The 110,727-nt window shown below is 53.9% G+C and carries 123 protein-coding genes, 2 tRNA genes and 4 rRNA genes (2 of these 129 only partly in view); 41 read left to right on the top strand and 88 right to left on the bottom strand.

The window, feature by feature from the left end; all coding sequences use genetic code 11:
* The 9 genes from accB to ACQG2G_RS20075 all read left to right on the top strand — a co-directional run.
* On the top strand, positions 1-158 hold the 3' portion of the coding sequence (gene accB / locus ACQG2G_RS20035) for an acetyl-CoA carboxylase biotin carboxyl carrier protein (protein WP_013098992.1). It extends 307 nt beyond the left edge of the window; 158 of the gene's 465 nt are visible here — the last part of the coding sequence; its start codon lies beyond the left edge, outside the window; the stop codon is at positions 156-158.
* Between the two features lie 10 nt (positions 159-168).
* The gene (gene accC, locus ACQG2G_RS20040; protein WP_003860388.1) at positions 169-1,518 is read left to right on the top strand and encodes an acetyl-CoA carboxylase biotin carboxylase subunit; all 1,350 of its coding nucleotides are present in this window, start codon (positions 169-171) and stop codon (positions 1,516-1,518) included.
* Between the two features lie 108 nt (positions 1,519-1,626).
* Positions 1,627-1,869, top strand: coding sequence for a YhdT family protein (locus tag ACQG2G_RS20045; protein ID WP_013098993.1), 243 nt, complete (start codon positions 1,627-1,629; stop codon positions 1,867-1,869).
* Positions 1,859-3,310, top strand: a complete 1,452-nt coding sequence (panF, locus tag ACQG2G_RS20050) for a sodium/pantothenate symporter (RefSeq protein ID WP_020687390.1) — start codon at positions 1,859-1,861, stop codon at positions 3,308-3,310. Before ACQG2G_RS20045 ends, panF begins: the two co-directional genes overlap by 11 nt.
* Positions 3,311-3,321: 11 nt before the next feature.
* Complete coding sequence (gene prmA / locus ACQG2G_RS20055; RefSeq protein ID WP_014833498.1) at positions 3,322-4,203, top strand: 50S ribosomal protein L11 methyltransferase; 882 nt, start codon at positions 3,322-3,324, stop codon at positions 4,201-4,203.
* A 329-nt stretch (positions 4,204-4,532) separates the two neighbouring features.
* On the top strand, positions 4,533-5,498 hold the full coding sequence (gene dusB, locus ACQG2G_RS20060; protein ID WP_013098996.1) for a tRNA dihydrouridine synthase DusB: 966 nt from the start codon (positions 4,533-4,535) through the stop codon (positions 5,496-5,498).
* A gap of 23 nt (positions 5,499-5,521) precedes the next feature.
* Complete coding sequence (gene fis, locus ACQG2G_RS20065) at positions 5,522-5,818, top strand: DNA-binding transcriptional regulator Fis (protein ID WP_000462905.1); 297 nt, start codon at positions 5,522-5,524, stop codon at positions 5,816-5,818.
* Positions 5,819-5,998: 180 nt separating this feature from the next.
* On the top strand, positions 5,999-6,163 hold the full coding sequence (locus ACQG2G_RS20070; RefSeq protein WP_013098997.1) for a DUF2556 family protein: 165 nt from the start codon (positions 5,999-6,001) through the stop codon (positions 6,161-6,163).
* Between the two features lie 139 nt (positions 6,164-6,302).
* On the top strand, positions 6,303-8,384 hold the full coding sequence (locus ACQG2G_RS20075) for a putative bifunctional diguanylate cyclase/phosphodiesterase (RefSeq protein WP_248078675.1): 2,082 nt from the start codon (positions 6,303-6,305) through the stop codon (positions 8,382-8,384).
* On the opposite strand, the gene envR is transcribed toward ACQG2G_RS20075, so the two are convergent.
* The gene (gene envR, locus ACQG2G_RS20080; protein WP_071830030.1) at positions 8,300-9,019 is read right to left on the bottom strand and encodes an acrEF/envCD operon transcriptional regulator; all 720 of its coding nucleotides are present in this window, start codon (positions 9,017-9,019) and stop codon (positions 8,300-8,302) included. The two genes, ACQG2G_RS20075 and envR, sit on opposite strands and share 85 nt — an antisense overlap.
* Before the next feature lie 386 nt (positions 9,020-9,405).
* Between envR and ACQG2G_RS20085 the strand changes: the two genes are divergently transcribed.
* The 7 genes from ACQG2G_RS20085 (at position 9,406) to ACQG2G_RS20115 (ending at position 18,809) form a co-directional block, all read left to right on the top strand.
* Positions 9,406-10,545: an efflux RND transporter periplasmic adaptor subunit gene (locus tag ACQG2G_RS20085; RefSeq protein WP_061771925.1), complete on the top strand. Its 1,140-nt coding sequence runs from the start codon at positions 9,406-9,408 to the stop codon at positions 10,543-10,545.
* 11 nt (positions 10,546-10,556) lie between these two features.
* Positions 10,557-13,670, top strand: coding sequence for an efflux RND transporter permease subunit (locus tag ACQG2G_RS20090; RefSeq protein WP_058680238.1), 3,114 nt, complete (start codon positions 10,557-10,559; stop codon positions 13,668-13,670).
* A gap of 293 nt (positions 13,671-13,963) precedes the next feature.
* On the top strand, positions 13,964-14,185 hold the full coding sequence (locus ACQG2G_RS20095; RefSeq protein WP_013099001.1) for a lipoprotein: 222 nt from the start codon (positions 13,964-13,966) through the stop codon (positions 14,183-14,185).
* Between the two features lie 470 nt (positions 14,186-14,655).
* Positions 14,656-15,681 (top strand): amino acid ABC transporter substrate-binding protein, encoded by a 1,026-nt coding sequence (locus ACQG2G_RS20100; protein WP_013099002.1) that lies wholly within the window; start codon positions 14,656-14,658, stop codon positions 15,679-15,681.
* Positions 15,682-15,748: 67 nt separating this feature from the next.
* Complete coding sequence (locus tag ACQG2G_RS20105; RefSeq protein ID WP_038420721.1) at positions 15,749-16,930, top strand: amino acid ABC transporter permease; 1,182 nt, start codon at positions 15,749-15,751, stop codon at positions 16,928-16,930.
* Between the two features lie 9 nt (positions 16,931-16,939).
* Positions 16,940-18,043: an amino acid ABC transporter permease gene (locus ACQG2G_RS20110; protein WP_020687396.1), complete on the top strand. Its 1,104-nt coding sequence runs from the start codon at positions 16,940-16,942 to the stop codon at positions 18,041-18,043.
* A 7-nt stretch (positions 18,044-18,050) separates the two neighbouring features.
* Positions 18,051-18,809 carry an amino acid ABC transporter ATP-binding protein gene (locus tag ACQG2G_RS20115; RefSeq protein WP_013099005.1) on the top strand — a complete coding sequence of 253 codons (759 nt, stop codon included), beginning with the start codon at positions 18,051-18,053 and terminating at the stop codon, positions 18,807-18,809.
* Positions 18,810-18,915: 106 nt separating this feature from the next.
* Here the strand turns inward: ACQG2G_RS20115 and rrf (ACQG2G_RS20120) are convergent.
* The 6 genes from rrf (ACQG2G_RS20120) to ACQG2G_RS20145 all read right to left on the bottom strand — a co-directional run bounded on the left by rrf (ACQG2G_RS20120) (position 18,916) and on the right by ACQG2G_RS20145 (position 24,128).
* Positions 18,916-19,031: ribosomal RNA gene (gene rrf, locus ACQG2G_RS20120) — 5S ribosomal RNA — on the bottom strand.
* A gap of 43 nt (positions 19,032-19,074) precedes the next feature.
* Positions 19,075-19,150, bottom strand: a tRNA-Thr gene (locus tag ACQG2G_RS20125).
* Positions 19,151-19,164: 14 nt separating this feature from the next.
* Positions 19,165-19,280, bottom strand: a 5S ribosomal RNA gene (gene rrf / locus ACQG2G_RS20130).
* Between the two features lie 63 nt (positions 19,281-19,343).
* Positions 19,344-22,246, bottom strand: a 23S ribosomal RNA gene (locus tag ACQG2G_RS20135).
* A 182-nt stretch (positions 22,247-22,428) separates the two neighbouring features.
* A tRNA-Glu gene (locus ACQG2G_RS20140) sits at positions 22,429-22,504 on the bottom strand.
* Positions 22,505-22,588: 84 nt separating this feature from the next.
* Positions 22,589-24,128: ribosomal RNA gene (locus ACQG2G_RS20145) — 16S ribosomal RNA — on the bottom strand.
* Together the 16S, 23S and 5S rRNA genes with 2 tRNA genes alongside form the textbook arrangement of a ribosomal RNA operon.
* A gap of 474 nt (positions 24,129-24,602) precedes the next feature.
* Between ACQG2G_RS20145 and ACQG2G_RS20150 the strand changes: the two genes are divergently transcribed.
* Entirely contained in the window at positions 24,603-25,157 is a 555-nt protein-coding gene (locus ACQG2G_RS20150) for a gamma carbonic anhydrase family protein (RefSeq protein ID WP_061772527.1), read from the top strand.
* Here the strand turns inward: ACQG2G_RS20150 and ACQG2G_RS20155 are convergent.
* Genes ACQG2G_RS20155 through dprA form a run of 6 tightly spaced genes read right to left on the bottom strand, consistent with a single transcriptional unit; the run spans position 25,133 to position 28,916 of the window.
* Positions 25,133-25,381, bottom strand: coding sequence for a DUF1488 domain-containing protein (locus tag ACQG2G_RS20155; RefSeq protein ID WP_061772526.1), 249 nt, complete (start codon positions 25,379-25,381; stop codon positions 25,133-25,135). The genes ACQG2G_RS20150 and ACQG2G_RS20155 overlap by 25 nt on opposite strands.
* A complete protein-coding gene (gene aroE, locus ACQG2G_RS20160; protein WP_061773086.1) occupies positions 25,378-26,196 on the bottom strand; it encodes a shikimate dehydrogenase in 819 nt (272 codons plus the stop codon). The genes ACQG2G_RS20155 and aroE overlap by 4 nt, the downstream gene beginning before the upstream one ends.
* Before the next feature lie 4 nt (positions 26,197-26,200).
* Positions 26,201-26,773, bottom strand: a complete 573-nt coding sequence (gene tsaC, locus ACQG2G_RS20165) for an L-threonylcarbamoyladenylate synthase type 1 TsaC (RefSeq protein ID WP_038420961.1) — start codon at positions 26,771-26,773, stop codon at positions 26,201-26,203.
* A complete protein-coding gene (locus ACQG2G_RS20170) occupies positions 26,766-27,320 on the bottom strand; it encodes a DNA topoisomerase family protein (RefSeq protein WP_013099010.1) in 555 nt (184 codons plus the stop codon). The genes tsaC and ACQG2G_RS20170 overlap by 8 nt, the downstream gene beginning before the upstream one ends.
* Before the next feature lie 26 nt (positions 27,321-27,346).
* The gene (gene smg, locus ACQG2G_RS20175) at positions 27,347-27,820 is read right to left on the bottom strand and encodes a DUF494 family protein Smg (protein ID WP_013099011.1); all 474 of its coding nucleotides are present in this window, start codon (positions 27,818-27,820) and stop codon (positions 27,347-27,349) included.
* Positions 27,792-28,916 (bottom strand): DNA-protecting protein DprA, encoded by a 1,125-nt coding sequence (dprA, locus tag ACQG2G_RS20180; RefSeq protein WP_061772525.1) that lies wholly within the window; start codon positions 28,914-28,916, stop codon positions 27,792-27,794. The genes smg and dprA overlap by 29 nt, the downstream gene beginning before the upstream one ends.
* A 127-nt stretch (positions 28,917-29,043) precedes the next feature.
* Between dprA and def the strand changes: the two genes are divergently transcribed.
* From def to mscL, 5 genes are all read left to right on the top strand, one after another.
* Entirely contained in the window at positions 29,044-29,553 is a 510-nt protein-coding gene (gene def, locus ACQG2G_RS20185) for a peptide deformylase (protein ID WP_013099013.1), read from the top strand.
* A gap of 25 nt (positions 29,554-29,578) precedes the next feature.
* On the top strand, positions 29,579-30,526 hold the full coding sequence (gene fmt, locus ACQG2G_RS20190) for a methionyl-tRNA formyltransferase (RefSeq protein ID WP_061772524.1): 948 nt from the start codon (positions 29,579-29,581) through the stop codon (positions 30,524-30,526).
* A gap of 52 nt (positions 30,527-30,578) precedes the next feature.
* Positions 30,579-31,865: a 16S rRNA (cytosine(967)-C(5))-methyltransferase RsmB gene (gene rsmB, locus ACQG2G_RS20195; RefSeq protein WP_061773085.1), complete on the top strand. Its 1,287-nt coding sequence runs from the start codon at positions 30,579-30,581 to the stop codon at positions 31,863-31,865.
* 22 nt (positions 31,866-31,887) lie between these two features.
* Complete coding sequence (gene trkA / locus ACQG2G_RS20200) at positions 31,888-33,264, top strand: Trk system potassium transporter TrkA (protein WP_013099016.1); 1,377 nt, start codon at positions 31,888-31,890, stop codon at positions 33,262-33,264.
* A gap of 145 nt (positions 33,265-33,409) precedes the next feature.
* The gene (gene mscL / locus ACQG2G_RS20205; protein WP_013099017.1) at positions 33,410-33,820 is read left to right on the top strand and encodes a large-conductance mechanosensitive channel protein MscL; all 411 of its coding nucleotides are present in this window, start codon (positions 33,410-33,412) and stop codon (positions 33,818-33,820) included.
* On the opposite strand, the gene ACQG2G_RS20210 is transcribed toward mscL, so the two are convergent.
* The 31 genes from ACQG2G_RS20210 to rpsJ form a co-directional block, all read right to left on the bottom strand.
* On the bottom strand, positions 33,817-34,032 hold the full coding sequence (locus ACQG2G_RS20210; RefSeq protein WP_013099018.1) for an alternative ribosome-rescue factor A: 216 nt from the start codon (positions 34,030-34,032) through the stop codon (positions 33,817-33,819). The genes mscL and ACQG2G_RS20210 overlap by 4 nt on opposite strands.
* A gap of 57 nt (positions 34,033-34,089) precedes the next feature.
* The gene (gene zntR, locus ACQG2G_RS20215) at positions 34,090-34,515 is read right to left on the bottom strand and encodes a Zn(2+)-responsive transcriptional regulator (RefSeq protein WP_013099019.1); all 426 of its coding nucleotides are present in this window, start codon (positions 34,513-34,515) and stop codon (positions 34,090-34,092) included.
* A 2-nt stretch (positions 34,516-34,517) separates the two neighbouring features.
* Positions 34,518-34,886, bottom strand: coding sequence for a DUF1992 domain-containing protein (locus tag ACQG2G_RS20220; protein WP_013099020.1), 369 nt, complete (start codon positions 34,884-34,886; stop codon positions 34,518-34,520).
* A 107-nt stretch (positions 34,887-34,993) separates the two neighbouring features.
* Positions 34,994-35,380, bottom strand: a complete 387-nt coding sequence (gene rplQ / locus ACQG2G_RS20225; protein ID WP_001216372.1) for a 50S ribosomal protein L17 — start codon at positions 35,378-35,380, stop codon at positions 34,994-34,996.
* A 40-nt stretch (positions 35,381-35,420) separates the two neighbouring features.
* A complete protein-coding gene (locus ACQG2G_RS20230) occupies positions 35,421-36,410 on the bottom strand; it encodes a DNA-directed RNA polymerase subunit alpha (RefSeq protein WP_002919219.1) in 990 nt (329 codons plus the stop codon).
* A gap of 25 nt (positions 36,411-36,435) precedes the next feature.
* Positions 36,436-37,056 (bottom strand): 30S ribosomal protein S4, encoded by a 621-nt coding sequence (rpsD, locus tag ACQG2G_RS20235; RefSeq protein WP_003863314.1) that lies wholly within the window; start codon positions 37,054-37,056, stop codon positions 36,436-36,438.
* Positions 37,057-37,088: 32 nt separating this feature from the next.
* Entirely contained in the window at positions 37,089-37,478 is a 390-nt protein-coding gene (rpsK, locus tag ACQG2G_RS20240) for a 30S ribosomal protein S11 (protein ID WP_003031137.1), read from the bottom strand.
* Between the two features lie 16 nt (positions 37,479-37,494).
* Positions 37,495-37,851 carry a 30S ribosomal protein S13 gene (gene rpsM, locus ACQG2G_RS20245; protein WP_013099021.1) on the bottom strand — a complete coding sequence of 119 codons (357 nt, stop codon included), beginning with the start codon at positions 37,849-37,851 and terminating at the stop codon, positions 37,495-37,497.
* Between the two features lie 146 nt (positions 37,852-37,997).
* A complete protein-coding gene (gene rpmJ / locus ACQG2G_RS20250) occupies positions 37,998-38,114 on the bottom strand; it encodes a 50S ribosomal protein L36 (protein WP_000868187.1) in 117 nt (38 codons plus the stop codon).
* A gap of 31 nt (positions 38,115-38,145) precedes the next feature.
* Complete coding sequence (gene secY / locus ACQG2G_RS20255) at positions 38,146-39,477, bottom strand: preprotein translocase subunit SecY (RefSeq protein WP_003863305.1); 1,332 nt, start codon at positions 39,475-39,477, stop codon at positions 38,146-38,148.
* A 7-nt stretch (positions 39,478-39,484) separates the two neighbouring features.
* Positions 39,485-39,919, bottom strand: a complete 435-nt coding sequence (gene rplO / locus ACQG2G_RS20260) for a 50S ribosomal protein L15 (protein ID WP_013099022.1) — start codon at positions 39,917-39,919, stop codon at positions 39,485-39,487.
* A gap of 3 nt (positions 39,920-39,922) precedes the next feature.
* Positions 39,923-40,102 (bottom strand): 50S ribosomal protein L30, encoded by a 180-nt coding sequence (gene rpmD, locus ACQG2G_RS20265; RefSeq protein WP_003863301.1) that lies wholly within the window; start codon positions 40,100-40,102, stop codon positions 39,923-39,925.
* A 6-nt stretch (positions 40,103-40,108) separates the two neighbouring features.
* The gene (gene rpsE, locus ACQG2G_RS20270) at positions 40,109-40,609 is read right to left on the bottom strand and encodes a 30S ribosomal protein S5 (protein ID WP_003863299.1); all 501 of its coding nucleotides are present in this window, start codon (positions 40,607-40,609) and stop codon (positions 40,109-40,111) included.
* 14 nt (positions 40,610-40,623) lie between these two features.
* Complete coding sequence (rplR, locus tag ACQG2G_RS20275; protein ID WP_013099023.1) at positions 40,624-40,977, bottom strand: 50S ribosomal protein L18; 354 nt, start codon at positions 40,975-40,977, stop codon at positions 40,624-40,626.
* Between the two features lie 9 nt (positions 40,978-40,986).
* Positions 40,987-41,520 carry a 50S ribosomal protein L6 gene (rplF, locus tag ACQG2G_RS20280; RefSeq protein WP_013099024.1) on the bottom strand — a complete coding sequence of 178 codons (534 nt, stop codon included), beginning with the start codon at positions 41,518-41,520 and terminating at the stop codon, positions 40,987-40,989.
* Between the two features lie 12 nt (positions 41,521-41,532).
* Entirely contained in the window at positions 41,533-41,925 is a 393-nt protein-coding gene (gene rpsH, locus ACQG2G_RS20285) for a 30S ribosomal protein S8 (protein WP_013099025.1), read from the bottom strand.
* A gap of 33 nt (positions 41,926-41,958) precedes the next feature.
* Entirely contained in the window at positions 41,959-42,264 is a 306-nt protein-coding gene (rpsN, locus tag ACQG2G_RS20290; protein ID WP_013099026.1) for a 30S ribosomal protein S14, read from the bottom strand.
* A gap of 14 nt (positions 42,265-42,278) precedes the next feature.
* Positions 42,279-42,818, bottom strand: coding sequence for a 50S ribosomal protein L5 (gene rplE, locus ACQG2G_RS20295; RefSeq protein ID WP_001096202.1), 540 nt, complete (start codon positions 42,816-42,818; stop codon positions 42,279-42,281).
* Positions 42,819-42,832: 14 nt separating this feature from the next.
* Positions 42,833-43,147: a 50S ribosomal protein L24 gene (gene rplX, locus ACQG2G_RS20300; RefSeq protein ID WP_000729185.1), complete on the bottom strand. Its 315-nt coding sequence runs from the start codon at positions 43,145-43,147 to the stop codon at positions 42,833-42,835.
* Positions 43,148-43,157: 10 nt separating this feature from the next.
* On the bottom strand, positions 43,158-43,529 hold the full coding sequence (rplN, locus tag ACQG2G_RS20305) for a 50S ribosomal protein L14 (protein WP_002919748.1): 372 nt from the start codon (positions 43,527-43,529) through the stop codon (positions 43,158-43,160).
* A gap of 166 nt (positions 43,530-43,695) precedes the next feature.
* Positions 43,696-43,950: a 30S ribosomal protein S17 gene (gene rpsQ / locus ACQG2G_RS20310; RefSeq protein ID WP_008503489.1), complete on the bottom strand. Its 255-nt coding sequence runs from the start codon at positions 43,948-43,950 to the stop codon at positions 43,696-43,698.
* Positions 43,950-44,141 carry a 50S ribosomal protein L29 gene (gene rpmC / locus ACQG2G_RS20315; RefSeq protein ID WP_013099027.1) on the bottom strand — a complete coding sequence of 64 codons (192 nt, stop codon included), beginning with the start codon at positions 44,139-44,141 and terminating at the stop codon, positions 43,950-43,952. Before rpmC ends, rpsQ begins: the two co-directional genes overlap by 1 nt.
* On the bottom strand, positions 44,141-44,551 hold the full coding sequence (rplP, locus tag ACQG2G_RS20320) for a 50S ribosomal protein L16 (protein ID WP_002919759.1): 411 nt from the start codon (positions 44,549-44,551) through the stop codon (positions 44,141-44,143). The genes rpmC and rplP overlap by 1 nt, the downstream gene beginning before the upstream one ends.
* Before the next feature lie 12 nt (positions 44,552-44,563).
* Complete coding sequence (gene rpsC / locus ACQG2G_RS20325; protein WP_000529945.1) at positions 44,564-45,265, bottom strand: 30S ribosomal protein S3; 702 nt, start codon at positions 45,263-45,265, stop codon at positions 44,564-44,566.
* Between the two features lie 17 nt (positions 45,266-45,282).
* Positions 45,283-45,615, bottom strand: coding sequence for a 50S ribosomal protein L22 (gene rplV, locus ACQG2G_RS20330; RefSeq protein WP_002919773.1), 333 nt, complete (start codon positions 45,613-45,615; stop codon positions 45,283-45,285).
* Between the two features lie 14 nt (positions 45,616-45,629).
* On the bottom strand, positions 45,630-45,908 hold the full coding sequence (gene rpsS, locus ACQG2G_RS20335; protein WP_001138117.1) for a 30S ribosomal protein S19: 279 nt from the start codon (positions 45,906-45,908) through the stop codon (positions 45,630-45,632).
* Between the two features lie 16 nt (positions 45,909-45,924).
* Complete coding sequence (gene rplB / locus ACQG2G_RS20340; protein ID WP_000301859.1) at positions 45,925-46,746, bottom strand: 50S ribosomal protein L2; 822 nt, start codon at positions 46,744-46,746, stop codon at positions 45,925-45,927.
* Positions 46,747-46,763: 17 nt separating this feature from the next.
* Positions 46,764-47,066: a 50S ribosomal protein L23 gene (gene rplW / locus ACQG2G_RS20345; RefSeq protein ID WP_000617546.1), complete on the bottom strand. Its 303-nt coding sequence runs from the start codon at positions 47,064-47,066 to the stop codon at positions 46,764-46,766.
* On the bottom strand, positions 47,063-47,668 hold the full coding sequence (rplD, locus tag ACQG2G_RS20350; RefSeq protein WP_000424395.1) for a 50S ribosomal protein L4: 606 nt from the start codon (positions 47,666-47,668) through the stop codon (positions 47,063-47,065). Before rplD ends, rplW begins: the two co-directional genes overlap by 4 nt.
* A gap of 10 nt (positions 47,669-47,678) precedes the next feature.
* The gene (gene rplC, locus ACQG2G_RS20355) at positions 47,679-48,308 is read right to left on the bottom strand and encodes a 50S ribosomal protein L3 (RefSeq protein ID WP_003863274.1); all 630 of its coding nucleotides are present in this window, start codon (positions 48,306-48,308) and stop codon (positions 47,679-47,681) included.
* A 32-nt stretch (positions 48,309-48,340) separates the two neighbouring features.
* Positions 48,341-48,652 (bottom strand): 30S ribosomal protein S10, encoded by a 312-nt coding sequence (rpsJ, locus tag ACQG2G_RS20360; RefSeq protein WP_001181005.1) that lies wholly within the window; start codon positions 48,650-48,652, stop codon positions 48,341-48,343.
* A gap of 381 nt (positions 48,653-49,033) precedes the next feature.
* Between rpsJ and ACQG2G_RS20365 the strand changes: the two genes are divergently transcribed.
* Positions 49,034-49,507, top strand: coding sequence for a prepilin peptidase (locus ACQG2G_RS20365; protein ID WP_061772523.1), 474 nt, complete (start codon positions 49,034-49,036; stop codon positions 49,505-49,507).
* Here the strand turns inward: ACQG2G_RS20365 and bfr are convergent.
* The 11 genes from bfr to fkpA form a co-directional block, all read right to left on the bottom strand.
* Complete coding sequence (bfr, locus tag ACQG2G_RS20370) at positions 49,491-49,967, bottom strand: bacterioferritin (RefSeq protein ID WP_013099029.1); 477 nt, start codon at positions 49,965-49,967, stop codon at positions 49,491-49,493. The genes ACQG2G_RS20365 and bfr overlap by 17 nt on opposite strands.
* 72 nt (positions 49,968-50,039) lie before the next feature.
* On the bottom strand, positions 50,040-50,234 hold the full coding sequence (gene bfd / locus ACQG2G_RS20375; protein ID WP_008503493.1) for a bacterioferritin-associated ferredoxin: 195 nt from the start codon (positions 50,232-50,234) through the stop codon (positions 50,040-50,042).
* Positions 50,235-50,413: 179 nt separating this feature from the next.
* A complete protein-coding gene (gene tuf / locus ACQG2G_RS20380) occupies positions 50,414-51,598 on the bottom strand; it encodes an elongation factor Tu (protein ID WP_023620081.1) in 1,185 nt (394 codons plus the stop codon).
* Between the two features lie 69 nt (positions 51,599-51,667).
* Positions 51,668-53,782: an elongation factor G gene (gene fusA, locus ACQG2G_RS20385; protein WP_029882142.1), complete on the bottom strand. Its 2,115-nt coding sequence runs from the start codon at positions 53,780-53,782 to the stop codon at positions 51,668-51,670.
* Positions 53,783-53,878: 96 nt separating this feature from the next.
* On the bottom strand, positions 53,879-54,349 hold the full coding sequence (gene rpsG / locus ACQG2G_RS20390; RefSeq protein ID WP_003861706.1) for a 30S ribosomal protein S7: 471 nt from the start codon (positions 54,347-54,349) through the stop codon (positions 53,879-53,881).
* 96 nt (positions 54,350-54,445) lie between these two features.
* Entirely contained in the window at positions 54,446-54,820 is a 375-nt protein-coding gene (gene rpsL, locus ACQG2G_RS20395) for a 30S ribosomal protein S12 (protein WP_000246815.1), read from the bottom strand.
* Positions 54,821-54,944: 124 nt separating this feature from the next.
* Positions 54,945-55,232: a sulfurtransferase complex subunit TusB gene (tusB, locus tag ACQG2G_RS20400; protein WP_013099033.1), complete on the bottom strand. Its 288-nt coding sequence runs from the start codon at positions 55,230-55,232 to the stop codon at positions 54,945-54,947.
* 7 nt (positions 55,233-55,239) lie between these two features.
* The gene (gene tusC, locus ACQG2G_RS20405) at positions 55,240-55,599 is read right to left on the bottom strand and encodes a sulfurtransferase complex subunit TusC (RefSeq protein ID WP_013099034.1); all 360 of its coding nucleotides are present in this window, start codon (positions 55,597-55,599) and stop codon (positions 55,240-55,242) included.
* On the bottom strand, positions 55,599-55,985 hold the full coding sequence (gene tusD / locus ACQG2G_RS20410; RefSeq protein WP_020686857.1) for a sulfurtransferase complex subunit TusD: 387 nt from the start codon (positions 55,983-55,985) through the stop codon (positions 55,599-55,601). The genes tusC and tusD overlap by 1 nt, the downstream gene beginning before the upstream one ends.
* Positions 55,985-56,707 carry a helix-turn-helix transcriptional regulator gene (locus tag ACQG2G_RS20415; protein ID WP_003861697.1) on the bottom strand — a complete coding sequence of 241 codons (723 nt, stop codon included), beginning with the start codon at positions 56,705-56,707 and terminating at the stop codon, positions 55,985-55,987. Before ACQG2G_RS20415 ends, tusD begins: the two co-directional genes overlap by 1 nt.
* Positions 56,708-56,873: 166 nt before the next feature.
* Positions 56,874-57,695 (bottom strand): FKBP-type peptidyl-prolyl cis-trans isomerase, encoded by an 822-nt coding sequence (fkpA, locus tag ACQG2G_RS20420; RefSeq protein ID WP_013099036.1) that lies wholly within the window; start codon positions 57,693-57,695, stop codon positions 56,874-56,876.
* 238 nt (positions 57,696-57,933) lie between these two features.
* On the opposite strand from fkpA, the gene ACQG2G_RS20425 reads away from it, so the two are divergent.
* Positions 57,934-58,152: a protein SlyX gene (locus tag ACQG2G_RS20425; protein ID WP_003861693.1), complete on the top strand. Its 219-nt coding sequence runs from the start codon at positions 57,934-57,936 to the stop codon at positions 58,150-58,152.
* A gap of 34 nt (positions 58,153-58,186) precedes the next feature.
* Here the strand turns inward: ACQG2G_RS20425 and ACQG2G_RS20430 are convergent, their stop codons facing one another.
* From ACQG2G_RS20430 to kefG, 5 genes are all read right to left on the bottom strand, one after another.
* Entirely contained in the window at positions 58,187-59,509 is a 1,323-nt protein-coding gene (locus tag ACQG2G_RS20430; RefSeq protein ID WP_020686790.1) for an IS4 family transposase, read from the bottom strand.
* 119 nt (positions 59,510-59,628) lie between these two features.
* Positions 59,629-60,213 carry a peptidylprolyl isomerase gene (slyD, locus tag ACQG2G_RS20435; protein ID WP_013099037.1) on the bottom strand — a complete coding sequence of 195 codons (585 nt, stop codon included), beginning with the start codon at positions 60,211-60,213 and terminating at the stop codon, positions 59,629-59,631.
* A gap of 94 nt (positions 60,214-60,307) precedes the next feature.
* On the bottom strand, positions 60,308-60,508 hold the full coding sequence (locus ACQG2G_RS20440) for a YheV family putative zinc ribbon protein (RefSeq protein ID WP_013099038.1): 201 nt from the start codon (positions 60,506-60,508) through the stop codon (positions 60,308-60,310).
* A 13-nt stretch (positions 60,509-60,521) separates the two neighbouring features.
* A complete protein-coding gene (kefB, locus tag ACQG2G_RS20445) occupies positions 60,522-62,327 on the bottom strand; it encodes a glutathione-regulated potassium-efflux system protein KefB (protein WP_020690480.1) in 1,806 nt (601 codons plus the stop codon).
* Complete coding sequence (kefG, locus tag ACQG2G_RS20450) at positions 62,327-62,878, bottom strand: glutathione-regulated potassium-efflux system ancillary protein KefG (protein WP_013099040.1); 552 nt, start codon at positions 62,876-62,878, stop codon at positions 62,327-62,329. Before kefG ends, kefB begins: the two co-directional genes overlap by 1 nt.
* Before the next feature lie 138 nt (positions 62,879-63,016).
* Here kefG and ACQG2G_RS20455 point away from each other — a divergent pair, with 138 nt between their 5' ends.
* Both ACQG2G_RS20455 and ACQG2G_RS20460 read left to right on the top strand, forming a co-directional pair.
* A complete protein-coding gene (locus ACQG2G_RS20455; RefSeq protein ID WP_013099041.1) occupies positions 63,017-64,921 on the top strand; it encodes an ABC transporter ATP-binding protein in 1,905 nt (634 codons plus the stop codon).
* A 15-nt stretch (positions 64,922-64,936) separates the two neighbouring features.
* Positions 64,937-65,869, top strand: coding sequence for a LysR family transcriptional regulator (locus tag ACQG2G_RS20460; RefSeq protein ID WP_348596174.1), 933 nt, complete (start codon positions 64,937-64,939; stop codon positions 65,867-65,869).
* Between the two features lie 62 nt (positions 65,870-65,931).
* On the opposite strand, the gene mdcH is transcribed toward ACQG2G_RS20460, so the two are convergent.
* From mdcH to mdcA, 8 genes are all read right to left on the bottom strand, one after another.
* A complete protein-coding gene (gene mdcH / locus ACQG2G_RS20465; protein WP_061772522.1) occupies positions 65,932-66,828 on the bottom strand; it encodes a malonate decarboxylase subunit epsilon in 897 nt (298 codons plus the stop codon).
* A complete protein-coding gene (locus ACQG2G_RS20470; RefSeq protein WP_023619825.1) occupies positions 66,828-67,445 on the bottom strand; it encodes a malonate decarboxylase holo-ACP synthase in 618 nt (205 codons plus the stop codon). The genes mdcH and ACQG2G_RS20470 overlap by 1 nt, the downstream gene beginning before the upstream one ends.
* Before the next feature lie 2 nt (positions 67,446-67,447).
* Positions 67,448-68,407, bottom strand: coding sequence for an AEC family transporter (locus ACQG2G_RS20475; RefSeq protein ID WP_029882149.1), 960 nt, complete (start codon positions 68,405-68,407; stop codon positions 67,448-67,450).
* Between the two features lie 123 nt (positions 68,408-68,530).
* Positions 68,531-69,331: a biotin-independent malonate decarboxylase subunit gamma gene (gene mdcE / locus ACQG2G_RS20480; protein WP_048972480.1), complete on the bottom strand. Its 801-nt coding sequence runs from the start codon at positions 69,329-69,331 to the stop codon at positions 68,531-68,533.
* Positions 69,331-70,164 (bottom strand): biotin-independent malonate decarboxylase subunit beta, encoded by an 834-nt coding sequence (locus ACQG2G_RS20485; RefSeq protein WP_013099047.1) that lies wholly within the window; start codon positions 70,162-70,164, stop codon positions 69,331-69,333. The genes mdcE and ACQG2G_RS20485 overlap by 1 nt, the downstream gene beginning before the upstream one ends.
* On the bottom strand, positions 70,157-70,456 hold the full coding sequence (gene mdcC, locus ACQG2G_RS20490; protein ID WP_029882152.1) for a malonate decarboxylase acyl carrier protein: 300 nt from the start codon (positions 70,454-70,456) through the stop codon (positions 70,157-70,159). The genes ACQG2G_RS20485 and mdcC overlap by 8 nt, the downstream gene beginning before the upstream one ends.
* Positions 70,457-70,465: 9 nt before the next feature.
* Positions 70,466-71,323 carry a triphosphoribosyl-dephospho-CoA synthase gene (locus tag ACQG2G_RS20495; RefSeq protein WP_013099049.1) on the bottom strand — a complete coding sequence of 286 codons (858 nt, stop codon included), beginning with the start codon at positions 71,321-71,323 and terminating at the stop codon, positions 70,466-70,468.
* On the bottom strand, positions 71,323-72,978 hold the full coding sequence (gene mdcA, locus ACQG2G_RS20500; protein ID WP_013099050.1) for a malonate decarboxylase subunit alpha: 1,656 nt from the start codon (positions 72,976-72,978) through the stop codon (positions 71,323-71,325). The genes ACQG2G_RS20495 and mdcA overlap by 1 nt, the downstream gene beginning before the upstream one ends.
* Positions 72,979-73,206: 228 nt before the next feature.
* Between mdcA and ACQG2G_RS20505 the strand changes: the two genes are divergently transcribed.
* The 4 genes from ACQG2G_RS20505 (at position 73,207) to ACQG2G_RS20520 (ending at position 76,638) form a co-directional block, all read left to right on the top strand.
* Entirely contained in the window at positions 73,207-74,229 is a 1,023-nt protein-coding gene (locus tag ACQG2G_RS20505) for a hydrolase (RefSeq protein ID WP_230136927.1), read from the top strand.
* Positions 74,226-74,444, top strand: coding sequence for a YheU family protein (locus ACQG2G_RS20510; RefSeq protein WP_013099053.1), 219 nt, complete (start codon positions 74,226-74,228; stop codon positions 74,442-74,444). Before ACQG2G_RS20505 ends, ACQG2G_RS20510 begins: the two co-directional genes overlap by 4 nt.
* 30 nt (positions 74,445-74,474) lie before the next feature.
* A complete protein-coding gene (locus ACQG2G_RS20515) occupies positions 74,475-75,344 on the top strand; it encodes a phosphoribulokinase (RefSeq protein WP_013099054.1) in 870 nt (289 codons plus the stop codon).
* A 268-nt stretch (positions 75,345-75,612) separates the two neighbouring features.
* Positions 75,613-76,638: an IS110 family transposase gene (locus ACQG2G_RS20520; protein WP_048971459.1), complete on the top strand. Its 1,026-nt coding sequence runs from the start codon at positions 75,613-75,615 to the stop codon at positions 76,636-76,638.
* A 543-nt stretch (positions 76,639-77,181) separates the two neighbouring features.
* Here the strand turns inward: ACQG2G_RS20520 and ACQG2G_RS20525 are convergent.
* Positions 77,182-78,324, bottom strand: a complete 1,143-nt coding sequence (locus tag ACQG2G_RS20525) for an IS481 family transposase (RefSeq protein ID WP_426722954.1) — start codon at positions 78,322-78,324, stop codon at positions 77,182-77,184.
* Positions 78,325-78,521: 197 nt separating this feature from the next.
* Positions 78,522-78,926: an OsmC family protein gene (locus ACQG2G_RS20530; protein WP_028027906.1), complete on the bottom strand. Its 405-nt coding sequence runs from the start codon at positions 78,924-78,926 to the stop codon at positions 78,522-78,524.
* Between the two features lie 310 nt (positions 78,927-79,236).
* Here ACQG2G_RS20530 and crp point away from each other — a divergent pair, with 310 nt between their 5' ends.
* The gene (gene crp, locus ACQG2G_RS20535; protein WP_000242758.1) at positions 79,237-79,869 is read left to right on the top strand and encodes a cAMP-activated global transcriptional regulator CRP; all 633 of its coding nucleotides are present in this window, start codon (positions 79,237-79,239) and stop codon (positions 79,867-79,869) included.
* 57 nt (positions 79,870-79,926) lie between these two features.
* The gene (locus ACQG2G_RS20540) at positions 79,927-82,014 is read left to right on the top strand and encodes a YccS/YhfK family putative transporter (protein ID WP_013099057.1); all 2,088 of its coding nucleotides are present in this window, start codon (positions 79,927-79,929) and stop codon (positions 82,012-82,014) included.
* Here ACQG2G_RS20540 and argD read toward each other — a convergent pair.
* The 4 genes from argD to ppiA all read right to left on the bottom strand — a co-directional run bounded on the left by argD (position 82,011) and on the right by ppiA (position 85,174).
* On the bottom strand, positions 82,011-83,231 hold the full coding sequence (argD, locus tag ACQG2G_RS20545; RefSeq protein WP_014833535.1) for a bifunctional acetylornithine/succinyldiaminopimelate transaminase: 1,221 nt from the start codon (positions 83,229-83,231) through the stop codon (positions 82,011-82,013). The two genes, ACQG2G_RS20540 and argD, sit on opposite strands and share 4 nt — an antisense overlap.
* Positions 83,232-83,317: 86 nt before the next feature.
* Entirely contained in the window at positions 83,318-83,881 is a 564-nt protein-coding gene (pabA, locus tag ACQG2G_RS20550; protein ID WP_040022682.1) for an aminodeoxychorismate synthase component 2, read from the bottom strand.
* A 30-nt stretch (positions 83,882-83,911) separates the two neighbouring features.
* Positions 83,912-84,496 (bottom strand): putative adenosine monophosphate-protein transferase Fic, encoded by a 585-nt coding sequence (locus tag ACQG2G_RS20555; protein WP_248766661.1) that lies wholly within the window; start codon positions 84,494-84,496, stop codon positions 83,912-83,914.
* A gap of 105 nt (positions 84,497-84,601) precedes the next feature.
* On the bottom strand, positions 84,602-85,174 hold the full coding sequence (ppiA, locus tag ACQG2G_RS20560) for a peptidylprolyl isomerase A (RefSeq protein ID WP_013099061.1): 573 nt from the start codon (positions 85,172-85,174) through the stop codon (positions 84,602-84,604).
* A gap of 278 nt (positions 85,175-85,452) precedes the next feature.
* Here ppiA and tsgA point away from each other — a divergent pair, with 278 nt between their 5' ends.
* Complete coding sequence (gene tsgA, locus ACQG2G_RS20565; protein WP_013099062.1) at positions 85,453-86,637, top strand: MFS transporter TsgA; 1,185 nt, start codon at positions 85,453-85,455, stop codon at positions 86,635-86,637.
* Between the two features lie 18 nt (positions 86,638-86,655).
* Here the strand turns inward: tsgA and ACQG2G_RS20570 are convergent, their stop codons facing one another.
* On the bottom strand, positions 86,656-87,957 hold the full coding sequence (locus ACQG2G_RS20570; RefSeq protein ID WP_100168406.1) for a cytosine deaminase: 1,302 nt from the start codon (positions 87,955-87,957) through the stop codon (positions 86,656-86,658).
* 241 nt (positions 87,958-88,198) lie between these two features.
* On the opposite strand from ACQG2G_RS20570, the gene nirB reads away from it, so the two are divergent.
* From nirB to ACQG2G_RS20595, 5 genes are all read left to right on the top strand, one after another.
* A complete protein-coding gene (gene nirB, locus ACQG2G_RS20575) occupies positions 88,199-90,742 on the top strand; it encodes a nitrite reductase large subunit NirB (RefSeq protein WP_013099064.1) in 2,544 nt (847 codons plus the stop codon).
* Positions 90,739-91,065: a nitrite reductase small subunit NirD gene (nirD, locus tag ACQG2G_RS20580; RefSeq protein ID WP_013099065.1), complete on the top strand. Its 327-nt coding sequence runs from the start codon at positions 90,739-90,741 to the stop codon at positions 91,063-91,065. Before nirB ends, nirD begins: the two co-directional genes overlap by 4 nt.
* A gap of 135 nt (positions 91,066-91,200) precedes the next feature.
* Entirely contained in the window at positions 91,201-92,574 is a 1,374-nt protein-coding gene (gene cysG / locus ACQG2G_RS20585) for a siroheme synthase CysG (RefSeq protein WP_013099066.1), read from the top strand.
* Positions 92,575-92,719: 145 nt separating this feature from the next.
* Positions 92,720-92,890 (top strand): YhfL family protein, encoded by a 171-nt coding sequence (locus ACQG2G_RS20590; RefSeq protein WP_008503029.1) that lies wholly within the window; start codon positions 92,720-92,722, stop codon positions 92,888-92,890.
* 118 nt (positions 92,891-93,008) lie between these two features.
* Positions 93,009-94,331 (top strand): IS4 family transposase, encoded by a 1,323-nt coding sequence (locus ACQG2G_RS20595; protein WP_020686790.1) that lies wholly within the window; start codon positions 93,009-93,011, stop codon positions 94,329-94,331.
* A gap of 116 nt (positions 94,332-94,447) precedes the next feature.
* Here the strand turns inward: ACQG2G_RS20595 and trpS are convergent, their stop codons facing one another.
* From trpS to ACQG2G_RS20655, 12 genes are all read right to left on the bottom strand, one after another.
* Complete coding sequence (trpS, locus tag ACQG2G_RS20600; protein ID WP_013099067.1) at positions 94,448-95,452, bottom strand: tryptophan--tRNA ligase; 1,005 nt, start codon at positions 95,450-95,452, stop codon at positions 94,448-94,450.
* Positions 95,445-96,206, bottom strand: coding sequence for a phosphoglycolate phosphatase (gene gph, locus ACQG2G_RS20605; RefSeq protein WP_013099068.1), 762 nt, complete (start codon positions 96,204-96,206; stop codon positions 95,445-95,447). Before gph ends, trpS begins: the two co-directional genes overlap by 8 nt.
* A complete protein-coding gene (rpe, locus tag ACQG2G_RS20610) occupies positions 96,199-96,876 on the bottom strand; it encodes a ribulose-phosphate 3-epimerase (protein WP_008503032.1) in 678 nt (225 codons plus the stop codon). Before rpe ends, gph begins: the two co-directional genes overlap by 8 nt.
* A gap of 41 nt (positions 96,877-96,917) precedes the next feature.
* Complete coding sequence (gene dam / locus ACQG2G_RS20615; protein ID WP_013099069.1) at positions 96,918-97,730, bottom strand: adenine-specific DNA-methyltransferase; 813 nt, start codon at positions 97,728-97,730, stop codon at positions 96,918-96,920.
* A 67-nt stretch (positions 97,731-97,797) separates the two neighbouring features.
* Positions 97,798-99,099, bottom strand: a complete 1,302-nt coding sequence (damX, locus tag ACQG2G_RS20620; RefSeq protein ID WP_029882161.1) for a cell division protein DamX — start codon at positions 99,097-99,099, stop codon at positions 97,798-97,800.
* 92 nt (positions 99,100-99,191) lie between these two features.
* On the bottom strand, positions 99,192-100,280 hold the full coding sequence (gene aroB, locus ACQG2G_RS20625; protein WP_029882162.1) for a 3-dehydroquinate synthase: 1,089 nt from the start codon (positions 100,278-100,280) through the stop codon (positions 99,192-99,194).
* A 57-nt stretch (positions 100,281-100,337) separates the two neighbouring features.
* Entirely contained in the window at positions 100,338-100,859 is a 522-nt protein-coding gene (gene aroK / locus ACQG2G_RS20630; protein ID WP_003861630.1) for a shikimate kinase AroK, read from the bottom strand.
* 286 nt (positions 100,860-101,145) lie between these two features.
* Positions 101,146-102,381 (bottom strand): DNA uptake porin HofQ, encoded by a 1,236-nt coding sequence (gene hofQ, locus ACQG2G_RS20635; RefSeq protein ID WP_218656210.1) that lies wholly within the window; start codon positions 102,379-102,381, stop codon positions 101,146-101,148.
* On the bottom strand, positions 102,296-102,688 hold the full coding sequence (locus ACQG2G_RS20640) for a HofP DNA utilization family protein (protein ID WP_061772609.1): 393 nt from the start codon (positions 102,686-102,688) through the stop codon (positions 102,296-102,298). Before ACQG2G_RS20640 ends, hofQ begins: the two co-directional genes overlap by 86 nt.
* The gene (locus ACQG2G_RS20645) at positions 102,678-103,139 is read right to left on the bottom strand and encodes a hypothetical protein (RefSeq protein WP_061772608.1); all 462 of its coding nucleotides are present in this window, start codon (positions 103,137-103,139) and stop codon (positions 102,678-102,680) included. Before ACQG2G_RS20645 ends, ACQG2G_RS20640 begins: the two co-directional genes overlap by 11 nt.
* A 3-nt stretch (positions 103,140-103,142) precedes the next feature.
* On the bottom strand, positions 103,143-103,631 hold the full coding sequence (locus ACQG2G_RS20650; RefSeq protein ID WP_013099077.1) for a PilN domain-containing protein: 489 nt from the start codon (positions 103,629-103,631) through the stop codon (positions 103,143-103,145).
* Entirely contained in the window at positions 103,628-104,404 is a 777-nt protein-coding gene (locus tag ACQG2G_RS20655; protein ID WP_029882166.1) for a hypothetical protein, read from the bottom strand. Before ACQG2G_RS20655 ends, ACQG2G_RS20650 begins: the two co-directional genes overlap by 4 nt.
* A 120-nt stretch (positions 104,405-104,524) precedes the next feature.
* On the opposite strand from ACQG2G_RS20655, the gene mrcA reads away from it, so the two are divergent.
* Positions 104,525-107,077, top strand: coding sequence for a peptidoglycan glycosyltransferase/peptidoglycan DD-transpeptidase MrcA (gene mrcA / locus ACQG2G_RS20660; RefSeq protein WP_061772607.1), 2,553 nt, complete (start codon positions 104,525-104,527; stop codon positions 107,075-107,077).
* 82 nt (positions 107,078-107,159) lie between these two features.
* On the opposite strand, the gene nudE is transcribed toward mrcA, so the two are convergent.
* Entirely contained in the window at positions 107,160-107,720 is a 561-nt protein-coding gene (nudE, locus tag ACQG2G_RS20665; RefSeq protein WP_029882167.1) for an ADP compounds hydrolase NudE, read from the bottom strand.
* Positions 107,721-108,045: 325 nt separating this feature from the next.
* Here nudE and ACQG2G_RS20670 point away from each other — a divergent pair, with 325 nt between their 5' ends.
* A complete protein-coding gene (locus tag ACQG2G_RS20670; RefSeq protein WP_013099081.1) occupies positions 108,046-110,184 on the top strand; it encodes an intracellular growth attenuator family protein in 2,139 nt (712 codons plus the stop codon).
* Positions 110,185-110,246: 62 nt separating this feature from the next.
* A protein-coding gene (gene yrfG / locus ACQG2G_RS20675; protein ID WP_013099082.1) for a GMP/IMP nucleotidase crosses the window boundary here: on the top strand, positions 110,247-110,727 show its 5' portion. The gene runs 203 nt beyond the window's last position; only the first 481 of its 684 coding nucleotides appear in the window; its start codon is at positions 110,247-110,249; its stop codon lies off the right edge, out of view.

Here is a 110,727-nt window from a genome sequence, read left to right on the forward strand (position 1 = left end):
TGGGTCAGAAAGTCAACGTAGGCGATACCCTGTGTATCGTTGAAGCCATGAAAATGATGAACCAGATCGAAGCAGACAAATCAGGTACTGTGAAGGCGATTCTGGTCGAAAGTGGTCAGCCGGTAGAATTTGACGAGCCGCTGGTCGTCATCGAGTAACGAGGCGAACATGCTGGATAAAATTGTTATCGCCAACCGCGGCGAGATCGCACTGCGTATTCTTCGTGCCTGTAAAGAACTGGGCATCAAGACTGTCGCTGTGCACTCAAGCGCGGACCGCGATTTAAAACACGTATTGCTGGCGGATGAGACGGTCTGTATCGGCCCGGCTCCGTCCGTAAAAAGCTATCTGAACATCCCGGCAATCATCAGCGCCGCTGAAATCACTGGCGCGGTGGCAATTCACCCGGGTTATGGCTTCCTCTCCGAGAACGCCAACTTTGCTGAGCAGGTTGAACGCTCTGGCTTTATCTTCATCGGCCCGAAAGCTGACACCATCCGCCTGATGGGTGACAAAGTGTCTGCAATCACCGCGATGAAAAAAGCCGGTGTTCCAACCGTTCCAGGTTCTGACGGCCCGCTGACTGACGACATGGATGCAAACCGTGCTCATGCTAAACGCATTGGCTACCCGGTGATCATCAAGGCGTCCGGCGGCGGCGGCGGTCGCGGTATGCGCGTAGTGCGCAGCGACGCTGAACTGGCACAGTCCATCTCCATGACCAAAGCGGAAGCGAAAGCAGCTTTCAGCAATGACATGGTGTACATGGAAAAATACCTGGAAAACCCACGCCACATCGAAATTCAGGTGCTGGCTGACGGTCAGGGTAACGCTATCTATCTGGCAGAACGTGACTGCTCCATGCAGCGTCGTCACCAGAAAGTGGTCGAAGAAGCACCAGCACCGGGCATTACCCCGGAACTGCGTCGCTACATCGGCGAGCGTTGTGCCAAAGCGTGTGTCGACATCGGCTATCGCGGGGCGGGTACCTTCGAATTCCTGTTCGAAAACGGTGAGTTCTACTTCATTGAGATGAACACCCGTATTCAGGTTGAACACCCGGTTACCGAAATGATCACCGGCGTTGACCTGATCAAAGAGCAGCTGCGTATCGCTGCCGGCCAGCCTCTGTCCATCAAACAGGAAGAAGTAGTGGTCAAAGGCCATGCGGTCGAGTGCCGTATCAACGCCGAAGACCCGAATACCTTCCTGCCAAGCCCGGGTAAAATCACGCGTTTCCACGCGCCGGGTGGCTTTGGCGTGCGTTGGGAGTCTCATATCTACGCCGGTTACACCGTACCGCCGTACTATGACTCAATGATCGGTAAGCTTATCTGCTACGGCGAAAACCGTGACGTGGCGATTGCCCGCATGAAGAACGCCCTGCAGGAGCTAATCATCGACGGTATCAAAACCAACGTTGATCTGCAGATGCGCATCATGAGCGACGAGCACTTCCAGAATGGTGGGACGAACATCCACTATCTGGAGAAAAAACTCGGTCTCAACGAGAAGTAAGAAAGCATCAATGCTAAAAGGCCGGTTTAACCGGCCTTTTTTATTTCTGGGGATCGTCAAGGCCCATCATGTACAATCCCCGCTTTCTTCATCCACAAGGGACAAAAAATGGACAAACGTTTTGTTCAGGCCCATAAAGAAGCGCGCTGGGCGCTGTGGCTGACCCTTCTCTATCTTGCCGCATGGTTGGTAACCGCTTACTTACCTGATTCTGCAATTGGCATCACCGGCCTGCCTCACTGGTTTGAAATGGCCTGTCTGCTGGTACCGCTGATTTTTATCCTGCTGTGCTGGGCAATGGTGAAATTCATTTATCGCGATATCCCGCTGGAGGACGACGATGCAGCTTGAAGTCATTCTGCCGCTTATCGCGTATTTGTTGGTCGTGTTTGGCGTGTCCGTGTATGCCATGCGCAAAAGGGCAACCGGCACCTTCCTGAACGAATATTTCCTCGGCAGCCGTTCAATGGGCGGCATTGTGTTAGCGATGACGCTCACCGCCACCTATATCAGCGCCAGCTCATTTATTGGCGGTCCCGGGGCAGCCTATAAATATGGGTTAGGCTGGGTGCTGCTGGCGATGATCCAGCTCCCGGCTATCTGGCTTTCGCTGGGTATACTCGGCAAGAAGTTCGCTATTCTGGCGCGTCGCTATAATGCCGTGACGCTGAACGACATGCTGTTTGCTCGCTACCGCAGCCGTTTACTGGTCTGGCTGGCAAGTTTAAGTCTGCTGGTCGCCTTTGTGGGTGCGATGACGGTGCAGTTTATTGGCGGTGCACGTCTGCTTGAAACCGCAGCAGGGATCCCTTACGAGACTGGCCTGCTTATCTTTGGGATCAGTATCGCGCTTTATACGGCGTTTGGTGGATTCCGCGCCAGCGTACTGAACGACACCCTGCAGGGCATGGTGATGCTCATCGGAACCATTGTGCTGCTGGTGGGGATTGTCCATGCGGCAGGCGGCCTGAGCCATGCTGTTGAAACCCTGGAAGCGATTGACCCGAAACTGGTCACTCCAGAGGGCGCAGATGACATTCTTTCACCCACCTTTATGACCTCCTTCTGGGTGCTGGTCTGCTTCGGCGTCATTGGACTGCCGCATACCGCTGTACGGTGTATCTCCTATAAGGACAGTAAAGCGGTCCATCGCGGCATTATTATCGGGACCATTGTGGTGGCGATACTGATGCTGGGAATGCATCTGGCAGGTGCATTAGGTCGTGCGGTGATCCCAGATCTTACCGTGCCCGACCTGGTGATCCCTACCCTGATGGTTAAAGTCCTGCCACCCTTTGCTGCCGGGATTTTCCTTGCCGCACCGATGGCCGCCATTATGTCGACGATCAACGCTCAGTTGCTGCAAAGTTCCGCTACGATTATCAAAGATCTCTATCTGAATTTGCGTCCCGAGCAGTTGAAAAACGAACGACGCTTAAAGCGGATGTCTGCAGTGATTACGCTGTTATTAGGGGCACTGCTGCTGCTGGCCGCCTGGCGTCCACCGGAGATGATCATCTGGCTGAACCTGCTTGCGTTTGGCGGCCTTGAAGCTGTTTTCCTGTGGCCGCTGGTGCTTGGCCTGTACTGGGAGCGCGCGAATGCTGCGGGCGCGCTAAGCGGCATGATTGTTGGCGGTGTCGTGTACGCCGTGCTCGCTACCTTTAAGATCCAGTACCTGGGCTTCCATCCAATTGTGCCTTCGTTACTGTTAAGTTTACTGGCGTTTGTGGTGGGTAACCGTTTCGGTCAACCCGTCCCACAACCCGCTATGATGTCTACTGATAAATAAAGAGTTTTGCCATGCCGTGGATCCAACTAAAACTGAACACAACCGGTGCTCACGCCGAAGAGCTGAGCGATGCGCTGATGGAGGCCGGCTCGGTCTCTATCACCTTCCAGGACACGCATGACACGCCGGTCTTTGAGCCGCTGCCGGGCGAAACACGCCTGTGGGGCGATACCGACGTGATTGGCCTGTTTGATGCTGAAACCGACATGAAAGAAGTGGTCGCGATTCTGGAACATCATCCTCTGCTGGGCGCGGGTTTTGCGCACAAAATCGAACAACTGGAAGACAAAGACTGGGAACGCGAGTGGATGGATAACTTCCACCCCATGCAGTTTGGCAAGCGTCTGTGGATCTGCCCAAGCTGGCGCGAAGTTCCCGATGAAAACGCGGTCAACGTGATGCTCGACCCGGGTCTGGCATTCGGTACCGGCACCCACCCGACCACCTCACTGTGCCTGCAGTGGCTGGATGGTCTGGATCTGGAAGGGAAAACCGTGATCGACTTCGGCTGTGGATCCGGGATCCTCGCCATTGCCGCACTGAAGCTGGGCGCCGCAAAAGCCATCGGGATCGATATCGATCCGCAGGCTATTCAGGCCAGTCGTGATAACGCCGAGCGTAACGGCGTTTCCGATCGCCTTGAGCTGTATCTCCCGGACGCGCAGCCAGAGGCCATGAAAGCCGATGTGGTGGTCGCTAACATCCTGGCGGGCCCATTACGCGAGCTTGCACCGTTAATCAGCGTGCTGCCCGTTGAGGGCGGTCTGCTGGGGCTTTCCGGGATCCTGGCAAGCCAGGCTGACAGCGTTTGCGAAGCCTACGCCGATCTCTTCACCCTCGATCCGGTGGTGGAAAAAGAAGAGTGGTGCCGCATCACAGGCCGTAAAAAATAAGAACATTTTTCGTACTGAGATGATGTTCTAAAATGCGACGCAGATCGCATAGAAGCGGGAGAATCTGCTGCTAAAAACAGCAGAATATCCCGCTCAACGGATTCATTTTTTGAGAAATGATGAGAAGTTACGGGAAATTGTAAGCGGTCATAAAATCGCCGTTAATACATAACATAATGATTTAAATAAAAAATAATTTTCATCATTGTGACTGGGTGGCGATTCCTTGATCTACAACAGTGGATTGTTCAAAGTTTGGCCTTTCATCTCGTGCAAAAAATGCGTAATATACGCCGCCTTGCAGTCACAGTATGGTCATTTCTTAACTCATGCGCATCGGACACCACCAGCTCAGAAATCGCCTGATCGCAGCCCCAATGGCAGGTATTACCGACCGGCCGTTCAGGACGCTGTGTTATGAGATGGGAGCCGGTTTAACCGTTTCCGAGATGATGTCGTCTAACCCGCAGGTCTGGGAAAGCGATAAATCCCGCCTTCGGATGGTGCACATTGATGAACCAGGTATTCGCACCGTGCAAATCGCCGGAAGTGTGCCTGAAGAGATGGCAGATGCCGCGCGGATTAACGTGGAAAGTGGCGCCCAGATTATTGATATCAACATGGGTTGCCCGGCCAAAAAAGTGAATCGCAAGCTTGCAGGTTCAGCCCTTCTGCAATACCCCGACCAGGTGAAGTCAATCCTGACGGCGGTTGTCAGCGCAGTGGACGTTCCTGTTACGTTGAAGATTCGCACGGGTTGGTCGCCGGAACACCGTAACTGTGTAGAGATTGCCCAACTGGCCGAAGACTGTGGCATTCAGGCCCTGACCATTCATGGACGCACTCGCGCCTGTTTGTTCAACGGTGAAGCTGAATACGACAGCATTCGGGCAGTTAAGCAGAAAGTTTCCATTCCGATTATCGCGAATGGCGACATTACTGACCCGCTTAAAGCCAGAGCTGTGCTCGACTATACGGGAGCTGATGCTCTGATGATAGGACGTGCAGCTCAGGGAAGACCCTGGATCTTTCGGGAAATCCAGCATTATCTGGACACTGGGGAGCTGCTTGCCCCGCTGCCTCTGGCAGAGGTTAAGCGCTTGCTTTGTTCGCATGTTCGGGAACTGCATGACCACTACGGCCAGGCAAAAGGGTACCGAATTGCGCGTAAACACGTCTCCTGGTATCTCCAGGAGCACGCTCCAAATGACCAGTTTCGGCGCACATTCAACGCCATAGAGGATGCCAGCGAACAGCTGGAGGCGTTGGAGGCATACTTCGAAAATCTTGCGTAATGAAATAAAGAGCTGACAGAACTATGTTCGAACAACGCGTAAATTCTGACGTACTGACCGTTTCTACCGTTAACTCTCAGGATCAGGTAACTCAAAAACCCCTGCGTGACTCGGTTAAACAGGCACTGAAGAACTATTTTGCTCAACTGAATGGTCAGGATGTTAATGACCTGTATGAGTTGGTACTGGCTGAAGTTGAACAGCCACTGTTGGACATGGTGATGCAATACACCCGCGGTAACCAAACCCGCGCTGCGCTGATGATGGGTATCAACCGTGGTACTCTGCGTAAGAAACTGAAAAAATACGGCATGAACTAATTTCGGTTAGCGAAATGCTTGTTTAAAAAGGCGCTACCTGGCATGGGGATGCGCCTTTTTTATTGCTCCACATTTGCCACCGTCAACGCTTTGTAAACCTTCGCTTTCCCCACTTTTCAACCGCCGCTTTTCGTGTATATTTCCACCACCTTACTGGCTCTCTTCTCCCGGAATGTCATAATGATTCGTAAATACTGGTGGCTGGTTGTCTTTGCTGTCTCAGTTTTTCTCTTTGATGCGCTGCTGATGCAGTGGATTGAACTGATGAGCACCGAAACCGATAAGTGTCGCAATATGGATTCCGTGAACCCGCTTAAACTCGTCAATTGTTCAGAGCTGGACTGAGCCGCAAACGTCGTCAAAAACCCCGAAATCACTTAATAAAAACGGGGATTTAAATCCCTTTGAGTCATTACCTTACGATGATAATGTCTCGCCCTTCACCACCGCCCTTGCGTAACCTCACACTCGAGTTGAACCGATCATGCTGGTTAGCCAATACAACCATATCCTTGTCGTCCTCTCCTTTGTTGTCGCTATCCTTGCTGCCTATACCGCGCTGAATATGGCCGCGCGTGTGGCGGGAAGTCAGGGCGTGGCAGCGCGCATCTGGCTGGCCGGTGGCGGTGTTGCAATGGGTATTGGCGTATGGGCGATGCATTTTATCGGCATGCTGGCGATGGATCTCTCCATGAGCATGAGCTACAACGCCACCCTGACGGGGTTATCGATGGTTATCGCCGTGGGTTCATCCTTGTTTGCGCTGTGGCTTGTCAGCAGCGAGCAGCTGCGTTTGCGCCGTCTGCTGCCCGGTGCACTAGTCATGGGAACCGGTATCGTGGCCATGCATTACACCGGCATGGCGGCCCTGGAGGTTACGCCCGGTATTATCTGGGATAGAACATGGGTGGCGATATCAGTCGCTATTGCGCTTGCTGCGTCGCTCGCGGCACTGTGGCTGACGTTCCGCCTGCGTCATGAGGCCGCTCAGGTCGCGCTGATGCGCATGGGTGCCGCAATCACGATGGGGATTGCGATTGCCGGAATGCATTATGCGGGGATGAAAGCCGCACAGTTTCCAGTGTCGACCATGGCTCACCATGAGGGGATTAACGGCAGCTGGCTGGCCGTGCTGGTGAGCGTTGTCGCACTCGCCATCCTTGGTATCACCCTGCTGGTGTCGATGCTGGATGCGCGCCTGCAGGCACGCACCTCTCTCCTCGCCTCGTCTCTGGCGGAAGCAAACCGGGAGCTGGCCCAGCTGGCGCTACAGGATACGCTGACGCGCCTGCCCAATCGTATCCTGCTGGAAGATCGACTCGATCAGGCCATCAACAAAGCAGATCGTGAAGGCACGCATTTCGCATTGATGTTTATGGATCTCGACGGCTTTAAAACCGTCAATGACGCCTACGGGCATGATGTCGGCGATAAACTGCTGGTTGCCGTTACGCAACGCCTGCTGCTCCCCCTGAAAGGCCAGTTCACCCTTGCACGTATTGGCGGTGATGAATTTGTTCTGCTGGCAGAGGTTGGGGGGCCGGACGATGCAGCCTCCCTTGCCAATGCCCTGGTGCGCACTATCGATAGTCCATTCAATGTAGATCCGTATGAACTGGTGGTGACCCTCAGTATTGGCATTGCGCTTTATCCTCACGATGGCAAAACCGATCGCGAGCTGATGTTTAACGCCGATGCGGCGATGTACCACACCAAGCATATGGGCCGTAACGGTTATCACTTTTTCCAGCCCTCCATGAACACGCTGGCACAAACCCATCTGCAGCTGATGAACGATCTATGGCTGGCCATCGATCGTAATGAGCTACAGCTGCATTATCAGCCCAAATTCCACGCGCCGGCTGGCCCCGTACTCGGGTTTGAGGCACTCCTGCGCTGGCAACACCCGAAGCTGGGATTGCTTACGCCAGACCTGTTCCTGCCGCTGGCGGAAAAAACGGGACAGATCATTCCCATTGGCAACTGGGTTATCAACGAAGCCTGCCGCCAGTTGCGGGAATGGCACCTTAAAGGGCATCAAAACTGGTCAATGGCGGTGAACCTGTCGACACTTCAGTTTGAACAACCTTCTCTGGTGAGTACGGTGCTTGATTGTCTGACACGTCACCAGGTACCGCCGGAAATGCTGATCCTTGAAGTGACGGAAACCACTGCGATGAGTAACCCGGATGAGAGCGTGCGGGTGCTGACAGAGCTGACGAATGCGGGTGTGAAAGCCTCTATTGATGACTTTGGTACCGGCTACTCGAGCCTGCTGTATCTTAAACGCTTACCCGCCTGTGAATTGAAAATCGACAGGGCGTTTGTAAAAGAGCTCAGTGGAGAAAGCGAAGATGCGACCATTGTCTCCGCGATTGTCGCCCTGGCGAAAACGCTGAATCTGAAAGTGGTGGCTGAAGGGGTGGAAACCGAAGCACAGCAAGCCTTTTTGACGGAACTGGGCTGTAATACCCTTCAGGGCTATTTGTTAGGGAAACCTGTCAGCGCGCAGACCATTGAAACGCTTTGCGAGCAGGGAGAGATCTTGCCCGACACCGAGTCGTAAGCCTCCTCACGTGGCGACACGCGCATCACCGGGAGTGTCGCCAGAATGTTATCGACCAGAGCAGGTGCCTTTTGATAGAGGTTGAAGCTGTCGTTATTCATTAACCAGTTTTTAATTATTCCGCTAAAAAATCCGTGGAACACTATCAGCGTTAAATCCACATTGACCTGCGAAGAAATGATGTTTCGTGAAATACAGCGCTCCAGTGTCGCACGTAGAAAATCATTGTTGAAACCAATACGTTTCCTGATTTCATACTCGGAAACCATATCACTGGTAAATTCACACTTATGATACAAAATCTGTAACAGCGCGCACTGGCGAGGCTCATGCGCAATATATTGCAACGCAGTGATAAATTGCTCACGAAGCATTAACAAGGGATCATCTTTTTCGGAAAGAGAAAGTCTGTCACGAATGAGATCGCGAAGCGGCAATTGCTGTTCCCAGATAGCATTAAATATCTCTGTTTTACTGGTGAAATGCCAGTAGACGGCCCCACGCGTCACCTTTGCCGCATCGGCGATATCTGTCAGCGTTGTGTTGGTTACGCCACGTGTCGCAAACTGCCCGATAGCCGCTTCAATCAGCTGTTGACGGGTTTGTTGAGCCTCTGCTTTCTTTTTACGCGCCATGGACGACTACTCGTTACTCACAAGAATTAAGCTGTTTAGGAGGGTTTTGTAATCGGAAGTATTCATGAAAGACAAGGTGAATTCTGCACAAAAAAAGTCAATTCGCTTTATTTATAACTGAGGCAAATACATGCCAATAATTAAATTCACAAAACAGATGAATGCCCTCTATGAAACATCACTCTCCTGATTACTTTTGTTAAAGTATATTGCTGTAAACGCAAAGCCTTCTTCTGATTTTCTTTCCTGCCGCATTTATCCGCACTTATAAATTAAAAAACATTAAATACCCTCATTATTATACGCAGCTACATTTTTTGTTTTTGTCCCCTGCCCTGTCACCGATCCACGGAAATATCGGTTAATGGGTATTTAAAGGAACAGTAATGACGAATCATTTCAGACGCTTGCCCTTAACCGGTTTTATTGTCTGCGCCGCACTGCTTGCCGGATGCGATGGGCAGGAAAATCAGCAACATCAACCGCAGCCGCCTCAGGTGAGTGTACACATTGTCAAAAGTGCCCCCCTCACTGTGACAACAGAGCTGCCGGGCAGAACAGATGCGTTTCGCGTTGCGGAAGTACGTCCTCAGGTTAGCGGCATTATCCTGCGTCGCAATTTCATCGAAGGCAGCGATGTCAAAGCTGGCCAGTCACTTTATCAGATCGATCCCGCCAGCTATCAGGCGGCGTATGACAGCGCAAAAGGAGAGCTGGCGAAAGCCCAGGCGGCAGCCAATATTGCGCACCTGACGGTGAAACGTTATCTCCCGCTGGTGGGCACACAGTATGTCAGTAAGCAGGAGTACGACCAGGCCGTTGCGACGGCTCAGCAGGCGGATGCCAGCGTCGTTGCCGCAAAAGCAGGAGTTGAAAGCGCACGTATCAACCTTGCCTATACCAAAGTCACCTCTCCCGTCGATGGTCGCATTGGTAAATCCAGCGTGACCGAGGGAGCTCTCGTCACCAACGGCCAGGCAAACGCCCTGGCAACGGTACAGCAACTGGATCCGATGTATGTCGATGTCACCCAGTCCAGCAATGATTTTATGCGTCTGAAGCAGACAAGCCTGCAAAAAGGGGAGACCACCAGCACCGTCGAGCTGTTGATGGAGAATGGTCAGCCCTATCCGCTAAAAGGCACGCTGCAGTTTTCTGATGTGACGGTTGATGAAAGCACTGGCTCCATCACTCTGCGGGCGATTTTCCCGAATCCGCAACACCTGCTGTTACCGGGAATGTTTGTACGCGCCCGCATTAATGAGGGTACGCAGCCGAATGCGATTCTGATCCCACAGCAAGGCGTCACCCGCACGCCGCGTGGGGATGCAACTGTCCTGATTGTTAACGACAAAAACCAGGTTGAGTCACGCACCGTCGTTGCCTCTCAGGCCATTGGCGATCGCTGGCTGGTCACAGAGGGGCTGAAAAACGGTGACCGCGTGATTGTCAGTGGGTTACAAAAAGCCAAACCTGGGGCTACCGTCGTCGCCACACCCGATACCTCTACGACTCCAGCCGGTTAAGGAACGACGTCATGGCTAATTTCTTTATCCAGAGGCCGGTTTTCGCCTGGGTACTCGCCATCATTTTGATGATTGCAGGTGGGCTGGCGATCCTCAAACTGCCTGTAGCGCAGTATCCGACTATCGCCCCACCCGCGGTTGCCATAACCGCAACCTACCCTGGCGCAGATGCGCAGACGGTGCAGGATACCGTGACGCAGGTTATCGAACAGAATATGAACGGCATCGATAACCTGATGTATATGTCATCCACCAGCGATTCTGCAGGTAATGTCACCATCACCCTGACCTTTGAGTCTGGTACAGACCCGGATATCGCCCAGGTTCAGGTTCAGAATAAACTTCAGCTCGCCATGCCGCTGCTGCCGCAGGAAGTGCAGCAACAAGGGATCGGCGTTGAGAAGTCAAGCAGCAGCTTCCTGCTGGTGGCTGGCTTTGTTTCAGACAATAAAAGCCTCTCGCAGGATGACATTTCCGACTACGTCGCCTCGAATGTGAAAGATGCCATTAGTCGAACCACAGGGGTGGGTGATGTTCAGCTGTTTGGTGCCCAGTATGCAATGCGCATCTGGCTCGACAGTAACGCGATGAATAAATACCAGCTGACGCCGCTGGACATTATTAATCAACTGAAAACCCAGAATGACCAGATAGCGGCAGGCCAGCTAGGCGGAACGCCGTCCGTGCCGGGCCAGCAATTGAACGCCTCGATCATTGCGCAAACCCGCCTGAAATCACCGGAAGAGTTTGGCCGCGTGACGCTGAAGGTGAACCAGGACGGCTCGATGGTGCACCTGAAGGATGTCGCACGCATTGAACTGGGCGGTGAAAACTATAATATGGTGACCAAAATCAACGGGCAGGCCGCAACCGGCCTGGGGATTAAGCTGGCGACCGGTGCAAATGCGCTGGATACGGCGGCGGCCATCAAGAGCAAGCTGGCGCAACTGCAGCAATTCTTCCCACAGGGTCTGAAGGTGGTTTATCCGTACGACACCACGCCGTTTGTGAAGATCTCTATTCACGAAGTGGTAAAAACCCTGTTTGAAGCGATCATTCTCGTTTTCCTGGTGATGTATCTGTTCCTGCAAAACCTGCGCGCGACGCTTATCCCCACTATCGCGGTGCCGGTTGTTTTGCTGGGTACCTTCGCGGTGCTGGCGGCGTTCGGGTTCTCCATCAATACCCTGACGATGTTCGGGATGGTGCTGGCAATAGGCTTGCTGGTTGATGATGCCATCGTGGTCGTTGAGAACGTCGAACGCGTGATGGTAGAAGACAAACTGCCGCCGAAAGAGGCGACGCAGAAGTCGATGGAACAGATTCAGGGCGCACTGGTGGGTATAGCCATGGTGCTGTCGGCGGTCTTTATCCCGATGGCATTTTTCGGTGGCTCGACCGGGGCCATCTATCGCCAGTTTTCACTGACCATCGTTTCGGCAATGGCACTCTCCGTGTTGGTCGCCCTGATCCTGACCCCCGCGCTGTGCGCAACCCTGCTTAAACCGGTATCCGGCGATCACCACGAAAAGAAAGGCGGTTTCTTTGGCTGGTTTAATGCGCTTTTTGACCGCAGCGTGGAGCACTACAGCAACAGCGTGAGCGGCATTTTACGCAAGACCGGACGCTACCTGGTGGTGTACATCATCATTGTGGGTGGTATGGCGGTGCTGTTCCTGCGCTTGCCCACCTCCTTCCTGCCCGAAGAGGACCAGGGGGTATTTATGACGATGGTGCAACTTCCGGCCGGTGCGACCCAGACGCGTACACAGCAGGTCCTCGATCAGGTCCAGAACTATTATCTGAAAAACGAGAAGGCCAATGTTGAATCTGTCTTTACCGTTAATGGCTTTAGTTTTAGCGGCCAGGGCCAGAACGCCGGTATTGCCTTCATTAGCCTGAAGCCCTGGGAAGCACGACCGGGGGCGGAAAATAGCGTTGAGGCGATTGTTGGCCGCGCGACAAAAGCCTTCAGTCAGATAAAAGATGGGCTCGTATTTCCGTTTAACCTGCCTGCAATTATCGAACTGGGAACCGCAACGGGTTTCGACTTCGAACTGATTGATCAGGCAAACCTGGGGCATACCTCGCTGACGCAGGCGCGGAATGAGCTTCTCGGAATGGTGAAAGCGCACCCTGACATGCTGGTGCGCGTGCGGCCAAATGGTCTGGAAGATACCCCGCAGTTTAAACTGGATGTCGACCAGGAGAAGGCTCAGGCGCTGGGCATCAGTCTTTCTGATGTCAACCAGACCATCTCAACGGCCCTGGGTGGAACTTATGTAAATGACTTTATCGATCATGGACGCGTGAAAAAGGTCTATGTCCAGGCTGATGCGCACTTCCGTATGCTGCCTGGTGACATCAGCAACCTGTATGTACGCAGCGCAAATGGTGAGATGGTACCTTTCTCCGCCTTTAGCACCTCGCACTGGGTGTACGGTTCACCTCGCCTGGAGCGTTATAACGGGATGCCATCCATGGAGATCATCGGTGAGTCCGCCCCCGGTAAAAGTACCGGTGAGGCCATGGCGCTGATGGAAAGTCTTGCTGCAAAACTGCCTTCCGGCATCGGGTATGACTGGACAGGAATGTCTTATCAGGAGCGACTTTCCGGAAATCAGGCGCCTGCGTTGTACGCTATTTCACTGATTGTGGTGTTCCTGTGTCTGGCAGCTCTTTACGAAAGCTGGTCCATTCCCTTCTCAGTGATGCTGGTGGTCCCGCTGGGAGTCATAGGGGCGCTGGTTGCAGCAGCGTTACGTGGCTTGAACAATGACGTCTATTTCCAGGTGGGCTTACTGACAACAATTGGTTTGTCGGCTAAAAACGCCATTCTGATCGTTGAGTTTGCCAAAGATCTGATGGAAAAAGAGGGTAAAGGCATCATTGAAGCCACGCTGGAAGCATCGAGAATGCGCCTTCGACCGATCCTGATGACCTCGCTCGCCTTTATTCTTGGCGTCATGCCGCTGGTGATCAGCCATGGCGCCGGGAGCGGTGCGCAAAATGCGGTCGGGACAGGGGTAATGGGGGGCATGCTTTCCGCAACGCTTCTGGCTATCTTCTTCGTGCCCGTTTTCTTTGTGGTCGTCCGGCGACGCTTTACGCGCCATAAAGAGTAATGAATACCTGAAAGGCACCTCTGGTGCCTTTTTTATTTTAAGATAAACAGTGTATTAAGATCGCAGTGTTAAAAAGAGTCAGTTTGCATTAAGTAAGAACGCCACGTTGTTACTCCATAATTTCTCCATTAATTCGTTCTGACGAAACACTTTTCTCCACGATGTTTACAAACAACATAATTTGAGATTATTCCTCGTGTAACGTGGGCTTATCCCGGTGGTAAAATAACCTCCAGTTCGTTAATAGCCCTCCTGGCTTTATAGCGGACGCGAAATAATACTGAGGTAACATCATGAAAAGATTCATTTCCGTTGCACTACTCGCTGCGCTGCTGGCTGGATGCGCGCACGACTCTCCATGTGTACCGGTATACGACGATCAGGGCCGACTGGTTCATACCAATACCTGTATGAAAGGTACCACTCAGGATAACTGGGAAACAGCAGGTGCTATCGCTGGTGGTGCTGCCGCGGTGGCGGGGTTGACGCTGGGTATTGTTGCCCTGACCCGATAACATCTGTTCAGAAAGCGCGGCTCTGGCCGCGCTTTTGCTTTGAATGAGTGCAGTAATATCAAATCAGTAAAAGACCCGTATTTATTCACACCATTAATTTTAGCCAGAAGCCTGTCACCTCTTTTTCACTTCCCCTTTTTAATTTTGTATTCAGTTTTAATGATTTTCACCCATTCATATTATTGAATACCCGGCCAATATTCACTCCGGAAACTATCTCTTCTTTTTCTCTGACCCTCCTTAAAAGTTTTGCTCCGATTTGTGGCACAGGTTGTAATTTCGCACCGTTTCGGGGCGCTCCTTTTATTTAAGCCTGTCTACACTCAGCATTAAGCGTTCACTTATCGCTTATTTCATCGAGCGCGAAACCTGGCATTACGTTTGCTATATAAACGTCGGCCAACGCCACAGATGGGTAAAAGTGTTTAAAACACCTAAATAACGATAAATTTAGCCACACAGGATGCATTATGAAAAAGACGATGATAGCCAGCCTGGCCGCTGCGGGTATGTTGTTTGCTGTTGCGGGTCAGGCCCATGCGGGCACAACGCTGGATGCCGTGAAAAAGAAAGGTTTTGTTCAGTGCGGTATCAGCGACGGTTTGCCTGGCTTCTCTTATGCCGATGCTAACGGCAAATTTACCGGTATCGATGTTGACGTCTGCCGGGGCGTCGCCGCTGCCGTTTTCGGTGATGACAGCAAAGTAAAATATACCCCGCTGACGGCCAAAGAACGTTTCACCGCGCTGCAGTCCGGCGAAGTGGACATGCTCTCCCGTAATACCACCTGGACCTCCTCCCGTGATGCAGGCATGGGGATGTCATTCACCGGTGTCACTTATTATGACGGCATCGGTTTCCTGACCCACAATAAAGCGGGTCTGAAAAGCGCCAAAGAGCTGGACGGTGCGACCGTGTGTATTCAGGCCGGTACCGATACCGAGCTTAACGTCGCCGATTATTTCAAAGCGAATAATATGAAGTACACCCCGGTGACATTCGATCGCTCTGATGAATCAGCCAAAGCGCTGGAATCTGGCCGTTGCGATACGCTGGCGTCTGACCAGTCACAGCTCTACGCGCTGCGTATTAAGCTGAGTAACCCGGCAGAGTGGATCGTCCTGCCTGAAGTCATCTCTAAAGAGCCCCTTGGTCCCGTCGTTCGCCGTGGCGACGAAGACTGGTTCTCTATCGTTCGCTGGACACTGTTCGCCATGTTAAATGCAGAAGAGATGGGCATCAGCTCGAAAAACGTCGATGAGAAAGCTGCCAAACCCTCTACCCCGGATATGGCACACCTGCTGGGCACAGAAGGCGATTTTGGCAAGGATCTGAAGCTGGATAACAAGTGGGCGTACCACATCATTAAACAGGTGGGCAACTACGCTGAGATCTTTGAGCGCAACGTGGGATCGGAAAGCCCGCTGAAGATCAAACGCGGCCAGAACAATCTCTGGAATAACGGCGGTATTCAGTACGCACCGCCAGTACGTTAAGTCTTTGCTGTAACGGGCACTGTGAACGCAGTGCCCACTCCAGAGTCATGGTTACCGAGGTTTCTTTATGTTCCATCGCCGCTCCCCCGTAAAAGGATCGCTATCCTTTTCTCATCCCGCGGTCCGCGCCTGGCTATTCCAGATTATTGCCATTCTTGCGGTTGTTCTTATCGCCATTTATTTAATTCATAACACGGTTACCAACCTGAATAATCGCGGTATTACCTCCGGCTTTGCTTTTCTGGATCGCAGTGCGGGTTTTGGCATTGTTCAGCATCTTATTGACTATCAGGAAGGCGATACCTACGGCCGCGTGTTCCTCGTCGGTTTACTCAATACACTGCTGGTCTCCGCGCTGTGTATTGTTTTCGCCTCCATACTGGGCTTTTTTATTGGCCTCGCTCGCCTGTCAGATAACTGGCTGCTGCGAAAGCTGTCCACCATTTACATTGAGACGTTCCGTAATATCCCGCCGCTGCTGCAGATTTTTTTCTGGTATTTCGCCGTGCTGCGTAACCTTCCGGGGCCACGTCAGGCTGTCGATGCCTTCGATCTGTTTTTCCTGAGCAACCGTGGGCTCTATATTCCTTCTCCTGAACTCGCAGAAGGGATATATGCTTTTATCACCGCGATTATCATCGCGCTCGCCCTCTCTGCCGGGCTATTTCGCTATAACCGCAAACATCAGATAAAAACCGGGCAGCTTCGCAAAACATGGCCAATTGCGGCGCTTTTGATTATCGGCCTGCCGCTCCTGACACACTGGCTTTTTGGTGCCGCGTTACACTGGGATGTCCCACATCTGCGGGGCTTTAACTTCCAGGGCGGGATGGTATTAATTCCTGAACTGGCGGCCCTGACCCTGGCCCTTTCCATTTATACGTCTGCGTTTATTGCCGAAATCATTCGGGCGGGGATCCAGGCAGTCCCGCATGGACAGCACGAGGCAGCACGCTCTCTGGGGTTACCTCATACGGTAACGCTTCGACAGGTCATTATTCCACAGGCGTTACGGGTCATCATTCCGCCCCTGACCAGCCAGTACCTCAATATTGTCAAAAACTCGTCGCTGGCCGCCGCAATTGGCTACCCGGATATGGTGTCACTGTTCGCCGGCACCGTGCTTAACCAGACAGGACAGGCCATTGAAACCATTGCCATCACTATGTCCGTCTATCTGATTATCAGCCTGGCGATCTCGTTGCTGATGAACCTGTATAACCGCCGTATCGCACTGGTTGAGCGCTAAGGAACTATGATGACAAAAGCGATACTGTCGCACTCTTCGCGTCCTGCCAACCCGACAGGTGGGCGTTTTATTCTCTGGGCGCGTAAGAATCTGTTCTCCAGCTGGGGTAACAGTCTGCTGACAATAATTTGTCTGTGGCTGATGTGGGAGTTGATCCCGCCACTCATTAACTGGGCTTTCTTGCAGGCTAACTGGGTCGGTTCAACCCGGGCAGATTGTACAAAAGCTGGCGCTTGCTGGGTGTTTATCCACGAGCGTTTTGGTCAGTTCATGTATGGATTGTATCCGCACGAACAACGCTGGCGAATCAATCTGGCGCTGGTTATTGGGCTGCTCTCCATCGCCGTGATGTTCTGGAAAAGGCTGCCGCAACGCGGACGGTACATCGCCTGCTGGGCGGTGGTGTATCCGATTGTTGTGTGGGTGCTGTTGTACGGTGGTTTCCTGGGGCTGGAACGCGTGGAAACCCGACAATGGGGCGGCTTAACGCTGACGCTGATTATTGCTTCTGTTGGGATCGCTGGCGCACTGCCGTGGGGCATTTTACTGGCGCTTGGCCGTCGCTCAAAAATGCCCGTTGTCCGTGTGCTCTCGGTTATTTTCATTGAGTTCTGGCGCGGTGTACCGCTTATTACCGTCCTTTTTATGTCTTCGGTCATGCTGCCATTGTTTATGGCAGAAGGCACGACGATAGACAAACTGATCCGTGCCCTGGTAGGAGTCATTCTGTTCCAGTCAGCCTACGTTGCGGAAGTGGTGCGTGGCGGTCTGCAGGCATTGCCTAAAGGGCAGTATGAGGCTGCGGAATCACTGGCGCTCGGTTACTGGAAAACACAGGGGCTGGTGATACTTCCGCAGGCACTCAAGCTGGTTATCCCCGGGCTGGTGAACACGATCATCGCCCTCTTCAAAGATACCAGCCTCGTGATCATTATCGGATTGTTCGATCTCTTTAGCAGCGTGCAACAGGCAACGGTTGACCCTGTCTGGCTTGGCATGTCCACCGAAGGATATGTCTTTGCTGCTCTGATCTACTGGATCTTTTGTTTTAGCATGTCGCGCTATAGCCAGCATCTGGAAAAGCGCTTTAACACCGGGCGTACACCGCACTGAGGAAATTATGAGCCAAATAACTATGACACCCGCCGACGCGATGATTACGCTGGAAAACGTGAATAAATGGTACGGGCAATTTCACGTCCTGAAAGATATCAATCTTAAGGTCAAGCAGGGCGAACGCATTGTCCTTTGCGGCCCTTCCGGGTCCGGGAAATCGACAACCATTCGCTGCATCAATCACCTTGAGGAGCATCAGCAGGGGCGTATTGTTGTTGATGGTATCGAACTGAATGAAGACATTCGCAACATCGAACGCGTGCGTCAGGAAGTCGGGATGGTGTTTCAGCACTTTAACCTGTTCCCCCATCTGACGGTGCTGCAGAACTGTACGCTTGCGCCGATTTGGGTGCGCAAAATGCCAAAAAAGGAAGCTGAAGCGTTAGCGATGCACTATCTGGAACGTGTACGTATTGCTGAGCACGCCAATAAATTTCCAGGCCAGATATCGGGTGGCCAGCAGCAGCGTGTGGCTATCGCCCGTTCACTGTGCATGAAGCCCAAAATTATGCTTTTTGATGAGCCAACTTCAGCGCTGGATCCTGAAATGGTGAAAGAAGTTCTGGATACCATGATTGGACTGGCGCAATCCGGAATGACTATGCTGTGCGTGACTCACGAAATGGGGTTCGCCAGGACCGTGGCTGATCGGGTGATCTTTATGGATCGCGGAGAGATTGTTGAACAGGCGCCACCGGATGAGTTCTTTGCGCATCCGAAGTCAGAACGCACGCAAGCATTCCTGTCACAGGTGATTCACTAGTCGTTTGTTATGCCGGGTGGCGGCTTCGCCGTACCCGGCCTACGCTGTGTGCCGTGTAGAAATGCAAAAAGGCCATCCTTTCGGATGGCCTTTTCACTTGTTTGATGTCTGGCAGTTCCCTACTCTCACATGGGGAGACCCCACACTACCATCGGCGCTACGGCGTTTCACTTCTGAGTTCGGCATGGGGTCAGGTGGGACCACCGCGCTAAAGCCGCCAGACAAATTCTTTTACTTCTTGCCGAACTTTAACCTAAGTATAAAGTGGTGCTGATACCCAGAGTCGAACTGGGGACCTCACCCTTACCAAGGGTGCGCTCTACCAACTGAGCCATATCAGCACACTAAATTTGATGCCTGGCAGTTCCCTACTCTCACATGGGGAGACCCCACACTACCATCGGCGCTACGGCGTTTCACTTCTGAGTTCGGCATGGGGTCAGGTGGGACCACCGCGCTAAAGCCGCCAGGCAAATTCTGTTAATCTGTATCAGGCTGAAAATCGTCTCTTCGCCAAAACACCTTCGGCGTTGTAAGGTTAAGCCTCACGGTTCATTAGTATCGGTTAGCTCAACGCATCGCTGCGCTTACACACCCGACCTATCAACGTCGTCGTCTTCAACGTTCCTTCAGGAGACTTTAAGTCTCAGGGAGAACTCATCTCGGGGCAAGTTTCGTGCTTAGATGCTTTCAGCACTTATCTCTTCCGCATTTAGCTACCGGGCAGTGCCATTGGCATGACAACCCGAACACCAGTGATGCGTCCACTCCGGTCCTCTCGTACTAGGAGCAGCCCCCCTCAATTCTCCAGCGCCCACGGCAGATAGGGACCGAACTGTCTCACGACGTTCTAAACCCAGCTCGCGTACCACTTTAAATGGCGAACAGCCATACCCTTGGGACCTACTTCAGCCCCAGGATGTGATGAGCCGACATCGAGGTGCCAAACACCGCCGTCGATATGAACTCTTGGGCGGTATCAGCCTGTTATCCCCGGAGTACCTTTTATCCGTTGAGCGATGGCCCTTCCATTCAGAACCACCGGATCACTATGACCTGCTTTCGCACCTGCTCGAGCCGTCACTCTCGCAGTCAAGCTAGCTTATGCCATTGCACTAACCTCCTGATGTCCGACCAGGATTAGCTAACCTTCGTGCTCCTCCGTTACTCTTTGGGAGGAGACCGCCCCAGTCAAACTACCCACCAGACACTGTCCGCAACCCGGGTAACGGGTCTACGTTAGAACACCAGCCATTAAAGGGTGGTATTTCAAGGATGGCTCCACGCAGACTGGCGTCCACGCTTCAAAGCCTCCCACCTATCCTACACATCAAGGACCAGTGTTCAGTGTCAAGCTATAGTAAAGGTTCACGGGGTCTTTCCGTCTTGCCGCGGGTACACTGCATCTTCACAGCGAGTTCAATTTCACTGAGTCTCGGGTGGAGACAGCCTGGCCATCATTACGCCATTCGTGCAGGTCGGAACTTACCCGACAAGGAATTTCGCTACCTTAGGACCGTTATAGTTACGGCCGCCGTTTACCGGGGCTTCGATCAAGAGCTTCGCGTTGCCGCTAACCCCATCAATTAACCTTCCGGCACCGGGCAGGCGTCACACCGTATACGTCCACTTTCGTGTTTGCACAGTGCTGTGTTTTTAATAAACAGTTGCAGCCAGCTGGTATCTTCGACTGATTTCAGCTCCACCCGCAGGGGCTTCACCTACATATCAGCGTGCCTTCTCCCGAAGTTACGGCACCATTTTGCCTAGTTCCTTCACCCGAGTTCTCTCAAGCGCCTTGGTATTCTCTACCTGACCACCTGTGTCGGTTTGGGGTACGATTTGATGTTACCTGATGCTTAGAGGCTTTTCCTGGAAGCAGGGCATTTGTTACTTCAGCACCGTAGTGCCTCGTCATCACACCTCAGCGTTAAAAGGTACCGGATTTACCTGGAACCTCCGCCTACATGCTTAAACCGGGACAACCGTCGCCCGGCTAACATAGCCTTCTCCGTCCCCCCTTCGCAGTAACACCAAGTACAGGAATATTAACCTGTTTCCCATCGACTACGCCTTTCGGCCTCGCCTTAGGGGTCGACTCACCCTGCCCCGATTAACGTTGGACAGGAACCCTTGGTCTTCCGGCGAGCGGGCTTTTCACCCGCTTTATCGTTACTTATGTCAGCATTCGCACTTCTGATACCTCCAGCAACCCTCACAGGCCACCTTCAACGGCTTACAGAACGCTCCCCTACCCAACAACACATAGTGTCGCTGCCGCAGCTTCGGTGCATGGTTTAGCCCCGTTACATCTTCCGCGCAGGCCGACTCGACCAGTGAGCTATTACGCTTTCTTTAAATGATGGCTGCTTCTAAGCCAACATCCTGGCTGTCTGGGCCTTCCCACATCGTTTCCCACTTAACCATGACTTTGGGACCTTAGCTGGCGGTCTGGGTTGTTTCCCTCTTCACGACGGACGTTAGCACCCGCCGTGTGTCTCCCGTGATAACATTCTTCGGTATTCGTAGTTTGCATCGGGTTGGTAAGCCGGGATGGCCCCCTAGCCGAAACAGTGCTCTACCCCCGAAGATGAGTTCACGAGGCGCTACCTAAATAGCTTTCGGGGAGAACCAGCTATCTCCCGGTTTGATTGGCCTTTCACCCCCAGCCACAGGTCATCCGCTAATTTTTCAACATTAGTCGGTTCGGTCCTCCAGTTAGTGTTACCCAACCTTCAACCTGCCCATGGCTAGATCACCGGGTTTCGGGTCTATACCCTGCAACTTAACGCCCAGTTAAGACTCGGTTTCCCTTCGGCTCCCCTATACGGTTAACCTTGCTACAGAATATAAGTCGCTGACCCATTATACAAAAGGTACGCAGTCACACCCGAAGGTGCTCCCACTGCTTGTACGTACACGGTTTCAGGTTCTTTTTCACTCCCCTCGCCGGGGTTCTTTTCGCCTTTCCCTCACGGTACTGGTTCACTATCGGTCAGTCAGGAGTATTTAGCCTTGGAGGATGGTCCCCCCATATTCAGACAGGATACCACGTGTCCCGCCCTACTCTTCGAGTTCACAGCCTGTGCATTTTCGTGTACGGGACTTTCACCCTGTACCGTGCGACTTTCCAGACGCTTCCACTAACACACAAGCTGATTCAGACTCTGGGCTGCTCCCCGTTCGCTCGCCGCTACTGGGGGAATCTCGGTTGATTTCTTTTCCTCGGGGTACTTAGATGTTTCAGTTCCCCCGGTTCGCCTCGTTAACCTATGTATTCAGTTAACGATAGTGTGACGAATCACACTGGGTTTCCCCATTCGGACATCGCCGGGTCAAGGGTTCATATCACCTCGCCGGCGCTTTTCGCAGATTAGCACGTCCTTCATCGCCTCTGACTGCCAGGGCATCCACCGTGTACGCTTAGTCGCTTAACCTCACAACCCGAAGATGTTTCACTTCTGATTGCGAAAATTTGAGAGACTCGAACACACATAACATGTGTGTCGTTTCAATTTTCAGCTTGATCCAGATTTTTAAAGAGCAAATATCTCAAACATGACTCGCAAGTCAGTTTTGAGATATGACGGCAGGTGACTTTCACTCACGAACCAGCAAGTGGCGTCCCCTAGGGGATTCGAACCCCTGTTACCGCCGTGAAAGGGCGGTGTCCTGGGCCTCTAGACGAAGGGGACGTACAGTCTCAATCGCAAGACGCCTTGCTATTCACTTTTCATCAGACAATCTGTGTGAGCACTACAAAGGCAGGTTCTTTAAGGTAAGGAGGTGATCCAACCGCAGGTTCCCCTACGGTTACCTTGTTACGACTTCACCCCAGTCATGAATCACAAAGTGGTAAGCGCCCTCCCGAAGGTTAAGCTACCTACTTCTTTTGCAACCCACTCCCATGGTGTGACGGGCGGTGTGTACAAGGCCCGGGAACGTATTCACCGTAGCATTCTGATCTACGATTACTAGCGATTCCGACTTCATGGAGTCGAGTTGCAGACTCCAATCCGGACTACGACGCACTTTATGAGGTCCGCTTGCTCTCGCGAGGTCGCTTCTCTTTGTATGCGCCATTGTAGCACGTGTGTAGCCCTGGTCGTAAGGGCCATGATGACTTGACGTCATCCCCACCTTCCTCCAGTTTATCACTGGCAGTCTCCTTTGAGTTCCCGGCCTAACCGCTGGCAACAAAGGATAAGGGTTGCGCTCGTTGCGGGACTTAACCCAACATTTCACAACACGAGCTGACGACAGCCATGCAGCACCTGTCTCACAGTTCCCGAAGGCACCAATCCATCTCTGGAAAGTTCTGTGGATGTCAAGACCAGGTAAGGTTCTTCGCGTTGCATCGAATTAAACCACATGCTCCACCGCTTGTGCGGGCCCCCGTCAATTCATTTGAGTTTTAACCTTGCGGCCGTACTCCCCAGGCGGTCGATTTAACGCGTTAGCTCCGGAAGCCACGCCTCAAGGGCACAACCTCCAAATCGACATCGTTTACGGCGTGGACTACCAGGGTATCTAATCCTGTTTGCTCCCCACGCTTTCGCACCTGAGCGTCAGTCTTTGTCCAGGGGGCCGCCTTCGCCACCGGTATTCCTCCAGATCTCTACGCATTTCACCGCTACACCTGGAATTCTACCCCCCTCTACAAGACTCCAGCCTGCCAGTTTCGAATGCAGTTCCCAGGTTGAGCCCGGGGATTTCACATCCGACTTGACAGACCGCCTGCGTGCGCTTTACGCCCAGTAATTCCGATTAACGCTTGCACCCTCCGTATTACCGCGGCTGCTGGCACGGAGTTAGCCGGTGCTTCTTCTGCGGGTAACGTCAATTGCTGCGGTTATTAACCACAACACCTTCCTCCCCGCTGAAAGTACTTTACAACCCGAAGGCCTTCTTCATACACGCGGCATGGCTGCATCAGGCTTGCGCCCATTGTGCAATATTCCCCACTGCTGCCTCCCGTAGGAGTCTGGACCGTGTCTCAGTTCCAGTGTGGCTGGTCATCCTCTCAGACCAGCTAGGGATCGTCGCCTAGGTGAGCCGTTACCCCACCTACTAGCTAATCCCATCTGGGCACATCTGATGGCAAGAGGCCCGAAGGTCCCCCTCTTTGGTCTTGCGACGTTATGCGGTATTAGCTACCGTTTCCAGTAGTTATCCCCCTCCATCAGGCAGTTTCCCAGACATTACTCACCCGTCCGCCACTCGTCACCCGAGAGCAAGCTCTCTGTGCTACCGTTCGACTTGCATGTGTTAGGCCTGCCGCCAGCGTTCAATCTGAGCCATGATCAAACTCTTCAATTTAAAAGTTTGATGCTCAATGAATTAAACTTCGTAATGAATTACGTGTTCACTCGTTGAGACTTGGTATTCATTTTTCGTCCGAGGACGTTAAGAATCCATGTCACTTTGAGTGCCCACACAGATTGTCTGATAAATTGTTAAAGAGCAGTTGCGACGCGCTTCAGCGCTCTGTCGCGAGGTGGCGTATAATACGCTTTCCTCTTTCAGAGTCAACCCTGATTTTCAGGATTTTTTCTCTTCAACCGACCGGGTTGTTTGTGAAGTGATTCACATCCGCCGTGTCGATGGAGGCGCATTATAGGGATCCCATTTTTTAGCACAAGTATTTTTTAGATCTTTTTTTCTGACTGATGATTTTCCGCGCTTTTCGCTGAAATCCCGCCCGATCTGCTTAAATATTGACGTATTTTGCCTTGCCTCGATCCAAAAATATGATCAAAGTCTTCTGTATAGCGCTCATCTGTCGAGGTAGATATGTCTGCAGTACTACGTCCGTATAAAGATCTGTTTCCACAAAAAGGCGATCGCGTGATGATCGATGCCAGCAGTGTGGTCATTGGCGATGTCCGAATGGCCGAAGATGTCAGCATCTGGCCGCTCGTTGCGATCAGGGGAGACGTTAACTATGTGGCAATTGGCGCACGCACTAATATTCAGGATGGCAGCGTGCTGCATGTCACCCACAAATCCTCATATAACCCGGACGGCAATCCACTTGTTATAGGAGAAGATGTTACCGTCGGCCATAAAGTCATGCTTCACGGTTGCACTATCGGAAACCGGGTGCTGGTTGGCATGGGATCGATCCTGCTGGATGGTGTCATCGTAGAAGATGATGTGATGATTGGTGCCGGAAGTCTTGTCCCTCAACATAAACGGCTCGAAAGCGGCTATCTCTATTTAGGCAGCCCGGTAAAGCAGATCCGCCCCTTAACAGAAGCGGAAAGAGAAGGTCTGAAATATTCAGCGAATAATTACGTGAAATGGAAAGATGAGTATCTGGATCAGGACAGCCAGACCCAGCCCTGATCGTCTTCCTGCTGATCGCGGATCAAATCGCTGGCTTCTTCTTCAAGATCCCAGCGATTTTCGCAGAACACCTCTAATGGATTTGAGCCACCAAAGCGGCGCTCGAGCGTTTTACCGCTAATGGCACATGTCAGTTGCATCCCATGCACGAGCACCGGGAAACAGACTGCTTGCTTACTCTCATCCCACTGTTCTCTGTCGGGAAAGTGAATCGCCTGGTTCACGCCGTAAGTTCCTGTTTCAGCTTTTCAATGACAGGTTCGACAGCAGGTAATACACCGTGCCAGAGCAAAACTGCATGCGCAGCCTGCCCCACCAGCATGCCAAGGCCATCAGCCAGCTGTTTCGCGCCGTGTTGTTCACACCAGCGGAGGAAGTGAGTTTTCCCTTTCTGATAAAACATGTCGTAGCAATAGAGGTGGTTGTTTACCAAAGAGGACGGGATCGCCGGTACTTCCCCACCAATGCCGCTGGAGGTGGCATTAATGATAAGATCAAATTCATGGTGGATAAGATCATCAAGAGCCACCGCACTCACGCTGCCAGTATGTGCAAACAACGCCGCCAACGCTTCTGCCCGGGAAAAGGTGCGATTGGTAATGGTCACTGCACAATCCAGTGAAAGGAGCGGTAACAGTACGCCTCGCGATGCCCCACCAGCACCAATCAACAGAACCCGGAACCCGGGTTTGATAAATGAGAGTCTTTCCAGATCGCTAAGTAAGCCGATTCCGTCAGTGTTGTCACCGAGAAGGCGACCATCCTCCAGCCGTTTAAGCGTATTCACGGCACCCGCAAGAGACGCGCGCTCAGTTAATTCATCCGCACGTTCAAAGGCTTCTTCTTTAAAAGGCACCGTCACATTGGCACCTTTACCACCCGCGTCAAAAAAAGCATTCAGGGTGGTAACAAAGGCATCAACTGGTGCCAGCACCCGGCCATAGGGATGATCAATCTGCAGTTGTTCAGCAAACTGCTGATGGATCAACGGCGACTTGCTGTGAGCGATCGGATTACCAAAAACGGCATAGGTTTCCATCATATTACCCCTGGCGAAAACGTTCGCCTGTCAAGGCGTCGCGGATTTCCGACGGATTAAGACGACCTCCGGTTTCACCGACGGCTACCGGGAAGTCATTCCCGAACTGCGCCAGCACCTCTTCGGTGCTCCGGCAAGGAGGCTGCCCGGTAAGGTTGGCACTGGTTGAGACCAGCGGTTTACCAAACGCCAGACATAGCTCTACCACCAGCGGATGATCGGTGACACGGACAGCGAGGGAATCGAAACGCCCTGTTAACCAGCGTGGCGTAGTTGGCTGCGCCGGGAAAACAAAGGTCACCGGCCCTGGCCACGCCGAAAAGATGGTATCCCGTTGTGCTGGCGTGAGCATGGAATCATCAATATAGGGTTTAAGCTGCTCATAATTAGCAGCGATCAAAATCAATCCTTTTTCGACAGGTCTCTGTTTTAGCGTAAGTAAGCGATTCACAGCTGTCTCGCTGTCAGGATCGCAACCGACCCCAAAGACAGCTTCTGTTGGATAGGCGATGACTTCTTCATTTTTCAGGACCTCCACTGCGTGCGCAATGGATCCTGTTGGCAGGTTATTATTCACTGATTTCATCCGCCGAAACCGGCTTTCCACATTGTTTACTGGCGCAAAAGCGTTTCATACCTTGCGCCGTTTTCTTCTCTATAAGTAACGGATAATCGCAATGAGGGCAGGTACCCGCTACCGGTTTGAAATTGATAACGAACTGGCATTCAGGATAACGATCGCAGGAATGGAAGGTTTTACCAAAACGAGAACGACGCTGTACCAGTTGTCCGCGCTGGCACTGGGGGCAGGCGATTGCCGTTTCATCTGGCTTATCAATTTGTTCCGTATGTTCACATTCAGGATAGCGACTGCAACCAATGAACATGCCAAAACGGCCCTGCCGTAACGCCAGTTCGCCTCCACACTTCGGGCAAAGCTGCCCCTCCAGAATTTTAACGATATGTCCGTCCGCCTGGCTTTTCAGGGGACGAACATAATCACATTCCGGATAGTGTGAACAACCGAGAAACGGACCGTGTTTCCCGGACCGAATGACAAGTTCAGCCCCGCACTGTGGGCAGGGCTCGTTTTTATGCACCGTGAACAGTGCTGATTTGGCCATAACAACTCTTGGTGCTGCACAATGAATTAGTGCAGCATACCTTCATTCACTTCAAAGAGTAATTCTTCCATTTGTTGATAGGCATTTTCACAGCCTGGAATATTAAACAGAACCATCAGGATCACCCACTTGAGGTCATCCAGTTCGAACTCTGCCGTATCCAGCGCCATAACGCGCTCTATCACCATTTCTCTTGTTTCGAGGTTTAGCACCTGAATCTGCTCAAGGAATAAGATGAATCCCCGGCAGCTGGCGTCCAGCCTTTCACACTCTTCAGCGGTATAAATGCGCACAGACAATGGGTCAGAAGCAAGCTGCATCGGTTCGGCAAGGCCTTCCTGATAATCAGCCAGTTTTTCCAGCCACATCAACGCATTATAAATATCTTCCCGTTCAAACCCCGCATCGGTAAGATCCTGTGTCAATTTGTCCTGATCCACTCGCATTTCTGCTTCGTTATGGATGTAAGTCTCAAACAAATACATCAGTACGTCGAACATGGCTTGCCCTCCTCAATCGGACATAGCCGCCGGGTACAGCTGCGATCCACCCTGCTAACTCCAGTTCGAGTAGCTGTGCTACCGTTACTGGCACAGGTTGGCCGGCACGTTCAGCGACAACGTCAACAGGTGTTACCTCATCTCCTACGTTAGCCAGGAGGCTGGGAAATGGCAATGCCACCTTCTCCTGATCTGATGAAAAATGTCGCTTTTCGGGTTCATCTGTTAACCAGTGCAAGCCATATTGCAAATTTTCAAGGATGTCCTCGACGCTCGTCACAGGCGTTGCCCCCTGCTTGATGAGCCAGTGGGGGCCCTCACACCCCGGGTTACCTATCGGGCCAGGTAAGGCAAAGACTTCTCGCCCCTGTTCTAGCGCATATCGTGCCGTAACGAGTGAGCCGCTTCTTAAAGCGGCCTCCACCACCAGCACGCCCAGACTCAGACCGCTGATAATTCGGTTACGACGTGGAAAATTTGCCGGCCAGGGCGGCGCTGACAGCGGGAACTCCGACACAATAGTCCCCTCTGATTCGATAAGCCGTGCAGCCAGAGCCTGATGCCGACGGGGATAAATGCTAAACAGCCCGTTTCCAAGCACCGCGACACTTCGCCCTTTTACAGACAGCGCGGCGTGGTGAGCGACGCCGTCAATACCGCAGGCCAGCCCACTGGTGATCGTGAAACCACTTTGTGAAAGTTGTTCGCACAGGATTTTCCCCCATCGCTCACCGTACCAGGATGGTGCGCGGCTACCCACAACCGCCAGTTGAACGGTGTTAAGGGCTTCAGGATTGCCTTTAATAAACAATGCGCCGGGGTAGTCAGGGATCGTGCGAAGTAAAGGGGGATAACGAGGATCATCCGCCGTCAGCAGATGGTTCTCCGGCTGTTCAAGCCACGCCAGATTTCGTTGCAGTTCATTTTCATCAAGCGCAAAGAACTGTTGAGCCTGTTTTGTTGACAGCCCGGCATCTCTGACAACGGTATCATCAATCCTTGTCTGCATAAGTAGTCGCGCTGCCGCTGCGAGCATCTGATCACCACACAGAGAACCTGTGTGGATTAGCCGTAACCATATCTCCGTGGACGTCATCCTATTCCCTGCCATAAGCAGCCTCTGCAATCATTGCGATTGGTCACGGATGCTGTCAATCGATGGGGGATTTGTCTAGAATAGAGATAGTATTCTTATCAACTCCTGAACACGACTCTGGAAATTTATGGCAGTTTTGCAAGTGTTACATATTCCGGACGAGCGCCTTCGCATCGTCGCTGAACCGGTCAAAGAAGTGAATGCAGAAATTCAGCGTATCGTTGATGATATGTTCGATACCATGTACGCCGAAGAAGGCATTGGCCTTGCGGCAACTCAGGTGGACATTCACAAGCGTATTATCGTGATCGACGTTTCTGAGAATCGCGATGGCCGTCTGGTGCTGATCAACCCTGAGCTGTTGGAAAAGAGCGGTGAAACAGGTATTGAGGAAGGTTGTCTGTCTATTCCTGAACAGCGTGCTTTAGTTCCACGTGCCGAAAAAGTGAAAATTCGCGCCCTGGATCGTGAAGGCAACCCGTTCGAACTGGAAGCAGACGATCTGCTGGCGATTTGTATTCAGCATGAGATGGATCACCTGGTCGGTAAACTGTTTATCGATTACCTCTCACCATTGAAGCAGCAGCGTATTCGTCAGAAAGTAGAGAAACTGGATCGTTTGCGCTCCCGCGCATAACATCCCCCCGGATACAAGGATCATCGTGTCTAAAACACTACGTATTATCTTCGCGGGTACCCCTGATTTTGCAGCGCGTCATCTTGACGCGCTGTTATCTTCTGGCCACCAGGTTGTTGGCGTGTTTACCCAACCGGATCGCCCGGCAGGCCGTGGTAAAAAACTGATGCCCAGCCCGGTGAAAGTGCTGGCAGAAGAACACGGGTTACCGGTTTATCAGCCAGCATCCCTGCGGCCCCCGGAAAACCAGCAGCTTGTTGCTGACCTGAATGCCGATGTCATGGTGGTGGTGGCTTATGGGTTAATTCTGCCGAAAGCCGTGCTGGATATGCCACGACTGGGTTGTATCAACGTACATGGTTCTTTGCTTCCACGCTGGCGTGGTGCGGCGCCGATCCAACGTTCGCTGTGGGCGGGTGATGCTGAAACCGGTGTTACCATCATGAAGATGGATGTAGGTTTAGACACCGGCGACATGCTGTATAAACTGGCCTGTCCAATTACTGCAGACGATACCAGCGCCACGCTGTATGACAAGCTTGCGGACCTTGGCCCGCAAGGACTCATCAAAACTTTGCAGCAGCTTGCTGATAATACAGCAGCCCCTGAAGTTCAGGATGAGGCCCTGGTAACCTACGCCGAAAAACTCAGCAAAGAAGAGGCGCGGGTCGACTGGTCCCTCTCTGCCGCACAGCTTGAACGTTGCATTCGCGCCTTTAATCCATGGCCGATGAGCTGGATGATGATCGATGAGCAACCTGTCAAAGTCTGGAAAGCCTCCGTCATTGAAGGCAACACATCTGCTGAGCCCGGAACAATTATCGAAGTCAGCAAGAACGGTATCCAGGTGGCAACCGCGGAAGGGATCCTGAATCTGGAATCACTGCAGCCCGCGGGTAAAAAGGCAATGAGTGCTCAGGATCTGTTAAATTCCCGTCGCGAATGGTTTATCCCTGGCTCTCGCCTTGCCTGAGCAAATTTATTCTTAAGGCCCGGTGTTTCCGGGCATTTTTATTTTTACGGTTATGAAAAAACAAAATCTACGCAGTCTGGCGGCACAGGCCGTTGAGCAGGTTGTCGAGCAGGGTCAATCACTGAGTAATGTCCTGCCTCCACTGCAGCAAAAAGTGTCCGACAAAGACAAAGCTCTGCTTCAGGAGCTCTGTTTTGGCGTCCTGCGCACCCTTTCTCAGCTTGAATGGCTGATTAATAAGCTGATGTCGCGCCCAATGACCGGTAAGCAGCGTACCGTCCATTATTTGATTATGGTTGGCTTCTATCAGCTTCTTCATACCCGCATCCCACCTCATGCTGCGTTGGCTGAGACGGTAGAAGGTGCCGTCGCGATTAAACGCCCACAGCTCAAAGGGCTGATCAACGGCGTACTGCGTCAGTTCCAGCGTCAACAGGATGAACTTCTGGCAGAATTTGCAAAAAGCGAAACCCGTTTCCTGCACCCTGACTGGCTTCTGAATCGCCTCAAAAAAGCGTATCCGCAGCGGTGGCAGGATATTGCTGACGCAAATAATCAACGTCCGCCGATGTGGTTACGCGTTAACCGTAATCATCATACCCGCGATGCATGGCTGGCCTTGCTGGAAGAAGCCGGAATGAGTGGATTCGCGCATGATGCTTATCCTGATGCCGTGCGTTTAGCCTCCCCTGTGCCGGTGCATGCCTTACCCGGATTCGATGAAGGCTGGGTAACCGTTCAGGATGCCTCTGCTCAGGGCTGTATGAAATGGCTCGAACCCAAAAATGGCGAACAGATCCTCGACCTGTGTGCCGCGCCTGGGGGCAAAACAACGCATATTCTGGAAGTCGCACCGAAGGCCAGCGTAATGGCTGTGGATGTTGATGAGCAGCGACTTTCGCGTGTCTACGACAACCTTAAGCGTTTAGGTATGAAGGCGCAGGTCAAGCAAGGCGACGGACGTAAGCCTGCAGAATGGTGCGGTGAGACTCAATTCGACCGCATTTTGCTGGACGCTCCCTGCTCGGCAACCGGCGTTATTCGTCGTCACCCGGACATTAAGTGGCTGCGTCGCGACCGTGATATTAAGGAGCTTGCGCAGCTGCAATCCGAGATCCTTGACGCTATCTGGCCACACCTGAAGCCTGGCGGAACGCTGGTCTATGCCACCTGTTCCATTCTTCCGGAAGAGAATAGCCAGCAAATTTCAGCCTTCCTTAAACGCACTCCTGGCGCTACGCTGCGCGATACGGGGACACCGGAGCACCCGGGCCAGCAGAACCTGCCCGGCGCTGAAGAGGGTGATGGCTTCTTTTACGCTAAGCTAATCAAAGAGTGATGTTGAGAACAGGTCACGAGATATGAAGATTATCATTCTGGGCGCAGGACAGGTCGGCGGGACGCTGGCGGAAAACCTTGTAGGTGAAAACAACGACATTACGATCGTCGATACCAACGGCGATCGACTGCGCGTTCTGCAGGATAAATTTGACCTTCGCGTTGTGCAGGGGCACGGTTCGCATCCACGTGTCCTCCGTGAAGCCGGTGCTGACGATGCCGATATGTTAGTGGCCGTGACCAGCTCGGATGAGACCAATATGGTCGCTTGTCAGGTGGCCTATTCGCTTTTCAACACGCCTAACCGAATCGCCCGTATCCGCTCCCCGGATTATGTCCGCGATGCGGAAAAACTCTTTAACTCAGAAGCGGTACCAATCGACCACCTTATCGCACCAGAACAGCTGGTTATCGATAATATTTATCGCCTGATCGAATATCCCGGCGCACTGCAGGTCGTGAACTTTGCAGAAGGGAAAGTGAGTCTGGCCGTTGTTAAGGCCTATTATGGCGGTCCGTTGATCGGAAACGCGCTGTCTACGATGCGCGAACATATGCCGCATATCGATACGCGCGTCGCAGCCATTTTCCGTCACGACAGACCGATTCGTCCTCAGGGCTCGACCATTGTCGAAGCAGGAGATGAAGTCTTCTTCATTGCTGCCTCACAACATATTCGTGCCGTTATGAGTGAACTTCAGCGCCTCGAAAAGCCCTATAAACGCATCATGCTGGTCGGCGGGGGTAATATCGGCGCAGGTCTCGCCCGCCGTCTGGAAAAAGACTATAGCGTGAAGTTGATCGAGCGCGATCAACAGCGCGCCTCTGAACTTGCTGAAAAACTACAAAACACGATCGTGTTTTATGGCGATGCATCAGATCAGGAATTACTGGCAGAAGAGCATATCGATCAAGTTGATCTGTTTATTGCCGTCACCAACGACGATGAAGCAAATATTATGTCCGCCATGCTCGCCAAGCGCATGGGAGCAAAAAAGGTCATGGTACTTATTCAGCGTCGTGCCTATGTTGACCTGGTGCAGGGGAGCGTAATTGATATTGCGATTTCACCGCAGCAGGCAACGATTTCCGCACTGTTGAGCCACGTTCGTAAAGCAGACATTGTTGGTGTGTCCTCACTGCGTCGCGGCGTCGCTGAAGCCATTGAAGCTGTCGCTCACGGTGATGAAACCACATCGCGCGTGGTGGGACGCGCCATCGATGAAATTAAGCTGCCACCCGGCACAATTATCGGCGCCGTAGTACGCGGGAATGATGTCATGATTGCCAATGATAATTTGCGTATTGAACAAGGCGATCACGTTATTATGTTCCTGACCGATAAAAAATTTATTACCGACGTCGAACGTTTATTCCAGCCAAGCCCATTCTTCCTGTAATGATTCAGGTGCTCGCGTTAGAGCACCTGAGTATTATCCTTCTGATTCCTGTGCCTTTTATTTTCATAACGTTTATTTATCCCCAATGGCAATTAGCTAATCATTTGTTAAACTTATAGTCGTCAGCTGGCACAAGGAGAACATAATGAGTTTTGTTAAAGAATTTCGCGAATTTGCGATGCGCGGAAATGTGGTGGATTTGGCAGTGGGTGTCATTATTGGTGCGGCGTTCGGCAAGATCGTTTCATCTTTAGTGGCTGATATCATCATGCCACCTTTAGGGCTATTAATTGGGGGCATTGATTTCAAACAATTCGCCTTCACGCTTCGGGAAGCACAGGGGGATATCCCGGCAGTGGTGATGCACTATGGCGTGTTTATTCAGAACGTATTTGATTTCGTGATCGTCGCGTTTGCCATTTTTATGGCCATCAAGCTTATCAACAAGCTCAACCGTAAAAAAGAAGAGCCTGCTGCGGCGCCCGCGCCTACGAAAGAAGAAGTATTACTGACTGAAATTCGCGATCTGTTAAAAGAGCAGAATAACCGCGTTTAACAGCTAAAAGCAGGAAGGCCAGTGGTAAATAAGCGATTCGCTTGCTTGCCACTGGCCTCCCAGTTACCCCGTTTTGCATGTTTGTTTTTACGCAGATAACTTCCCTTCCCTTTTTTGTTCTTTTCAACTCGCTGTCGAAAAAGCGGGTCGTGAAGCAAAGCCTCAATGGCATTATCTTTAATTTGTCCCTTCGTATGTTGATAGTGACTCATAATTTCTCCTGAGCATGATTAATGTCGAGGGGAGTCTAGACCCGGACTGATAAAAAATCAACAACCCCGGGTTTCTCCACTTGCCCCTTGTTCAAGGGCCTCCAGAATAGAACAATAGACACTGCTGTGAGCCGTACCACAGCACGCATCATTCAACCTTTGCAGAGAGCGCTGCATGGTTTGCAGTTCCTGAATACGCGCTTCAACTTCATCCAGCCTGGCCTGGACAATGCTTTTCGATTCCTGGCAGGTGTGATGTGCCGGATCGATACGGATCGACAATAACTCACGGATCGAATCCAGCGTGAATCCCAGTTGGCGTGCATAACGAATAAACCGCAGCCGTTGCAGATCGTTGTCGGTATAGAGGCGGAACCCACCTTCGGTGCGCACCTCATGATCAATCATCTGCTGTTTTTCATAGTAGCGGATGGTATCCGGCGTCACGTTAGCAAGCTTTGCAAGTTCACCGATACGATACATGGCTATTCCTCGTTTATTTTCTGCATCAGTCTTTCACTATACTCGCCATGCAGAAAATCAGTCGCAATTCCTGCCTGTCGTAGCTTGAGTTCAACCAGAGCCAACCGCCGGCTTAGTTCTCCATGACGGGGATCGTCTTTCCGTATCCCTTTTAGCAGGTCAGTAAGCTCAATCGCCTCTTTGCGCTGTTCAAGCTCGGGAGGCAGACACCCCGCATTTTTCAGTAAGCGATATCCAGCCCGTAGTTCAGGGGGTATATGCGAATCATCTTCCAGTATTAGCGGTTCACCGCTACCGGACAGGTTATCGAATTCGCCTTTTGTTTGGGCATCGCGAATATGGCGTTCTGCCCACTGGTCGAGCAACCACATCATAAACTCCAGGGGATGAACAAAATTAATACAGATATTGTAGAGAAGTGGGGATAGTGCGGATATAAAAAAACCCGCCGGAGCGGGTTTTTTTACGTTACTGCAGATTACTCTGCAGCAGCTTCTGCTTTCGACTCAGAACGATCAACCAGCTCGATGTAAGCCATCGGAGCGTTGTCGCCTGCACGGAAGCCACACTTCAGAATGCGAGTGTAACCACCGGCACGGCTCGCGAAACGCGGGCCCAGCTCGTTAAACAGTTTTGCCACGATCTCGTTATCACGAGTACGGGCGAATGCCAGACGACGATTAGCAACGCTGTCAGTCTTGGCAAGAGTAATCAGCGGCTCAACTACACGACGCAGCTCTTTCGCTTTAGGCAGGGTCGTCTTGATGATTTCATGACGAACCAGTGAACCTGCCATGTTGCGGAACATAGCCTGGCGATGGCTGCTGTTGCGGTTCAGTTGACGACCACTCTTACGATGGCGCATGACCTTATCCTTCTCAGTAAAACCTTAACCTGTGATCCGGTTACTCGTCAGCAATGCTTGCTGGTGGCCAGTTTTCCAGGCGCATGCCCAGAGACAGACCACGTGAAGCCAGCACGTCTTTAATCTCAGTAAGAGATTTTTTACCCAGGTTCGGCGTTTTCAGCAACTCAACCTCGGTACGCTGTACCAGATCACCGATATAGTGGATAGCTTCTGCCTTGAGGCAGTTAGCAGAGCGGACAGTCAATTCGAGATCGTCAACAGGGCGCAGCAGGATCGGATCGAATTCTGGTTTCTCTTCTTTCACTTCCGGCTGACGTACATCACGTAAGTCAACGAAAGCTTCCAGTTGTTCTGCCAGGATGGTTGCCGCACGACGAATCGCCTCTTCAGGATCGATTGTGCCATTGGTTTCCATTTCGATGACCAGCTTGTCCAGGTCGGTACGCTGTTCTACACGCGCTGCTTCAACATTGTAGGCAATACGCTCTACAGGGCTGTAGCATGCGTCGACCAGCAGACGGCCGATTGGGCGCTCATCTTCTTCCGAATGAATTCGGGCAGAAGCCGGCACATAACCACGACCGCGCTGAACTTTGATACGCATGCTAATAGCTGCGTTCTCATCGGTCAGGTGGCAGATCACGTGCTGCGGCTTGACGATTTCAACATCACCGTCGTGGGTGATGTCGGCTGCAGTCACAGGGCCAATGCCAGATTTATTCAGAGTAAGAATAACTTCATCTTTACCCTGAACTCTCACCGCCAGCCCTTTCAGGTTGAGCAGGATTTCAAGGATATCTTCCTGAACGCCTTCTTTGGTGCTGTACTCATGAAGTACACCATCAATCTCAACCTCGGTCACCGCGCAACCCGGCATCGATGAGAGCAGAATACGGCGCAGTGCGTTACCCAGAGTATGGCCAAAGCCACGCTCTAAAGGCTCAAGGGTCACCTTGGCGTGCGTCGAACTCACTTGCTCGATATCTACCAGGCGCGGTTTTAGAAACTCTGTCACAGAACCCTGCATTGTGTCCTCTCTTTGGTACTAAGCTTTACTTGGAGTAAAGCTCGACGATCAGGTGTTCGTTAATGTCCGCAGACAGATCAGAACGTTCTGGCTGACGCTTGAACGTACCTTCCATCTTGCCAGCATCAACTTCCAGCCAGGTTGGCTTTTCACGCTGCTCAGCCAGCTCCAGAGCGGCTTTCACGCGAGATTGCTTTTTCGCTTTCTCACGAATGCTAACAACGTCATTCGCTTTAACCTGATAAGAAGCGATGTTAACAACACGACCGTTTACCATGATTGCTTTGTGGCTAACCAGCTGGCGTGATTCAGCGCGAGTAGCGCCGAAGCCCATACGGTATACAACGTTGTCCAGACGACCTTCCAGCAGAGCCAGCAGGTTTTCACCTGTGTTGCCTTTCAGACGTGCTGCTTCTTTATAGTAGTTACGGAACTGACGCTCCAGCACACCGTAGATACGGCGAACTTTTTGCTTTTCACGCAACTGCACACCATAGTCAGACAGACGCGGTTTACGCGCACCGTGCTGGCCAGGAGCTTGTTCAATTTTACACTTGGTATCGATCGCGCGAACGCCAGACTTAAGGAATAAGTCGGTGCCCTCACGACGGCTCAGCTTGAGCTTAGGACCCAAATATCTTGCCATTTTCTATCTCCAACTAACCTAAAAAACGAGCGTTATACGCGACGTTTTTTCGGCGGACGACAACCGTTATGAGGGATCGGAGTCACATCAGTAATATTAGTGATGCGGAAACCAGCGGCGTTCAGAGCGCGAACAGTAGATTCACGACCCGGACCCGGACCTTTAACCATAACTTCCAGATTCTTGATGCCGTATTCTTTTACGGCTTCTGCGCAACGCTCTGCTGCAACCTGAGCTGCAAACGGAGTGGATTTGCGAGAACCACGGAAACCGGAACCACCGGCTGTTGCCCAACCCAATGCGTTACCCTGACGATCAGTAATAGTAACGATGGTGTTGTTGAAAGAAGCATGGATATGAGCCACGCCGTCAGAGACTTGTTTTCTTACACGTTTACGTGCACGAATTGGTGCCTTTGCCATTATTCAATCACCCCGATTATTTCTTGATCGGTTTGCGCGGACCCTTACGGGTACGTGCGTTGGTCTTAGTACGCTGACCGCGCACTGGCAGACCACGACGATGACGCAAACCGCGATAGCAACCAAGATCCATCAGGCGCTTGATGCTCATGCTGATTTCACGGCGCAGATCACCTTCAACGACAAATTTGGCAACTTCGTCACGCAGCGTGTCGATTTGTCCTTCAGACAGCTCACTGATCTTAACATCTTCAGCGATACCCGCTGCAGCCAGGATGGCTTTAGAACGGGTCTTGCCGATGCCGTAGATCGAAGTTAATGCGATCACAGCATGTTTCTGATCAGGAATGTTAATGCCTGCTATACGGGCCACTATGCACTCCTACTATTTAATATGTACGCACCATGCTGAAAAGCCCGTTTTCAGGATACTCAAATGGAAACGTACAGACATACAAAAGATTGGCTGGCTAATCTAGCCAGCTCAACCCAACTTTGCAAGAAAAATATGCGAAATAATCAGCCTTGGCGCTGTTTATGCTTCGGCTCGGCACTGCAAATCACACGGATGACACCATCACGCTTAACGATTTTGCAGTTACGGCATAATTTCTTGACGGAAGCACGAACTTTCATTTTTACTCTCCGTAACTTCTCAGGCGACCAATTAGCGGCCGTAGCCTTTCAGGTTCGCCTTCTTCAATGCAGACTCATACTGACTGGACATCATCAGAGTTTGCACTTGAGCCATAAAGTCCATAATCACGACAACAACGATAAGCAGTGAGGTCCCACCGAAGTAGAACGGTACTTTCATTGCATCACGCATGAACTCCGGGATCAGGCAGATAAAAGTAATATAAAGCGCACCAACCAAAGTCAGGCGGGTCATTACTTTATCGATATACTTCGCCGTTTGCTCTCCCGGACGAATTCCTGGTACAAATGCACCGGACTTCTTCAGGTTATCTGCTGTTTCACGCGGGTTGAAGACCAACGCCGTGTAGAAGAAACAGAAGAAGATGATCGCAGACGCATAGAGTAACACATAAAGTGGTTGCCCAGGCTGCAAATACAGCGAAATTGTTGTCAGCCAGTTCCAACCAGTACCGCCCCCGAACCATGACGCGATGGTTGCCGGGAACAGAATAATACTGGAAGCGAAGATCGCCGGGATTACCCCTGCCATATTCACTTTCAGCGGCAAATGTGTGCTCTGTGCAGCATAGACACGACGACCCTGCTGACGTTTCGCGTAGTTCACCACAATGCGGCGTTGACCACGTTCAACGAAGACAACAAAGAACGTCACTGCAAATACTAATACTGCAACCAACAGCAACAGGAGGAAGTGCAGGTCGCCTTGACGCGCTTGCTCGATAGTATGGGCGATGGCTGGCGGGAGACCCGCTACAATACCGGCGAAGATAATGATTGAGATACCGTTACCGATACCACGTTCAGTAATCTGTTCGCCGAGCCACATCAGGAACATTGTCCCTGTGACCAGACTAACAACAGCGGTGAAATAGAATGCAAAGCCTGGGTTTAAGACCAGGCCCTGCATACCAGGCATATTCGGAAGACCGGTAGCAATACCGATCGACTGGAATATTGCCAGCACCAGAGTACCGTAGCGGGTGTACTGACTAATCTTACGACGTCCAGACTCCCCTTCTTTCTTCAGTTCTGCCAGGGCCGGATGAACGACCGTCAGCAGCTGGATAATAATGGATGCCGAAATATACGGCATAATACCCAGCGCGAAGATAGAAGCACGGCTGAGAGCACCACCAGAGAACATGTTAAACATTTCAATGATGGTGCCTCGCTGTTGCTCAAGCAGTTTGGCAAGTACAGCGGCATCGATACCAGGGATCGGAATAAAAGAGCCAATACGGAACACAATCAGCGCGCCGATTACAAACAGCAGTCTGCGTTTCAGCTCACCAAATCCACCTTTGGCACTTTGAAAATCTAATCCCGGTTGCTTAGCCATCTGCTACTTATTCCTCAATTTTACCGCCAGCAGCTTCGATAGCAGCACGAGCACCTTTAGTAACACGCAGGCCACGAACAGTTACCGGAGTAGAAACTTCACCAGCCAGGATCACTTTCGCGAACTCGATCTGGATACCGATAATGTTAGCTGCTTTCAGCGTGTTCAGGTCTACAACGCCGCCTTCAACTTTCGCCAGGTCAGACAGACGGACTTCCGCTGTGATCGCTGCTTTGCGAGAAGTGAAGCCGAACTTCGGCAGACGACGGTACAGTGGCATCTGGCCACCCTCGAAACCGCGACGTACGCCACCGCCAGAACGAGAGTTCTGACCTTTGTGACCACGACCACCGGTTTTGCCGAGGCCAGAACCGATACCACGACCCAGGCGTTTACCCGCCTTTTTAGAGCCTTCGGCCGGAGACAGAGTATTTAAACGCATCTCTTACTCCTCAACTTTAACCATGAAGTAAACCGCGTTGACCATACCGCGAACAGCAGGAGTATCCTCGCGCTCAACGGTATGACCAATACGACGCAGACCCAGGCCAAGCAGCGTTGCCTTGTGTTTCGGCAGACGACCGATTGCACTGCGGGTTTGAGTGATTTTAATAGTCTTTGCCATGGTCAATTACCCCAGAATTTCTTCAACGGATTTACCACGCTTGGCAGCGACCATTTCTGGAGAATTCATATTTTCCAGGCCATCAATAGTTGCACGAACCACGTTGATCGGGTTGGTGGAACCGTATGCTTTAGCCAGAACGTTATGAACCCCAGCAACTTCCAGAACGGCGCGCATTGCACCACCGGCGATGATACCGGTACCTTCTGAAGCTGGCTGCATGAATACACGAGAACCCGTGTGAACACCTTTAACTGGGTGCTGCAGGGTGCCGTTGTTCAGCGCGACGTTAATCATATTGCGACGGGCTTTTTCCATCGCTTTCTGGATCGCTGCTGGAACTTCACGCGCTTTACCGTAACCAAAACCAACGCGACCGTTACCATCGCCAACTACAGTCAGAGCTGTGAAGGAGAAAATACGACCACCTTTAACGGTTTTAGATACGCGGTTTACCGCGATCAGCTTTTCCTGCAGTTCGCCAGCTTGTTTTTCGATGTGAGCCATCTTACACCTCTACCTTAGAACTGAAGGCCAGCTTCACGGGCAGCATCTGCCAGTGCCTGGACACGACCATGATATTGGAACCCGGAACGGTCAAAGGATACATTGCTGATGCCTTTTTCCAGAGCGCGTTCAGCAACAGCTTTACCTACAGCTGCAGCAGCGTCTTTGTTACCGGTGTACTTCAATTGTTCTGCGATAGCTTTTTCTACAGTAGAAGCAGCTACCAGAACTTCAGAACCGTTCGGTGCAATTACCTGTGCGTAAATGTGACGCGGGGTACGATGTACCACCAGGCGAGTTGCACCCAGCTCTTTGAGCTTGCGGCGTGCGCGGGTCGCACGACGGATACGAGCAGATTTCTTATCCATAGTGTTACCTTACTTCTTCTTAGCCTCTTTGGTACGCACGACTTCGTCGGCGTAACGAACACCCTTGCCTTTATAAGGCTCAGGACGACGGTAGGCGCGCAGATCTGCTGCAACCTGGCCAATCAGCTGTTTATCAGCGCCTTTCAGCACGATCTCAGTCTGAGTTGGACATTCTGCAGTGATACCGGCCGGCAGCGGATGCTCAACAGGGTGAGAGAAGCCCAGAGACAGGCCTACTGCATTCCCTTTGATCGCTGCACGATAACCTACACCAACCAGCTGCAGCTTCTTAGTGAAGCCTTCGGTAACACCGATAACCATTGAGTTCAGCAGGGCACGCGCGGTACCAGCCTGAGCCCAGCCGTCTGCGTAACCATCACGCGGACCGAAGGTCAGAGCATTATCTGCATGTTTAACTTCAACAGCATCGTTGAGAGTACGAGTCAGCTCGCCGTTTTTACCTTTGATCGTAATAACCTGACCGTTGATTTTTACATCAACGCCGGCAGGAACAACGACCGGTGCTTTAGCAACACGAGACATTTTTTCCTCCGATTAGGCTACGTAGCAGATAATTTCGCCGCCAAGACCAGCCTGGCGCGCTGCACGATCAGTCATAACACCTTTAGAGGTAGAAACAACTGCGATACCCAGACCGGCCATAACTTTTGGCAGCTCATCTTTTTTCTTATAGATGCGCAGACCTGGGCGGCTGACACGCTGAATGCTTTCTACAACAGCTTTACCCTGGAAGTACTTAAGAGTCACTTCCAGTTCCGGCTTGGTGTCGCCTTCAACTTTAAAATCTTCAATAAAACCTTCGTCCTTCAGCACGTTGGCGATTGCCACTTTCAGCTTGGAGGAAGGCATGGTGACCGCAGCTTTATTCGCGGCCTGACCGTTACGGATACGGGTCAGCATATCCGCGATCGGATCTTGCATGCTCATCTGTCTTTACTCCCGTGATTCAATTGGTGACAATTACCAGCTAGCCTTTTTCAAGCCTGGCACTTCACCGCGCATGGCGGCTTCACGCAGCTTAATACGGCTCAACCCGAACTTGCCCACATAACCATGTGGACGACCTGTTTGACGGCAGCGGTTACGCTGACGAGACGGGCTGGAATCACGCGGCAGAGTTTGCAGCTTGAGAACTGCGTTCCAACGATCTTCGTCGGAAGCGTTCACATCAGAGATGATCGCTTTCAGTTCAGCGCGTTTAGCGAAGAATTTATCAGCTAAAGCTACGCGTTTTACTTCGCGTGCTTTCATTGATTGCTTAGCCATTCAGTAACCCTACCTTACTTGCGGAACGGGAAGTCAAAGGCAGCCAGCAGAGCACGGCCTTCTTCGTCAGATTTCGCAGTAGTGGTAATGGTAATATCCAAACCACGCACGCGGTCGACTTTATCGTAGTCGATTTCTGGGAAGATGATCTGCTCACGGACACCCATGCTGTAGTTACCACGACCGTCGAATGACTTAGCGGACAGGCCACGGAAGTCACGGATACGAGGTACAGCAATAGTGATCAGGCGCTCAAAGAACTCCCACATGCGTTCGCCACGCAGAGTTACTTTACAGCCGATCGGATAGCCCTGACGGATTTTGAAGCCTGCAACTGATTTGCGTGCTTTGGTGATCAGCGGTTTTTGACCGGAGATTGCTGTCAGGTCAGCTGCTGCGTTATCCAGCAGTTTCTTGTCAGCGATCGCTTCACCAACACCCATGTTCAGGGTGATCTTCTCGACCCGAGGGACTTGCATGACAGAATTGTAGTTAAACTCAGTCATGAGTTTCTTAACTACTTCGTCTTTGTAGTAATCATGCAGTTTCGCCATCGTACTACTCCAAATTACTTGATAGTTTCGCTGTTAGACTTGAAGAAACGGACTTTTTTGCCGTCTTCGAATCTAAAGCCTACACGGTCAGCCTTGCCGGTTGCCGCATTGAAGATTGCAACGTTAGAAACCTGAATAGCAGCTTCTTTTTCAACGATGCCGCCTGGTTGGTTCAGGGCCGGAACCGGCTTCTGATGTTTCTTAACCAGGTTGATACCTTCAACAATGACCTTGCCGGAAGACAGGACATTTTTTACTTTACCGCGTTTACCTTTATCTTTACCGGTTAACACGATAACTTCGTCATCACGACGGATTTTCGCTGCCATGATTCGCTCCTTAGAGTACTTCTGGTGCCAGAGAGATAATTTTCATGAACTTCTCAGTACGAAGTTCACGAGTTACCGGCCCAAAGATACGCGTGCCGATTGGCTGCTCGCTGTTATTGTTCAAAATAACGCATGCATTACCATCGAAGCGAATGACAGAACCGTCAGGGCGACGAACACCCTTCTTGGTGCGCACCACTACCGCTTTCAGCACATCACCTTTTTTGACCTTACCACGTGGAATTGCTTCTTTGATGGTGATCTTGATGATGTCGCCTACGCCTGCGTAGCGACGGTGCGAGCCACCCAGAACCTTGATACACATTACGCGACGTGCACCGGAGTTGTCGGCGACGTTCAGCATAGTCTGTTCTTGGATCATTTTAGTGCTCCGCTAATGTCAACTACTACCTGAGACTCTAAAATCAGAGCCGTTAAAAAGCCCCATATCGAGGGCGCGGCATTATAACACCGCTTCTGCAATATGGGTAGAAAAAATAAACGGCTCATCGCTGAGCCGTTTATTCGTATCGAGAACGGGTACTGTATTACAGAACCGCTTTCTCTACAACGCGAACCAGCGTCCAGGACTTAGTCTTGGACAGTGGACGGCATTCACGGATTTCAACCTTGTCGCCGATACCACATTCGTTGTTCTCGTCATGTACGTGCAGTTTGGTCGTACGCTTGATGAATTTACCGTAGATCGGGTGTTTCACAATGCGTTCGATAGCAACAACGATGGATTTCTCCATTTTGTCGCTAACAACACGACCTTGCAGAGTACGGATTTTATCGGTCATTACGCACCCGCCTTCTCAGTCAGTAAAGTCTTAACGCGTGCAACATTGCGACGCACTTGCTTCAGCAGGTGGGTCTGTTGCAGCTGGCCACTTGCAGCCTGCATACGCAGGTTGAACTGCTCGCGCAGCAGGTTCAGCAGCTCAGCGTTCAGCTCTTCAACGCTCTTTTCACGCAGCTCTTTTGCTTTCATTACATCACCGTCTTAGTTACAAAGGTGGTTTTGATAGGCAGTTTCGCTGCTGCCAGGCCGAAGGCTTCACGGGCCAGCTCTTCCGGAACACCGTCCATTTCATACAGGACTTTGCCCGGTTGGATCAAGGCAACCCAGTACTCCACGTTACCTTTACCTTTACCCATACGAACTTCCAGCGGCTTCTCGGTGATCGGTTTGTCCGGGAATACACGGATCCAGATCTTACCTTGACGCTTAACTGCACGGGTCATTGCACGACGTGCTGCTTCGATCTGACGTGCAGTCAGACGACCACGGCCAACAGCTTTCAGACCGAAAGTGCCGAAGCTAACATCCGTACCCTGCGCCAGACCACGGTTGCGGCCTTTGTGCACTTTACGGAATTTTGTACGCTTTGGTTGTAACATCAGCGACGCTCCTTATTTACGGCCTTTACGCTGCTGCTTTTTAGGTTGAGCAGCCGGTTTTTCCGGTTGTTCAACAGCAGCCATACCACCCAGGATCTCACCTTTGAAGATCCATACCTTAACGCCGATTACACCGTAAGTGGTGTGCGCTTCAGAGGTGTTGTAGTCGATGTCAGCACGCAGAGTGTGCAGCGGTACGCGACCTTCACGGTACCATTCGGTACGTGCGATTTCCGCGCCGCCCAGACGGCCGCTAACTTCAACTTTGATACCTTTAGCGCCCAGACGCATTGCGTTCTGTACAGCACGCTTCATAGCACGACGGAACATAACACGACGTTCCAGCTGAGAAGTGATGCTGTCAGCAACCAATTTAGCGTCCAGTTCAGGCTTACGAACTTCAGCGATATTGATCTGTGCAGGAACGCCAGCGATATCCGCTACGACCTTGCGCAGTTTTTCTACGTCTTCGCCTTTCTTACCGATAACGATGCCAGGGCGAGCAGTGTGAATAGTCACACGGATGCTCTTAGCTGGACGCTCGATAACGATACGAGATACAGACGCTTTAGCCAGTTCCTTCGTCAGGTACTGACGTACTTTAAAATCGCTGTCCAGGTTGTCAGCGAATTCTTTGGTGTTCGCAAACCAGGTAGAGTTCCATGGTTTTACAATACCCAGGCGAATACCATTAGGATGTACTTTCTGACCCATTGCTAGTCTCCAGAGTCTCAGCGATCGGACACAACCACAGTAATGTGGCTGGTGCGCTTCAGGATGCGATCTGCACGACCTTTCGCACGCGGCATAATGCGCTTCATGCTTGGGCCTTCATCTACGAAAATTTTCGCGACTTTCAGATCGTCGATGTCAGCGCCATCGTTGTGTTCAGCGTTAGCAATGGCAGATTCCAGTACTTTCTTGACCAATACCGCAGCTTTCTTGTTGGTATAGGTCAGGATGTCCAGGGCCTGCGACACTTTCTTACCGCGAATCAGGTCAGCAACAAGGCGAACCTTCTGTGCAGAAGAACGAGCATGGCGATGTTGAGCTAAAGTTTCCATCTCTTCCTCCTACCTTATTTCTTCTTCGCTTTTTTATCAGCAGCGTGGCCGCGATAAGTACGAGTCGGTGCGAATTCACCCAGTTTGTGACCAACCATTTCGTCGGTAACAAAGACTGGAACGTGCTGACGACCATTATGGACAGCGATGGTCAAACCGATCATGTTAGGAAAGATCGTTGAACGACGGGACCAAGTGCGCAGGGGCTTCTTGTCTCCGCTTTCCACCGCTTTCTCTACCTTCTTCAGCAAGTGCAGGTCAATAAAAGGACCTTTCTTGAGAGAACGTGGCATGGCTTATCCTCTAAAATTATTTGCTACGGCGACGTACGATAAATTTATCAGTACGCTTGTTGCTGCGGGTCTTCTTACCTTTGGTCTGAACGCCCCACGGAGTTACCGGGTGCTTACCAAAGTTACGACCTTCACCACCACCATGTGGGTGATCTACTGGGTTCATCGCAGTACCGCGAACGGTAGGACGAACACCACGCCAGCGTGCAGCACCAGCTTTACCCAGAACGCGCAGCATATGCTCAGCATTGCCAACTTCGCCCAGAGTAGCGCGGCAGTCTGCTTCGACTTTACGCATTTCACCAGAACGCAGACGCAGGGTGACATAAGCACCGTCACGCGCAACGATCTGAACGTAAGTACCCGCGGAACGCGCCAGCTGACCGCCTTTACCTGGTTTCATTTCTACGTTATGAACGGTAGAACCAACCGGGATATTGCGCATCGGCAGGGTGTTGCCTGCTTTGATTGCAGCATCAACGCCAGACTGAATCTGGTCGCCAGCTTTCAGGCCTTTAGGGGCCAGGATGTAACGGCGTTCGCCGTCTTTGTACAGAACCAGCGCGATGTTCGCGGAACGGTTCGGATCGTACTCAAGACGCTCAACAACTGCTGGGATACCGTCTTTGTTGCGTTTGAAGTCAACAATACGATAAGCCTGCTTGTGGCCACCACCGATGTGACGAGTGGTGATACGGCCATTGTTGTTACGACCACCGGATTTGCTGTTTTTTTCCAGCAACGGAGCAAAAGGTTTGCCCTTGTGCAGCTCAGGGTTAACCACTTTAACTACGTGGCGACGACCCGGAGATGTCGGTTTACATTTAACAACTGCCATTGTATTACTCCTCCGACTTACTCAGCGCCGCCAACGAAGTCCAGGTTCTGGCCTTCTTTCAGGGTGACGTAAGCTTTTTTCCAGTCGCTACGACGACCGATACGCTGTCCGTGACGTTTAACTTTCCCTTTAACTACCAGGGTGTTAACGACTTCGACTTCGACTTCAAACAGTTTCTGCACAGCAGCTTTGATCTCTGCTTTGGTCGCGTCTTTAGCAACTTTGAGAACGATGGTGTTTGTTTTTTCCATCGCAGTAGACGCTTTTTCAGAAACGTGCGGTGCGCGCAGCACCTTCAGCAGACGTTCTTCACGAATCATGCCAGCATCTCCTCAACTTGCTTAACAGCATCAGCAGTCATTACGACTTTGTCGAAGGCGATCAGGCTAACCGGGTCGATACCAGTCGCGTCGCGTACGTCAACCTTGTGCAGGTTGCGCGCGGCCAGGAACAGGTTCTCGTCCAGCTCACCGGTGATGATCAGCACATCTTCCAGAGCCATGTCTTTCAGTTTCTGTGCCAGCAGCTTAGTTTTAGGCGCTTCTACAGAGAACTTCTCGACAACGATCAGACGATCCTGACGTACCAGCTCGGACAGGATGCTTTTCAGCGCGCCGCGGTACATCTTTTTGTTAACTTTTTGACTGTGGTCCTGTGGACGCGCAGCGAAGGTCACGCCACCTGAACGCCAGATCGGGCTCTTGATAGAACCTGAACGCGCACGGCCGGTACCTTTCTGGCGCCATGGCTTTTTGCCAGAACCAGTTACTTCAGCACGAGTCTTCTGAGCACGAGTACCCTGACGAGCACCAGCTGCATAAGCAACAACAACCTGGTGAACCAGCGCTTCGTTGAAATCACGACCGAAGGTAGTTTCGGAAACAGTCAGCGCGCTCTGCGCGTCTTTCAATACTAATTCCATTGCTATCCCCTTACGCCTTCACAGCTGGTTTAACGATCAGGTCGCTACCGGTTGCACCCGGGACCGCACCTTTAACCAGCAGCAGGTTGCGCTCAGCGTCAACACGTACTACGTCCAGGCTCTGAACAGTTACACGTTCGTTGCCCAGCTGACCTGCCATTTTCTTGCCTTTGAACACTTTGCCCGGAGTCTGGTTCTGACCGATAGAACCCGGAACGCGGTGAGACAAGGAGTTACCGTGAGTAGCGTCCTGGGTACGGAAGTTCCAGCGCTTAACGGTACCAGCAAAACCTTTACCTTTAGAGGTACCGGTTACGTCAACTTTTTTAACGTCAGCAAACAGCTCAACGCTAATGTCCTGACCTACGGTGAACTCTTCGCCTTCAGCAAGACGGAATTCCCACAGACCACGGCCAGCTTCAACGCCAGCTTTAGCGAAGTGACCCGCTTCTGGTTTGGTTACACGGTTAGCTTTTTTAGCACCAGTGGTAACCTGAATAGCGCGGTAGCCATCGTTAGCCAGATCTTTAACCTGAGTAACGCGGTTTGCTTCAACTTCGATTACGGTTACTGGGATAGAAACGCCATCTTCAGTGAAGATGCGGGTCATACCCACTTTTTTACCGACTAAACCAATCATTGTTTCAACCTCTCAATCGCTCGATGACCTGATTAACCCAGGCTGATCTGCACGTCTACACCGGCAGCCAGATCCAGACGCATCAGAGCATCAACGGTTTTCTCAGTTGGCTCAACGATGTCAACCAGACGCTTGTGAGTGCGGATTTCGTACTGATCACGCGCGTCTTTGTTAACGTGCGGGGAGATCAGAACGGTGAAGCGCTCTTTGCGGGTCGGCAGCGGGATCGGACCACGGACTTGCGCACCAGTGCGCTTAGCAGTCTCGACGATTTCCGCGGTTGATTGATCGATCAGACGATGATCAAACGCTTTAAGGCGGATACGGATTCTTTGGTTCTGCATGAGACCAGAGCTCCAATTATTTTATAAACGAAAATGATTACTCCTCAAACCCATTACGATTGATGGGAGAGTGTAACCGTTCTTACGTAGCTCCCCAATTGGGAGCATTGTTGAGTAACAAAATGAGTCACTCCGGTTCAGATTGAACCCGCCGTCAATTACGACAAGCCCGCGCATTATACGTAAATCTGGGCAAGACGCAAGTGCCGTTTAGAATTTAAGCGCTAAAGGTGTACCTTGCGTAAGGCCTCGCACTGTTTTCTGCAATCCGTCCCCTTTCTTCTGTTCTTATGAAACCACTACGCAATTACATTTTTTGGCTATTGCCAGGCATTCGTGGTGTGAAGAGTATTCGCTGAAATTCACCTTGAGGTTTCGTTCATGCTTACTCTCCTCCCCTTCCTGCTCATCTATTTTGTTCTCTCAGGTTTACTGGTGCGTGAAGATATTCGCTCAGGCATTCTCCCTGATAAATATCTCTGTCCCCTGTTATGGGCTGGTTTGCTCTATCAACTCTGTCTTCACCCTGATTTTCTGCCTGGCGCAGTGGTCGGGGCGATGGCAGGGTATGTCGGCTTTGCCATGATCTACTGGGGTTATCGGCTAATATTTCGCCGTGAAGGGATGGGCTATGGCGATGTGAAGTATCTTTCGGCACTCGGTGCATGGCATGGTTGGTGCGTGTTGCCCGATCTGGCACTGGTTGCCGCACTATTGGCGCTGCTCTACCTTCTTATGACTTCGTTGTTCAACCCTGCCAGACGGACATTAAAAAACCCACTGCCTTTTGGGCCATTTCTGGCGGCAGCGGGTTTATGTGTAGGTTGGCAGACGCTGTTTAATCTTCCACTTTAATCTGCGACTGGAGATAGTTTTGCAGGCCAATTTTGCCAATGAGATCCAGCTCGGTTTCCAGCCAGTCGATATGCCCTTCTTCATCGGCCAGAATCTGGATCATCATATCGCGGCTAACGTAGTCATGGACGCTGTCTGCGTAGGCAATAGCTTCGCGAAGGTCTTTTGCGCCTTCAAGTTCAAGTCTGAGATCGGATCGCAGCATCTCTTCAACATCTTCACCGATGCCGAGTTTACCGAGGTCCTGCAGGTTAGGGATGCCTTCGAGAAATAAAATACGCTCGATATATTTATCGGCATGTTTCATCTCATCTATGGATTCGTGATACTCAACGTCGTTGAGGCGCATGAGGCCCCAGTTTTTAAACATTCTCGCATGGAGAAAATACTGATTGATTGCGACAAGCTCATTTCCCAATAATTTATTGAGATAACTTATGATTTTAACATCACCTTTCATTATATAGTCCCTCCGCTTCCACTCATTGAAGCGTAGATCGGGCTACAGGGATGTCAAAAAAAAGATGGGCGCTTACGCGATCTCTTTGTATTCCGGGATCTGCATCAGTTCATCCTGCATGATTTCACGCGCTGCGCGTACGCATTTACCGCATTGATTTCCCACTGGAACAAACTTGCGAAGTTGCTGGAAGGACTGTGGCTGAAACTGGCGAACGGCCTGACGTATTTTTTTGTCACTCACACCATTACATAAACAAACGTACATAAAGACTCCCGTTCAAAATATGCGCAAAGTGTAAGTGAGAATGGTTATGATTACAATAGCACAAACGCCAGTATACGGGGCGGGAGCAAACAAAAAATGCGAAAATTTGTGACAAATACACACGCTAAGAAAACAAAAAAGGACGCCGAAGCGTCCTTTTTTTATTCGGGGATAATTAATTAGCCCAGAACTTTAGCAACAACGCCCGCGCCAACGGTACGGCCGCCTTCACGGATTGCGAAACGCAGACCGTCGTCCATCGCGATTGGGTGGATCAGAGTCACAACCATCTTGATGTTGTCGCCTGGCATTACCATCTCTACGCCTTCTGGCAGTTCGATGGTACCGGTCACGTCAGTTGTACGGAAGTAGAACTGTGGACGGTAGCCTTTGAAGAACGGAGTATGACGGCCGCCTTCGTCTTTGGACAGGATGTACACTTCAGATTCGAACTTGGTGTGTGGCTTGATTGAGCCTGGCTTCGCCAGAACCTGACCACGTTCGATTTCTTCACGTTTGATACCACGCAGCAGAACACCAACGTTCTCACCAGCACGGCCTTCGTCCAGCAGTTTGCGGAACATTTCAACGCCAGTACAGGTAGACTTCGCAGTCTCTTTGATACCAACGATTTCAACTTCTTCACCCACTTTGATGATACCGCGCTCTACACGACCGGTAACAACGGTACCACGACCGGAGATGGAGAATACGTCTTCGATTGGCAGCAGGAATGGCTTGTCAATCGCACGCTCTGGTTCTGGGATGTAAGAATCCAGGTAGCCAGCCAGTTCGATGATTTTCTCTTCCCACTCTGCTTCGCCTTCCAGCGCTTTCAGAGCAGAACCACGAACGATTGGGGTATCGTCGCCTGGGAAATCGTACTGAGACAGCAGTTCACGAACTTCCATCTCTACCAGTTCCAGCAGCTCTTCGTCATCAACCATGTCGCATTTGTTCAGGAACACGATGATGTAAGGAACGCCTACCTGACGACCCAGCAGGATGTGCTCACGAGTCTGAGGCATTGGGCCGTCAGTCGCAGCTACTACCAAGATCGCGCCGTCCATCTGCGCAGCACCGGTGATCATGTTTTTAACATAGTCGGCGTGGCCTGGGCAGTCTACGTGTGCGTAGTGGCGAGTCGGGGTGTCATATTCAACGTGAGAGGTGTTGATGGTGATACCACGAGCTTTTTCTTCTGGTGCGTTATCGATCTGGTCGAATGCACGAGCAGAACCACCGTAGGTTTTAGCCAGAACGGTAGTGATTGCAGCAGTCAGGGTAGTTTTACCATGGTCAACGTGGCCGATAGTACCAACGTTGACGTGCGGTTTTGTACGTTCAAATTTTTCTTTAGACACGGCTATATTCCTTACTATAGTGCTCTCCCCTCAGGAGAGAGCACGGGACTTAGGTTTTAATCCTGTGGATTACTTACCACGGGCTTCAATAACGGCCTGAGCAACGTTGTTAGGCGCATCATCATACTTCAGGAATTCCATGGTGTATGATGCACGACCTTTGGTCAGAGAACGCAGCTGAGTTGCATATCCGAACATTTCAGACAGCGGAACTTCAGCGTGGATCTTAACGCCAGTTACTTCGGATTCCTGACCGCGCAGCATACCGCGACGACGGCTCAAGTCACCGATAACGTCACCGGTGTTCTCTTCAGGAGTTTCTACTTCAACCTTCATGATTGGCTCAAGCAGAACTGGTTTTGCTTTCTTAAAGCCTTCTTTAAAGGCAATAGACGCAGCCAGTTTAAACGCCAGTTCAGAGGAGTCAACGTCGTGGTAAGAACCGAAGTGCAGACGGATACCCATGTCAACAACCGGATAGCCAGCCAGAGGGCCCGCTTTCAGCTGTTCCTGGATGCCTTTATCAACGGCAGGGATGTATTCGCCAGGAATTACACCACCTTTGATGTCGTTGATGAACTCGTAACCTTTCGGGTTAGAGCCCGGCTCCAGTGGGTACATGTCGATCACAACGTGACCGTACTGACCGCGACCACCAGACTGCTTAGCGTGTTTACCTTCGATATCGGTAACTTTCGCGCGAATCGCTTCGCGGTAAGCAACCTGAGGTTTACCCACGTTCGCTTCAACGTTGAACTCGCGCTTCATACGGTCAACGATGATGTCCAGGTGCAGTTCACCCATACCTGCGATGATGGTCTGGTTAGATTCTTCATCAGTCCATACGCGGAATGATGGGTCTTCTTTCGCCAGACGGCCCAGAGCCAGACCCATTTTTTCCTGGTCAGCTTTGGTTTTTGGTTCAACCGCGATGGAGATTACCGGCTCAGGGAATTCCATACGCTCCAGAATGATCGGGTGATCCGGGTCACACAGGGTGTCACCGGTGGTCACGTCTTTCAGACCGATAGCTGCAGCGATGTCGCCCGCACGAACTTCTTTGATCTCTTCACGTTTGTTAGCGTGCATCTGTACGATACGGCCAAAACGTTCACGCGCCGCTTTCACGGAGTTCAGGATGGTGTCACCGGAGTTAACCACACCAGAGTAAACGCGGAAGAAGGTCAGGTTACCCACGAATGGGTCGGTAGCAATTTTGAACGCCAGTGCAGAGAACGGCTCGTCGTCGCTTGCGTGACGCTCAGCCGGAGTATCTTTACCGTCGTCCAGGATGCCGTTGATCGCAGGAACGTCAACCGGGGATGGCAGGTAGTCAACTACCGCATCCAGCATCGCCTGAACACCTTTGTTCTTGAACGCAGAACCACAGGTTACCAGGATGATTTCGTTGTTCAGAACACGCTGACGCAGAGCTTTTTTGATCTCTTCTTCAGACAGTTCTTCACCACCCAGGTATTTCTCCATCAGCTCTTCAGAAGCTTCAGCAGCGGATTCGATCAGGTTCTGGTGCCATTCGTCAGCCAGGTCCTGCATCTCAGCCGGGATATCTTCGTATTCGAAGGTAACGCCCTGGTCTGCATCGTTCCAGTTGATGGCTTTCATTTTCACCAGATCGATAACGCCGGTGAAGCCTTCTTCAGCACCAATTGCCAGCTGCAGCGGAACAGGGTTCGCGCCCAGACGGGTTTTGATCTGGCCAACAACTTTCAGGAAGTTAGCACCCATACGGTCCATTTTGTTAACGAACGCGATGCGTGGAACTTTATATTTGTTCGCCTGACGCCATACGGTTTCAGACTGTGGCTGAACACCACCAACTGCGCAATAAACCATTACCGCGCCGTCAAGAACACGCATGGAACGTTCTACTTCGATGGTGAAGTCAACGTGCCCTGGGGTGTCGATGATGTTTACGCGATGCGGTTCGTACTGCTTAGCCATACCTGACCAGAATGCAGTAGTCGCTGCGGAGGTGATAGTAATACCACGCTCCTGCTCCTGTTCCATCCAGTCCATGGTGGCTGCGCCGTCATGAACTTCACCGATTTTATGGTTTACACCGGTGTAGAACAGAATACGTTCGGTAGTAGTGGTCTTACCGGCGTCGATGTGCGCACTGATACCGATGTTACGGTAGCGTGCGATGGGTGTTGTACGAGCCATTTGATTCCTCGTTTGTTTCTTTAGGCGTTCAGTTAAGTAACCCAGAGCGGGCAGCTTCTCTGAAGCGCCCGCCTGGTGACTAATACTCCGAAGGGATTACCAACGGTAGTGTGCGAACGCCTTGTTGGCTTCTGCCATACGGTGAACGTCTTCACGTTTCTTAACTGCAGTACCTTTGTTTTCTGCAGCATCAGAAAGTTCGTTCGCCAGACGCAGAGCCATGGATTTATCACCGCGTTTACGAGCAGCTTCAACGATCCAACGCATTGCCAGGGCATTACGACGAACCGGACGAACTTCAACTGGAACCTGATAAGTAGAACCACCAACGCGGCGGGACTTAACTTCTACAGTTGGGCGAACGTTGTCGAGAGCGACTTCGAAAGCTTCCAGTTCATTTTTACCAGAACGCTGAGCCAGGGTCTCCAGCGCGCTGTATACGATTGCTTCTGCAGTAGATTTTTTACCATCTACCATCAGGATATTTACAAATTTTGCCAGCAGTTCTGATCCGAATTTCGGATCTGGAAGAATTTTACGCTGACCAATGACGCGACGACGTGGCATGGGAATACTCCGTTGTTAATTCAGGATTGTCCAAAACTCTACGAGTTTAGTTTGACATTAAGATAAATCAGTTTGGCCTTACTTAACGGAGAACCATTAAGCCTTAGGACGCTTCACGCCGTACTTGGAGCGAGCCTGCTTACGGTCTTTAACACCTGAGCAGTCCAGCGCACCACGAACGGTGTGGTAACGAACACCCGGAAGGTCTTTAACACGACCGCCACGGATCAGGATCACGGAGTGCTCCTGCAGGTTGTGACCTTCACCACCGATGTAGGAAGTCACTTCGAAACCGTTAGTCAAACGCACACGGCATACTTTACGCAGTGCGGAGTTTGGTTTTTTAGGAGTGGTGGTATACACACGAGTACATACACCACGTTTCTGCGGGCATGCTTCCAGCGCAGGCACGTTGCTCTTTGCAACTTTGCGTGCACGTGGTTTGCGTACCAGCTGGTTAACTGTTGCCATTAAATAGCTCCTGGTTTTAGCTTTTGCTTCGTAAACACGTAATAAAACGACCTCATACAATATGAGGACGCGAAATTTTAGGGCTACGTCGAAAAGGTGTCAAGAAATATACAGCGATCTCAAATCACCAGTTCATTTGACTGGCGTGCGTCACAGTAAGATTGACGAAATCAGTATAGCCAACCACGTCAATTTTGGCTGAAATTTGACCAGAAAGACCCCGCGCATCCAGATCGTCCTTTAGCGCAGAGACAGTTATGGGGGCATTCGTGAGGATTTCAACGAAACGGCTGCCTTCCAGCGCAGCAAGTACGCCATCCTGAATCAGCAGCAGGTCATCACCTTCGCGCAGCATGCTCAGTAGCGTGTCGATATCACATTGCCACGGTGAGCGGCTCAGGGTATGGAGCATGGCAGCCTCAGAAAGTCAGAACAGTGTCGTAGTGAGAGAGTTGTTCGCGCAGCGCAGCAGAAGACAGGCACGTGACATCCAGAACAAAAGGCGTCTTCTCATCTAATCCGCGAGCGGCCAGCGAGTCGGCACACACATAGAAGGTTTCAATGTCGTACAGCGGCAACACTTTAAAGGTGGCGATGTAATCCCGCATCAAAATCGCCTGCGGTTGCTGGCCCGCCAGAAGCTGAAACACCCCGTCCCCTAAAAAGAAGACGCCGATCTCCTCGGTCAATGCAGATGTCGCGAGCAGCGCATCCAGCCCTTCTCGGCCCGATGCGCTACCGTGCGGGGCAGTGGTAAAAACAAACGCGATGCGTTTCATCAGAATTGCACCACTCGGTCACAGGTGAGCGCAGCCTGCGCCAGCGCGCCCAGACCACTTAGTGAAAATCCGGGCTGCAGGTTGGAACCGGCTAAACCAAGACGCGCGGCTTCGGTTGTATCAGCCACACCGCGACGCAGGGCCGCTGCCACGCAGATATGCAATTCAACACCCTGCGTCTCATTTAACGCCTGCCAGGCGCGCACCAGATCAAACTCATCGCTGGCCGGCGACGTAAACTGGTTCGCGTTATAGACCCCTTCCCGATAAAAGAAGACGCTCACCAGTTCATGTCCAGCTTTTAGCAGCGCCTGGGCAAATTGCAGTGCGCTGCTGGCCTGCTGAGTGCCATACGCCGGGCCTGTCACCATTAACGCAAAACGCATTACTTATCCTGCCCCAGGAAATCACCGCTTTTGAACTGGCGAATATAGAGGTAGACCGTATGTTTGGAAATGTTCAGGCGGTCAGCCACCTGATTGATGGCGTCTTTGATATCAAAAATGCCTTTTTCATAGAGATTCAGCACGATCTGACGGTTCTTGGCGTTGTTCGATACGTTGCGATCGGCATTCACCTCTTCAATCGTGAACTCCAGCGTCTGCGTGACGAGATCCTCAACTGAAGAGGCAAAGTTAACAGAAGAGCCCACGTCTGGCGTTTCAGGCGGAATAAAGGTGCTCATGATTTGCGAGAATGGCACATCAAGGTTCATGTTGATGCACAGCAGTCCGATCACACGATGCTCGCGATTTCGAATAGCAATGGTTTCTGATTTCATCAGCACGCCGCTTTTGGCGCGAGTGAAATAGCATTTGGAGACGCTGCTGTCCGCGCCGGTCATGTCATGCAGCATACGCAATGCAAGGTCGGTAATTGGCGAACCAATTTTACGGCCAGTATGCTCACCATTAGCAATGCGGATGGCGGAACACTTCAGATCTTGCAGGGAGTGCAATACGATTTCGCAGTGGGACCCAATGAGCATCGCTAACCCGTCCACCACCGCTTCGTAGGATTTCAGAATATCGAAGTCGGTCTGGTCGAAAGGACGTTGATCCAGCAAATCAAGTTCACTGGTTTCGTTGGTTAAAAGCGACCTGGACATGAAAAAAACACTCCTTTTCAGGAGCCTGTCGTTAGGTTTTCAGGGCAGGCTCATTATCTACACGGACAACTAAATTAATACAGCGTACCTGGCACTTTCCAGTGTTAATTATATCTGCCCCACAATAAAAAAAACCGCCGCCTTAAAGGCGGCGGTTTTCATCACATTACTTCTTCGCGTCTGCGGCAGCTTTTTGATCTGCCTGCGCTTCTGGTTTCGCATCGGCTTTCGGTGCCGGTTTGATATCCAGCAGCTCTACGTCAAACACCAGCGTAGAGTTGGCAGGGATACCCGGAACGCCGGTTTTGCCATAGGCCAGATCCGGTGGGATAACCAGCTTGATCTTACCGCCTTTCTTGATGTTTTTCAGACCTTCGGTCCAGCCTGGGATCACACCATCCAGACGGAAGGAGAGCGGCTCACCGCGGGTGTAGGAGTTATCGAACTCTTTACCGTCGATCAGCGTACCTTTGTAGTTCACCACGACAGTATCGCTGTCTTTCGGTGCATCACCGGTACCTTCTTTCTCAACTTTGTATACCAGGCCGGTAGAAGAGGTTTTTACGCCCTTCTCTTTAGCAAAGGTATCGCGGTAGGCTTTGCCTTTCGCTTCGTTGTCTTTCGCGTCCGCTTCCATCTTCGTCTGAGCGGCACCTTTCACACGCGCTTCGAACGCCTGCAGAGTCTGTTCAATTTCCTGGTCAGACAGTTTGCTCTTATCAGCAAACGCATCCTGAACACCCGCGATCAGCTGAGCTTTGTCCAGTTTGATGCCCAGTTTCTCTTGTTCTTTCAGAGAATTTTCCATGTAACGACCCAGAGATGCGCCCAGTGCGTAGGCAGATTTCTGGTCGTCATTTTTGAACGCCGCTTTGCTGTCTGCAGTTGCAGCAGGCTTCGCAGCAGTATCAGCAGCGAAGGACAGCGGCGCGTTCAGCGCAACAGCCATCGTCGTCGCCAGCAGCGTTACTTTAAACAGTGATTTCATCCATATCTCCAGGGCCTGGGGACTCTCACCCCAGCATTAAACGTAAATGAGCTACGTACTATAAAACGTTGTGGAAGAAATCTACAGACAGACTCTCCCGATTCTCGCCACTTTTAAGACTATTTTTGTTTAAATAAGTTTCTTGCCAAAGGGATGGATACTGCACTAAGGAACAAACTCAGTTAAACTTCGCCGCCGCTGGCCCATTATGGCGAATCAGAAACAGACGAGGTGAATGATGAAGGACACAACGATTGAAGCGAGACTGGCTGAACTGGAAAGCCGCCTGGCTTTTCAGGACATCACCATCGAAGAGCTTAACCAGACCGTGACCGCGCATGAACTCGAAATGGCGAAACTGCGGGATCATATGCGCCTGCTGACGGAAAAGCTGAAGGCTACGCAGCCGTCAAACATCGCCTCACAGTCTGAAGAGACGCCACCACCTCACTATTGAGGCGAAAAAAAAGCGGGATAATCCCTAATGCTGGTCACTTAAGGTGATCAGCATTTTTTCTTGCCGGATATTTCTGGGCTTTTATTCTCACTTCCCGGGGGTAACTTCGCTCTCTTCTTCCCGGTAATACTAGCCACTTTGCTTTCTCATACAGCGTTCTTAACTCACCCGGCATCTTACCCGGTGAGGCCCATGGCAGCGTTATCAGAAGCCTGGTTATTTCACTTATTGTGCCGCTAAAGCTCAACTGGTAAGGCAGATAATCGCCCTTCAGTTCAAACGCCATCCTTACCATCTGGTATCTCACCAGGTTGTAAGTCAGCAGTACCCCCCATAACTCCTGTCGCACCAGTTCTGGCAACTTACTGCGTAACGTCCAGCGGCTGTCCATCATTCCCTGCTTCGCTTCCCGGTAACCCAGTTCAATTTCCCACCTGTGACGATATAACTCGCTGATATCATTGCCAGGGTAGCGATTCTGGTCTGTCAGGGATGTCAGAACCTGTTTTTCTTTTCCGTCAACCGTTCGGGTCAGCAGTCTTGCGGTGAACCGCCCCGGGAGTGCTGGCCACTGTTTCCGGGCCTGTGGGCTGGTTTTCAGTTCAACAAGCTCGTCGCCACGTCCCAGCTTACGCACAACTTCATATTGTGTGTTTTTTTTCAGTGGCAGCAGCCAGTGCCGGTTTTCTCCGGACATCTGCCAGTGATGAAGCAGTCCCGGAGAGTAAAATCCTTTATCGAATAAAGTGATACTCTCATCCGGCGTTCTTTCTGCCAGCTGCGCTGCCAGTCGCATTTCGCTGACGTTCTCGCTGTCAAAGGCGCTGGCGTTGATCAGATGGCTGCTCAGCTCCATCAGACAAACCATCCTGACCTGCGGATAGCCACCGGTACCATTTCGCCCTGCGGGTCTGCTGAAGGCCGCGCTGTTTTCCGGCGTGTCTGCCGTACGCCAGACAACACCGTCCACAGCAAACAGATTCAGTCCGTGCCATTTCGGATGGGCCGCCTGCTGGTTCCAGTACCGCTGTGTAATGTCGAACAGTTCCCGCACAGCATCTTCCCCGAGCGTTTTTCGGCGCTGAATAACTGAGCTGCGGGCGGTGAAAGGCTCACCGGTCCTGTCAGTGATATCCATCAGATTCACGATCTCGGTCATAGGGCGATTGCAGAAAATGGACATGCCAACGACCAGCCAAATCATGGATTCAAGAGGAAGTTTGCGTTTGCGGAGTGTGACAGTATCAGTCAACGTTAACGCTTTCTGAATGAATTCAGTGGGAATGAGGTCCGAGAGGCTACGGGCGTGCTCAGGGGAGGTAACGTTGATAATGCCGAGGGCTTGTGAAAGTTCCATTTAAAAAAGGGTCCATGATGAACATGAACCCTTTTTACACCAGCCACCGGATCGGTCAACCGATCCTTAAACGATCGGCATTAGGATAATCCCGCTTTTTTATTTTCCGTTATACGGAATTAGTGGCAGCCACAGCCGCCGTTACCGCAACCACCTTTACCGTGGTCGTGACCATGGTCGTGGCCGTGGCCACCGCAGCAGCCGTCATGGCCGTGATCGTGGTCATGGTCGTGACCGTGCGCACCGTGAACGTGGCCATGAGCCAGCTCTTCTTCGGTTGCTTCACGGATAGCGACAACTTCTACGTTGAACTTCAGGTTCTGGCCAGCCAGCATGTGGTTGCCATCAACCACAACGTGGTCGTCTTCAACTTCAGTAATTTCAACCGGAACCGGGCCCTGGTCAGTTTCCGCCAGGAAGCGCATGCCAACCTGCAGTTCGTCAACGCCCATGAACACGTCTTTAGGAACGCGCTGAACCAGGTTGTCGTCATACTGGCCGTATGCGTCGTTCGCGCCTACAGCAACGTCAAATTTATCGCCAACTTCATGACCTTCCAGCGCGTTTTCCAGGCCGGAAATCAGGGAACCGTGACCATGCAGGTAGTCCAGCGGCGCACTCACCGGAGACTCATCAACCAACACACCGTCTTCTGTACGTACCTGATAGGCCAGGCTGACCACCAGGTCTTTTGCTACTTTCATGATATCTCCTGAGCGTGGGAAAATTGCTGGCGCAGATTGTAGCGGAAATCTGCACCCGTGTACCCTTTAGCTTAAAAAAACTCAGGGCATATCGCTAGTCCGGATGAAAAATGCCGATCACTTGCTCTTCTTTGCGTACATGATCGCGTGCTTCTTTGTCGGCCTCACGCATCTGGTGGCCGCACTTAACACACTCAACAACATCAATATTATTTTCACGCCACATTGCCAGAGTATCTTGCGCCTGGCAGGAAGGGCACTTTGCGCCCGCAATAAAGCGTTTACGTACAGCCATATTTGGTTACCCTTTATTCAAATTCGTCCCATCCGTCCAGCTGGCGTCGTTCCTGCTGCATCTCGCGCTGGAAAATCTCCTCCAGCTCGCGACGCGCTTCCCGCACGCGGGAAATCTGCGCCGTATCCGTGTGTACGGGCATCAGCTCGCGCAGCATTCGCATATCCAGCCGTCGGAAGTGCATCTGGGCCCGCTGCGCCTGATGCGGGTGCATACCCAGCGAAATCAACGCTTTGCGCCCCAGCTCCAGCGCACTGGAAAACGTCTCACGCGAGAAGTGTTTCACACCCGCCTGCAACAGTTCGTGCGCTTCAACACGACCCCGCGCACGCGCCAGAATATGCAGATGCGGGAAATGCTGCTGGCAGAGTTCGACCAGCTTCATCGTATCTTCCGGATCGTTACAGGTAATGACGATCGACTCCGCCGCCTCGGCACCTGCGGATCGCAGCAGTTCGAGCTGCGTCGCATCGCCGTAGTAAACCTTGTATCCATATTTGCGCATCAGGTTGACCGCGCTGATATCCCGCTCTAGCACCGTGATGCGCATTTTGTTCGCCATCAGCAGACGACCAATCACCTGCCCGAAGCGGCCAAACCCCACCACAATCACTTGCGGCTTATCGTCTTCCACCCACGGGGCTTCGTCTTCATCGTCAGCCGGGTTTAAGCGGCGCGACAGCAGTTTATCCACCAGCTTCATCAGCAGCGGCGTGGTCATCATCGACAGCGTGACCGTCACCAGCAGAAGCGCCATCTGATCGTCTTTGAACAGTTTCTGGGACGATGCCGTAGAGAACAGCACAAACGCGAACTCTCCCCCCTGGCTTAGCACGCTGGCAAACTGCATACGTTCCGAACTGCGCAGCCCGGATATACGCGCCAGGACATACAGCACCAGCGTTTTCACCGCCACCAGCACAGCCACGCTCACAATAACCCACAGCAGATGGGTATAGAGCACACCGAGATTGAGCGCCATGCCCACCGAAATAAAGAACAGCCCTAACAGCAGCCCTTTAAAGGGTTCGATCGCAATTTCCAGTTCGTGGCGGTATTCGCTCTCGGCGAGCAGCACCCCGGCGATAAACGTACCCAGCGCCATCGACAGCCCCAGCGCGTCCATAAACAGCGCAGAGCCTAATACCAGCAGCAGCGTTGCGGCGGTAAACACCTCGCGCACGCCTGACGCGGCGATGAAGCGGAACACCGGCCGCAGCAGAAAACGTCCCCCAATTAGCATGCCCGCAAAAGCCAGCACCTTCATGGAGACTTTTGCCCAGTCAAAGTGATCGTCACCCGGCCCGGCCAACAGCGGCACCAGCGCTAACGCCGGGATCACCGCTAAATCCTGAAACAGCAGCACCGAAAAGCCCAGTTGCCCCGACTCACTGCGGTTCATGCCCTTATCCCGCATCAGCTGCAATGCCATCGCCGTTGAGGACATGGCAAGGCCAATACCGCCGATGGTCGCCGCCTGCCACGAAAAGTCAGTGAGCATCAGCAATCCGGCCAGAATGGCCGCGCTGAACAGCACCTGCGCCGCGCCAACGCCAAAGATAGAGCGTCGGAGCTGCCACAGCTTTGACGGATTCAGCTCCAGGCCAATGATGAACATCAGGAAGACCACACCCAACTCGGAGAAATGGAGAATTTCATCGACATCGCTGATGAATCCCAGCCCCCAGGGGCCAATCGCGATCCCCGCCAGCAGATACCCGAGTACCGCGCCAATACCGAGCCGTGCGGCCAACGGTACAGCCACCACCGCGGCAAACAAAAACAGCACCCCGGCGAGGAGTAAATTCGATCCTTCCATTAACGCCCTCCTGCCGGAATCGGTGATGCCAGCCATTCGCCATACGCTCTGGCGTGGCTCGCCAGCTCCTTCGGATCCTGACGCCGTGCCCAGTAGACAATAATCGGGCTCATCCAGTGCATACGGCACATCGCCGCCGTCAGTTCAAACGGTCGCAGGATATCGCTCATCGGATAACGGTTAAGGCCATCGTAGCGGTAGGCGCTCTCCGGCTCACCGGTGGTAATCACACTACGCCAGTACTTTCCCGCCAGTTGGTTGCCCCCCACCCCGCTGGAAAACCCCCGGCTCAGCACCCGATCCAGCCACTCTTTCAGCAGGGCCGGACAGCTATAGGTATAGAGCGGATGCTGGAATACAATCACATCATGCTGACGCAGCAATTCCTGCTCGTACGGAATATCGATAAAGAAATCAGGGTAGTGCGCGTAGAGATCGTGCACCGTCACGTTACTGAGCTGAGTAGCCGGCTTAAGCAGGACGCGGTTTGCCACCGAGTCCTGAGATTCCGGATGGGCATACAGCAGCAGCACTTTTGCTGTCTGAGACATCACTCCCCTCCCGGTTCTGTTTCTGTTTTTGTGTATCGTCGTTGTTTTGGGCTACCATGGCGGCCCGGTGCGGAAAATGGCCCACACCTTACATTATCATAATGACAAATTAACATAGTCGGAACATACGGCGCTTCTATGATTGTTTTCTCCTCGTTACAAATTCGCCGCGGCGTGCGCGTCCTGCTGGATAACGCCACCGCCACCATTAATCCAGGTCAAAAAGTGGGTCTGGTCGGCAAAAACGGCTGCGGTAAATCCACCCTGCTGGCGCTGCTGAAAAACGAGATTAGCGCGGATGGCGGTAACTTTACTTATCCGGGAAACTGGCAGCTCGCCTGGGTAAACCAGGAGACGCCCGCCCTGAGTGAGCCGGCGCTCGACTATGTTATTGATGGCGATCGTGAATACCGTAAGCTGGAAGCGGAACTGAACGCCGCCAACGAGCGCAACGATGGCCACGCCATCGCCACCGTCCACGGCAAGCTGGACGCCATCGACGCATGGACCATTCGCTCCCGCGCTTCCAGCCTGCTCCACGGCCTGGGGTTCAGCAACGAACAGCTTGAACGTCCCGTCAGCGACTTCTCCGGTGGCTGGCGTATGCGTCTTAACCTGGCGCAGGCGCTGATCTGCCGCTCCGATTTGCTGTTGCTCGATGAACCGACCAACCACCTCGATCTCGATGCGGTCATTTGGCTGGAGAAGTGGCTCAAGAGCTATCAGGGCACTCTGATTCTGATCTCCCACGACCGCGACTTCCTCGATCCGGTGGTGGATAAAATCATTCATATCGAACAGCAAAATATGTTCGAGTACACCGGTAACTACAGCTCTTTCGAACGCCAGCGCGCAACGCGCCTCGCTCAACAGCAGGCAATGTACGAAAGCCAGCAGCAGCGCGTGGCGCATCTGCAGAGTTTTGTTGACCGCTTCAAGGCCAAAGCCTCGAAGGCCAAGCAGGCCCAGAGCCGCATCAAGATGCTGGAACGCATGGAGATGATTGCCCCGGCGCATGTGGATAACCCGTTCCACTTCAGCTTCCGCGAGCCGGAGAGCCTGCCAAACCCGCTGCTGAAGATGGAAAAAGTGAGCGCCGGATACGGCGATCGCATCATCCTCGACTCCATCAAACTCAACCTGGTGCCGGGTTCGCGCATTGGTCTTCTGGGGCGTAACGGTGCCGGTAAGTCAACGCTCATCAAACTGCTGGCGGGCGAGCTTAACCCGGTAAGCGGCGAAATCGGTCTGGCGAAAGGCATCAAGCTTGGCTACTTCGCCCAGCATCAGCTGGAATTTTTACGCGCGGATGAATCCCCTATCCAGCATCTGGCACGTCTGGCGCCGCAGGAGATGGAGCAGAAGCTGCGCGACTACCTCGGCGGCTTTGGCTTCCAGGGTGATAAGGTCACTGAAAACACAGAGCGTTTCTCCGGCGGCGAAAAAGCGCGTCTGGTGCTGGCGCTGATCGTCTGGCAGCGCCCGAACCTGCTGCTGCTCGATGAACCGACCAACCACCTAGACCTTGACATGCGTCAGGCACTGACCGAAGCGCTGATTGAGTTTGAGGGCGCGCTGGTTGTGGTCTCGCACGATCGGCACCTGATCCGCTCCACCACGGACGATCTCTATCTGGTGCACGACGGTAAAGTCGAGCCGTTTGACGGCGACCTGGAAGACTATCAGCAGTGGCTGACGGACGTGCAGAAGCAAGAGAACCAGCCGGAAGAGTCGGCGAAAGAGAATGCCAACAGCGCGCAGGCGCGTAAAGATCAGAAGCGTCGTGAAGCTGAACTGCGTACTCAGACTCAACCACTGCGTAAAGAGATTGCCCGTCTCGAAAAAGAGATGGAAAAGCTCAACGCCACGCTTGCCGCCGTTGAAGAGAAGCTGGGCGACAGCGAACTGTATGACCAGAGCCGTAAAGCGGAGCTGACCGACTGTCTGCAAACCCAGGCGAAGACCAAATCCAGCCTCGAAGAGTGCGAAATGGCATGGCTGGATGCCCAGGAACAGCTGGAAGCGATGCTGCAGGCTGACTGACACGTCGGGAGGGTTATGGGTTTCGATATCACGAGCGACATTACATTCCGTAAGCTCAGCATCTTCATGACGTTTATGGAGAAGGGCAATATCGCGCGTACTGCCGAAACGCTGGGTCTGAGCGGCGTCAGCGTGCATCGTGCACTGCATACTCTGGAAGAGAACGTTCGCTGTCCGCTCTTTACCCATAAGGGACGTAACCTGATTGCCCTTCCGTCCGCCTGGACGCTGCTGGAGTATTGTCAGGAGGTTATGCAGGTGATGGAGCGCGGGCTGGAAGAGTCCCGTAAAGTCGCCGGTATTGGTCAGGGACGGTTGCGCGTCGGCACGCTCTACTCGCTGACGCTGGAAACCGTGCCGCGCCTGATCATGGGCATGAAGCTGCGTCGCCCGGATCTGGAGATGGATCTGACCATGGGCTCCAACGATACGTTGCTGCATATGTTTGACGACGGTACGCTGGACGCGATCCTCATCTCGATTTCCGAAAGCAATATCGACCGCAACAGCCTTGAAGTCCTCCCCCTGTTTCATGATGACATTTTCCTGGCCGCGCCTGCCTCTGCCACGCTGAATACCAGCGGGCTGGCGGATTTACGCGATTATAAAGATCAGAAATTTGTCTCGCTGGCAGAAGGGTTTGCCACCTATGCGGGGTTCCAGGAGGCATTTCATATCGCTGGATTTGAACCGGAAATCGTCACCCGCGTGAATGACATTTTCTCAATGCTCAGCCTGGTTCAGGCGGGCGTCGGCTTTACGCTGATGCCGGGCAGGATGAAGAAGGTCTACGAAAATTCGGTGCAGCTACTGAAGCTGGCAGAACCGTATCAGATGCAGCAGCTTATCGCGATTGTGTTCGCCCGCAACCGCGAGCAGGACCCGAGCCTGCGGGCATTAGCCGCCGAAGGGCGGATGTATGCGCGCAGCCTGCAGGAAAGTGTGTGATACAAAACAAGGCAACCGAACCCGTAGGCCCGGTAAGGCGCAGCCGCTACCGGGCTAAAAATTCACGCACGAAGCCGACCCGCCAGATGCACCGCCACATCCACACCGCTGCGCTCCAGTGAAAGGGTCTCCCCTTCCCACGCGGCCTGTCGCGTCAGACAGGTCAGTACCCCGCCGGGCGGCATCTCGATCGCCAGCCGGGCTTCGCGTTCGTTAGCGGAAATCATCGCCTCCTGCCAGCGCACCGTACGCGCCATGTTCATCGCCAGATCGTCCGCGATCTTTTCCGGCTGCCAGAGCACGCGCCCGGTGCTGCCGCTCAGGTACGCACAGCGTGGACGAGCCAGCGTGACGGACTCAAACGCCGCCGCCAGCTTTTGTGCCGGCTCCGCCAGCAGTTCACAATGGGATGGCACGCTGACTGCCAGCCTTTGCACTTTGCTCGCCCCCTTTTCCAGGGCGCGTTTTGCCACCTGCACCATCCCTTCATCGGATCCGGCAATGACGATCTGCGTTTCGGCATTCAGGTTAGCAATATACGTTCCGCTACCCTCGATAAGCTGTTCCACCTGCGGCAGGGTTAAGCCCATGATGGCCGTCAGGCCGTAGCCGTGGGGCCAGGCCTGCTCCATCAGGTCGCCACGCAGCGCCACCAGCTTAAGCGCGTCCGAAAATTCCAGCGCCCCTGCCACTACCGCCGCGGGATAAGCGCCAATCGATAAACCGCTGACGATGTCAGGCGACACGTCACGTCGCTCCAGCTCGCGCGCCCAGGACACGCCAGCAATCAGCAGAGAAAGCTGAACCGCACGGGTATGGGTTAACGAGGCGGCACTGTCCAGCGTATCAACTTCGTTGCCCAGCACCTCACGCGCCTGAGCCAGTTCCGTTCCCGGCAGGTTTTGCAGCATACCTTCATGCTGCGTACCCTGCCCCGGAAAGGTAAACAGTATTTTCATCACTCCTCCCTGCGCCATGGGTCTGCCACCAGGCGTGGCCCACGGCGGGTTTTCAGCAGCGTTTTGCCATCGCGCAGCCACTCCGCCAGCGCGAATCCGCCCTCTGGCGTATCCACCTGGGTATCAGCCCGGCACAGCGCACCACTCAACTGCGACTGCCAGGCGGTAAACGCGTCGGGTGATATCGGCTGCGGGGCGCGGATCAGCAGATCAAGATCGCTGTCGGCATGGATCACCGGAATGCCGGTCGCCAGCGCATAGCCGGTGCTGCCGGTTATGCCCCATGTCCAAGGCCACGACTGCTGAGCAAGCTGTAACGCCACCTGAACCGGTGGCTGGGTGACAAACGGCGAACGCAGCAGATCGGCGGTGACGCACAGCTCTTCAGGTGACACCACGCGTAACACATTCCCGGGCTTCACCCATCCAGCCGCCCGCTGGTCGCGGCGCAGTCCGCGCACGCCAACGGGGATTCGGTCATCGTTATCAACATCACGCCGCACCACTACCGGCAGGCCGGTATGCCAGGCGGCATCCACCCAGGTTTCAGTAATACCTTCCAGCGCGTCGCGCGAGGTAAGCCAGATGAGGTCGTGGGGGCGTAATGTTGTGGTCATGATTACATTCCTGAAGTCAGCGAGATAAACAGCGGCAGCGACAGAATACACAGAACTGAGCTTAACAGCAGTACCGCTTCTGCATCCGGTGACTGCACGCCAAAGCGGTTACCAAACACGACCCCGAAGAAGCCCGCAGACAGCGCAATCATCAGAATAGCGGTGATCGCCACGGAGCCGTGCAGACCGAAGATTAAAACGATACCCCAGGCAATGGCTGGCTGGATAAGCAGCTTAGCGATGGTGGAAGTGATCACCATGGTGTTGATCTGCAGCTTACGGGCAGAGAGGATCACCCCAGTCAGGAACAGCGCCGCAGCGGTGGCAGACAGCCCCAACGGTTTAATTGCAGAGAGGACCAGTTCCGGCATTTTGATGCCGATGGCGGATAAAATCACCCCCAGCAGAGGCCCCATCACGATCGGTTTTTTAATGGATCGCCACATCAGCACCGGCAGCATAGAGAGGGTTGAGCCGGAGGTATTGCCCTCAGCGCGCGCTTTTTCCCGCTCCAGAATCAGCAAACAGAACGGCGTCATCAGCACGGACCCGCAGGCAATAGAGACCGCCACAGACAGAGACGTGGTAGATCCTTCACCCAGCACGCTGCCCAGAATCGGCAGACCAAGCGCCGCATAGTTTGGCAGCGCGACGGTGAGCGTCAGCACGGCCGCATCCTGAGGGGATTTTTTAAAGACCTTCGTGGCAAGGAAATAGATGGCTGCGTAGGTGATCCACATCGCCAGAGTCAGTACCAGGATCAGCGGCGACTGCGCCACGATACCGGTCCACGGGGTTTGCACGGTCGCGCTGAACAGCGCGGCAGGCAGCGCAAAATCCATGACGAAGATATTGAGCAGGGAAACATTTTTGTTATCGACCATCTTTGCCTTACCGGCCCAGAATCCCAGCAGCATGATGACGAAAATCGGTGCGAGAGCATGAACAATTACGTAAGTCATAAATCACCTGTGATTAAAAAGAAGTAGCACTGGCGCGATGATTATTATTTTCAGGATGCAGTTTCCCGCACGGGCGTAACGGATACGCCCGTGCGGTTGTGCATCTGGCAGGTCTCTTTTTACTTACCAGCTGGCGCGCATACGTTCGCGTACGAGCGCCGAGCTGCGGCGATTGTCAGCACCCAGACGGCTTTTCAGCGTCGGATCCTGACGAGCGTCACTGATGGCCTGTTGCAGGGTGGTTTTCACCAGCGTCAGGTCGCTATCGGATGGAGCATCCGGGTTGCTGATATCCAGCAGGCTGGAGAGCAGCCCCAGCGTGGCGTAGTTGCTGATGTCATACGCCATAGGTGGAATAGTGGCGGCCAGTTTTTCCAGCGCCTCCACGCTGCGCAGGGTGATCCGCGCGGCAGACGCTTTCCCCATGGCATGGATGAGCACGCCTTTATCGTTAAAAGCAATCAGGCGGTTGGCCTGGTAGCCATGCGCCAGAAACGCGCCGGACATGGCTTTACCCACAATTAGGCCAATTACCGGATGACCCGCCAGGCGCGCGTTGGCGTAGGCGGCCGCAGCGCCTGCCAGCGCCTGGTGGATACCAAACGCCTCTTCGCGACGGCCATAAGCCTGGCTTGGGACGTCGATCACCGCCACAATCGGGCGCTTAACGGCTTTATCAGCATCTGCCGCGACGGTTTCGCTGACCACTTTCGCCAGCGTCCAGCCTTCAAGCAGGCCGACTTCCCCTTTCGCCGCGCGCGGGAAGTGGTTGTTGGCATCCGGCACTACGGCGATAAAACGTACCGTTTCACCGTTCAGCTCGCCGTCTGCCGCCTGCACGGACGGGCACAGCCCCTCAATACGTTTGGCGTTCGGGGCGAGGGTTTCCAGCCAGCGTTCGCCACGGCTCATTGCGTTACTCATCATTTCACCTCCCGGGCAAAAAGCGCGTTAATCTGTTCGGCATCGGCCTGCTTGCGGGTGTCGAAATTCATCAGGCGGTTCAGGTAATCGTCGTAGTTATCGGTGCGATGTTTTGCCGGGACGCCTTTGGCGATGGCCTCGTTCATCGCGGCTTTCACCGCATTCACCCCGTCGCCGACCAGCGCGTCCACCAGCCCGCTCTGATAGCGAACCTCACCGCCGGTCATGCTCCAGATAAACGGACGGTCGCGGGAGTCGTACTCTTCAATGCCCGCTTCCTGCTCAATAACCTGCGGGCCGTTTAGCCCCAGACGCGCTTCGCGGGTCACAATCAGGTAGCTGCAAAGCGCCGCGGCGATGGACATCCCGCCGAAGCAGCCCACGGTCCCGGCCACAATCCCGATAACGGGCGTGTAGCGACGCAGGTCAACAATCGCTGCATGGATATCAGCAATCGCCGCCAGGCCGAGGTTAGCTTCCTGCAGGCGTACGCCGCCGGTTTCGAGACACAGCACCGCCTGAGTCGGAATGCCGTTGCGGTTATCTTCCGCCGCCAGCTCCAGTGCTGCTGCCATTTTCGCGCCGGAGACCTCGCCCATGCTGCCGCCCTGGAACGCGCCTTCAATCGCCACGACGACCGCAGGCTGGCCGTTGATAGTCCCTTTCGCGACCACCATGCCATCATCGGCCTGAGGCACAATGCCCTGTGGCCCCAACCACGGAGAGATAATGCCTGCAAACGGATCCAGCAGTTCGCGGTAGCTGCCCTCGTCGAGCAACGCCTGCGCACGCTGGCGCGCTTTTAATTCGATAAAGCTGCTGTCATCACGCATGGCTCACCCCTTCAAAAACCTGTTCGATACGAATGCGCGCCACGCCCGGCGTCGCGCCAAAGTCGTGGATGGTCAGTTTGCCTGCGGGCAGACTGCTGACGGTCTCCAGGCGGCTGAATAACGCCTCCCAGCGCCCACGGCTGTTGTCGACGGAGGTGGTGATATCAATGGTTAAGGTCTGGCCCGGTTCGGCGGTGAACAGCACTTCCATATCCCCGGATCCAACTACCCCTGCCAGCGCCCGGCCGCTTAACGTGCGGCTGGCTGGCATGGTCAATGTGATTTTTTCCATAACATCCTCTTAATGCTTTGAATAGGGCGTTTCGACACGGTCAAGAAACAGCGTGGCGGCAAGCAGGTCGGCGGCACCGCCCGGTGAGGCATTGAGCGTCAGCATCTGGCGATCTAACCGCGCCAGCGCCTGCTGCCCCGCGAGCGTTGCGCATCCTCCGGCGTTCAGTACCGCCCGGGCGCCGTTCTGCATGGCGTCCAGCCCCTCCATTCCGGCGCGCGACAGCACGCAGGTATCGGTGAGCGAAGTCATGATTGCCATCAGCGCGTCGAGTCTGGCGTTTGTTTCGCTGCTGCCGTTGAGACGGCTCAGGCGAAGCTGCGGCAGCGCGCGCTGCATGATGTGCGGAAACGCCTGCTGAGCTTCTTCACGCGCGCCCGGTACGCGGTAGCGGTGCGTGGCGCGTAACCCCTTACTGAACACCTTCGGTGCCGCGTCGTCCGGGAGTTTCGCCAGCTGTGCGGCGGTGTTAGCGACGGTTTGCGCGCGGGCGTCGCCGCCCAGCATCGCCACCGCGCTCACCAGCAGTCCCAGCGCCCAGATTGCGCCACGGTGCGTATTCACGCCGTCGGTGGCGATCATCATCTGCCGTTCGCCTTCACGGCCAAGGCGGCCAACGGTTTGCCGTAGGGCAATATCCGCCGGACGCTGCCAGCTCTGCTGCGCCAGCGCCTGAAACGTGGAGGTCAGGCTGTGCGCGGAGCGCTCCATCAGCGCAAGCGATAAATCGTGGTGCGCACCGTTCCCCCGACTGTCCACCAGACCGGGTTTCGGGCTTAAGCGTGCTTCGTCAATCAGACACTGCGTGGCGGTTCGCGCCAGCCATTCGGCACCGCCTTCAACCTGAATCTGGGGCAGAAGTGTCATTACCAGCTCCGGAATTTCGCAGGTGGGTTGTAGAGACCGCCGGACCACTCAACGAGGTCAGCCACGCTGCCCGCCGCCAGCAGAGAGCGGGTGGCATCAGTACGGCGAATCCCCATGTCTTCCGGGTACACGACCTTGCCGCTCTGGCGCAGTTCCGCCACGCGTCTGGCATCCACGCCCAGACCGATATCGGTGATACCGGCCACGGCTGCGACCATGGCGCGACGCTCTTCCAGATCTTTTGCCCGGTAGAGGTAGGCAATCCCCTCTTCCGTCAGCACGTGGGTGACGTCATCGCCGTAAATCATCACCGGTGCCAGCGGCATGCCGGAGGCTTTCGCCACGTCAACGGCGTCCAGTTTTTCCACGAAGGTGGGCTTCACGCCCGCCTGGAAGGTTTCCACCATCTGCACGACCAGTTTTTTACCGCGTTGCATCGGGTCGGGTTCGGTGATCATGTTCAGCCAGGCCGGAGTGGCGTGGCGACGGCCGTGTGGATCATGGCCCATGTTCGGCGCGCCGCCGAAGCCGGAGAGACGACCACGGGTCACCGTTGAGGAGTTGGCGTAACCATCCACCTGCAGGGTTGAGCCGATAAACATATCCACCGCGTACTGGCCCGCCAGCTGGCAGAAGGCGCGGTTGGAGCGCATGGAGCCGTCAGCACCGGTGAAGAACACGTCCGGACGGGCGCGGATGTACTCTTCCATCCCCAGTTCGCCGCCGAAGCAGTGCACGCTCTCCACCCAGCCGCTTTCAATCGCCGGGATCAGCGTCGGATGCGGGTTCAGCGTCCAGTGTTTACAGATTTTGCCCTTCAGGCCGAGCTGTTCACCGTAAGTGGGCAGCAGCAGCTCAATTGCCGCGGTGTTAAAACCGATCCCGTGGTTCAGAGACTGCACCTGATGTTCAGCGTAGATGCCTTTGATGGCCATCATCGCCATCAGGATATGTTCCTGTTTGATCAGGCGCGGGTCGCGGGTAAACAGCGGTTCGATAAAGAATGGCTTGTCGGCCACCACCACGTAGTCAATCCAGGAGCCTGGGATATCAACGCGCGGCAGGTCGCATTCGTCGTCCACCAGCTCGTTAACCTGTGCGATGACGATGCCATCGTGGAACGCGGCGGCCTCCACCAGCGCCGGGGTATCTTCGGTACTTGCCCCGGTGTAGAGATTGCCTTTGCGGTCTGCTTTAAACCCGGCGATCAGCGCCACGTTTGGTGAAAGGTCAACGTAGAGACGTGAATACAGTTCGATATAGGTATGAATAGCACCGATTTCGAGTTGACCATCCTCCAGCAGCTGGGAGATGCGCAGGCTCTGTGTGCCGGAGAAGGAGAAGTCCAGCTTACGGGCAATGCCCTTCTCAAAGATATCCAGATGTTCACTGCGGCCAACGCTTGGCATGATCATGTGCAGGTCATGCACAATTTGCGGGTTTACTTCGGCCAGCGAGCGGGAAAGAAAATCCGCCTGCTTCTGGTTGTTGCCTTCCAGAACGACCTTATCGCCTGGCGCGATCAGCTTTTCCAGCATGGCGACAAGGTCGCCGGTTGGCAGAACCTTGCCCTGCACCGGTACGGAGGCCAGACGACGCGCTTTTTCGCTGCGTCGGGTGTTCCATTGCCGGGTGGGTATTTGCCCAGATAACATTATTAACCTCCTGATTCAGCACATCATTTTGATTTGCTTAACGCTGAGTAAAGTCTGCACCCTGGCGGAAAAGGCATCAATTAAGCGTAGAGTGGAATCATTAGCCTGAGAGTAATAATCAAGGTAAATATTTGTGATCGGGATCAGTTCATGCTTCGGAAAACCAGGCTAAACGGGGTACAATTCGGAAGGTATAGTAAATTTCTGACAAGAATCAGCATCGCCCTTATGACCCAAATCATTCCCTCAGACTTCGACCTCACCGCCGAAGACAGCACTGATTTCGTGCCCATGCGCGGCGTGGCCAACCGCCACCTGCAGACCATGCTGCCGCGCCTGATCCGGCGCAAGGTGCAGTTCACTCCGCACTGGCAGCGGCTGGATTTGCCGGACGGTGATTTTCTGGATCTCGCCTGGAGCGAAGATCCCGAACAGGCGCGCCATAAACCCCGCCTGGTGGTGTTTCACGGTCTGGAAGGCAGCCTGCATAGCCCGTATGCCCATGGGTTAATCCAGGCGGCAAAAGCGCGCGGCTGGCTGGGCGTGGTGATGCATTTTCGGGGATGCAGCGGCGAGCCGAATCGTCAGAAACGCATCTATCACTCCGGCGAAACCGAAGATGGCACCTGGTTTTTGCACTGGCTGCGGGATAATTTCGGCACTGTGCCGACGGCGGCGGTGGGCTATTCGCTCGGCGGAAATATGCTGGCCTGTCTGCTGGCCAAAGAGGGAGACGCGGTACCGCTGAATGCCGCGGTGATTGTCTCTGCCCCCTTCATGCTGGAACAGTGCAGTTACCACATGGAGAAAGGCTTTTCCCGGGTCTATCAGCGCTACCTGCTCAACCTGCTAAAAGCCAATGCGGCGCGCAAGCTGAAGGCCTATCCGGATACCCTGCCAGTAAGCCTGCGACAGTTGAAAAAGGTCCGCCGCATTCGTGAGTTCGACGACCTGATCACCGCCAAAATTCATGGGTTCGCCGATGCCATTGACTACTATCGTCAGTGCAGCGCCATGCCGCTGCTCAGCAAGATCACTCAGCCGACGCTGATCATTCACGCGAAAGATGACCCGTTTATGGATCATCACTCCATCCCTGCACAGGAATTTCTGCCCGACAACGTTCACTACCAGCTGACCGAGCACGGCGGTCACGTGGGGTTTGTCGGCGGAACGCTGCGTCGCCCGAAAATGTGGCTGGAGACGCGCATTCCTGACTGGTTAACCCCTTACCTGGACGGTGCAACATGATTATCCCCTGGCAGGATCTGGCGCCCGAAACGCTCGATAATCTGATTGAAAGCTTTGTCTTGCGTGAAGGCACCGATTATGGTGAACATGAACGCTCGCTTGAGCAAAAGGTCAACGATGTTAAACGCCAGCTTAAAAGCGGCGACGTGGTGCTGGTGTGGTCTGAACTGCATGAGACGGTCAATATCATGCCCCGCAACGCGTTTCACGGCTGATCTTTCAACCTTTCCAGTCAGGGAGTTGCTATGTCTGCCAGACATCCGGTTATTGCCGTTACGGGGTCGAGTGGTGCGGGAACCACCACCACCAGCCTCGCGTTTCGCAAGATTTTCGCCCAGTTGAATCTCCGCGCGGCGGAGGTCGAAGGCGACAGCTTTCACCGCTATACGCGCCCGGAGATGGATATGGCCATCCGCAAAGCGCGTGATTTGGGCAAACACATCAGCTACTTCGGCCCGGAGGCCAATGACTTCGGCCTGCTGGAGCAAACGTTTCAGGAGTACGGCCTAAGCGGCAAAGGCCAGTCCCGCAAATATTTGCATACCTACGACGAAGCCGTTCCCTGGAATCAGGTCCCGGGCACCTTTACCCCCTGGCAGCCGCTGCCGGAACCTACCGACGTGCTGTTTTACGAAGGATTGCACGGCGGCGTGGTGACGCCGCATCACGACGTGGCGCGACATGTGGATCTGCTGGTCGGCGTGGTGCCAATCGTTAACCTGGAGTGGATCCAGAAGCTGACGCGAGACATCAGCGAACGCGGCCATTCGCGTGAGGCGGTGATGGATTCGGTCGTTCGCTCAATGGAAGATTACATCAATTACCTGACACCACAGTTTTCCCGCACCCACATCAACTTCCAGCGTGTGCCGACGGTGGACACCTCCAACCCGTTCGCGGCCAAAAGTATCCCGTCGCTGGATGAGAGCTTTGTGGTGATCCATTTCCGCAATCTCGACGGCATCGATTACCCCTGGCTGCTGGCGATGCTGCAGGGTTCGTTTATTTCTCACATGAATACGTTAGTGGTGCCCGGCGGAAAAATGGGGCTGGCGATGGAGCTGATCATGACGCCGCTGGTGCAGCGGTTGATGGAAGGGAAACAGATCGCATAATCATATTCCCTCTGCCGGTGGGTTGAGGGATCCCCAGTAATTTTTTACCGAAAGCGACGAAAATTGTTTAAGTAAAATTAATGACTTACAGCGACGCCCTGGTCCGGCTGTAAATCGCTGAGGCGTTTCCTGCAGGCCGGGGCGAGGCGCATGGATGCGCCGAGAGGGCGGATTTACAGGGATAATGAGATGGACGCTCCAGATTTTGCGGTATCAAGGTACCAGACTGGATCGTTGCAATACGTCCTGAAAAATGAGGAGCGTCCACATGAAAGTATCAACTCTTGGTATCGACCTGGCAAAGAACGTTTTCCAGCTTCATGGTGTCGATCACGAAGGTCATACAGTTTTGCGTAAAAGGCTAACCCGGGCCAAATTCGTTCAGTTTGTCATTCAACTGGAACCTTGCCTGATTGGCATGGAGGCCTGCTCGTCCAGCCATCATTTTGCACGATTATTCAGTCGTCACGGCCATGAGGTAAAACTGATTCCTCCGCAATATGTGAAGCCATATGTCAAAACGAACAAGACGGATGCAGCAGATGCTGAAGCAATCTGCGAAGCGGTAACCCGCCCGAATATGCGTTTTGTACAGATAAAAACCGAAGAGCAGCAGGCCGTTTTAGCGTTACACACTGAACGGGGAATACTTATCCGCGAGCGGATCGCCTGTTCCAATAGTTTAAGAGCCACACTTGCTGAGTTTGGTATTACGATTGCAGCCGGACAAAGCCATTTAACCCGTGAGCTACCAGCCATTCTGGAAGACAGCGAAAATGGTTTATCTCCCTTTGTCAGAGCCAGCATCTACAGACAGGCTAACCATATCCGGGAACTTGAGGAGCAGATTAAACAGGTAGAAGAAGCTCTGGCCTCCTGGTATAAAACGCAGACGGCCTGCCAGAGACTGGCCAAAATCCCTGGGGTAGGCATGCTAACGGCCACTTATGTGGTAGCAGCAGTGGGTAATGCCCAACAATTCAGCACCGCAAAGCAATTCGCTTCATGGCTGGGGCTGACACCAAAAGAACATTCCAGTGGCGGCAAACAGCAACTGGGCGGGATAAGCAAACGCGGAGATGGATATTTCCGATACCTTCTGGTTCACGGCGCACGAGCACTGACAGCCTGGGTCAACCGGAAAGGCTCAGTTGAGGAGAATGCCTGGCTTCAGGGGCTGCTTGAGCGGAAGCACTACAATGTTGCAGTTGTCGCGATGGCGGCAAAAACGTCGAGAATAATGTGGTCAATGCTGACACACGACACGGAATATAAGCCTCGTCAGGCCGCCTGACACAAGGCCAGTCAACCTGACGAGGTGCTGAAAAAGAGTTACGTCCTGGTAGGTGCAGTTGACTTCAGAAGATGGCAAAACAGGTAAGACCGCAGGCAGGATACACCGAGAGGCAACAAGGGCAAGTCAGCCCGAAGAGGATGATTGGTACCTGTCTGGCGGATTTCATCATGGTTCGGGATAAATAAATCCTATCAGAAACCGGATATATGGCTGCATCTACCCGTTTAATTGCTGAACTGAAGAAAACGTTGCATTCCGGGAGCGTCCATATATGTTACCTCCGCCCGTCCCCGATAAGCCGGAAGGAATAAGCCGAGGGCACCGCGAAGCGGCGATTTACCGCCGGGAGCCCGGGTCGCCAGGGGGGTGGCGACTGAGCCACCCTGGCACGTTCACGGGCTATGTCGTTACAGAGTAGCAAGGAACATAAAGTGAACGGAATGACCTCTACAGCCATATGTTCCCCCTCACCCCAACCCTCTCCCTCTGTACGGTCCGGGGACATGGTAGACAGGTGTTCGGGGACATGGTGAACACTTTTTAACATCCTTTACCCATGGTGATCGACTTTTTCTTCAGGTCGATCACCCCCACTTTTGTGCTGTACCACCACACCTCGTAGCGGCCGTCTTCCTGCATCTCCTTCAGCCCGACCCGTTCTCCCCTGAACGCCTTGCCCGCGCTCAGACTTACCCCTTTCACGCTCAGCTTTCCGCTGATATCCACTTTCCTGACCATCACACCCTCGTCGTATTCCGGGGGCGTTATGTTACCGCTGTACTGCCGTGCAGACGGCTTATACCGCGAGCCCGGTACCGCCATGTCCAGCGCCTCATGCGGGCGTTCAAGGTTATAGACCGTCCGCCAGTGGTCGAAGGCGCGCTGCAGTTCGCCCTCGTTCGCGAACCACTTACCCTGCAGCACCTCCGTCTTCAGGCTGCGGTGAAAACGCTCCAGCTTGCCCTGCGTCTGCGGATGATACGGCCGGGAGTGTCCCACCCGGATACCGTGGCGCATCAGCCACAGCTCCAGCGCCGTCCAGGTGCCGGTGGTGTCTCCCCACGGGGCGCCGTTATCCATCGTCATCTGGTCCGGCAGGCCGTAACGCTCAAACACGCTGACCAGCCGCTGCTGCACGGTCTCACGCCGTTCATCGGTACAGTGCGCCAGGCACAGGGAAAAACGGGAGTGGTCATCCAGCAGGGTGAGCGGATGGCAGCGGCCACCGCCAAAGGGAAAGTGGCCCTTAAAATCCATCTGCCAGAGCCGGTTCGGCGCGTCATGTTCGAACCGCCCCGTGGCGGGAATGCCCGGAGAAGTACCGGGCAGCAGGCCGTGACGGGCCATCAGGTTATGAACGGTGCTGAAGGCGGGCATACGGTGCCCCCGGTCTTCCAGCCAGCGCTTTATCTTGCGTGCGCCCCAGCGTTCATGGCGGTCATGGGCCATACGCAGCAGGGCGGTGATGTCGTCAGATGAGCGGTTCGGGGAATGGTGCGGTATGCGCGGGCGGTCCTGAAGGCCGGAGGCACCTTCCTCCCCCCATCGGCGAAGCCACTTGTAGCCGGTGGCAGGTGAAATGCCGAAGCGACGGCAGAGGGAACGGATGTTCGCCCCGTCCTGCGAGGCGAACAAAACAAACTCAGTACGTAATGACATGGTATCTCTCGCATCCCAGGGCATAAGCGACTCCATAAACGGGTTCTTATGCCTTAGTTGTAAGTGTCTACCATGTCCCCGAACAAGTGTTCACTATGTCCCCGGACCGTACACCCTCAAGGGAGAGGGGGTCCTCCGTGCAGGCATTATTTTGTGGGTAACCCTCAGCCCGGTGGGAGAGGGTTAGGGTGAGGGCATCAACACGCACGATGCCCCATCAATCACGCCTCGATCACTTCATACGAATGGGTAATTTTTACCGCTTTCTCCAGCATTAACGCCACAGAGCAGTATTTCTCCGCAGACAAATCCACCGCGCGTGAGACGGCAGCATCTTTCAGCGCTTTCCCGGTGACAACAAAATGCAGGTTAATGTGCGTGAACAGGCGTGGCGCCTCTTCGCGACGTTCTGACGTGAGCTTGACTTCACAGTCGGTCACATCATGACGGCCCTTTTGCAGAATCGACACCACGTCAATCGCGCTGCATCCCCCTGCCGCCATCAGCACCATTTCCATTGGGCTGGGTGCTTTATCGCCGGAGTTACCGTCCATCAAAATCTGGTGTCCCGACGAGGACTCGCCCAGGAACGTTAAACCTTCTACCCATTTCACGCGCGCTTGCATATTCATTAGCTCCAACGTTGCATTTTTGGTGACAGATTACGCGTGCGTTACATTTCTCGCAATGGAAGGCGACCTGCGTCATGCTGAAGCGAGACACCAGGAGACACGCGGCGAAAGCTATGCTAAAACACTCTGGATGCTACAGTAATACATTGACGTTACACATGTATGCAGAGGACATCAAACTTTACTGGCTGCGAAACGTTACGACAGCCGACTTCCCAGGTATGGGTAAGAATTCGATTGCAACCCCAGAGTCCGGATGCATCTTATGACTCTGGTGACAGCTTATAACAGAGGATAACAGCGCATGGTGCTTGGCAAACCGCAAACAGACCCGACTCTCGAATGGTTCTTGTCTCATTGCCACATTCATAAGTACCCATCGAAGAGCACGCTGATTCACCAGGGTGAAAAAGCGGAAACGTTGTATTACATCGTCAAAGGCTCGGTGGCAGTGCTGATCAAAGATGAAGAAGGGAAAGAGATGATCCTTTCTTATCTGAACCAGGGCGATTTTATCGGTGAACTGGGCCTGTTTGAAGAAGGCCAGGAACGTAGCGCCTGGGTTCGTGCAAAGACAGCATGTGAAGTGGCTGAAATTTCCTACAAGAAATTCCGTCAGTTGATTCAGGTTAACCCTGACATCCTGATGCGTCTTTCTTCGCAGATGGCTCGCCGTCTGCAGGTGACATCAGAGAAAGTGGGTAACCTCGCCTTCCTGGACGTGACCGGCCGTATCGCGCAGACCCTGCTGAACCTGGCGAAACAGCCAGACGCTATGACCCACCCTGACGGCATGCAAATTAAAATTACCCGCCAGGAAATTGGTCAGATCGTCGGTTGCTCCCGTGAAACAGTGGGCCGTATCCTGAAAATGCTGGAAGATCAGAACCTGATCTCCGCCCACGGTAAAACCATCGTGGTTTACGGAACCCGTTAATCCCGATAAAACGGCGTGCCATCACAAGGTGTCACGCCGTTTTTGTCTCTACTCCCCATGTGGCGCAGGCTGATTTATCACCCGGAAGTTAACTACGCACTGCGACAAACGCTGGTGTTGTGCCTTCCTGTGGCCGTGGGCCTGATCCTTGGGCATCTTCAGCAGGGGCTGCTGTTTTCACTGGTTCCCGCCTGCTGCAACATTGCCGGTCTCGACACCCCGCATAAGCGTTTTTTCAAACGTCTGATTATCGGCGGTTCGCTGTTTGCCGGGTGTAGCCTGGCCGTGCAGCTTTTGCTGGCCCGCGATATTCCGCTGCCGCTGATCCTGAGCGTGCTGGCGATGACGCTGGGGGTGACCGCCGAAATCAGTTCGCTGCACGCGCGTTTACTGCCCGCCTCACTCATCGCGGCCATCTTTACCCTGAGTCTCGCAGGTAACATGCCAGTGTGGGAGCCGCTGCTGATCTACGCCCTTGGTACGCTATGGTATGGCCTGTTTAACTGGTTCTGGTTCTGGCTGTGGCGGGAACAGCCGCTGCGTGAATCCCTGAGCCTGCTCTATGTCCAGCTTGCGGAGTACTGCGAAGCCAAATACACACTGCTGACCCAGCATACCGACCCGGAAAAATCGCTGCCGCCGCTGCTGACGCGCCAGCAGAAGGTGGTGGATCTGATAAGCCAGTGCTACCAGCAACTGCATATGCTGGCCGCCAACAAGAACCACGAATATAAACGGCTGCTGCGTACCTTCCAGGTGGGGCTTGATCTGCAGGAGCATATCTCCGTGAGCCTGCACCACCCGAAGGAGGTGCAAAAGCTGGTGGAGCGCAGCCATGCCGAAGCGGTGATCCGCTGGAACGCGCAGACCGTGTCCGCACGCCTGCGGGTACTGGCCGACGACATTCTTTATCACCGTTACCCCACCCGCTTTAACATGGACAAGCAGCTCGGCGCACTGGAGAAAATCGCCCGCCAGCATGAGGATAACCCGGTAGGCCAGTTTGCCGCCTGGCACTTCAGCCGTATTGCCCGCGTCCTGCGTACCCAGCGCCCGCTCTATCCCCGCGATCTGATGGCGGATAAGCAAAAGCGCCTGCCGCTGCTGCCTGCGCTTAAAAGCTATCTCTCGTTTAAATCTTCCGCCCTGCGCAACGCCGCCCGGATTAGCGTGATGCTGAGCATCGCCAGCCTGATGGGCATGGCGCTGCATCTACCCAAACCCTACTGGATATTAATGACGGTACTGTTTGTCACCCAGAACGGCTACGGCGCCACGCGAGTGCGTATTCTGCACCGGGCAGGCGGAACCATGGCGGGGTTGATTATCGCCGGCGTAACGCTGCACTTCCACGTGCCGGAAGGCTATACGCTGGCAGGCATGCTATTGATTACCCTGGTGAGCTACCTGATCATCCGCAAAAACTACGGCTGGGCGATGGTGGGCTTTACGGTCACGGCGGTATACACCCTGCAGTTGCTTACGCTCAATGGCGAACAGTTTATTGTCGCCAGGCTTATTGATACCCTGATTGGCTGTCTGATTGCCTTTGGTGGTATGGTCTGGCTGTGGCCACAATGGCAAAGCGGCCTGCTCAGGCAGAACGCCCACGACGCGCTGGAGGCCGACCAGCAGGCTATCCGCCTGATCCTGAGCGACGATCCGCAGCCCTCCCCGCTGGCGTATCAGCGGATGAAGGTCAACCAGGCGCATAACGCCCTGTTCAACTCGCTGAATCAGGCGATGCAGGAGCCCGGCTTTAACTCGCACTATCTGGCGGATATGAAGCTCTGGGTGACGCACAGCCAGTTCATCGTCGAACATATCAACGCGATGACCACGCTGGCGCGTGAACATACCATGCTGACGCCGGACCTGGCGCAGCGCTATTTGCAGTCGTGTGAGATTGCCCTGCAGCGGTGTCAGCAGCGTCTGGAGTATGACGCGCCGGGTGAATCGGGGGATTCGAACATTCTGGAAGCGCCGGAAACGCTCACCCACGGGCCAATGAGCACGCTGGAGCAGCATCTGCAACGCATTCTGGGGCATCTGAACACCATGCACACCATTTCGTCGGTGGCATGGCGTCAGCGTCCGCATCACGGCATCTGGTTAACGCGGCGGTTAAAACGAACCGAGTATTAGCCTTTAACGATCTTCGCGACCGCCGCGGCAAAGCGGGTTAATCCATCTTCAATATCGTTCTCTTCGACCACCAGCGACGGCGCAAAGCGCATCACGTCCGGGCCAGCGTTGAGCACCATCACCCCTTCGTGAGCAGCGGCGTGCAGGAAATCGCGTGCGCGGCCTTTGTACTGCGGCTTCAGCTCAGCGCCAATCAGCAGTCCCATGCCACGGATCTCGCTGAAGACGTCGTACGTTTCGTCGATCTGCTGCAGATGTTTCACGAACAGCTCGCGCTTCGCCTGAACGCCGCTTAATACCTCCGGCGTATTGATGATATCAAACGCCGCACCGGCGATGGCGCAGGCCAGCGGGTTTCCGCCGTAGGTGGAGCCGTGAGAGCCAACGTGGAACGCGGAGGCGATCTCCTGGGTGGTGAGCACCGCGCTGACCGGGAAGCCGCCGCCGAGCGCTTTGGCGCTGGTCAGAATATCCGGCGTCACGCCGTAGTGCATATAGGCGAACAGGGAGCCGGTACGCCCCATCCCGCTCTGGACTTCATCAAACACCAGCAGCGCCTGATGCTGATCGCACAGCGCGCGCAGCCCTTTGAGGAATTCCGGCGTTGCCGCCGTCACGCCACCTTCACCCTGAATCGGCTCAACCACGACCGCGCAGGTATGGTCATCCATCACCGCTTTCACCGCATGCAGATCGTTAAACGGCACATGAATGATATCGGCGGGTTTCGGACCAAAGCCGTCGGAATACTTCGGCTGGCCGCCAACGGAAACGGTAAACAGCGAACGACCGTGGAAAGCGTTATGGAAAGCGATGATTTTGGTTTTGTATGGGCTGTGGCGTGTGGAAGCGTAGTAGCGCGCCAGCTTGAAGGCGGTTTCGTTGGCTTCGGTCCCGGAGTTCATAAACAGCACGCGCTCGGCGAAAGTCGCGTCAATGATCTTGCGCCCCAGGCGCAACGCCGGTTCGTTGGTAAAGACGTTGCTGGTGTGCCACAGGGTTTCGCCCTGGGTTTTCAGTGCCTCGACCAGTGCAGGATGGCAATGCCCCAGCGCCGTCACCGCAATCCCCCCGGCGAAATCCACGTACTCTTTCCCCTGCTGATCCCAGACGCGGCTGCCTTTTCCCTTTACCGGAATAAACTCGGCCGGTGCATAAATCGGCAGAATGACTTCATCGAATGTCGCGCGGGTAATTGCAGATTGTTCAGTTGCCATGTCATGACCATCCATTTTATGTCACATTGATTGTGAAAATATAATCACAAAATATGCATAAAAAATCACAGCAAGGCAACAGATATTCAGCGATTGAGGAAATTAGCCAGCAGCTGGTGCCCCTGTTCGCTGAGAATACTCTCCGGGTGGAACTGCACCCCTTCGAGATCCCATTCACGATGGCGAATGCCCATGATCTCCTGCGTCTCGCTCCAGGCGGTCACCTCAAAGCAGTCGGGCAGCGTCGGCGGGTCAATCACCAGAGAATGGTAGCGCGTGACGGTTAACGGGTTATTTAACCCGCTAAACACGCCCGTGCCGGTGTGGGTAACCGGTGAGGTTTTACCGTGCATCACCCTGGCAGCACGGACAATGGTGGCGCCAAACACCTGCCCGATGGCCTGATGGCCAAGGCAGACGCCAAGAATCGGCAGCCTGCCGGCGTAGTGGCGGATCACATCCAGAGAAATACCCGATTCCGATGGGGTACACGGCCCCGGCGAGATAACGATTTTCTTTGGGGACAGCGCATCAATCTCGGTCAGGCTGATGTCGTCGTTACGGCGGACAACCACCTCTGCACCCAGTTCACAAAAATACTGGTAAAGGTTCCAGGTGAAGGAATCGTAGTTATCAATCAGCAGAATCATGGCGGCTCCCGAAAAAAATGCCGCCCTATTCTACTCAGATTCCCGCGCTTCGCTCACTACTTTGGCAAAGATAGCGTTCAGGGCGGACAAATCTCCCGTTGCGCCGCTCTGGTTAGCCGCGACCCACTGCTCAGGATCGATATCGCGCCAGTCCAGCAGGTAACCCGCATGGATCGCCAGCTGTTCAAAGAAAACGCGCTGCGCAATGCCATTACCGCTCGCAAAAGGATGCAGCATATTGATTTCACAATAGTAATGGCTTATCCGCTCGATAAACTCCTCTTTCTGAAGACCCACCAGGTACCGGTCGCTTTCCAGTGCCGACATCAATTCATTGCCCATCTTCTCAATGTATTCGAAATGGCAAAAAGGAATCTCCCCTTTGAAAATATCGTCCGTACGGTATTCACCTGCCCGTTTCATCTCTCTGCGATACAGATGGCGGTGAATAAGGCACAGATGGGGCAACCCAGGCGCTGAAGGCCCAAGTTCCAGCGTCTCAATCTGGGGATCTGAAGGACCATGACCCTTTTCAAGGAGACAACTGGCCTGAAAATTGACGTTACGCTGCAGCTCCCAGAGACGGGATTTTTGCTTATCGGTGAGTTTTTTCACTTAACGCCTCCCTGAATATGTCCGTTTGCCAAAGTATAAGCAGCAAAACGCGCTTTCGCAGGGAGGGCTAACAACACGGGCGAGACGCGCCCGTGTCAAAGAGGATTACGGCAGTACTTTTGCAGAGAGGATCACGACCGGTTTGGATGGTACATTCTGGTATGGCCCAACGTCGTGGGTCTGTACCTGAGAAATCTTGTCCGCCACGTCCATTCCTTTTACCACTTTACCAAACACCGCATAGCCGAAGTCACGCTGGCCGTGGTCGAGGAAGGCGTTATCCGCCACGTTGATAAAGAACTGGCTGGTAGCGCTGTCTTTATCCGCCGTACGCGCCATGGCGATGGTGCCACGGGTGTTCAGCAGGCCGTTGTCCGCTTCGTTTTTGATCGGTGGATTCGGCTGTTTCTGCTGCATCTGCTCGTTGAAACCGCCGCCCTGCACCATAAAGCCTGGGATCACGCGGTGGAAGGTGGTGTTGTTGTAAAAGCCGCTGTTTACGTAGTCGAGGAAGTTTTTCACAGAAACCGGGGCTTTCTGGCTATTCAGTTCCAGCTCAATATTCCCTGCGGAGGTGGTCAGCAGAACATGAGGGTCCCCTTTTGCTGCCAGCGCAGCCGGGGAAACGGCAGAAAGAGCAAACACAGCTGCGACAGCCGCCAGTGTTGATTTGAGCATGAGAATTCCTTAACAAAGCGCAGTATAAAAAGCGAATGGCTTGATTCTAAAGAGCAGTATGAACGGAGACCAGCCTTTTACCTAATTTTACGAAATTGAAACAGTTGTTACCGCGCAAACGATTGGTTATGACGCAATTTTATGTGATCGCGATCACATAAAAACCTGCAATGAAGCTCATATTTTCTTTAAAAGATATGAATGGATCACTTTCACGACTAAAATCTGCCCGCTCTCAGCGCCTATCCGGCGCTTTTCTTTTCCTGAACAGGCCAGACATGACTAACAGCAATCGTATCAAGCTCACATGGATCAGCTTCTTCTCCTACGCCCTGACCGGCGCGTTGGTGATCGTCACCGGGATGGTGATGGGAAATATCGCAGACTACTTCCAGCTGCCCGTTTCCAGCATGAGTAACACCTTCACCTTCCTCAACGCGGGGATCCTGATCTCCATTTTCCTGAATGCCTGGCTGATGGAAATTGTTCCGCTGAAAACGCAGCTGCGTTTTGGTTTTGTGCTGATGGTCGCCGCCGTGGCGGGTCTGATGCTGAGCCACAGCATCGCCCTGTTCTCCGCCGCCATGTTCGTGCTCGGTCTGGTCAGCGGGATCACCATGTCGATTGGTACCTTCCTGATTACCCATATGTATGAAGGCCGTCAGCGCGGCGCGCGCCTGCTGTTTACCGACTCCTTCTTCAGCATGGCCGGGATGATTTTCCCGATGGTCGCGGCCGTTCTGCTGGCGCGCAGCATTGAGTGGTACTGGGTCTACGCCTGTATCGGCCTGGTTTACGTGGCCATCTTCATCCTGACCTTCGGCTGCGAATTCCCGGTTCTGGGTAAAAAAGCACAGACCACGGCAGAGCCTGTGGCGAAAGAGAAATGGGGTATCGGCGTACTGTTCCTCTCCATTGCCGCACTGTGCTACATCCTGGGTCAACTGGGCTTTATCTCCTGGGTGCCGGAATACGCCAAAGGTTTGGGCATGAGCCTGAACGACGCGGGTAAACTGGTGAGCGATTTCTGGATGTCTTACATGTTTGGCATGTGGGCGTTTAGCTTCATCCTGCGCTTCTTCGATCTGCAGCGCATCCTGACCGTGCTGGCAGGCCTGGCTACCGTGCTGATGTATCTGTTCATCAACGGTTCCCCGGACCACATGCCGTGGTTCATTCTGACCCTGGGCTTCTTCTCCAGCGCCATTTATACGTCGATCATCACCCTGGGCTCCCTGCAGACCAAAGTGGCCTCGCCGAAGCTGGTGAACTTCGTCCTGACCTGCGGCACCATCGGCACCATGCTGACCTTTGTGGTGACGGGCCCGATCGTCGCCCACAGCGGTCCGCTGGCGGCGCTGCACACCGCTAACGGTCTGTACGCCGTGGTGTTCATCATGTGCTTCATCCTGGGCTTTGTAACCCGCCACCGCCAGCATAACGCTGCAGCGGCGTCGCACTAATCCCTGCGCCCCTCTGCGCTACGCAGAGGGGCTGTTTCTGGCAAAACTTATCTCTTCTCCCCCGCTATCCATCTGGATCCAGGTCTGCGCCAGCTGCGTGGTGGCAATAATCCGCCCCTGCCGAATGGACCAGCGCACCGGCACCTGACAGCGTACCGCCTCAAACCCACTCTCTGCAGGCAAAATCACCAGGTTCGCCGGGTTCCCCGTCTCAATACCGTAATCGCTCAGGCCAAAGGTGCGGGCGCTGTTATGGGTGATCAGGTTCAGGCCGCTGTCAATTTGCGGGTAGCCCATCATCTGACAGACGTGCAGTCCCATATGCAGTACCTGCAGCATATTGCCGGTACCGAGCGGATACCATGGATCAAACACATCATCATGACCAAAGCAGACGTTAATGCCCGCCGCCTGTAGCTCCTTCACGCGGGTAATGCCCCGACGCTTCGGATAGTCGTCAAAACGCCCCTGCAGGTGGATATTCACCAGCGGATTCGCCACAAAGTTAATGCCCGACATCTTCAGCAGGCGGAACAGCCGCGAGGTATACGCGCCGTTGTAGGAATGCATGGCGGTGGTGTGGCTGGCCGTGACCCGCGCGCCAATGCCAGCTTCATAGGCCAGCGTGGCGACCGTCTCCACAAAGCGGGACTGCTCATCGTCGATTTCATCACAATGAATATCCAGCGGACGGTCGTATTTCTTCGCCAGGTCAAAGGCGATATGCAGGGACTGCACGCCGTATTCCCGGGTGAATTCGAAGTGCGGGATGGCACCCACCACATCCGCGCCCAGCGTTAATGCCTCTTCCAGCAGCGCCGCGCCGTTCGGGTAAGAGAGAATGCCTTCCTGCGGGAATGCCACGATTTGCAGCGTCACCCACGGGGCGACCTCCTGTTTAACCTCCAGCATCGCCTTCAGGGCGGTAAGTGTCGGGTCGGAGACATCCACGTGGGAGCGGACAAACTGGATCCCGTTGGCAATTTGCCACTTCAGCGTTTTCCATGCGCGCGCTTTGACATCTTCATGGCTGAGCAGCGCCTTACGCTCCGCCCAGCGTTCAATCCCTTCAAACAGCGTGCCGGACTGGTTCCAGTGTGGCTCGCCCGCCGTCTGCGTGGTATCCAGGTGAATATGCGGCTCAATAAACGGTGGAATAGCAAGTCCGCCGCGGGCATTCAAGACCTCATAGCTTTCGCTGTGAGTCTCGTCCATGGGCGTGATAGCACCAAACCGACCGTTCTCGATGGCGATCTGCCACAGCCCTTCGCGATCCGGTAAACGAACATTCTGCACAAGCCAAAGCGGTGTTGTAGACATACCTTTCCCCTGAAAAACGCGGCTGAAATTAAGGAGTACCTGTTTTTCCAAAAATAGCCACTCTTTTTGTACATAAAATCGACGACAACGAAAAGCCAGCGATTTCCATAACTTATAAAAATCCTGACAAATCATACATCTACCACCTAGGGAGTAGGCGAAGGCGTATTTGATTTGCATCAATAAGTGCCCCTGCTGAATCGTTAAGGTAGGCAGTAATAGAAAAGAAATCGAGGCAAAAATGAGCAAAGTCAGACTCGCTATCATCGGTAACGGCATGGTCGGCCACCGCTTTATTGAGGATCTTCTCGATAAAGCCAGCGCTGAGCAGTTCGATATTACCGTGTTCTGTGAAGAACCCCGCAAGGCGTACGACCGTGTGCACTTGTCTTCCTACTTCTCCCATCATACCGCCGAAGAGCTCTCTCTGGTGCGTGAAGGTTTCTATGAGAAGCATGGCGTAAAAGTGCTGGTGGGCGAACGCGCTATCACCATCAACCGTCAGGAGAAAGTGATCCACTCCAGCGCTGGCCGTACGGTTTTTTACGACAAGCTGATCATGGCGACTGGCTCATATCCGTGGATCCCGCCTATCAAAGGTTCGGAAACGCAGGATTGCTTCGTTTACCGTACCATTGAAGATCTCAACGCCATCGAATCCTGCGCACGTCGCAGTAAACGCGGCGCGGTGGTCGGGGGCGGCCTGCTGGGTCTGGAAGCAGCCGGAGCGTTGAAAAACCTCGGCGTTGAAACGCACGTCATCGAATTTGCCCCGATGCTGATGGCCGAACAGCTGGACCACATGGGTGGCGATCAGCTGCGCCGTAAGATTGAAAGCATGGGCGTGAAAGTCCACACCAGCAAAAACACCAAAGAGATTGTGCAGGAAGGCACCGAAGCGCGTAAAACCATGCGCTTTGCCGACGGCAGCGAGCTCGAAGTTGACTTTATCGTCTTCTCAACCGGTATTCGCCCACGCGACAAGCTGGCCACCCAGTGCGGTCTGGCGGTTGCCCAGCGCGGCGGGATCATGGTGAACGATACCTGCCAGACCTCCGACCCGGATATCTATGCTATCGGCGAATGTGCCAGCTGGAATAACCGCGTGTACGGTCTGGTGGCGCCGGGCTACAAAATGGCGCAGGTCGCCGTTGACCATATCCTCGGAAACGAAAACGCCTTCGAAGGCGCGGACTTGAGCGCCAAGCTGAAGCTGCTGGGCGTGGACGTGGGCGGCATCGGCGATGCGCATGGCCGCACGCCGGGCGCGCGCAGCTACGTCTATCTCGATGAGAGCAAAGAGATCTATAAACGCCTGATCGTCAGCCAGGACAACAAAACCCTGCTCGGTGCGGTGCTGGTGGGCGACACCAGCGACTACGGCAACCTGCTGCAACTGGTGCTGAACGCCATCGAACTGCCGGAGAATCCGGACGCGCTGATCCTCCCGGCGCACGCTTCCAGCGGCAAGCCGTCTATCGGCGTCGATAAACTGCCGGACAGCGCGCAGATCTGCTCCTGCTTCGACGTCACCAAAGGCATGTTGATCTCCGCCATCAACAAAGGCTGTCACACCGTTGCGGCGCTGAAAGCGGAAACCAAAGCCGGAACCGGCTGCGGCGGCTGTATTCCTCTGGTCACACAGGTGCTTAACGCCGAACTGGCGAAACAGGGCATCGAAGTGAACAACAACCTGTGCGAGCACTTCGCGTACTCTCGCCAGGAGCTGTATCACCTGATCCGCGTGGAAGGCATTAAATCCTTCGACGAACTGCTGGCCAAGCACGGCCAGGGCTATGGCTGCGAAGTGTGTAAACCGACCGTCGGCTCCCTGCTGGCCTCTTGCTGGAATGAGTACATCCTCAAACCAGAACATACGCCGCTGCAGGACACCAACGACAACTTCCTGGCAAATATCCAGAAAGACGGGACTTACTCCGTTATCCCACGCTCTGCGGGCGGTGAAATCACCCCGGAAGGGCTGGTGGCCGTGGGCCGTATCGCGCGTGAATTTAACCTCTACACCAAAATCACCGGTTCCCAGCGTATCGGCCTGTTTGGTGCACAGAAAGATGACCTGCCGGAGATCTGGCGTCAGCTGATTGAGGCGGGCTTCGAAACCGGTCATGCGTATGCCAAAGCGCTGCGCATGGCGAAAACCTGCGTGGGCAGCACCTGGTGCCGCTACGGCGTGGGCGACAGCGTGGGCTTCGGCGTCGAGCTGGAAAACCGCTACAAAGGCATCCGTACCCCGCACAAAATGAAGTTCGGCGTCTCCGGCTGTACCCGTGAATGTGCCGAAGCGCAGGGGAAAGACGTGGGGATCATCGCCACCGAGAAAGGCTGGAACCTGTACGTCTGCGGTAACGGCGGGATGAAACCACGCCACGCTGACCTGCTGGCGGCCGATCTTGACCACGACACGCTGATTCAGTATCTCGACCGCTTCATGATGTTCTACATCCGTACCGCCGACAAACTGACCCGTACCGCTTCCTGGCTGGATAATCTGGAGGGCGGCATCGACTACCTGAAGTCGGTCATCATCGACGATAAGCTGGGCCTGAACGAACATCTGGAAGCGGAGATGGCGCGCCTGCGCGCGGCGGTGATTTGCGAGTGGACGGAAACCGTCAACACGCCAGCGGCACAGACACGCTTCAAACACTTCATCAACAGCACCCAGCGCGACCCGAACGTGCAGGTAGTAGCAGAGCGCGAACAGCATCGTCCGGCGACACCTTATGAACGTATTCCGGTGACGCTGGTGGAGGAAAACGCATGAGCCAGTGGGTAAACATCTGCAACATTAACGACATTCTGCCGGCAACCGGCGTCTGTGCGCTGCTGGGAAACGAGCAGGTCGCGATTTTCCGCCCTCGCCACGACGAACAGGTTTTTGCCATCAGCAATATCGACCCGTTTTTTGAGGCCAGCGTCCTCTCCCGCGGGCTGATTGCCGAGCATCAGGGTGAACTGTGGGTCGCCAGTCCGCTGAAAAAACAGCGTTTCCGTTTAAGCGACGGACTGTGCATGGAAGATGAAAGCTACTCGGTGAAGCACTACGACGTTCGCGTGAAGGACGGCCAAGTGCAGTTAAAAGCCTAACCCCCCGCCTTTCCTATAGGAAAGGCTTATGACCCCTTATGGGTAACGGCAGGAAAAACCGTATGTTTCCGGCGATTCCTGCTGTTATTCTGACGTCAATTCTTACCCCCTCCATGAATGCTGTGAGGTAATGTCGTGGACCACCTGCCGATTTTCTGTCAATTACGCCATCGCGACTGCCTGCTTGTGGGTGGCGGCGATGTGGCTGAACGCAAAGCCCGCTTGCTGTTAGAGGCAGGTGCCCGTCTTACGGTTAACGCCCTCGCCTTCGCACCACAGTTTGAAGCCTGGGCGAAGGAAGGGATGCTCACGCTGAATCAGGGGGAGTTTAACGAGTCCCTGCTGGATACCTGCTGGCTGACTATTGCCGCGACGGATGACGATGAAGTGAATCAGCGCGTTAGCGATGCCTGCGAAGCGCGCCGTATCTTCTGCAACGTGGTGGATGCGCCGAAAGAAGCCAGCTTTATCATGCCGTCGATAATCGACCGTTCACCGCTGATGATTGCGGTGTCGTCAGGTGGCCGCTCGCCGGTTCTCGCCCGCCTGCTGCGGGAAAAACTGGAAGCACTGCTGCCGCAACATCTTGGACAAATTGCCCACTATGCAGGGCAACTGCGTTCACGAGTGAAGCAAACCTTCGCGACCGTGGGCGAGCGCCGTCGCTTCTGGGAAAAATTCTTCGTCAATGACCGACTGGCCCAGTCGCTGGCCAATCAGGACGTGAAGGCGGTTGAAGAGACGACCGAGCAGTTACTCTCTGAACCGCTGGATCATCGTGGCGAGGTGGTGCTGGTAGGCGCAGGCCCCGGCGATGCGGGATTACTGACGCTGAAAGGACTCCAGCAGATCCAGCAGGCCGATACCGTTGTGTATGACCGTCTGGTCTCCGATGAGATCATGAATCTGGTACGTCGCGATGCGGACCGGGTGTTTGTGGGTAAACGTGCGGGTTATCACTGCGTGCCGCAGGAAGAGATTAACCAGATCCTGCTGCGGGAAGCGCAAAAAGGAAAACGTGTGGTGCGCCTGAAGGGCGGGGATCCGTTTATCTTTGGTCGCGGCGGCGAGGAACTGGAAACCCTCTGCAACGCAGGTATTCCGTTCTCTGTGGTGCCTGGCATTACGGCGGCATCCGGCTGTTCGGCATACTCCGGTATTCCATTGACCCATCGTGATTACGCGCAGAGCGTGCGTCTGGTGACGGGGCACCTGAAAACCGGCAGCGAACTGGACTGGCACAACCTGGCCGCCGAAAAGCAGACGCTGGTCTTCTATATGGGGCTGAATCAGGCCGCTACGATCCAGGCGAAATTACTGGAACACGGCATGGAAGCGGATATGCCCGTCGCGCTGGTGGAAAACGGCACCTCCATTAAGCAGCGCGTGGTAAATGGCGTGCTGACACAGCTGGGTGAGCTGGCGCAGCAGGTTGAAAGCCCGGCGCTGATTATTGTCGGCCGCGTGGTCGAGCTGCGCGATAAACTCAACTGGTTCTCAAATCACTAGCGCATATTCTCCCTTCTTCGAGTAGTCCTTAACCGGACTACTCCCCTGTTACTGCTGTCGATAACATACCTCCCGCGAAATGGAACTTTTCCATTTATTCCCTCGTGTTACATCCAATTTAGTTTTTTTAAGACAAGGAATGCGTATGTTCAAACTGGCTAAAGCTGCCGTTCTGGTAGGCCTGTTATCGACTCTGACGGCCTGCACTGGCCACGTGCAAAACACCAAAAACAACTGCAGCTACGATTACCTGCTGCACCCGGCGATCTCCATTTCGAAGATCATCGGGGGTTGTGGCCCGGCGGCACAGCAGTAAGCTGTTTTACAGGTGTAAAAAAACCGGGGATTCCCTAATGCCGATCGTTTAAGGATCGGTTGACCGATCCGGTGGCTGGTGTAAAAAGGGTTCATGTTCATCATGGACCCTTTTTTAAATGGAACTTTCACAAGCCCTCGGCATTATCAACGTTACCTCCCCTGAGCACGCCCGTAGCCTCTCGGACCTCATTCCCACTGAATTCATTCAGAAAGCGTTAACGTTGACTGATACTGTCACACTCCGCAAACGCAAACTTCCTCTTGAATCCATGATTTGGCTGGTCGTTGGCATGTCCATTTTCTGCAATCGCCCTATGACCGAGATCGTGAATCTGATGGATATCACTGACAGGACCGGTGAGCCTTTCACCGCCCGCAGCTCAGTTATTCAGCGCCGAAAAACGCTCGGGGAAGATGCTGTGCGGGAACTGTTCGACATTACACAGCGGTACTGGAACCAGCAGGCGGCCCATCCGAAATGGCACGGACTGAATCTGTTTGCTGTGGACGGTGTTGTCTGGCGTACGGCAGACACGCCGGAAAACAGCGCGGCCTTCAGCAGACCCGCAGGGCGAAATGGTACCGGTGGCTATCCGCAGGTCAGGATGGTTTGTCTGATGGAGCTGAGCAGCCATCTGATCAACGCCAGCGCCTTTGACAGCGAGAACGTCAGCGAAATGCGACTGGCAGCGCAGCTGGCAGAAAGAACGCCGGATGAGAGTATCACTTTATTCGATAAAGGATTTTACTCTCCGGGACTGCTTCATCACTGGCAGATGTCCGGAGAAAACCGGCACTGGCTGCTGCCACTGAAAAAAAACACACAATATGAAGTTGTGCGTAAGCTGGGACGTGGCGACGAGCTTGTTGAACTGAAAACCAGCCCACAGGCCCGGAAACAGTGGCCAGCACTCCCGGGGCGGTTCACCGCAAGACTGCTGACCCGAACGGTTGACGGAAAAGAAAAACAGGTTCTGACATCCCTGACAGACCAGAATCGCTACCCTGGCAATGATATCAGCGAGTTATATCGTCACAGGTGGGAAATTGAACTGGGTTACCGGGAAGCGAAGCAGGGAATGATGGACAGCCGCTGGACGTTACGCAGTAAGTTGCCAGAACTGGTGCGACAGGAGTTATGGGGGGTACTGCTGACTTACAACCTGGTGAGATACCAGATGGTAAGGATGGCGTTTGAACTGAAGGGCGATTATCTGCCTTACCAGTTGAGCTTTAGCGGCACAATAAGTGAAATAACCAGGCTTCTGATAACGCTGCCATGGGCCTCACCGGGTAAGATGCCGGGTGAGTTAAGAACGCTGTATGAGAAAGCAAAGTGGCTAGTATTACCGGGAAGAAGAGAGCGAAGTTACCCCCGGGAAGTGAGAATAAAAGCCCAGAAATATCCGGCAAGAAAAAATGCTGATCACCTTAAGTGACCAGCATTAGGGGATTCCCCGGTTTTTTTGTTTAGAAAAGTGCGGCGTGATGCCCTCACCCACAGGGAGAGGGTACAAACCCTAAAACGGTAACGCCGTTACCGTTTTGCTTTTACCTACGGCTTACCCACAAACCCAATCGCTTCGTACACCGCTTTCAGGGTTTCTGACGCGCGCGCGCTGGCTTTTTCAGCGCCCTCTTTCATCACCTTCTGCAGGAAGGCTTCATCGTTACGGTAGCGGTGATAACGCTCCTGGAGCTCGGTCAGCATACCGGAAACGGCATCCGCCACTTCGCCTTTCAGGTGGCCGTACATCTTGCCTTCAAAGTGCTGCTCCAGCTCAGGAATGCTCTGGCCGGTCACACCGGAGAGGATATCCAGCAGGTTGGAGACCCCCGCTTTGTTCTGCACATCGTAGCGCACAACAGGCGGCTCGTCGGAGTCGGTCACGGCACGCTTGAGCTTTTTAACCACCGATTTCGGATCTTCCAGCAGGCCGATAACGTTGTTGCGGTTATCGTCAGACTTGGACATCTTTTTGGTCGGCTCCAGCAGCGACATCACGCGTGCACCAGATTTTGGAATAAATGGCTCTGGCACTTTGAACACTTCGCCATACAGGGCATTAAAGCGCTGGGCGATATCACGGCTCAGCTCCAGGTGTTGCTTCTGGTCTTCACCCACCGGCACCTGGTTAGTCTGATACAGCAGAATGTCAGCCGCCATCAGCACCGGATAGTCAAACAGACCGGCGTTGATGTTCTCGGAATAGCGCGCGGATTTATCCTTGAACTGCGTCATACGGCTCAGTTCACCAAAGTAGGTGTAGCAGTTCAGCGCCCAGCCAAGCTGTGCATGCTCCGGCACGTGAGACTGAACGAAGATGGTGCTCTTTTCAGGATCGATCCCGCAGGCCAGATAGAGCGCCAGGGTGTCCAGCGTGGCTTTACGCAGCTTCTCAGGATCCTGACGGGCGGTAATAGCATGCAGATCCACAATGCAGTAAATGCAATGGTAGTCATCCTGCATGCTAACCCACTGACGTAACGCACCCATGTAGTTACCAATGGTCAATTCACCTGACGGCTGGGCGCCACTAAAAACGATGGGCTTAGTCATTTTTCAATTCCTGATGTTCACTGTATGAAAGCCCGAGTGCGGGCAACAAATCTTTGAAGCGATCGAACACGACGTCCGGCTCACTCAGGGTAATGGCCTCACCGTAGTTGTAGCCATAGGTTAACCCCACGGAGGGACAACCCGCCGCTCTGGCAGCCAGAATATCATTGCGTGAATCACCGACAAAGAGCAGCTCAGCAGGTGTTAAGGATAATTTTCCTGCCACCAGCAACAGCGGTTCCGGGTGCGGCTTTTTATTCTGTACGTCATCACCGCCCACAATCACGGTGAAGTATTTCGCGATATCCAGCGCGTCCAGCAATGGCGCAACAAACGGCGTCGGCTTGTTGGTAACCAGCCCCAGCGGAATGCCTTTCGCATGCAGCGCGCTCAGCGTTTCCTTCACGTCCGGGAACAGGAAGCTGCCTTCTTCAACGGTTTCTTCGTAGAAACGGTCAAACAGTTTGCGCAGAATTCGCAGCTGTTCTTCCTGCGGGATATCCGCGTGATCAACGCTCGGTTTGCCCTGTGCGGAACGTTGTGACGCACGCTCCTGGCGAGCCCACGTCAGGGCGCGCTCCATCAGGACATCTGCGCCATTCCCAATCCACGTCACGACGCGATCTTCGCCCGCGACGGGCAGTTCAAGGGCGTACAGCGCCTGGTCGACGGCGCTCGTTAAGCCCGGCGCGCTGTCAACCAGCGTGCCATCGAGGTCAAATGCAATACCCCGGGTTGCCTGCAATTTATCCATGACTTACCTTCGCCAGCTCGCGGCGCATTTCATCTATAACTTTTTTGTAATCCGGTTGGTCGAAAATTGCCGAACCGGCAACGAACATATCCGCGCCCGCAGCCGCAATTTCACCAATGTTATTCACCTTCACGCCACCATCCACTTCCAGACGGATGTCATAGCCGGACTCATCAATACGACGGCGCACTTCACGCAGTTTATCAAGCGTGTGAGGAATGAATGACTGCCCGCCAAAGCCCGGGTTAACGGACATCAGCAAGATAACGTCCAGCTTATCCATCACATAGTCGAGATAGCTCAGCGGCGTTGCCGGGTTAAAGACCAGGCCCGCTTTACAGCCGTTTTCTTTAATCAGCTGCAGCGTGCGGTCAACGTGTTCAGACGCTTCCGGGTGGAAGGTAATGATACTGGCGCCCGCCGCGGCAAAATCAGGCACGATGCGATCAACCGGTTTCACCATCAGATGGACGTCAATGGGCGCGGTAATACCGTAGTTACGCAGCGCCTTGAGCACCATGGGGCCAATGGTCAGATTAGGAACATAGTGGTTATCCATAACGTCGAAATGGACGACATCCGCACCTGCGGCGAGCGCGTTAGCAGTGTCCTCACCCAGGCGGGCAAAATCGGCCGACAGAATTGAGGGAGCAATCAAAAACTGTTTCATCCGCATCTCCTTGAAATGTGTTTACCGGCGGGCAAAACGGCTCAGGGGCGATAAAGAGCCAGGAGTTCGTCCACCTTTTTACGTGTGCCGCCGTTGCTGCTAATGCTACGCCGCACTTTGACCTGAAAATGCTTCGCCGCTTTGTACCATTCGCGCGTATCAGGGGTATCGTGATTCGAAATTAACACCGGAATTCTTTTGCTGACCAGCTTTTCCGCCATCTCCGCCAGACGGGCTTGCTCGGCCGGACTGAAGCTGTTGGTGTGATAGGCGGTAAAATTCGCCGTCGCAGACAGCGGGGCGTAAGGCGGATCGCAGTAAACCACCGAGTCTACGCCCGCCAGTTCCATACACTCTTCATATGAGAGGCAGTGGAATTCTGCATTCTGCGCTTTTTCAGCAAAGTGATACAGCTCGTCCTGCGGGAAGTAAGGGCGCTTATAGCGGCCAAACGGCACGTTGAATTCCCCACGCAGATTATACCGGCACAGGCCGTTGTAACCATGGCGGTTGAGATAGAGGAACAACAGCGCCCGTCGGAACGGATCCTGGCTCTGGTTAAACTCAGTGCGCAGCTGGTAGTAAACATCCGGATGATTGTTCTCGGGCGTAAACAGCTTGCGCGCCTCTTCCACATACTCATCGGTACGCAGTTTGACGATGTTATAGAGGCTGATGAGATCGCTGTTGATATCCGCCAGGATATAACGAGAAAAATCGGTGTTCAGGAACACCGATCCTGCGCCCACAAAGGGCTCGATAAGACACTCGCCTTTAGGCAGGTGCTTTTTAATATCATCAAGCAGGGGGTATTTCCCCCCTGCCCATTTCAGAAAAGCGCGATTTTTTTTCATGCTGACTAACTGATTACACCTTCTCCGGCTGTGGAGAAAGCTCCGACAGCATCCTGCGCTTTAAACATTACTTAAGATCGGCCTGAACCTGATGAATGGGCTTCGCCCACGGGTTTTTCGCCTGAACGTCTGCTGGCAGTGTCGCCACGGCACGTTTCGCTTCATCTTTAGAAGCATACACACCGCTCACCAGCACATACCACGGCTGCCCGTTACGGGTCGTCTGATAAACCACGTAGTTTTTCAGATTCGATTTCTTCGCCCAACCGTTGAGGTTGTCATAGTTGGACGAACTGCTCAGCTGCAGCGTGTAGTTACTGGATGGCGCAGATTTCAGTGAACCGACGTTACCCGTCGTTTTACCGGTTGTGCCAGCCGATGCTGTGGCGGTTGCAGCTGGAGCCGTTGTCGCCGCAGGTGCAGTGGTGGTGGCCGTGGCTTTCGGTGCAGTCTGCGTCACTGGCGCTTTTGCGGGCTCGCTTGCCGCAGCGGTTTCAGTCCGTTTCGGCTGCACCGGGGTTGCTTTTACTTCTGGTGCTTTTACCACAGCCTGAGGTTTGGTTTCACGCTTAGGTTCAATGACCGCCTGCTTACGTTCCTGACGTGGTGCAGTCTGAGTCTGACGCGGCTTGCTTTCGGTTGCTGCGGTTTGTGGCTGAGCGTTGCCACCGCGAACAGGCGCAACGGTTGCAGGTTCAGTTGGCAGCGTAGAATTCACCACGACGTTATCCACCTGCTGCTGGTTTTGCGGCTGCATCAGCGCGTTGTTCAGATCGCCCTGAACTTCTACACGCTGCTGGCCTTCTGGCGTGGCAGGTGCCTGATTCTGAGCGGGGGTAGAAGAGACTGGCGGCAGGGAAACATCCTGCGGCGTCGTTGTGTTACTGGCGGTCTGCTCTGCGGAGGTGGTCCCCGGCGCTGGCTGTGCACCATTTGCCTGATCTGCCGCATCGTTACCGGAGAGGTTGATGCTCTTCTCAGTGGAAGCCGTTTGCTCGCCAGAATTCGTGGAAGGCGCTTTCAGCGCGGAGCCAATGCCGACAATCAGCAGCACAAGCACCAGAACGCCCAGTCCCATCATGATGTACTGGCGGGAGGCCGGTTTCTGCGCGGCCGCTTTTTTACGTTTACGCGGGCGACGCTCTACTGGCTCTTCGTCCATTGAATCTTCTTCGGACTCATAATCCTCTTCTTCTCGCTCATCACGCGCATTGCGGCTACGTGAAGGGCGACGATCGTCTGCATCCAGATCAACATCGTCAAAGTTGATCTGCGGCTCGTTATCACGTTCTGAAGATTGACGAGAACGACCAGTACGACGATCGCTGGGATCGGGTTTCAGCTCGTCTTCTGGTTTGAATTCATCCATTTAACACCCCACTCAAAGGCTTATGCCTACGACTTTGCATTTCGCCTGAAGCTAAACGACCACCGGTAACAGTGGCCTGACCTTTCTAATTGTTACGCCTGCTGACAATCAGCGATAGCGCCAAGAACGACATCGTGCGGCACTCCGCCGCGCACTTCACTCTTCCCTATTGCAAGCGGGAGTACAAGACGCATCTCACCTGCCAATACTTTTTTATCGCGCATCATGTGGGGTAAATACGCTTGCGCCGACATCTCCTGCGGCCCGGTTACCGGCAAGCCAGCACGTTCCAGCAGTGCGATGATACGTGCCGTCTCTTCCGGTTTGAACTGACCCAGACGTTCGGAGGTACGGGCAGCCATCACCATGCCAGCAGCGACAGCTTCACCGTGGAGCCAGTTTCCGTAACCCATTTCGGCTTCAATCGCGTGGCCAAACGTATGCCCAAGATTCAGTAAAGCACGTAAGCCCGTTTCACGCTCGTCTGCTGCAACAACTTCTGCTTTCAGCTCACAACAACGGCGAATGCAGTATGCCAGTTTAGCCTCATCCAGGCGCAGCAGCGCATCCATATTCTCTTCCAGCCAGTTAAAGAACTCACCGTCGAGAATAATGCCGTATTTGATCACTTCAGCCAGGCCAGAGGCCAGTTCGCGTGCTGGCAGGGTTTTCAGACAGTCGAGATCCACCACCACCGAAGCAGGCTGGTAGAACGCGCCAATCATGTTTTTGCCGAGCGGATGGTTGACCGCGGTTTTGCCGCCAACGGAAGAGTCGACCTGAGACAGTAAGGTGGTCGGAATCTGAATAAAACGGACACCACGTTGATAGCTTGCTGCCGCAAAGCCCGTCAGATCGCCCACAACACCGCCGCCGAGAGCAAGCAGTGTCGTATCGCGACCATGGGGTTTTTGCAGCAATGCGGTAAAGACGGTATCCAGTACCGTCAGGCTTTTATACTGCTCGCCATCGGGCAGAATTACACTGTCGACCTTCACGCCCGCCTGCTCAAGCAGGTGGCGAACGCGGTCAAGATAAAGCGGAGCCAGCGTCTCATTGGTGACCAGCATCGCCTGATCACCCGCTTTCAGTGGTAAAAAGGAAGCTGGGTCGTTAAACAAACCAGCCGCGATGGTGATAGGGTAACTACGTTCCCCGAGAGTAACTGTAATCCTCTCCATGACGCGACATCCACCTTTAATGCTTTTACCCGCAGGCGAGTGTATATAAAGCCAGAATCAGTTGCTTTCCAGCATATGAATAATCTGGTTTGCAACCACTTTAGCGCTCTGATCATCAGTACGAATGGTCACATCAGCAATCTCTTCGTACAGAGGATTGCGTTCATCGGCCAACGCTTCCAGAACTTCGCGTGGTGGCGTTTCAACCTGCAGCAGCGGGCGCTTTTTATCGCGCTGCGTACGTGCCAGCTGTTTTTCAATGGTCGTCTCAAGATAGACCACTACGCCACGGGCGGAGAGACGGTTGCGGGTTTCGCGAGATTTTACAGAACCGCCGCCGGTCGCCAGCACGATGCCCTGTTTTTCCGTGAGTTCGTTGATCACTTTTTCTTCTCGGTCACGGAAACCTTCTTCGCCTTCTACATCGAAGACCCAGCCCACATCAGCTCCGGTTCGTTTCTCAATCTCTTGATCAGAATCGTAAAATTCCATATTGAGTTGTTGAGCTAACTGACGCCCAATAGTGCTTTTGCCGGCACCCATAGGCCCAACCAGAAAGATATTGCGTTTCTCTGCCATTTTTTCGGTACTACTAAGACTATTCGTTAATGGTAATCCCCGCTTCGCAGACACCCGGCGTAGCAGGACATGAACTGAAACCTCATATGCAATAGAGCGAGAGTCAGACTAAAAATTATCTCAATACTCCGGCTTGTTTGGCAACTGATTAAATCACCGCACCAGACGCATAAGACAACAAGACGTCAGTCCAACTCAAATCGGTACTCCTTGTATGCTAATTCATGCCCCACGTCAAACATCTGCAACAAACTGAATGCAAAATCATTGCGGGGATCGTTACCCGTCAGTGAATAGCCACCAGACGTGGTGTTATAAACACCACTAACTCACGCCGTTCGTTGTCTTTACCGTCATGACGAAAAAGCTGCCCAAGCCAGGGGATTTTACCGAGCCCGGGTACGCTATCACTTCCGGTTTTATTCTTTTGCGAGAAAATACCGCCCAGCGCCAGCGTTTCTCCACTTTTTACCTCCACCTGAGTCTCTATTTCTTGTTTGTCGATAGCCAGCGTTTCGCCATCAGCCTGTTGCAACACCTGCCCCGGCATATTTTCACTGATATGTAATTTCAGGCGCACGCGCCCGCCCGGTAGCACCACTGGGGTGACCTCCATACCTAATACCGCCTCTTTGAACTCCACAGAGGTGGCCCCACTCTCCCCGCTGGAGACCTGGTATGGGATCTCACTGCCCTGTTTGATACTGGCTGGCTGCATGTGTGAGGCCAGCAGTCGTGGGCTGGCAATGATATCGACCTGCTGTTTTTGCTCCAGTGCTGACAGCTCCAGATCCAGCAGCCTGCCGTTAATACGCCCAATGTTAAACCCCACATGGCTGGTGGCGCTGGCCACGGACAAATCACTGCCAAGAGTTGTCATTTGCCCAACCTTGCCCACTTCAGTGGCCTCGGCAAGATTCCATTTAACCCCCAGCTCCCGCAGACTTTTTTCGTTGATGGTGACGATATGCGCCGCCAGTTCGACCTGCTCGACGGGAATATCCATCTGTGTTGCCCAGCGCTGTAGCGTCTCCAGTACGGCTTTATTATCCCTGACCAGCAGCCGGTTGGTGCGTTTATCAAGAGACAGACTGCCCTTCGGACTGAGCAGTTTTTCCGCTGCGTTTTGCAGCTCCCCGGCATCTGCGTATGAAAACGAAATGCTTTGCGAGAGCAGCGGAGCCTCAAGCTGCCTGCGGGCCCGGTCCTGTGCGTTACGCTCCTGCTGTTCGCGCTGCCAGGCCGCCGTATTGACATAGAAAATGCCACCCTCCTCGCGCAGAACCAGCCCTGCGCTGGCGATCACCGTCTGTAAGGCCTGTCGCCACGGAACATGCGTCAGACTGAGCGATAATGTGCCGCTTACGTCGGGTGACACCACCAGATTACGATTCTCCTGCGCCACCAGCGCCTGCAGGACCTGAACCACAGGAACGTCATCCACCACCAGCGTGACCGGCTTCGGTGCGGCGGCCAGCGGAGTGACGATCGTCAGTAACAGCAGCGTTATCCTTAAATTCATATTTTTTCGTTCCTTCTCGTTGCCATGTCCATTGCGCTGGCTCACAGGTTTCACCCACGTTTATGACGAGTTGCGTCTCATTCATTGCGCTGACCCGCCAGCCCGCCGGTAAACGTCCCTCTAAGCTCAGGCGATACCAGCGCTGTTTCCCGTCCTGCAACAGGCCAACCCCGCCGACCATGCCGCGATAGTGCCACTGCGTCAGCTCGCCAACGGCACAGGGATCGTCAGGCGGACGAAACGGATCGCGCATCCCGGTGAGTAACAGCACTGAGCAAACCAGCAGGTAGCGCAGGCTATTTCGCATGGTCTTGCTCCAGCTGCACTCGCAGACGTAACGCCGCGCCCTGAGGCGCAAGCGTAAAGGCGGCAATCCGGACATCTTGCTGCGCCAGCCGGGCGAAAACCGTCAGGATTGCTGGCCACTCGGCATCCAGCGCCAGCTCTCCACCGCCCGGAAGGGGGTTCCAGTGCACCAGCGTTGCGCCATCAGCCTGAAAATCCAGCGGGGAAAAGCGCACTACCGGGCGTGCGTCAGACTCAGGTGTTCGGCGCGGCGCGTTGCTGGCGACAGGCCAGAGCGTCGCATGGCGCTGTACGGCGTCGGCCATTTGCTTCTGAAGCGCAGCAAGCTGTGAATTAAGCGGCCTCAGGAACAGGCCCCATGCGGTTCCCCACAACAAGGCAACGCCCAGCCCACCGCACAGGAGCCGGTACCGGCGACGGCTCTCACACCAGCGTTCAAATATTCTGTTCACACGTTACCCCTGGCCTGTGAGCTGAAAAGTGAACATCCAGCGCCCGTGATTATCCTGCCGTATCTCCCCTGCTGACCCTGGGGTAAAACCCGCTATTTGTCGCAGAGCATCACCCATTGCCGACAGGGCGGGCAGTGCTGAGGCATAGCCGTTAATCATCAAAGAGGGCGGTTGGTAACGAAGCTCAGTGAACCATGCCTGCGCCGGAATGGCATCGGAGAGTGACGCCAGCACCGGGTGCCACGCCATACGCTGTGGCTGACGCGTGGGAGCGGGTGTGGCAAGAGGTAGACGAGAAGACAGCGCGCGCTGCACGGTCTGCATGCCCGCCAGTTCAGCCTGCAGGGCGTGCAGTTTCAGGTGGGCGTGCATGCTCAGACTGAAGACCGTTGCCAGCGTCAGAATACAGGTGGCCGCAGACAGCCCTCCCCAGAACCGCACGCGGCGCGCGCGTCGTTGCTGTCGCCACGGAAGAAGATTGGTCATGCTCATTCAGGCACCTCGCTCATGGCCAGCGCCAGCGCGACGGTATAATCGGCACCGCACTCCGGCAGCGGGGGCTGACAGCGAGAGACGAACTCCCACGGGTCGCGCTGGCTATCAAACAGCGCGATATCGTCCGGCGCGAGAGCCAGCAGTGCCGCCAGTTCAGCCACGCTTTTGGCCTCGGTAGCGAAGCGGCGCCCCCACTGGTGGCGCATTGCCCACAACCACTGATGTTCGTCTCGCCACGCGACACACTGCGCTGGTGCCACCGCAGGAAGAAAATTTGCCAGCGCGCTGGCATCCGGGGTAATCGTCACCAGCCGTAAATGCAGCGTTTTCGCGAGAGTCAGAAGTGTTTCAACCTCTTTGTTTTGCGCAGCGGTGACATGAAATGTGTTGCTGAACGTGTCCTGCGCGTAATCGAAGCACAGCGCATCAGGGGACATCTCCAGCTCACGCGAGAGCGCAGCCCCTAGCCAGGAGAGCTGTTCGCTGTCGCGCAGGGCGATAGCCGGGCGGGGCAACGATCTTTGCAGGGTACGCGCCGCCGGAAATGAGAGAAACACCCGGTGCTGATGCGGCAACGTACGCCGCCAGCCGCGTAATGCGTCAAGCAATTGTTCTGGCTGACAAATTTTCCCGTCGAGGATGATGCCTTCCGTCAGCGGTATCGCCCACCAGCGGCGCAGACACCAGCTGAGACGCTCACGAACCAGCGCGACAATCAGCACCCTATCTTGTTGAATATGAACGCCCGTTTGCCATGTTTTGAAAGCCATGCTTCACGATCTCCTTATCGCCCGTCGCCGTGACGGCTATATCAATGAATCAGGCTTGCCTTTATACTACCGCGCGATTGTTTAGAAACTGCCCAAGTGAAACCAGATGGGAAATCTCCGGTGAAGTTCGTAAAGTATTTATTAATCCTTGCAGTGTGTTGCATTCTGCTGGGAGCAGGCTCGATTTATGGTTTGTACAAATATATTGAGCCGCAGCTACCTGATGTCGCTACGCTTCGTGATGTGCGGCTCCAGATCCCAATGCAGGTCTACAGCGCCGACGGCGAGCTGATGGCGCAGTACGGCGAAAAACGCCGTATCCCGCTGACCTTAAACCAAATTCCCCCTGTGATGGTGAAGGCCTTCATCGCCACAGAGGACAGCCGTTTTTACGAGCACCACGGCGTTGACCCGGTGGGGATTTTCCGTGCCGCAAGCGTTGCGCTGTTCTCCGGGCATGCCTCTCAGGGGGCAAGTACCATTACGCAGCAGCTGGCGCGTAACTTCTTCCTCAGCCCTGAAAAGACGCTGATACGTAAGATAAAAGAGGTGTTCCTCGCGATCCGTATTGAGCAGTTGCTGAGTAAAGACGAAATCCTTGAGCTTTACCTCAACAAGATCTATCTCGGTTATCGCGCCTATGGCGTGGGTGCTGCTGCACAGGTGTACTTCGGCAAGCCCGTGGAGCAACTGACCTTAAGCGAAATGGCGACCATTGCCGGCCTGCCTAAAGCCCCGTCCACGTTTAACCCGCTCTACTCGCTCGATCGCGCCACCGCACGTCGCAATGTCGTTCTGTCACGTATGCTGAGCGAAGGCTACATCAGCCAGAGTGAATATGAGCAGGCACGCAACGATGTCATCGATGCCAACTACCATGCGCCTGAAATCGCCTTCTCTGCCCCGTATCTGACCGAAATGGTTCGCCAGGAAATGGTCAGCCGTTATGGGGATAAGGCCTATGAAGATGGTTATCGCGTATACACCACGGTTACCCGTAAAGGGCAGCAGGCGGCACAGGATGCGGTGAGAAATAACGTGATGGACTACGATATGCGTCACGGCTATCGCGGCCCGTCCAACGTGCTGTGGAAGGTGGGCGAAAGCGCCTGGGACAGTAAAAAAATCACCAGTACGCTGAAAGCGCTGCCTACCTACGGCCCGCTGCTGCCTGCGGTGGTGACGCAGGCCACGCCTCAGGAAGCCGTAGCAACGCTTGCGGATGGCACCTCAGCCTCCTTGCGTATGGACGGGATCCGCTGGGCGCGTCCGTACCGCTCTGACACCTTACAGGGACCAACGCCACGCAAAGTGACCGATGTCGTACAAACCGGACAACAAATCTGGGTGCGTCAGGTGGGCGATGCCTGGTGGCTGGCGCAGGTGCCAGACGTCAACTCCGCGCTGGTCTCCATTAACCCGCAAAACGGTGCCGTGCTGGCGCTGGTGGGTGGGTTTGATTTCAACCAGAGCAAATTCAACCGCGCGACGCAGGCGCTGCGTCAGGTCGGTTCGAATATCAAACCGTTCCTCTACACGGCGGCGATGGATAAAGGCTTAACGCTTGCCAGTATCCTCAATGACGTGCCGATCTCTCGCTGGGATGCCGGTGCCGGTTCCGACTGGCAGCCGAAGAACTCGCCGGCGGAATACGCAGGTCCTATTCGCCTTCGTCAGGGGCTGGGTCAGTCGAAAAACGTGGTGATGGTGCGTGCAATGCGTGCGATGGGCGTCGATTACGCGGCAGAGTATCTGCAACGTTTTGGCTTCCCGGCACAGAACATCGTGCGCACCGAATCGCTGGCGTTAGGCTCGGCATCGTTCACGCCGCTGCAGGTGGCGCGGGGGTATTCGGTCATGGCCAACGGCGGCTTCCTGATCGACCCGTACTTCATCAGTAAAATCGAAAACGATCAGGGCGGTGTGCTGTTCGAAGCGAAACCGAAAATTGCCTGTGCGGAGTGCGATATCCCGGTGATTTACGGCAATACGCCGAAGTCTGACGTACTTGAAAACAAGGACATGGAAGATGTCGCCGTGTCGCAGGAGCAGCCGAACGGCGTGGTGCCGCAGCCACAGCTGGAACAGGCAAACCAGGCGCTGGTGGCGCAGAGCGGTGCGCAGGAGTATGCCCCGCATGTGATCAACACCCCGCTGTCATTCCTGATCAAGAGCGCGTTGAATACCAACATCTTCGGTGAACCGGGCTGGCAGGGTACCGGCTGGCGTGCCGGGCGTGATTTACAGCGCCACGATATCGGCGGTAAAACCGGGACCACCAACAGCTCGAAAGATGCCTGGTTCTCCGGCTACGGTCCGGGCGTGGTGACTTCGGTCTGGATCGGCTTTGACGATCACCGCCGCGATTTAGGCCGCACCACGGCGTCTGGCGCGATCAAAGATCAGATTTCCGGCTACGAAGGTGGGGCCAAAAGTGCGCAACCAGCCTGGGATGCCTATATGAAATCCGTTCTTGAGGGCGTGCCGGAGCAGCCGCTGACGCCACCGCCGGGCGTGGTCACGGTCAATATCGACCGCAGCACCGGGCAGTTAGCCAACGGTGGCAATAGCCGTGAGGAGTATTTCATCGAAGGTACGCAGCCAACCACGCAGGCGGTACATGAGGTGGGTACAGAGATTATTGATAACGGCGAGACGCACGAGCTGTTCTGACAACAAAGCAAAACGGCAACCTCGGGTTGCCGTTTTTGTGTTTGCTCCCTCTCCCGTGGGAGAGGGTTGGGGCATCAGGCCACTACAGCCGCCCCTGCCCCTTCAGCCATTCCCGCACCAGGAACAGCGCGCTCACGTTACGCGCCTCATTGAAGTCAGGATCTTCCAGCAAATCCATCAGGTGCGCCAGTGGCCAGCGAACCTGGGGCAGCGGCTCCGGCTCGTCACCTTCCAGCGATTCAGGGTATAGATCTTCAGCCACCACAATGTTCATTTTGCTGGAAAAATAGGAGGGAGCCATGCTCAGTTTTTTCAGGAACGATAGCTCTTTCGCGCCAAACCCAACCTCTTCTTTCAGCTCGCGGTTTGCTGCTTCAAAGACCGTTTCACCGGGGTCAATAAGCCCTTTCGAGAAACCCAGTTCATAAGATTCCGTGCCCACTGCATACTCGCGGATCAAAATCAGATGGTCATCAACAATGGGGATGATCATCACCGCTTCACGCGATGAGGGGCGCATACGTTCATAAACGCGACGCACGCCGTTGCTGAACTCCAGGTCCACACTTTCGACATTAAACAGCCGGGATTTCGCGACAGTTTCAACACTCAGAATGGTGGGTTTTTGTAGTGGTTTGCTCATCTTGACGGGTCTTTGAAGTGTGAACTGACTTTATTGTGCGATACGCCGCACGGTTTCGGCAATGTCAATTGTTCTTTATTTACATTTGTGCAACCTGACAGGAATCAATCCTCAAATCAAAACAAATGTCAAGAGGTTGAAATGTTTCCAGGAATTTGCTGATATCGCGCCATGACAGGCTTTGCTATCATCATCGGTCACTGGGATGCGCTGCAGAATGCTCAAGTTCGACTCCATGCTTGCCGATAGCCAACCACAGACTCTCATTCATTGTTAAAGGTGCACTGACTACACCTGTAAGAAGATAAAGTAAGATGGGGAAAGCATGAGCACCATTTTGATCGTTCTCGCTGCTATGCTGGCCGGCGCTTTAGTTGCAGGGTGGGTATACAGGCGTCGCGTACAGCGGCGTTTCAGGCTGCCCTTTTTAACGGCCTTTGCCGGTGCCACAACGCGTAAACTCACGCAAGAAGAGCGCGATGCTGTTGAGAACTATCTCGAAACCCTCAACCGTTCCCAGTTAACGCCCGGGCCAACGGGGGCTACGGCTGCGCCTGTCACCCTCAATCTGAACGCACAAAGCGACACCGTGCTCTGCGTGACGCGCTCCATCACCCGTTATGGCATCACGACTGACGATCCCAATAAATGGCGTTACTACCTCGACTCCGTTGAAGTGCATCTGCCTCCCTCCTGGGAGCAGTACATTAATGACGAAAACAGCGTTGAGCTTATCCATACCGATTCGCTGCCGCTGGTCATCTCCCTGAACGGCCATACGCTGAATGAATACATTCATGAAGCACCGCGCTTTGCGCTGGAACGCGCGAGTTCAAAGCAGGCCTCCATTCGCGGTGAAGAGACCGAGCAAATTGAACTGCTGAACATTCGTCAGGAGACTCATGAAGAGCACGCCCTGAGTCGTCCGGATGGCATTCGCGAGGCGGTCCTGATTGTGGCCGCCTTCCTGCTCTTTTTCTTCTGTCTGCTGACGCCGGATGTGTTTGTCCCATGGCTCGCGGGCGGTGCGCTGCTGCTGTTGGCCGCCGGGCTGTGGGGGCTGTTTGCGCCTCCGGCCAAAACCTCTTTGCGTGAAATTCACTGCCTGCGCGGCACCCCTAAGCGCTGGGGCCTGTTCGGTGAGAACGATCAGGAACATATCAACAATATCTCCCTCGGGATTATTGACCTTATCTATCCGCGCCACTGGCAGCCATGGATTGCACAGGATTTGGGGCATAAAACCGATATTGATATCTACCTTGACCGCCATGTTGTGCGTCAGGGGCGCTTCCTCTCCCTGCATGATGAAGTGAAAAACTTCCCGCTTCAGCACTGGCTACGCAGTACAGTTATCGCCGGGGGCGCAGCGCTGGTCTTTGCTCTGTTGCTGCTGTTCGTGCCGTTGGATATGCCCATCAAATTCACCCTGTCGTGGATCAAAGGGGCACAAACCGTAGAAGCCACCAGCGTTAAGCAGCTGGATGACGCTGGCGTGCGGGTGGGTGATACGCTCCGTCTGAAGGGGACCGGGATGTGTAACATCCACACCCCAGGGGCCTGGAATACCCGTCAGAACTCGCCGTTCATGCCGTTCGACTGCTCGCAAATCGTCTGGAACGATGCGCCGCCGTTGCCGCTGCCGGAATCAGATGTCGTCAATAAAGCCACTGCGCTCACCCAGACGCTCAACCGCCAGCTGCACCCGAAAACCGATGATGATTCACGCGTCAGCCCTGCCCTGCGTTCTGCCATTCAGAAATCCGGAATGGTACTGCTGGATGACTTTGGCGAAATCGTATTGAAAACGCAGGATTTATGTTCAGCACAGGATGAGTGCGTTCGCCTTAAAAATGCGCTCGTGAACCTGGGTAACAGCAAAGACTGGGACTCGCTGGTGAAGCGCGCCGAAGCGGGTCGTCTGGACGGGGTGAACGTGCTGCTGCGCCCGGTGAGTGCCGAATCGCTGGATAACCTGGTGGCGACCTCTACCGCGCCGTTTGTGATGCGTGAAACCACCCGTGCGGCCCAGGCGCTGAATAGCCCGGCGCCTGGCGGTTTTGTGATTGTCAGCGATGAAGGCAGCGACCTGGTCGATCAGCCTTATCCGCAAATTGCCCTGTACGACTACCCGGCTCAGGAACAATGGGGGCAGTTCCAGCGTCTGGCGCAGATGCTGATGCAAACGCCGTTCAGTGCCGAAGGGATTGTGACCAGTATCTTTACCGATGCCAACGGTACGCGCCATATCGGCCTGCACCGGATGCCTGACAGCGCGGGTTTATGGCGTTATATCGGTACATCACTGCTGATGATCGCCATGCTGGTGTCTATTTTCTGGAACGGCATCATGGCCCTGCGCCGTTACCAGCGTTCGCGCACCCGGCTTGCTGAGATCCAGCAATACTACGAAAATTGCCTTAATCCTAAGCTGGTCCCCTCCTCTGAGAGCCTGATCGGATAACATCGCTGCGCGACAAGTTGTGCTACCCTGTCGCGCACGTTTCTTCTGGCTGGAGTTCCCCTATGCATCTTGATATCGCCTGGCAGGAGGTTGATACCGTCCTGCTGGATATGGACGGCACGCTGCTCGATCTCGCCTTCGATAATTACTTCTGGCAAAAGCTGGTCCCGGAGACCTATGGCGAACAGCAGGGTATCTCCCCGGCAGAAGCGCAGGAATTCATTCGTTCGCAATATAGCGCGGTGCAACATACGCTAAACTGGTACTGTCTGGACTACTGGAGCGAACGACTCGGTTTGGATATTTGTGCCATGACCACCGCCCAGGGCCCGCGCGCCGTACTGCGTGAGGACACCGTGCCCTTCCTGGATGCGCTGAAAGCAAGCGGCAAGCGCCGTATTTTGCTGACCAACGCCCATCCGCATAATCTGGCCGTGAAGCTGGAACATACGGGTCTTGCGTCACACCTTGATTTATTACTTTCCACCCACACATTTGGTTATCCGAAAGAGGATCAGCGGTTGTGGCATGCGGTGAAGGAAG

It is taken from the genome of Enterobacter cloacae complex sp. 382A5, from assembly GCF_050031095.1.
Lineage (GTDB): Bacteria > Pseudomonadota > Gammaproteobacteria > Enterobacterales > Enterobacteriaceae > Enterobacter > Enterobacter cloacae.

What these genes read in the sequence shown, in the direction of transcription:
- ACQG2G_RS20655 (WP_029882166.1), bottom strand. Translation starts at nt 104,404, where the DNA reads ATGGCTTTCAAAACATGGCAAACGGGCGTTCATATTCAACAAGATAGG.
- smg (WP_013099011.1), bottom strand. Translation starts at nt 27,820, where the DNA reads ATGTTCGACGTACTGATGTATTTGTTTGAGACTTACATCCATAACGAA.
- kefB (WP_020690480.1), bottom strand. Translation starts at nt 62,327, where the DNA reads ATGGAAGGATCGAATTTACTCCTCGCCGGGGTGCTGTTTTTGTTTGCC.
- rpsL (WP_000246815.1), bottom strand. Translation starts at nt 54,820, where the DNA reads ATGGCAACAGTTAACCAGCTGGTACGCAAACCACGTGCACGCAAAGTT.
- pabA (WP_040022682.1), bottom strand. Translation starts at nt 83,881, where the DNA reads ATGATTCTGCTGATTGATAACTACGATTCCTTCACCTGGAACCTTTAC.
- envR (WP_071830030.1), bottom strand. Translation starts at nt 9,019, where the DNA reads ATGGCGCGTAAAAAGAAAGCAGAGGCTCAACAAACCCGTCAACAGCTG.
- ACQG2G_RS20045 (WP_013098993.1), top strand. Translation starts at nt 1,627, where the DNA reads ATGGACAAACGTTTTGTTCAGGCCCATAAAGAAGCGCGCTGGGCGCTG.
- bfd (WP_008503493.1), bottom strand. Translation starts at nt 50,234, where the DNA reads ATGTACGTTTGTTTATGTAATGGTGTGAGTGACAAAAAAATACGTCAG.
- rpsC (WP_000529945.1), bottom strand. Translation starts at nt 45,265, where the DNA reads ATGGGTCAGAAAGTACATCCTAATGGTATTCGCCTGGGTATTGTAAAA.
- damX (WP_029882161.1), bottom strand. Translation starts at nt 99,099, where the DNA reads ATGGATGAATTCAAACCAGAAGACGAGCTGAAACCCGATCCCAGCGAT.
- fusA (WP_029882142.1), bottom strand. Translation starts at nt 53,782, where the DNA reads ATGGCTCGTACAACACCCATCGCACGCTACCGTAACATCGGTATCAGT.
- rpe (WP_008503032.1), bottom strand. Translation starts at nt 96,876, where the DNA reads ATGAAACAGTTTTTGATTGCTCCCTCAATTCTGTCGGCCGATTTTGCC.
- ACQG2G_RS20510 (WP_013099053.1), top strand. Translation starts at nt 74,226, where the DNA reads ATGATTATCCCCTGGCAGGATCTGGCGCCCGAAACGCTCGATAATCTG.
- aroB (WP_029882162.1), bottom strand. Translation starts at nt 100,280, where the DNA reads ATGGAGAGGATTACAGTTACTCTCGGGGAACGTAGTTACCCTATCACC.
- rplX (WP_000729185.1), bottom strand. Translation starts at nt 43,147, where the DNA reads ATGGCAGCGAAAATCCGTCGTGATGACGAAGTTATCGTGTTAACCGGT.
- ACQG2G_RS20520 (WP_048971459.1), top strand. Translation starts at nt 75,613, where the DNA reads ATGAAAGTATCAACTCTTGGTATCGACCTGGCAAAGAACGTTTTCCAG.
- ACQG2G_RS20670 (WP_013099081.1), top strand. Translation starts at nt 108,046, where the DNA reads ATGAGCACCATTTTGATCGTTCTCGCTGCTATGCTGGCCGGCGCTTTA.
- rplQ (WP_001216372.1), bottom strand. Translation starts at nt 35,380, where the DNA reads ATGCGCCATCGTAAGAGTGGTCGTCAACTGAACCGCAACAGCAGCCAT.
- ACQG2G_RS20515 (WP_013099054.1), top strand. Translation starts at nt 74,475, where the DNA reads ATGTCTGCCAGACATCCGGTTATTGCCGTTACGGGGTCGAGTGGTGCG.
- accC (WP_003860388.1), top strand. Translation starts at nt 169, where the DNA reads ATGCTGGATAAAATTGTTATCGCCAACCGCGGCGAGATCGCACTGCGT.
- rpsK (WP_003031137.1), bottom strand. Translation starts at nt 37,478, where the DNA reads ATGGCAAAGGCACCAATTCGTGCACGTAAACGTGTAAGAAAACAAGTC.
- ACQG2G_RS20485 (WP_013099047.1), bottom strand. Translation starts at nt 70,164, where the DNA reads ATGCGTGATGACAGCAGCTTTATCGAATTAAAAGCGCGCCAGCGTGCG.
- rplV (WP_002919773.1), bottom strand. Translation starts at nt 45,615, where the DNA reads ATGGAAACTTTAGCTCAACATCGCCATGCTCGTTCTTCTGCACAGAAG.
- ACQG2G_RS20095 (WP_013099001.1), top strand. Translation starts at nt 13,964, where the DNA reads ATGAAAAGATTCATTTCCGTTGCACTACTCGCTGCGCTGCTGGCTGGA.
- rpsQ (WP_008503489.1), bottom strand. Translation starts at nt 43,950, where the DNA reads ATGACCGATAAAATCCGTACTCTGCAAGGTCGTGTTGTTAGCGACAAA.
- tusB (WP_013099033.1), bottom strand. Translation starts at nt 55,232, where the DNA reads ATGCTCCATACCCTGAGCCGCTCACCGTGGCAATGTGATATCGACACG.
- ACQG2G_RS20365 (WP_061772523.1), top strand. Translation starts at nt 49,034, where the DNA reads ATGCTTACTCTCCTCCCCTTCCTGCTCATCTATTTTGTTCTCTCAGGT.
- mdcC (WP_029882152.1), bottom strand. Translation starts at nt 70,456, where the DNA reads ATGGAAAAAATCACATTGACCATGCCAGCCAGCCGCACGTTAAGCGGC.
- rsmB (WP_061773085.1), top strand. Translation starts at nt 30,579, where the DNA reads ATGAAAAAACAAAATCTACGCAGTCTGGCGGCACAGGCCGTTGAGCAG.
- tusC (WP_013099034.1), bottom strand. Translation starts at nt 55,599, where the DNA reads ATGAAACGCATCGCGTTTGTTTTTACCACTGCCCCGCACGGTAGCGCA.
- rpmC (WP_013099027.1), bottom strand. Translation starts at nt 44,141, where the DNA reads ATGAAAGCAAAAGAGCTGCGTGAAAAGAGCGTTGAAGAGCTGAACGCT.
- ACQG2G_RS20525 (WP_426722954.1), bottom strand. Translation starts at nt 78,324, where the DNA reads ATGCCCTGGGATGCGAGAGATACCATGTCATTACGTACTGAGTTTGTT.
- panF (WP_020687390.1), top strand. Translation starts at nt 1,859, where the DNA reads ATGCAGCTTGAAGTCATTCTGCCGCTTATCGCGTATTTGTTGGTCGTG.
- nirB (WP_013099064.1), top strand. Translation starts at nt 88,199, where the DNA reads ATGAGCAAAGTCAGACTCGCTATCATCGGTAACGGCATGGTCGGCCAC.
- bfr (WP_013099029.1), bottom strand. Translation starts at nt 49,967, where the DNA reads ATGAAAGGTGATGTTAAAATCATAAGTTATCTCAATAAATTATTGGGA.
- ACQG2G_RS20590 (WP_008503029.1), top strand. Translation starts at nt 92,720, where the DNA reads ATGTTCAAACTGGCTAAAGCTGCCGTTCTGGTAGGCCTGTTATCGACT.
- ACQG2G_RS20070 (WP_013098997.1), top strand. Translation starts at nt 5,999, where the DNA reads ATGATTCGTAAATACTGGTGGCTGGTTGTCTTTGCTGTCTCAGTTTTT.
- ACQG2G_RS20440 (WP_013099038.1), bottom strand. Translation starts at nt 60,508, where the DNA reads ATGGCTGTACGTAAACGCTTTATTGCGGGCGCAAAGTGCCCTTCCTGC.
- ACQG2G_RS20540 (WP_013099057.1), top strand. Translation starts at nt 79,927, where the DNA reads ATGTGGCGCAGGCTGATTTATCACCCGGAAGTTAACTACGCACTGCGA.
- ACQG2G_RS20495 (WP_013099049.1), bottom strand. Translation starts at nt 71,323, where the DNA reads ATGACACTTCTGCCCCAGATTCAGGTTGAAGGCGGTGCCGAATGGCTG.
- aroE (WP_061773086.1), bottom strand. Translation starts at nt 26,196, where the DNA reads ATGGAAACCTATGCCGTTTTTGGTAATCCGATCGCTCACAGCAAGTCG.
- gph (WP_013099068.1), bottom strand. Translation starts at nt 96,206, where the DNA reads ATGGATAAATTGCAGGCAACCCGGGGTATTGCATTTGACCTCGATGGC.
- ACQG2G_RS20430 (WP_020686790.1), bottom strand. Translation starts at nt 59,509, where the DNA reads ATGGAACTTTCACAAGCCCTCGGCATTATCAACGTTACCTCCCCTGAG.
- ACQG2G_RS20415 (WP_003861697.1), bottom strand. Translation starts at nt 56,707, where the DNA reads ATGTCCAGGTCGCTTTTAACCAACGAAACCAGTGAACTTGATTTGCTG.
- ACQG2G_RS20150 (WP_061772527.1), top strand. Translation starts at nt 24,603, where the DNA reads ATGTCTGCAGTACTACGTCCGTATAAAGATCTGTTTCCACAAAAAGGC.
- tsgA (WP_013099062.1), top strand. Translation starts at nt 85,453, where the DNA reads ATGACTAACAGCAATCGTATCAAGCTCACATGGATCAGCTTCTTCTCC.
- rplE (WP_001096202.1), bottom strand. Translation starts at nt 42,818, where the DNA reads ATGGCGAAACTGCATGATTACTACAAAGACGAAGTAGTTAAGAAACTC.
- rplN (WP_002919748.1), bottom strand. Translation starts at nt 43,529, where the DNA reads ATGATCCAAGAACAGACTATGCTGAACGTCGCCGACAACTCCGGTGCA.
- ACQG2G_RS20210 (WP_013099018.1), bottom strand. Translation starts at nt 34,032, where the DNA reads ATGAGTCACTATCAACATACGAAGGGACAAATTAAAGATAATGCCATT.
- trkA (WP_013099016.1), top strand. Translation starts at nt 31,888, where the DNA reads ATGAAGATTATCATTCTGGGCGCAGGACAGGTCGGCGGGACGCTGGCG.
- crp (WP_000242758.1), top strand. Translation starts at nt 79,237, where the DNA reads ATGGTGCTTGGCAAACCGCAAACAGACCCGACTCTCGAATGGTTCTTG.
- rpsS (WP_001138117.1), bottom strand. Translation starts at nt 45,908, where the DNA reads ATGCCACGTTCTCTCAAGAAAGGTCCTTTTATTGACCTGCACTTGCTG.
- aroK (WP_003861630.1), bottom strand. Translation starts at nt 100,859, where the DNA reads ATGGCAGAGAAACGCAATATCTTTCTGGTTGGGCCTATGGGTGCCGGC.
- ACQG2G_RS20595 (WP_020686790.1), top strand. Translation starts at nt 93,009, where the DNA reads ATGGAACTTTCACAAGCCCTCGGCATTATCAACGTTACCTCCCCTGAG.
- argD (WP_014833535.1), bottom strand. Translation starts at nt 83,231, where the DNA reads ATGGCAACTGAACAATCTGCAATTACCCGCGCGACATTCGATGAAGTC.
- prmA (WP_014833498.1), top strand. Translation starts at nt 3,322, where the DNA reads ATGCCGTGGATCCAACTAAAACTGAACACAACCGGTGCTCACGCCGAA.
- ACQG2G_RS20470 (WP_023619825.1), bottom strand. Translation starts at nt 67,445, where the DNA reads ATGACCACAACATTACGCCCCCACGACCTCATCTGGCTTACCTCGCGC.
- mdcH (WP_061772522.1), bottom strand. Translation starts at nt 66,828, where the DNA reads ATGAAAATACTGTTTACCTTTCCGGGGCAGGGTACGCAGCATGAAGGT.
- ACQG2G_RS20085 (WP_061771925.1), top strand. Translation starts at nt 9,406, where the DNA reads ATGACGAATCATTTCAGACGCTTGCCCTTAACCGGTTTTATTGTCTGC.
- ACQG2G_RS20105 (WP_038420721.1), top strand. Translation starts at nt 15,749, where the DNA reads ATGTTCCATCGCCGCTCCCCCGTAAAAGGATCGCTATCCTTTTCTCAT.
- ACQG2G_RS20075 (WP_248078675.1), top strand. Translation starts at nt 6,303, where the DNA reads ATGCTGGTTAGCCAATACAACCATATCCTTGTCGTCCTCTCCTTTGTT.
- dusB (WP_013098996.1), top strand. Translation starts at nt 4,533, where the DNA reads ATGCGCATCGGACACCACCAGCTCAGAAATCGCCTGATCGCAGCCCCA.
- tusD (WP_020686857.1), bottom strand. Translation starts at nt 55,985, where the DNA reads ATGCGTTTTGCGTTAATGGTGACAGGCCCGGCGTATGGCACTCAGCAG.
- ACQG2G_RS20220 (WP_013099020.1), bottom strand. Translation starts at nt 34,886, where the DNA reads ATGTGGTTGCTCGACCAGTGGGCAGAACGCCATATTCGCGATGCCCAA.
- rplO (WP_013099022.1), bottom strand. Translation starts at nt 39,919, where the DNA reads ATGCGTTTAAATACTCTGTCTCCGGCCGAAGGCTCTAAAAAGGCGGGT.
- mdcA (WP_013099050.1), bottom strand. Translation starts at nt 72,978, where the DNA reads ATGTTATCTGGGCAAATACCCACCCGGCAATGGAACACCCGACGCAGC.
- rplW (WP_000617546.1), bottom strand. Translation starts at nt 47,066, where the DNA reads ATGATTCGTGAAGAACGTCTGCTGAAGGTGCTGCGCGCACCGCACGTT.
- nirD (WP_013099065.1), top strand. Translation starts at nt 90,739, where the DNA reads ATGAGCCAGTGGGTAAACATCTGCAACATTAACGACATTCTGCCGGCA.
- mscL (WP_013099017.1), top strand. Translation starts at nt 33,410, where the DNA reads ATGAGTTTTGTTAAAGAATTTCGCGAATTTGCGATGCGCGGAAATGTG.
- ACQG2G_RS20460 (WP_348596174.1), top strand. Translation starts at nt 64,937, where the DNA reads ATGGGTTTCGATATCACGAGCGACATTACATTCCGTAAGCTCAGCATC.
- rpmD (WP_003863301.1), bottom strand. Translation starts at nt 40,102, where the DNA reads ATGGCAAAGACTATTAAAATCACTCAAACCCGCAGTGCAATCGGTCGT.
- ppiA (WP_013099061.1), bottom strand. Translation starts at nt 85,174, where the DNA reads ATGCTCAAATCAACACTGGCGGCTGTCGCAGCTGTGTTTGCTCTTTCT.
- ACQG2G_RS20170 (WP_013099010.1), bottom strand. Translation starts at nt 27,320, where the DNA reads ATGGCCAAATCAGCACTGTTCACGGTGCATAAAAACGAGCCCTGCCCA.
- rplB (WP_000301859.1), bottom strand. Translation starts at nt 46,746, where the DNA reads ATGGCAGTTGTTAAATGTAAACCGACATCTCCGGGTCGTCGCCACGTA.
- rplP (WP_002919759.1), bottom strand. Translation starts at nt 44,551, where the DNA reads ATGTTACAACCAAAGCGTACAAAATTCCGTAAAGTGCACAAAGGCCGC.
- dprA (WP_061772525.1), bottom strand. Translation starts at nt 28,916, where the DNA reads ATGACGTCCACGGAGATATGGTTACGGCTAATCCACACAGGTTCTCTG.
- rpsG (WP_003861706.1), bottom strand. Translation starts at nt 54,349, where the DNA reads ATGCCACGTCGTCGCGTCATTGGTCAGCGTAAAATTCTTCCAGATCCG.
- trpS (WP_013099067.1), bottom strand. Translation starts at nt 95,452, where the DNA reads ATGACTAAGCCCATCGTTTTTAGTGGCGCCCAGCCGTCAGGTGAATTG.
- ACQG2G_RS20090 (WP_058680238.1), top strand. Translation starts at nt 10,557, where the DNA reads ATGGCTAATTTCTTTATCCAGAGGCCGGTTTTCGCCTGGGTACTCGCC.
- rplD (WP_000424395.1), bottom strand. Translation starts at nt 47,668, where the DNA reads ATGGAATTAGTATTGAAAGACGCGCAGAGCGCGCTGACTGTTTCCGAA.
- rpsJ (WP_001181005.1), bottom strand. Translation starts at nt 48,652, where the DNA reads ATGCAGAACCAAAGAATCCGTATCCGCCTTAAAGCGTTTGATCATCGT.
- fkpA (WP_013099036.1), bottom strand. Translation starts at nt 57,695, where the DNA reads ATGAAATCACTGTTTAAAGTAACGCTGCTGGCGACGACGATGGCTGTT.
- slyD (WP_013099037.1), bottom strand. Translation starts at nt 60,213, where the DNA reads ATGAAAGTAGCAAAAGACCTGGTGGTCAGCCTGGCCTATCAGGTACGT.
- secY (WP_003863305.1), bottom strand. Translation starts at nt 39,477, where the DNA reads ATGGCTAAGCAACCGGGATTAGATTTTCAAAGTGCCAAAGGTGGATTT.
- ACQG2G_RS20475 (WP_029882149.1), bottom strand. Translation starts at nt 68,407, where the DNA reads ATGACTTACGTAATTGTTCATGCTCTCGCACCGATTTTCGTCATCATG.
- def (WP_013099013.1), top strand. Translation starts at nt 29,044, where the DNA reads ATGGCAGTTTTGCAAGTGTTACATATTCCGGACGAGCGCCTTCGCATC.
- rplR (WP_013099023.1), bottom strand. Translation starts at nt 40,977, where the DNA reads ATGGATAAGAAATCTGCTCGTATCCGTCGTGCGACCCGCGCACGCCGC.
- dam (WP_013099069.1), bottom strand. Translation starts at nt 97,730, where the DNA reads ATGAAAAAAAATCGCGCTTTTCTGAAATGGGCAGGGGGGAAATACCCC.
- ACQG2G_RS20650 (WP_013099077.1), bottom strand. Translation starts at nt 103,631, where the DNA reads ATGAGCATGACCAATCTTCTTCCGTGGCGACAGCAACGACGCGCGCGC.
- rplF (WP_013099024.1), bottom strand. Translation starts at nt 41,520, where the DNA reads ATGTCTCGTGTTGCTAAAGCACCGGTCGTTGTTCCTGCCGGCGTTGAT.
- ACQG2G_RS20425 (WP_003861693.1), top strand. Translation starts at nt 57,934, where the DNA reads ATGAAGGACACAACGATTGAAGCGAGACTGGCTGAACTGGAAAGCCGC.
- ACQG2G_RS20115 (WP_013099005.1), top strand. Translation starts at nt 18,051, where the DNA reads ATGAGCCAAATAACTATGACACCCGCCGACGCGATGATTACGCTGGAA.
- zntR (WP_013099019.1), bottom strand. Translation starts at nt 34,515, where the DNA reads ATGTATCGTATCGGTGAACTTGCAAAGCTTGCTAACGTGACGCCGGAT.
- nudE (WP_029882167.1), bottom strand. Translation starts at nt 107,720, where the DNA reads ATGAGCAAACCACTACAAAAACCCACCATTCTGAGTGTTGAAACTGTC.
- fis (WP_000462905.1), top strand. Translation starts at nt 5,522, where the DNA reads ATGTTCGAACAACGCGTAAATTCTGACGTACTGACCGTTTCTACCGTT.
- ACQG2G_RS20640 (WP_061772609.1), bottom strand. Translation starts at nt 102,688, where the DNA reads ATGCGAAATAGCCTGCGCTACCTGCTGGTTTGCTCAGTGCTGTTACTC.
- ACQG2G_RS20230 (WP_002919219.1), bottom strand. Translation starts at nt 36,410, where the DNA reads ATGCAGGGTTCTGTGACAGAGTTTCTAAAACCGCGCCTGGTAGATATC.
- ACQG2G_RS20530 (WP_028027906.1), bottom strand. Translation starts at nt 78,926, where the DNA reads ATGCAAGCGCGCGTGAAATGGGTAGAAGGTTTAACGTTCCTGGGCGAG.
- rpsH (WP_013099025.1), bottom strand. Translation starts at nt 41,925, where the DNA reads ATGAGCATGCAAGATCCGATCGCGGATATGCTGACCCGTATCCGTAAC.
- rpmJ (WP_000868187.1), bottom strand. Translation starts at nt 38,114, where the DNA reads ATGAAAGTTCGTGCTTCCGTCAAGAAATTATGCCGTAACTGCAAAATC.
- ACQG2G_RS20100 (WP_013099002.1), top strand. Translation starts at nt 14,656, where the DNA reads ATGAAAAAGACGATGATAGCCAGCCTGGCCGCTGCGGGTATGTTGTTT.
- ACQG2G_RS20455 (WP_013099041.1), top strand. Translation starts at nt 63,017, where the DNA reads ATGATTGTTTTCTCCTCGTTACAAATTCGCCGCGGCGTGCGCGTCCTG.
- rpsD (WP_003863314.1), bottom strand. Translation starts at nt 37,056, where the DNA reads ATGGCAAGATATTTGGGTCCTAAGCTCAAGCTGAGCCGTCGTGAGGGC.
- rplC (WP_003863274.1), bottom strand. Translation starts at nt 48,308, where the DNA reads ATGATTGGTTTAGTCGGTAAAAAAGTGGGTATGACCCGCATCTTCACT.
- rpsN (WP_013099026.1), bottom strand. Translation starts at nt 42,264, where the DNA reads ATGGCTAAGCAATCAATGAAAGCACGCGAAGTAAAACGCGTAGCTTTA.
- rpsE (WP_003863299.1), bottom strand. Translation starts at nt 40,609, where the DNA reads ATGGCTCACATCGAAAAACAAGCTGGCGAACTGCAGGAAAAGCTGATC.
- hofQ (WP_218656210.1), bottom strand. Translation starts at nt 102,381, where the DNA reads ATGAATTTAAGGATAACGCTGCTGTTACTGACGATCGTCACTCCGCTG.
- mdcE (WP_048972480.1), bottom strand. Translation starts at nt 69,331, where the DNA reads ATGAGTAACGCAATGAGCCGTGGCGAACGCTGGCTGGAAACCCTCGCC.
- ACQG2G_RS20570 (WP_100168406.1), bottom strand. Translation starts at nt 87,957, where the DNA reads ATGTCTACAACACCGCTTTGGCTTGTGCAGAATGTTCGTTTACCGGAT.
- ACQG2G_RS20505 (WP_230136927.1), top strand. Translation starts at nt 73,207, where the DNA reads ATGACCCAAATCATTCCCTCAGACTTCGACCTCACCGCCGAAGACAGC.
- kefG (WP_013099040.1), bottom strand. Translation starts at nt 62,878, where the DNA reads ATGTCTCAGACAGCAAAAGTGCTGCTGCTGTATGCCCATCCGGAATCT.
- ACQG2G_RS20110 (WP_020687396.1), top strand. Translation starts at nt 16,940, where the DNA reads ATGACAAAAGCGATACTGTCGCACTCTTCGCGTCCTGCCAACCCGACA.